This window comes from Chitinophaga oryziterrae (assembly GCF_009758125.1).
GTDB classification, from domain to species: domain Bacteria; phylum Bacteroidota; class Bacteroidia; order Chitinophagales; family Chitinophagaceae; genus Chitinophaga; species Chitinophaga oryziterrae.
Window position 1 is genome coordinate 403701 of the sequence record NZ_WRXO01000005.1, and the last position, 115343, is coordinate 519043.

A 115343-nucleotide genomic window follows, 5' to 3' on the forward strand; every position below is an offset into this window, starting at 1 on the left:
AGGATTTCTGCGGATCGCGGGTAAAGTGAGGATATACTATCCGGGTTTCCCCTTTGTCAGGATTACTGTCCTTAATGACCAATGCATTGGCGAAAAGGGTGATCAACCCCTTCTTTTTGTATTCATGGGTACCTTCTTCTTTTTTCAATATATTGATTTTCAAATTGTTGTATAAGAAGTTCACTTCTCCATCGGCCTCTTTTTCGTTCCCATTCATATTGAAGGTGACATCGTCTATCTGGCAGGACTTTATTTCTATCTGGGCCAGGGGCTTTAAAATGGGGTTCAGTTCCTTACCATCCATGCTTTTGACCTGCCCGGAAACGGCGAATGCGCCGGACCTATCTTTCAGGGAGAAGTCGAAACGGGCTTTTAGTTTACCGCTGTTCATTAATACAGCGTCCATATCGGCTATGAAATGGCTTTTCTTAGCGATCATGGAATCTATGTTGGTGATATTGCGGAAAGTGCCGTGCAGGTGACTGAAGGTAATTTTACCCGCTTCCTGGGTCTTGGGATTTATTTCTGTGTAGGAGACTTCTGCCTTCTGTCCTATAAGTGTATCTATATATATAGGTAAGGCCAGTTTTAGCAGCAGTTGATTTGGATACTGCCCCAGTTTGTTACCGGGAGGCATTGGCAGCATACGATTGTGGTAAATATTCACATTTCCCGTGGCGATGTCCAGTTTATTGGCCCAGAGTACCTGTTGTTCCAGTAATAACCGGGGTTGCAGCTTATATAAGGTGATGTTGTTCAGTTGAACATCGTAGCGGTCGCGCTGGGTTTTTGCCCTGATATCAAACTGTTGTTTGTTATAGCGGGGATCTACACTGAACTGTCCTATTGTAAGGGTTTGCTCTGCCGCGCTGTAGTTCACATCTCTTATGTGCAGCCAGTAGAGGCTGTCAGGAGTACGGTATTTATAATCTTTCAGGCCTATCTCGTAGTTGTGGGCATAGAGGAACCGGGTAGGGTCGTTCAGGGCCAGGGAATCGATCAGGAAATCTTTCACATGTACTTTAAGCTGGCTTAACTGGGTTATTACCAGGCTACTATCTTTTTTTACATAAGTATATTTCAGGTTGATATTATCCAGCAACAGGGAGCCTAAATACAGGGAGTGGATCTTTTTATTGATGTTCTGATAGGCGTCTTTATGTACGGTGGTATCTATGTTCTGGCTGTTTAATTCCAGTACAATGCTGGGATTGTGAAATTCCAGGGCGCCGGCGCTCAGTTCTTTATGACGGAAATAGCGGAGCACTTTGAAATAATGCAGGTTTACCCGGTCTGCACTGAAGGTATATAAGAATTTGGGAGCTTTGTGTTGCTGCTGTAGTTTCTCGTAGATAGCAGCGTCTCTTACCAGGCTTACATTGTATAAGGCAAGGCTGCCGGTCAGGATATTAAGGTTCAGGTCGGCATACTGCAGGGTATACAGGCTATCGGACATTTCCTGAACATATGAGCGTAACTGAAGGCGGGCCTGTTTGCTCCATTGCAAACTGAGGTACCAGGTAGTGGCGAGTATCAGTAATATGATAATACCTATAGTGAGCAGGGCTTTTTTCCAGTATTTTTTTATGAAGGATTGTTGTTGCATCATGAATAATAGGCCAAATTCATACCAAGAGATAAACTGGCCTGGATCAGATTATGAGAGAAATATACCAGAGATCCGGGACTAACCCCAAAAACCAGTGAGCACTAGTATTCCCAATAAGCTCCCGTATTTGTAGTAAGCGTCTTAAACAAAGCATAGGAAGAGCATAAACTCTCTTGTAAATTCTTTATAACCGTTAACAAACTACTATATAACAGGTATATAAGCCCTATCTATATAAGTACGGCTTATATACCTGTTATATAGGGGTTATATAGCGCTTATATACGGGTTATATACCTGAAAGCACAGAGTATCAGTAGGTTATCAGTACCAATTAATATTTCTGTGCTTTTTTACTACTGATTAACAATGTATTAAAATATAATAAAAATTATTATACCAATAAATGGTGAAAATTTCGTGTCGGTCCAGTCCCCCTATTCCGACCGGGAAAATCCCTCCCCTTATTGTAACGTAACTGTCAAAACGTTCCCCATTAAATTTCGAATACCTATTTTTGTGACGGTATTAACAACAAACGAACGGGATTGAAAGACATACAGGACATATTATCACTGGCTATACGGCAGCCTGCAATGAATGATCAGTTGCAGCTTGTTGGAAATGAAGCCGTTGCAGTCCCGGACTGCCTCGATTTCGGTTTACAGCGTTTCACCTACGACCGGCCATTACCGGTAGATGATGTGGCGATGGTAGTGTATCAACCGGCTAAAAGAGGGCAATCGGCGGCTGTGGAGCTGCGCTATTGTGTGGCAGGTAATAAATATTGTCAGAACCCGGGATGTACAGACCAGGCATGTGCGGAAGGCAGTAAAGAGAATTGTAACCAGAAACAGCCTTCTATAGACGTGATTACGGTGCGTTTTCAGCCTGCATTCATCCAGTCATTACAAAAGGGGGCAACCAGCAGCAGTTCTGCGCTGTTTGATATGCAGTCCCGCAAGCCATTCGTTAAAACCATCCAGCCCAGCACCAAATCCAAACAGGTACTGGAGCAAATGGTCCACCATAATTATGAAGGAACGCTGAAGAACATCTTTTTACAGAGCAAGGCCCTGGAATTGCTGTTATTCAGTTCAGACCAGTTTGTGCAGAACGATACTGATGAACGTTTTGGTTGCCGGTTCCTGACTCACATGGAAGACCGTCAGAAAATAGAAAACGCCAGGGGGATATTACTGGAACAGCTGGATGCACCTATTACCATCCGCGACCTGGCCCGCCGCGTAGCCATGAATGAATGTTACCTGAAGAAAGGGTTCAAGGCCATGTATGGTACCACCATTTACGATTATTTCCAGAAAGAGAGAATGGAGAAGGCGAAGAGCCTGTTATACGAAAAAGGAATGTCTGTGTCTGAAGTAGCGATACTGATGGGCTACTCCTGTATTTCCCATTTCTCTACTGCTTTTAAGAAGCATACGGGTTTAAAACCCTGTGAACTCCTGCTGCGATAAGGGTTTATCTACAAGATATTGAAGCTCCTGGCCACGGTCAGGAGCTTTTTAGTGTATAGTTTTCCCGTTTCGATCATTAGTTTTCCCGAATTGAAAAACACTCCCCGGAATATTGCCGTTTCTTTGTATCACGATCGGCAGATATCTATCCTGATCTACAATTTATAAGCTTCCTTATCAGATTTGACCATGGAAGAAAGCTTGCGGAGCGAATAAAAGTGAGTAAAGCCATTCAATTTTTTGCACCTCCTCAAACACCATATTTGACCTTTTTGAAAGTGCATTCGTCAGGTAAGCTTTCGACCGTAATTACATAAAATGGCTCCGACATCCGTCGGAGCCATTTTTATTTATTGTAAACGTTAATTAGTACAAATGAAAAACCCCGCCCAAAAGAGCAGGGTCTGTCCTATTTATCCCTATACCTATGAAATACTTGTTTGAAAACCTATTCAGTTATGGTACCCGCTTCGTTAATCAACACTGCTTTTTCTGTACCGTTATCCTGAATATTTACTTTATAATACGCTGCAACATCTGATCTCTCAATTCTCCAACCATCTTTTATGGTAGCTGCCGGATATTTAGCTTTTACTGTTGTTGCTACTGTTTCCGGTAACTTATCTCCTGCATATGCGCTGCGTGTTGCTACCCACTTACCACTCTCATCATATTCTGCTGTAGTCTTAACTTCTTCTTTGGTAAAGTTAGCTACCCAATGTCCGCTATAGTTCTTGGACCACTTCGCGTCCGATCCTGAAAAGTTCTGCTGAAAAGCATCCTTAACAACTACCGGTGCTACTACTTCAGTTTTAGCAACTACCTTCTTCGTTTTTTTCGCTGATTTTTTTTGTGCAAAAGTTGTGCCGGAAGATACCAATGCCACACAAATTATTAATATTAGCTTTTTCATGTTTCAGATATGGTTTTTCGTGACTGACTGGGTTAAGTTTTTCAACTTATCATTTCTTCCGACGTAGTTACCAAAACAATGCCAAAATCTTTAGGCGAACCAATGCACTGTAAAAATACAAAAAATATCAAAAGATCGCAGCAATTGCTTATAAGTCCCTTTTAGTCCTTTCTGAGCCAGTCGAAAATCCGTAACTTTGCAGAATTTTAATCAACTTACTTATTAACGTCAAAGGGCACCTAATTGTTTTATGACCAGCAAATATCAGGAATATAATCAGCTGAACTTACCGCAGATAGAGAAGGATATATTGGCGCGCTGGGAACAACACCAGGCATTTGAGCAGAGCGTGTCCCTGCGGGAAGGCGCTACGCCATTCGTTTTTTATGAAGGACCACCAAGTGCGAACGGGATGCCCGGTATTCACCATGTTATTTCCCGTACGCTGAAAGATCTGGTGTGCCGTTATAAAACAATGAGTGGTTTCCAGGTAAAACGTAAAGGCGGATGGGATACCCATGGGTTGCCTGTGGAATTAGGTGTGGAAAAAACGCTCGGTATCACCAAAGAGGATATCGGAAAGAAGATTTCTGTAGAAGAATATAACAAAACCTGTCGTTCTGAGGTATTAAAATATAAGGATAAATGGGATGACCTGACCCGTAAGATGGGTTATTGGGTAGATTTGGAGTCTCCTTATGTCACATTTGAGAATAATTATATAGAGAGCCTCTGGTGGTGTTTGCAGGAATTGTATAAAAAAGACCTGTTATATAAGAGTATCAGTATCCAGCCATATTCTCCGGCAGCGGGTACCGGTTTGAGTTCTCATGAACTGAACCAGCCAGGTACTTATAAAGACGTAAAGGACACCACTGTGGTGGCTATGTTCAAAGCGCAGGAATCAGATAAGTCTGCTTTCCTCTTTGAAGCCGCCAGGAAAGCTGACCCTGCTGCCGAAGTCTTCTTTATGGCATGGACGACTACCCCGTGGACACTTCCTTCCAACCTGGGTCTTACTGTTGGTGCTAATATAGAGTATGCACTGATCCGCACTTTTAACCCGTATACCCATCTACCGGTAAATGTGATCATGGCAAAAGACCTGATCAGCAAATACTTTAAGGCGGAAGGGGAAGATGGCGATTTTGGGGCTTATACTGCAACTGATAAGATCATTCCGTGGCAGATCCTGCTGGTATGCCGTGGCAGCCAGCTGGAGAATATCCGCTATGAGCAGTTGTTACCTTATGTACAGCCTGAAGAGGGAGATCCGTTCCGTGTGATCCTGGGGGATTTCGTCACTACCGAAGATGGTACCGGTATCGTACATACCGCTCCCGCTTTTGGTGCGGATGACTATCGTGTAGGAAAGAAATATGGTATCGGTATATTGATACTTGTGGACAGACAGGGTAAATTCCTGGATGAAGTAGGTGAGTTTGGTGGCAGGTATGTAAAAAATTATAAGAGTGATCCTGAATATAAGGATGTGGACGTGGACATAGCAGTGAAGCTGAAACTGGAAAACCGCGCCTTTAAGGTAGAGAAGTATGAGCATACTTATCCGCATTGCTGGCGTACACACAAGCCGGTATTGTATTATCCGCTGGACGCCTGGTTCATCCGCACCACTGCCCTGAAAGACAGGATGGTGGAGCTGAACAAAACGATCAACTGGAAGCCGCAGGCAACAGGTACAGGACGTTTTGGTAACTGGCTGGAGAATATGGTGGACTGGAACCTGAGCCGTAGCCGTTACTGGGGAACTCCGCTGCCTGTCTGGCGTACGGAAGACGCTGAGGATGAGGAACTGGAAGTGGAAGAGATCTGCATAGGCGGAATAGAAGAGCTGCGTACAGAACTGCGTAAGTCATTTGATGCCGGTATCATGGAGTATACACCTGGAACAGCCGGTACGAACAGCCTGGAAGAGTATATCAGTTACCTGACATCCGACCTGCACAAACCTTTTGTAGACAATATCGTACTGGTAAGCCCTTCCGGGAGGCCGATGCGCCGTGAACCGGACCTGGTGGACGTATGGTTCGACAGTGGCGCTATGCCTTATGCACAGTGGCATTTCCCTTTTGAGAACAAGGAATCCTTTCAGAAAAGTTTCCCGGCGGACTTCATAGCAGAAGGTGTGGACCAGACACGTGGCTGGTTTTATACATTGCATACGCTGGGCGTAATGTTGTTTGACAGTGTTGCTTATAAAACTGTGGTGTCAAACGGACTCGTGTTGGATAAGAATGGCATCAAAATGAGTAAAAGTATCGGCAATGTGGTCGATCCATTTGCCACTCTGGAGCAGTTTGGAGCGGACGCAACACGTTGGTACCTGATAACCAATGCTTCTCCCTGGGATAGCATGAAATTTGATATTGATGGGATCCGTGAGGTACAGCGTAAATTGTTCTCCACCCTTTACAATACGTATAACTTCTTTGCGATGTATGCCAACATCGATAGCTTTACGTTCAAAGAGGCCTATATACCGCTGGAGCAGCGCCCGGAAATTGACCGTTGGATCATTTCGGTACTGAACACACTGGTAAAAGATGTAACAGGATATTTTGATGAATATGAACCTACCCAGGCAGGCAGGGCTGTTCAGTCATTCGTGGATGAACACCTGAGCAACTGGTACGTGCGTCTTTGCCGTCGCCGGTTCTGGAAAGGTGAGTACGAGCATGATAAGATATCAGCTTACCAGACCCTGTATGAGTGCCTGGAGACACTGGCTAAACTGATGGCGCCGGTATCTCCGTTCTTCTCTGACTGGTTATTTGGTAATCTGAATGGAGTGAGCAACCGTAGTGATGTAAAGTCCGTACATCATCTGGATTTCCCGGTAGCAGTATCTGCTGCAATTGATGCTGACCTGGAAGAAAGGATGTTACTGGCACAGGATATTTCCTCACTGGTATTATCTCTTCGTAAGAAGGTCAATATAAGGGTGAGGCAGCCTTTGCATAAGATACTGATCCCGGTGCTGGACGCAAGGATGAAAGAACAGGTAGAGAAGATAGAAGACCTGATAAAAAGTGAAGTCAATGTAAAAGGTATTGACTATCTTACAGAAACAGAGGGCTTCATCAAGAAGAAGATTAAGCCAAACTACAAATCTCTGGGTGGGAAAATGGGTGCAAAGATGAAAGCGGTAGCCGCTGCCATCAGCGCATTTAGTGCAGCAGATATCGCAACCCTTGAGCGTGACGGACAGTTTAATCTGCTGATAGACGGGGAGCAGCTACCTATACAGCTATCCGATGTAGAGATTATTTCTGAGGATATTCCTGGTTGGACCGTAGCTAATAAGGGCGCCTTAACTGTTGCGCTTGACATTACTATTACTCCCGAACTGCAGGATGAGGGTAACGCCCGTGAATTAGTCAATCGCATACAGAAGATAAGGAAGGACAGTGATTTTGCACTGACGGACCGTATACAGGTAAAAGTGGCTGCAATAGATAGCCTGAAATCGGCGATTATTAACTATAATGACTATATTTGCACGGAAATTTTGGCAGATAGTATAGATGTGGTGCCGGAATTACAGGAGGGACTTGAAATTGAAGTAAATGATCTGAAATTCAACGTATTAGTTAACATAAAAAGCTAATTCCCCATGGCAACAAGCAAGAAAGTTGCTAGTACAAAAAACCAGAAGGCGGCTCCGGCTAAAAAAGTAGTGGGCAAGCAAACAGTACCAGCTAAAAAAGCTACTGTTTCACCCCCTGCAAAAAAGGCAGCAGCGCCTCCGAAAAAGGTCGCTGTAAAAAAGGCAGTGCCTAAAGCTGCGGCTAAGCCTGTTGCTGTTTCCCCAAAGGTTGTTGCCAGTAAAACCGTAGTGACCAAAGCTGCCCCACCATCTGCAGCTAAGAAAGCACCAGTAGCGGCTCACGTAGAGCAACCCGTTAAAAAGGCAGCGGCCCCTGCTACGGCCGCTTCCCAGAAAGTGCCTGATACAAAAGTGGCAACGCAAAGTGTTGTTGCAGAAAAAGAAAAACTAATTTCAAAGCCAGTAGAAAACGAAGAAATAATGCCAGTAAAGAAAGAAGATAAAGAAAAAGTTGTTGCAAAAGATGCAGGCAAGAAACCAGCAGATAAAGTACAGAAGACCGATAAGGTAGCTGTAAAAGCTGACAAACCGGCCGAGCGTACTGATAAAACCGATAAAAAAGGTTCTAAAGCAACAACGCTGGTAACTTACCAGCCTGAGTTTACGAAATCAGTATTGGATCAGCCTGAGGCTCCATCCGGTCCTGTTTATCGTTACAGTGATGTTGATCTGCTGGAATTTAAAGACCTGATCCTGAAAAAGCTGGAAGCAGCCAAGAAGGAACTGGTATACCTGCAGGGCCTGATTACCCGCAAGGATGAAGCAGGTACTGATGACACTGAGAACAAATACATGAGCATGGAAGATGGTAGCGGTTCTCAGGAAAGAGAGCAGCTGAACCAGATGGCCAGCCGTCAGATCCAGTTCATCGATCACCTGGAAAAAGCAATGATCCGTATAGAAAACAAAACTTATGGTATCTGCCGCGTAACCGGTAAACTCATCGACAAAGCCCGCCTGCGTGCAGTACCACATGCTACCCTTAGCATTGAGGCCAAGCTGGCGAAGAGTAAATAATTCAGACTTTCCGGAAGGACAGATCCTGATCACATTTCCATTAAGAACATTACACCGGAAAGTACCGGTAGTGTATTCATGGAAGTAAGATCAGGATTTTTTGTTTGAAGAATTTATTTTGAATGTGTTTTTGCGGGATTTTGCCCTGCACCCCAAATCAAACCCATAAAAAAAGCATCCCGGAAGGATATCCGGGACGCCAGTAAAAGTAAACAGGGTGATCAAGGAGATTATCTTAATGAGACCTGTCGTTGTCTTTGGGGTTTGTTGAGCTGCCTGGCAGCCAGATAAACAAGTCCGGCAGATGCCAGTCCGATCAGACTACCCACTCCTATACGTTTGGCCTGCTTCTTACTGATTGCCGGCAGGCGTATCCTGAATTTCTCAGGGCTGGCCTGTGCAATATCCAGTAATGGCTCCATCCATGGGCCGGGAATGATCTTATCAGCTACTTTCTCTATACACTCATCTTCTGCGTTGAATGCTACACCAATGCCTGCTTTCTGTAAAAGATTACAATCATCTGCACCACTTCCCACATAAATCACATTCTTCGGCATGATATGGTATTTATCCGAGATGTAATGAAGGATGTTGCTCTTGCAATAAACCGTTGCGTCGTCGGCATCACTGCACAAGAAGTATTCCGGAATCGTCATTTCTCCTGTAGCCACACTATTATCTAAGTGAAGTCTGTTCGCAAATACAAAGTCCATCCCCAACTGATTCTTTATATGACGGGCTACACACTCAAACCCATCCGTTATAATTCCACATGTATAACCTCTCTTCTTTAATTCTCTTACTACTGCTTTAATATCAGGTACCAGGGGAATAGCGTCGGCAACTTCCAGCAATTCTGCCAGATTGTGCTGGCGGAATAACTGAGCTGTGCGTTCCAGTAAAGTGATCTGATCTTCTGCCTGCTCTCTGATTTGCTTTAATGTAGCAGCAAAACCAAATTCTGTAGCTGCTGTAAGGAGATAATCTTCAGTAAAGATGGTTTCATCTATGTTAAAGATCACCATTTTATGCAACTTATCAATAGATTCCAGAATAGAATATTCCATCTGCTCCCGGATGAGATTGATATTACCCAGTGTTTCCAGGTTTTCCTGGGGGATATTTTCCGCTTTTTTCAGGATGGTGCGGGATACTTCCCGCGACATTTTACTTAGCTGTTCCCAGGTCTGCATAGCGTTTTCTACCCTGCCTATATTGGCTTCGGCGATCCTGGCGCCCTGCATATGCATATCTATCAGTAACCCGATATCCACCCCATAATCATTTTCAAACTGGACTTTGGACAAAAAGGATTTGCGCGCTGCGATCATTCCGCTGAGCGGTTGTTTGAATTCTGATAATTCAGGGAAGAGTATACTTAACAACGGTTTGGCTACCAGTTGGGTAACCCTGCCTGCCTGTCTTTCGAAGTAAGATTTTACAAAGTCAGCTTTATCTTCCACGATAGGATCTGTGAGCAGGGCTACAATATTTTCCGGGTAGGTGAGGATATCTCCATCCACATACATGACAATATCGTTCTTTGCGGCCATCATCCCCTCTCTCATTGAAATCCCTTTACCTCGCTGGCTACTCGTAATTACCCTTACTTTCTCGTTCAGGGCTTCTTCTACAGTATTATCGGTCGAGTTGTCGTCTACAACAATGATCTCTATTTTCCTTGATGTTTTTTTAATGGTTTTAATGACCTGACGAATAGTAGCGCCTTCATTCAAAACAGGAATAACAATGGAAATCATAGGCAATGCTTGTTGGTTAGAAGATGAAGAATAGCTTATCGTCCTTTTGACAAGATTAGCAAATTGCGTCGAAAGGGCGCAAAAATGGTACCAAGCAAGATTCCTACGGTTGTACCCGCTGATTTCCTATTTAAACTCCTGCATTTCCACCAGTTTGCGGTAAATACCATCTCTGGCAAGGAGTTCATCATGCGTACCTCTTTCCCTGATCTCGCCACGGTCCAGTACAACGATATCGTTGGCATGCTGGATGGTAGAAAGGCGGTGAGCGATGACGATGGTGGTACGGTTCTGCATCAGTTTGTCCAATGCGTCCTGTACCAGTTTTTCCGATTCTGTGTCCAGGGCAGAAGTAGCTTCGTCCAGGATAAGAATAGGAGGGTTTTTGAAGATGGCACGGGCAATGGTGAGGCGCTGGCGCTGACCACCACTCAGTTTCATACCACGGTCGCCGATTACGGTATCATACCCGTTTTCCTGCTGTATAATGAATTCGTGTGCATTGGCAATTTTGGCGGCCCTGATCACTTCTTCTTTGTCTGCGTCCGTTTGTCCGAATGCGATATTATCGAAAATGCTTTCATTAAAGAGGATCGCTTCCTGGGAAACCATGCCCATTAATGCGCGGAGGTCGTGCATTTTTACATCGCGGATATCTTTGCCGTCTATCAGGATGCGGCCATCTGTTACATCATAGAAACGGGGCAGCAGATCGGCCATGGTGGTCTTTCCTGCACCACTTTTCCCAACCAGGGCCACCATACGGCCTTTAGGAATGGTGAGCTGGATATCTTTCAGTACAGCAGCTTCCTGGTATTTAAAGAAAACATGGTCGAATGTGATTTCTTTTTCGAAGGTGTCCAGTGGAACGGTTTTTTCTTTATCCTTGATAGGGTTGTCGATATCGATCACACGTAATACCCTTTCCCCTGCAGACAGACCTTTAGGTAATGAGGTGAATGCAGAGCCGATCGTTTTTGCCGGGGCAAGGATCTGGAAATACAGGGCCAGGTAACCGATAAAGGAACCTGCACTCAGTTTACTGGAATCAGACAGGATCAGGTGACCTCCATAGAGCATAATAATGATCACGACCAGTACCCCTGTTATTTCAGAAACAGGGGAAGCCATTTCACGCTGGTTCTGAATAGATTTCACTGTTTCAGCAAAAGCGTTATTATCCTTATCGAATTTTCTGCGGATGAAGTTTTCTGCATTAAATGCTTTGATAATACGGATACCGGAAAGGGTTTCCTCGGTAGTATTCAATATTTTCCCCAGCAGGTTCTGACTGGCATTGGAATGTTTTTTCAGTTTCCGGGAAAGGGAATTGAGCAGAAATCCCGATACCGGGAAGAACAGTAGTGTGAAAAAGGTAAGTTCTTTGGAAATATAGAACAGGGCGATAAAGGTAGTGACGATCACCAGTGGTTCCCGGAGGATGATCTGCAGGGAAGTGGCCACAGATGCCTCTACTTCTACTACATCACTGCTGATGGTGGAGAGCAGGTCGCCTTTACGCTCATTATGAAAAAAGCCCAGGGATTGTGTACTGAACTGATTAAACAGCTTTTCACGCATTTTACGCACCATGTTTACCCGCATGCGTGTGAGTACCTTCTGGCTTAGCCATCCGAATAGGTTTTTAAGTACGATGGAGATGAAAATTATGATACATACGTATACCAGTACACCAAACTTGCCGTAGGCAACTATCTGTTCGTTGAGATAAAAATAGAATACCTCTTTAAAATACGTGAATGTAAGGGAAAATGAAGGCAGGTGGGTAATGATCACCTGGTCACCGGCTCCGAACAGGGTATTCATCAGGGGAATAATCAGGGTAAAGTTCATCAACCCGAAAATAGTATAGAGTATAACATATACCACATACTCCGGAATAAAGTGATGATAGGGTTTTGATAAACTGAGGAGCCTGAAAAAAGTCTTCATCTTACAATTATTTGTCTTATCTCTTTATCTTTCTGGAAACGGCTTATGATTTTATCTTTCAGCACATGCCTGTTTCCTTATCTTTGCCAAAGAGGATTGAATGAGGGTGCAAGTTAATGTACATTTAATTTTCAGCCATCAAAACCTCAAATTTTAAGATTATGCAGGAAAGTAAAAGACAGAAACAAGTCGGGCAGCTGTTACAGAAAGAGCTGAGTGATATTTTTAACCGCATGGGATTTAATATCCTGGAAGGTGGAATGATTTCCATTTCTTCGGTGCGTCTTACTCCGGATCTGCTGGAGGCAAGGGTATATCTGAGTATGTTCAAGATCGCGGATACCGCGGGGATGATATTACGTATCAAGGAAAGAATGGGAGAGATAAAGAAAGAGCTGGGAAACCGTGTGGGCAAACAGCTGCGCCGTGTACCGGAATTGTCTTTATTCCTGGATGATACGCTGGAATATGTGTTTAAGATGGACGAACTGTTCAAGAAGATCAAAGAAGATGATGAGGGGAAGGAAAATAAGTAAACAGGCTTAGTGCTTACGTAATAAAACATGATCTGGCAGTTTGCATTCCGTTATTTCAGGGCAAAAAAAAGTACCAATGCCATTAATATTATCGCCTGGGTAAGTGTGTCGGCTATTGCGGTTGGCGCAGGAGCGCTGATCATTATCCTCAGTGTCTTTAATGGTTTTGAAGGACTTGTAAAGTCGTTATACTCTTCTTTTTATCCATCCGTAAGAGTTAGTGCTGCCAATGGTAAAACTATCCATCTTACTGCACAGCAGCTCCAGATGATAGCTGGTTTAAGAAATGTGGCCCACATGACGGAAGTGGTGGAAGAGAAAGCCGTACTGCGTTATGGGGAAGGAGACCAGACTATCGCTATTCTCAAAGGGGTAGACAGCAATTATAATAAGGTAGCAGAGGTAAACAAGAGCATTGTACGCGGGCATTTCGATACCGGCGATGATATTGCTTACCGTGCTGTATTGGGTATAGAGCTGGAAATGGCCCTTGGGGTAGATGTGGAACGGAGCCTTATTCCTATTTCGGTGTACCTGCCCCGCCGTAATGTGAGCAATATGGTATTACCGGAAGATGCATTGAGCAGCGGTATCTTATATCCTTCCGGATCTTTTGCTATTCAGCAGGAGTTTAACAGCAAATATGTGATTACGAATATTGCATTCATGCGGCAGTTGCTGGAAATGGGCAGGGATGAGATGTCTGCACTGGAGATACGGGGGAAAACGGGAATCGATGACCGGATACTGAAAGCAGACATTATCAATACATTAGGAGCTGATTATAAGGTGGAGACGCGGTATGAACAGAACCAGTCGTTATATGCGATCATGCAAACAGAGAAATGGGCAGTGTATGTGATTATGAGTTTTATCCTGGTGATTGCCGCCTTTAATATGATAGGATCGTTATATATGCTGGTGATGGAAAAGCAGAAAGATATTACTATCCTGACGGCGATGGGGGCCAGGTCTTCCACAATTACCAGGATTTTCCTGGCGGAAGGGCTGATTATTGCCGGAACGGGTACCGTGATAGGATTTGGGCTGAGTATCCTGTTTTGCCTGTTGCAGCAGCGGTTCGGGTTGATTAAACTGGAAGGCACCTCCTTTCTGGTGAGTGCTTACCCTGTGAGTATGCACCCGGCGGATTTCCTGCTGGTGAGCGCCACGATTGTCGTGATAGGTGTCGGGGCCAGTTGGTATCCGGCAAAAAGGGCCGGGAGGCAGGGACTGGAGTTGAAAGCGACGTAGCTACAAATACGGGGCTCCTTAAGGGCGCCTTAAATGTAAAAAGCTCCTGAGAAGATTCTTCTCAGGAGCTTTTTAGCTATATATGAATATTAGTAATCTCCGAGGTCTGCCGGTGCAGGTAACTGTGCTAACGCTTTAGCCAGCTGCTCGTCGTTAGGAGCGATACCGTGCCATTCGTGATGACCTTCCATGAAGTCAACACCTTTGCCCATGATAGTTTTCATCAGGATAACGATAGGCTGACCCTGGCCGGTAAGGCTAACCGCCTTTTCCAGCGTAGTAACTACCTCATCCATATCATTCCCGTTCATGTGCAGTACTTTCCATCCGAAAGAGGCAAATTTTGGTTCCAGGTCACCTAATCCGGCTACATCTTCAACGGTACCGTCAATTTGCTGACCGTTCCAGTCGATAGTGCAGATAAGATTATCCACTTTGTGGTGAGGAGCGAACAAAATGGCTTCCCAGTTTTGTCCTTCCTGTAATTCGCCGTCGCCATGCAGAGAGAATACAATGCGGTCGTCGTTATTCAGTTTTTTAGATAATGCAGCACCGATAGCTACGCTCATACCCTGACCAAGAGAACCTGATGCTACCCTCACACCAGGAAGGTGTTCATGGGTGGTCGGGTGGCCTTGCAGGCGTGAATTCAGCTTACGGAAGGTCGCCAGTTCTTCCTTGGGGAAGTAACCGGAATGTGCCAGTGCACTGTAAAATACCGGAGAAATATGTCCGTTGGACAAGAAGAAGATATCCTGGTCTAAACCATCCATATCAAAAGGCTGCGGCTTATGCTGCATAATTTTGAAATAGAGGGCGGTAAAAAAATCCGCACAACCTAATGAGCCACCTGGATGGCCGCTTTGGGAGCCATGTACCATGCGAACTATATCCCGTCTTATTTGAGTAGCAATTTCTGTCAACTGAGGCATGATTGTTGGTAAGTGTTTAGATTCACAAAATTAAGAGAATATTAGATATATTCAGACATAATCACGTCTAAATACGTATTTATGTCTGCCAAGTTATCAAAACTTTTCAGTTTTTCGATTTATCTGATACACATTTGATTGAAATTAATATCTTTGTCATAACCAAGACCCCTCCGATGGAGAATGTTTTAATTGCTACAGTTCTTAGTTTCGTGGTGACCTACTTTGCAATTCCCGTGTTAATACGGGTTGCTGAATTGAAACATCTCTATGATGAACCAGATGAACGTAAGTCACACAAACTACGCATACCAACTTTAGGGGGCATTGCCTTTTTTTCAGGATTTATTATGGCTTCTGCCGTATGTGTTCCCGCATTGGCAGATTCTCCGTTCCAGTATATGGTGGCTGCATTCCTCGTGATATTCATGGTGGGAATGAAGGACGATATAATAGGTCTTTCTCCTCTTAAGAAATTGATCGGTCAGCTGGTAGCTTCTTTTGCAGTAATATATCTTGGTAACCTGCAGATCACCGGCATGTACGGATTCCTCGGAATCGGTACCCTGGCCCCTCATTTCAGTCTGTTACTCACTTACTTTACTTTTCTTGTGATAATCAATGCGTTCAACCTGATTGATGGCGTAGATGGCCTGGCAGGTAGCATTGGTATGCTGGTTTCCGGTGTTTTAGGTACTTATTTCCTTTATACCGGCGACTTACTATATGCAGTAATGGGGTTTGCAATGGCTGGTGGCCTTGCAGCATTCCTGATCTTCAATATTTCTCCTGCACATATTTTTATGGGTGATACCGGTTCCCTGATGATAGGGTTGGTAAATTCCATCCTGATCGTGAAATTCATAGAGGAAGCGGGTAACCCTGCCGGTAAATTGCCCGTAGAGTCCGTACCTGCTGTAGCGGTCGCTATCCTTATTCTTCCACTCTTCGATACATTAAGGGTGTTTGCCATCCGTATGTTCCAGGGTAAATCTCCTTTTGCGGCAGACCGCAATCATATTCACCACTATCTGCTGGCGCTGGGTCTTAGCCACAAGCAAACTACCCTGGTATCTGTAACGGTAAATGCCGCTTATATTGCGCTGGCTTTTGCGTTACAATATATGGGGACTACTTACCTGCTGGGACTGATAGTAGGTACTGCCCTGGCTCTGACTGGCGGTGTGTACTGGATGAAGAGAAGGAAAGAATCCATGCTTCGCCCGGTTGTTATTACCGCAATACAGGACGTTGTGGAATCTTCGTCTCTTGCGCAGTCGAAAATATTACGGGTAAATCCCAAGGGAATTCTCCAGGACAAATAATTCCAGTCTTAATTTTGTAACCCTTTAAAGCATTCTTCGAGTCGTTCCGACTTTAGAATTTCAGATAAATCCTGTAGGTTTGCACGCACTTAATTATTTTTTGCTATGCAAGACGATCTAACGTTAATTATGGATGATGCTGCCGATTCCATGCAAAAAGCTATAGGACACCTGGAACTGGAACTCACCAAGATCAGGGCCGGTAAAGCAAATCCTCAGATACTGGATGGAATTACGGTAGACTATTATGGTGCGCCTACTCCGCTTCAGCAAGTAGCTAACGTGAGTGTGGCCGATGCACGTACCCTTACCATACAGCCATGGGAAAGGAATATGCTGCAACCTATCGAAAGAGCTATTATAGCTTCCAATATTGGTATTAACCCACAGAATGACGGTCAGATCATTCGTATGTTCCTGCCCCCGCTTACAGAAGAAAGAAGAAAAGAATTTGTAAAACGTGCAGCCGGTGAAGGTGAACAGGCCAAAATTGCTATCAGGAATATTCGCAGGGATGCTATTGAAGGTATCAAGAAACTGCAGAAAGATGGCTTAAGTGAGGATACTGCTAAAGATGCGGAAGCCGATATTCAGGAACTTACCAATAAATTTATAGACCTGGTCGATAAACATTTTACACAGAAAGAAAAGGAGATCATGACCGTTTAGCGATCTGTTTTATCTTATAAAAGACTCCGTTAGAAGGTAACTTCTAACGGAGTTTACATTTTAAGCTTTCTTCCTGTTTACCAGGTACATACCGGTAAGGATAATCAGCATACATCCTACCTGTAATAAAGAGATGCTTTCCCCGTCCACTAATCCCCACATCAACGCCACTACAGGCAATGCATAGGTGACCATAGACGCAAACATACCTCCCGCTTTATTGATCAGGATATAGAATAATACAGAAGCAACGCTGGTACCCATGATACCCAGGGTTACACTGGCCCCGATGGACTGCCAGGGAACATCCGGCCCTGATAACAGGCTGAAAAATCCGGAGCATATCAATACAGGTAAGGCAAACAGTCCGCAAAAGAACAGCGCTACAGATCCCAGTTGCATGGAGCTGAACCCTTTCAGGTGATTATGTACGAGGCTGATATTAATGCCATAACAAATAGTAGCAAGTACGATCCATAAGCCATAGTACCAGTAGCCCGCATCAATTCCATTGGCAGTAAATAATAATATCACTCCCAGAAATCCTATACAGATACCCAGTAACTGCTGTTTTATAATTTTCTGGTGGAAGATGAAGAAGCCTGCCAGTATAGCCATCAACGGAACAAGACCGTTTAACATACCTGCCAGGGAACTATCCACGTGGGTTTCTGCAATACAGAAAAGATAGGCTGGCAGCAGGTTTCCGAGTATTCCCGAAAGGATGATAACGGGGATTTTTTTCCTGGGTGTCTGCCCGATAAATTTTATGAAAAAAGGTAACAGCGATATGCCGGCAGACAGGATGCGTAAACTTGCCACCTGATAAGGGGTTAGGCCTATGAGACCTATTTTCATCAGGATAAAGGAACTACCCCAGGTTAATGATAATAACAGAAAAATAGTCCAGTGAATTGTGCGTTGGTTCAAGGTTGATCATTTAGGGACCCAAAGGTCTGTATAAATTGAGGATTTTTAGTTGAAAAGAACACTATGGTTTGTATTTTGTTGGAACAAGAAAAACAAAAAAATTGGCCATGAGCAAGATTAAATTATCAGATATCAGCACAACGGGCCCTAAAAAGCTGGACGAGGACAAGATAAAAGCGGACACAGAGGGGATGTTGATCCAATTGGATGAATTACAGAATCTGCTGTATGCTGAACGTAAGTGGGCTGTGCTGATAGTTATACAGGGAATGGATGCCAGTGGAAAGGATGGCCTGGTAAGCCATGTAATGAGCCGTATGAATCCATTGGGCGTAAATGTGCAGCCGTTTAAGGCGCCTACTCCGGAAGAAGCAGGACATGATTTTCTGTGGCGTATACACAAGTATGCACCGGCAAAGGGAATGATCCAGGTATTCAACCGCTCTCATTATGAAGATATACTGGTACAGCGGGTACATAAATGGATAGATGATAAGACCGCGCATAAACGAATGGATGCCATCAATGATTTTGAACGTTTGCTTGTGCAACATAACCATACTAAAATATTGAAGTTCTACCTGCACGTATCAGAGGAAGAGCAAATGGAAAGACTGAAAGAACGGACTCAAAACCCGCGCAAAATGTGGAAATACAATGAGAATGATATTAAGGAAGCGGCCTTATGGAAAAAATATATGAAAGTATATGAGGAAGCCTTTGAAAAATGTAATGAAATACCATGGACCATAGTGCCTTCGGACCATAACTGGTATAAGGAATATATAGTAGCTAAAACGTTGAGGGATACACTGGTGTCATTGAAAATGAAATATCCTGTATTACCGAAGTAATCTTCTGATGATGAGATCAATATAAAAATTTAGCTATTTTAGCGAATCCTTTCGTTCACCTTAAAAAAGTATTGTTATGTCATTCCTCAAAGAATTTAAAGAGTTTGCTACAAAAGGTAATGTAATGGACCTGGCAGTCGGCGTCATCATTGGTGGCGCCTTCGGTAAGATCGTGACGTCACTGGTGGAGAACATTCTAATGCCGGTAGTTGGTTTAGTTACGCCTGGTCAGAGTTTTGTCGATAAGTTTTTCCTTTTAAATGATAGTAAGGGAGGCCATTTTGATACGTTGGCAAAGGCGAAGGAAGCAGGTGCGCCTGTATTTGCATACGGGGCTTTTTTCCAGAGTGTCATTGACTTCGTTATTATCGCGTTTTGTATTTTTTTGCTAGTGAAATTTATGAATAGTCTTACCCGCAAGAAAGAAGCTGCACCAGCTGCAGCTCCGGAACCAACTACACAGGAAAAACTGCTCATGGAAATTCGTGATGAGCTGAAAAAGAGAGCATAATTAAGTTTGTATTACCCACTTATCCTGCTGCAGAGAAAACTATTAGTTAGTTTCCTATTTTTGCGCCCGGGACAATTTAAATACGAATGAGAAAATCCATTTTAACCGCTATTTGCGTTTTGTTATGTTTTGGTATGCTGCACGCGCAAACGGACTGGATGAAGAAATCCAGGGAAGAGGCCAGCAGTAAGATAAAGAAAGATGCCATTGATACTACCCACTTCCCCTGGAAGAAAGGAGCTATTCTCAACGTGAATGTGAACCAGGGAACGCTGAACAACTGGGCTGCGGGCGGTGATAAATTCTCTTTTTCCCTGGCATCCGCTTTTAGTGCATTTGCCTTTTACAGAAACGGGAAGCATAACTGGGATAATGTGATTGACCTTGCTTACGGGTATGTGAATACTACCAGTTTAGGTGGCCGTAAGAGTGATGACCGTATAGGATTGACATCCAAATATGGTTATGAAATTGCCAAGAGCCTGTACCTGAGTGCGTTGGTAGATTACCGTTCCCAGTTTACGAACGGTTACCTGTATGCATCTGATACAGCAAAGCCACAACTGGTATCCCGTTTTATGGCACCGGCTTATGTGCTGTTTTCTCCCGGTCTTGATTTTAAACCCAATGACCAGTTATCTGTATTCTTCTCTCCTGTTACTGCCCGTTACGTAATTGTGATGGATGATCACCTGGCAGCGCAGGGCGCTTTTGGTGTAGACACAGGTAAACATGTTAAATCTGAGTTTGGTGCTTATTTTTCCTTTAACTGGGTAAGCCAGATTGCGAAGAATATTGTGTACAAAACCAGGTGTGATCTATTCTCCGATTATAAACATAACCCGCAGAATATTGATGTGTTCTGGACCAATACCCTGAATTTGCAGGTAAACAGGCATATATCCGCCAATATCTCCCTGGATATGATCTATGACGACGATGTGAAAGTGTTTGAAAACACCAAAACCGGTGTGATGGGGCCCAGACTGCAAATAAAAGAGGTTATCGGGGTCGGGTTTACGGCAAAGTTCTGATGAGCGGGATTTTGCCTACTTTTGGTAACCTTTGCACCATTATATGAATGATCATAGTTACAAAATAAAGCTCCCACAGTTTGAGGGACCGTTTGATCTCCTGCTTTTCTTTATAGAAAGAGATGAGCTTGATATCTATAATATTCCTATCAATACCATTACGCAGGACTTCCTGACTTATATCCATCACCTGGAACAGCTGAATATTGAGCAGGCCAGTGAGTTTATACTGTTTGTATCTACCCTGATGCGTATCAAGGCCAAAATGCTGATCCCGCGTAAAGAGCTGGATGAGCAGGGTATTGAGATAGATCCACGGCAGGAACTGATAGATAAGATCATGGAATACAAGCGTTTCAAACAGGCAGCGGCAGAACTGGCAGAAAGAGAAGCCGACCGTATGCTGCAGGTGAAACGTGGTAATATTGCCAAAGAACTGGCTACCATTGGTGAGCTAACCAGCGAAGGTACTGAGGTACAGACGCTTACGCTCTTCAAACTGACCAAAACCTTTGAAAAGGTGATGCAAAGAGTGAAGCAGCGGGATAACAAGCCCCAGCACGTTGTATATAAGTACGATTATACGATGGAAGGCTCCCGTGAATACATGATAGAGCTGGCCAGCAAGGAGAAAACCATGTCATTTGAGAAGATGTTCGATCATTGCCACGACCGTGTACATGCGATATTCCTGTTCCTGGGTATGCTGGAACTGGTGCAGATGAAGTACCTGGGGATTATGGTAGGAGAAGGACGTAATAATTTTATCATCGATTATATAGAACCAGAAGACCGGGAAGTAGAAATTGCCGGTGTTTTCGAATGAGTGAAAAAAGAAACCATATAGAAGTAGTTTCCTTACCGGAATATGCACATACAGACCCTAAGTTTGTTGTGTCCGGCCTGTGCGAACTGGGAGATGGTTTCTTTGCCCAGAATGGTATTGCGCACCGCCACGATTTCTATACCATCTACTGGATCAGGAAAGGGCAGATGCAGCATACCATAGATACAGTTACCCATGCTGTAAAAAAGAATATGTTATTCTTCCTGGCCCCGGGCCAGGTGCATAAAATGGAGTTTAGTGAGAAGGTGGAAGGGTATATGATTGCCTTTCAGGATGCCTTTATGTGTCTGAAAGACCAGGCAGCCACCCTGATGGGCATTAACTCATCCCTGTTCTTCAATAACCAGTTCAGCAGCGTGATCACCCTTAACCCGGAACAGGAAAAGGAGTTTGATATGCTGGTACATATGATGATGAAGGAGCTGAGACAGCAGGCTACTGAATATGAAACGGCTTTACACGGGCTGTTGCGTTATTTCCTGGTGCTGGCTTCGCGTATAAAGGGAAGCAGTATGATCGCCACCCCGGAACAGCATGCTACGCATAACAGTTCCCAGTTTCTGCAATTTAAAAACCTGATAGAAGAGAAATATACCATATTAAAGAATGTATCGGATTATGCTGCTTTATTGCATATTAAACCCGTGCTGTTAAACGAGATCAGCAAACAATTGTCTGGTATCACAGCAGGAGAGCATATCCGTAACCGCGTTATCCTCGAAGCCCAACGTTATTTATACAATACCGACCTTTCTGCAAAAGAGATAGCCTACAAACTGGGCTTTGAAGATCCCCATTACTTCAGCCGTTTTTTCAAGAAATACACCAGTCAGACGCCCTCAGAATTTAAGGAAGCGTCCCGGGCGAATGTGTAAGTAAAAAAAATAGTCCACCACTTAAGTCTTTTTATCCATTTCCAATATTTGTTGCAACAGTTAATTTTGTATTGTAATTCGGAAGTGACAGAAGATAAAGTGAAAGAGACAACAGATAATGTGAAAAGATCAGGTAGCTGGCATAGTTATGGGGCAATACCCCGGATGTCTGCGAATCCTGAAGGCATATCAATATCACATCCTTCAATAAAATTAAAAAACTTAAAACACTAAATTTAAAATCATGGCAACCTGGAAAATTGATCCAACTCACAGTGATGTAGAATTCAAGATTAAACATTTAATGATCACCAATGTTACTGGTTATTTCGGTAAATACGATGCAACCGTAGAAACTGCCGGTGATGATTTTACTGACGCTAAAATCACCTTTGAAGCGGATGTAGCAAGCATTACAACAAAGAATGCAGACCGTGATCAGCACCTGCAGGCAGAAGATTTCTTCCATGCAGCACTGTATCCTAAAATTATTTTCGTATCTACTTCTGTAAAGAAAGTTGACAACGAAACTTTAAAAATAAGTGGTGACCTGACTATGCGCGGTGTTACTAAACCAGTAGTATTAGATGTAGAATATAGCGGCATTGTTAAAGACCCATACGGTCAGACTAAGGCAGGCTTTGAAGTAAAAGGAAAGATCAACAGAAAGGAATTTGGGGTTTCATTCAACGCAATAACAGACAATGGTGGCGTGATGCTGGGTGAAGAAGTGAAATTGCAGGCTAGTGTGCAGTTAGTGAAACAGGCGTAAGGCGGATTTTCTGGCGATAACCATTGCAGCTAAAGAACAACGGACAGGATAAGGAATCAACAGCAAAAGGGGGAAACGGAATAACATTAATGCAATGGGTGTGAAGTGAGAATTTGTTGAAGGATTGATTGCCAGAGATAGTGTGTAGCCGGATGAAGCAATTCATCCGGCTTTTTGCGTGTGGAGAAAAATCTACGTAACGTGTTTATTTGTGAGACAAAAAGAAGTAGTATTTTGAGACACTAATCAATGCTCATATTCTTTAATCCATACAAAATTTTTTAATCATGAAGAGAACTGCATCTGCTAACTGGCAAGGTACCGGCAAAGAAGGGAAAGGAACTGTAAGCACTCAGTCAGGCGTATTAAGCAACACCGCTTATTCTTACAAGAGCCGTTTTGAAGAAGGTATTGGTACTAACCCGGAAGAGCTGATAGGCGCTGCACATGCCGGCTGTTATACTATGAAGCTCAGTTTCCTGTTATCTGGCGCTGGTTTCACGCCCGAGAACATCGATACAAAAGCGACTATTACTTTAGATAATGGCGCTGTTACCAGCAGTCATCTGGAAGTAACTGTAAAAGCAGCAGGACTGGAGCAGGACAAATTTGCTGAACTGGCAGAAGACGCCAAGAACAATTGTCCTATCTCTAAACTGCTGAACGCAGAGATTACACTGGACGCTAAACTTGCATAAATAATTTGAGGAGCGTAAATCTCCCGATTTATTGATAGCTCCGTTAAGTGCGACGTGTTACAAACACGTCGTGCCCAACGGAGCTATCGACTTTTGGAGCACTATTTTTGTTCCCTTGCAAACGTCAAATTATCCACTCTTTTCTTTAATCCATCCATTCCCTGCATAACAATATATCAGGACCTTTGTAGTAGAAAAAAGGAGATATTGTTATGGAAAAGATCATTCACAGGGCAGCGTCCCGGAGCTTTTCAAATCATGGCTGGTTGCAGAGTTATCATACATTCAGTTTTGCAGGATATTACAACGAGGAACGTATTCATTTTGGCGCATTGCGTGTATTAAATGATGATATGGTAAAGGGCGGTATGGGCTTTGGTACACATCCGCACGATAATATGGAAATAGTTTCCATTCCCTTACATGGAGCATTGGAGCACCGCGATAATACCGGCAGACATGAAGTGATCCGTACAAATGAAGTACAGATTATGAGTGCTGGTTCAGGCATTGTACACTCAGAATTTAATGCATCGAAAACTGATCCTGTCAGTTTTTTACAGATATGGGTGTTCCCTAAATTACGTGATATCACGCCAAGGTATCAGCAGCAGGCATTTGAGCCTACCGGAAGGAATAATAAATTGCAGGTAGTCGTGTCTCCTGAACATGAAAGTGGTGCGTTACTCATTAACCAGGACGCATGGTTTTCATTAGGGAAATTTGATGCAGGTAATACTGTGGACATTGTATCGAAAATGGCACAGCAGGGAAGTTATTTATTAGTATTGGAAGGAGAGGTGGAAGTAGCCGGAGAAGTGCTGCAACGCCGCGATGCTATTGGGTTAACAGATTTTGATAAGGTGACGGTGAAGGCACTTAAAGCAACAGAGTTTTTGTTGATTGATGTTCCAATGAACTAATATCTGTATTAAAAGATAATTTGGATGTATAAATTATTTTGGAAAGGGTTATCACGGCGCAGTCCGGTGATAACCCTTTTTTATTAATTGTAAAAAGGTTTGTAACTTAGAAATACGTACTAACAGGCTATTGTATTTGCGACAGAAAGATTGTTTTTCTTATCATTCACGCTAAAATCAATACATATGGAAGTTTCCGCTCAAATTTCAGAGCTTGAACAGATTAATGACTGGAAGGCAGAAGTAGAATCTGCAAGAGATGCCATCCGGTCTATGCGTAGCCAGCTTGAGCAGGCGGTATTACGCACTACAGATGAAGATGACCGAGTTCAGATCGAACATTTTCAGAATCAGTTTATCCGGCAGATGGAAGTAGCTGATGAAATGCACCACGACCTCAGGCAATCCGCAAAAAAGATCAATGGCAAGCTACCTGTGTTACATGATGACAGGCCGGTAGATAACCTTGAAACGCTGAATGACCGCATGCATACATTCAGGAAATTATATAGTGAATTACAGAAAGAGTTTGGTGAGTTTATCGCCTTCTCATAACCTAGTCAAATTTCAATTACGACTGACGGAGTTACCGGATAGCTTGTGCAGGTAAGTATAAATCCCTGTGCAAGTTCCTTATCCGTTAATACTTCATTCCAGGCCATCCATGTTTTCCCCTCCCTGCAACGGGCCGTGCAGGATCCACATACCCCGCCCCTGCAGCTATATGGGAGGGGATGCCCCTGTGCCAGTGCAGCATTCAATATTGTCATGTTGCCTGGTACGGATAAATGATACTCTCCTTTATTTGTTCTCAGCAATACTTCCTTTATCGTATTATCATCCGGTTTACCCATCCTGGCTAACTGAGGAGAGGTGTTCACTACAAAGTTCTCTTTGTGTAACTGTTCTTCTGCAAAGCCCATGAAGGTGAGCGTGAGCATAATCATGCGCATGTAATCGGGCGGGCCACATACGAAGAATTGTGCATCTGAATGATTAAAGCGCATTTGCGATTTTACGAGAGGCTCTAATAGAATATTGCTAAGTCTTCTGTAAGCTGACTTGTTTTCTTCATTGTCATTGCTGAAGAAATACATTAAATGTAACTGGCTGTTGAATTGCTTTTCCAGTTTTTGCAGTTGATGATAGAAGATCGTACGTTCGTGAGAAGTGTTGCTGTATATTAGTTTTACGTGTGTATCCGGTTCGGTATGCAGAATGTGTTTCAGCAAAGAGAACAGTGGCGTGATACCACTGCCGGCGCCGAATAAAAAGATATCTCTTTTGTTTTTATGATCGTTCAGTGTGAACCTGCCGGAAGGTTGTATACAGGTGATAGTATCCCCTGCTTTCCAGTTGCGCAGGATGTGCCGGGAGATCTCTCCATTTTCTTTTTTTCTTATCGTAACGGCCGGAAAAGGATCAATACCGGGGGTGGAACTGAATGAATAGGAACGGCGGTATTCTGTACCGTGTAAATTGATGAGGAAGGTAAGGAACTGCCCCGGAAGATAGGAGAAAGGTGCTCCTTCCAGTATGTAAGTAAATGCGTCAGCTGTTTCCCGGATGACCTCTTTTATCTGGAGACGTAAGTACAGTTCGTTCATCGGATAAAAGTAAAAAACAAAAGCCGAAGCGCATACGCCCCGGCTTTTGTTTTTTTTACTTATTGTATAACCTTATCAGGCAGTAACTGTAATCTTATCTTTCAGCATTTCCCTGGCCACTTTAGCGATGCCGGTAGCATCGTAACCACATTCGCGGTGCAGATCTTCGGGTTTGCCATGTTCAATGATACGATCCGGGATACCCAGGATACGTACGCTGGCTTTATAACCATGCTGCGCCATGAATTCCAGGATAGCGCTACCGAACCCGCCGGTGATAGCCGCATCTTCAACCGTGATAACCTTGTCGAATTCGCTGAATATCTCATGCAGTAAGGCTTCGTCCAGTGGTTTCACAAAGCGCATATCGTAATGGGCAGGCTGTAAGCCATCTGCCAGTAGTTCTTTGCATGCTTCTGTAACGAAGTTACCGGGATGCCCCAGGGAGAGGATAGCAATATCCTTACCGCTGCGGATCTTACGACCGGTACCGATCTTTATTTCTTTGAACGGCTGACGCCATTCCGGCATAACACCCTGTCCTCTTGGATAACGGATCACAAAAGGTTGTTGCATGGTTGGCAACTGGGCGGTATACATCAGGTTACGCATTTCTTCCTCATTCATCGGGGCGCTGATGATCACGTTAGGTACGCAACGCATGTACGCAATGTCGTAAGCACCATGATGGGTAGGGCCATCTTCACCCACAACACCCGCACGGTCCAGGCAGAATACTACAGGGAGCTTCTGGATGGCTACATCATGGAGAGCCTGGTCGTAAGCACGCTGGAAGAAGGAAGAGTAGATGTTACAGAATACGCGCATCCCCTGGGTAGCCAGACCGGCAGAGAGGGTAACGGCATGCTGTTCACAGATACCCACGTCGAAGGCGCGGTCCGGCATCTGTTCCATCATGAATTTGAGGGAGGAACCGGAAGGCATGGCAGGAGTAATACCCATGATGGTTTTATTCAGTTCTGCCAGTTCTATGAGGGTATGACCAAAAACGTCCTGGTATTTAGGCGGTTGAGGTGTTTCTACTACTTTTTTGAAGATTTCTCCGGTGATTTTATCGAACAGTCCGGGTGCATGCCAGGTGGTCTGGTCCTTTTCTGCCAGCGCATAGCCTTTACCTTTGGTGGTAACGATATGCAGCAGTTTGGGGCCGGGGATATCCTTCAGGTCCTGGAGGGTATCAACCAGTTTGATGATGTTATGACCGTCGATGGGGCCGAAGTAACGCAGTTTGAGCGCTTCAAACAGGTTACTGGAGCTGGACACTACGCCTTTGAGGCTGGCTTCCAGTTTGGATGCCATATCCCGGGTAAAGCGTTTGCCGATCGGCAGTTTGCCCAGCATATGCCATACATCATCTCTCAGTTTGTTATAGGTTGGAGAGGTGGTGATGTCTGTTAAATATTCTTTCAGCGCGCCCACATTCGGATCTATGGACATGCAGTTATCGTTCAGGATAATGAGTACGTTCGCATTGGCAACTCCCGCGTGGTTGAGGGCTTCGAAGGCCATACCGGCAGTCATGGCACCATCGCCTATCACAGCAATGTGCTGGCGGTCGGCTTCTCCTTTGTATTTGGAAGCGATGGCCATGCCCAGGGCAGCGGAGATGGAAGTGGAAGAGTGTCCTACACCAAAGGTATCGTAGGGGCTTTCATCCCTTTTAGGGAAGCCGCTGAGGCCTTTGTACTTACGATTGGTATGAAATACGTCCCGGCGTCCGGTCAGTATTTTGTGTCCGTAGGCCTGATGTCCTACATCCCATACCAGCTGGTCATAGGGGGTATTAAATACATAATGCAACGCTACGGTCAGTTCAATCACACCCAGGCTGGCCGCAAAGTGCCCGCCATGTACGCTTACTACGTCAATAATGAACTGGCGGAGCTCTTCGCTCACTTCATGCAACTGCTCTTTACTCAGCTTCCGCAAGTCCGTAGGGGTTTCGATCTTGCCCAACAGGGGGCCCGGCGTTATATTCATACTAATTGGATGCAGGATTTTAATGAGCAAAAATACAGATTAATGTGCACATGTCCAGAATCCATTCATCTGCACATTATCACATCTGCACATCTGCTCACCCACTCATAACATTTGGGTTCAGGTGGGGGGACGGCAACGCTATTTTTGAAATGTAGGAGTAGTTTACTAATTTCAGGATAGATGTTTAAACGAATATCAAAATATTGGTGGTGCCAGTTGCTGGGGTGGTTGGCTTATTTCGTGGTCAATATCTTCTTTGCCTATTCATTTGCGGGTGACGTAGAAACCTCTTATGTGATCAATCTGTTGCTTATTATGGGCTGCGGGCTTGTAGCTACGCATGTATCCAGGAGTATCCTGGTGCGTATCAACTGGTTTCAGTACAGTTATGAGGCGCAGATGTTGCTCTTTATTCTGTTAACGGTAAGTTCCGGGGTCTTTATTTATGTGGAGTATATCATTGTAGGGAACTTTTTCCGCCATTCCTGGCAGCAAAAGGGATTTACGGATACGAAAACGGTGAATTACCTGTTATCCATGTTCCTGATTACGGCTATCTGGTGGCTGATCTACTTTGTATGGCATTATATAGAAAGGAGCGGCAACGCTCAGGTAGATAAGCTGAAACTGGAGAGTACGGTAAAGGAACTGGAGCTGAAAACGATTAAGGCGCAGTTGAATCCACACTTTATTTTTAACGCCCTCAACAGTATCAGGGCGCTGGTGGATGAGAACCCTAAAAGGGCCAGAACGGCTATTACGGAGCTGTCTAACATCCTTCGAAGCTCTATGCAGGTGGAAAAGGCAGAAACCGTCAGCCTGGAAAATGAGTTGAATATAGTAAAGGATTACCTTGCATTAGAAACGATACGGTTTGAAGAAAGATTACAGGTAAGGTATAACATTGACCAGGAAACGCTGGTGTTGCCTATTCCTCCTATGATGTTACAGACATTGGTCGAAAACGCGATTAAACATGGTATTTCCCGTACTATTACAGGTGGAATGGTGATCATCAGCTCTTATGTGAAGAATATGCAGCACGAGATCACGGTGGAGAATACGGGACAGATAACGGAAGAGCGGTCAGAGCATGGGTTTGGTCTGCAAAGTACCCGGCAAAGGTTAAGCCTGCTATACAGCAAAAAAGCATCCTTCGATATTTATAACAAAAACGACGAAACGGTAGAAGCGAAAGTAATTATGCCGTTATTTTAAATAATAGTAGCTCATGAAAAAAGCTTTAATCATTGATGATGAACGCCTGGCCAGAAGTGAACTGAAGAAATTACTGGCAGATCATCCGGAGATAGTGGTAGTAGGGGAAGCTGTAAATGCGAAAGATGGTCTGGAGAAGATAGAAACACTGCATCCCGATCTTCTTTTCCTGGATATACAGATGCCTGACAAGACAGGATTTGACCTGCTGGCAGAACTGGAAAAGGCCCCGCAGGTGATTTTTACCACGGCTTATGATGAGCATGCTTTGAAGGCGTTTGAATACAATGCGCTGGATTACCTGTTAAAGCCTATAGAGCCGAAGAGACTGGCGGATGCGATCCATAAGCTGCATCAGCTGGAAGAGAAGGAGAGACAGGCGGAAGTGGGCGCTATCCGCACCATTCTTTCTGAGAACGACCAGGTATTTGTAAAAGACGGAGATCGCTGCTGGTTTGTGAAACTGCAGGAGATCCGTTTGTTTGAGAGTGTGGGCAACTATGCCAGGGTGTATTTTGAAGGGAATAAACCTTTGATACTGAAGTCTTTGAATGCGTTGGAAGAGCGATTGGACGAGCGGACTTTTTTCAGGGCGAACCGTAAGCATATTGTGAATTTGCGGATGATAGAGAAGATAGATACTTACTTTAACGGCGGGTTATTACTGGAAATGCGTGGAGGGGAAAAGATTGAAGTGAGTCGCCGGCAGGCGGTGAAGTTTAAGGAGATGATGAGTTTGTAGGACAATTGTATAAAAAGAGAAGGCCAGCATTAGCTGGCCTTCTCTTTTTCTTTTACAGAAAGAATTAATTATTTAAAGACGGGTGCGGCATGCACGGCGTCGGCAATTTCTTTGATGAGAGAGGTATCTTTCTCAATAGCGTTCCCTACTACGATGATATCAGCCCCTGCTTTGCAGTTAAGGTAGGCTTTTTCAGCGTCACGGATACCGCCGCCAACGATAATGGGGGCGCTTACCTGGCTGGCCACGCGGGCGATCATGCTTTCGGTGATGGCTTTACGGGCACCGCTGCCGGCATCCATATAGACTACTTTCATACCCAGCATTTCACCGGCAATAGCTGTACACATGGCGATATCGTCCTTGTCTGCAGGGATAGGGCTGGTATTACTGATGTATGAAACAGTGGTTGGGGCACCGCCATCAATGACCATATAACCGGTAGAAATTACTTCCAGTCCGCTTTTCTTTACCGCAGGGGCGGATAAAACATGCTGACCAATGAGTAATTCCGGATTACGGCCTGATATAACGGACAGGTACAACAGCGCATCTGCGTAGCGGGAAACCTGGGAAGGGCTTCCGGGAAACAAAACTACCGGAATGTCACAGCTGCTTTTAAGCTGCTGAACACACTCATCGAGGTGATGAGTAATTACAAGACTACCGCCGAGAAAAATATAATCGACTTTAGCAGCAATGCATTTTGCAGCCAGGTCGGTTATTCCAGCAGGAGTAACCTTGTCCGGATCAATTAGAACCGCAAAAGATTTAACACCCTTTGCTTTCTTTTCGATGAAGGAATTGTAGATTTTATTGAGCATTAAAATAGCATTGTTCCGGTTGTCGCAAATGTATAAATTTTTCGGTAATAAGTCACATTGTTAGATAAATATGCATGCGATTCATTTTTGATTCGAAAAAATGCACTGCCCGCCCGGGTTTTATTTGTCTTAACGTACAAGCATTAGGCCATTCTCCACAGAGAAACGGATAACTGGCTAAAAGGTTACTTTTTACTCATATGCAATAAAAATATATTTTTTTGCTGGCTTGAGCAACAGAAAATTTGCAGGAGATGAGGCCGCTGGTACTGCATATTGCTACTTTTTAATGTGTTATAGATGTGTTAAAGAAGGTTGGAATGGCTTTAACAGCATGGTTTTCAGGTAAATTAACGAAATCAGTCAGTTTTTGAGATTGCCTGAAAGTGAGTGTGGTGGCTGGTTTTAGCGTTTCTTACACTGAACCCTTTGTTAATGATTTGTTATTGAGGCCTTAAAATTTCAAAGAAAAATAACATGCCCTTACATTTGTATTCAAATAGGGTTTTCATAGGATAGTAACAAATTGAGGGCGCCTTTCCAGGTGCCCTTACTTTTTTCCCCACAATCAGATTCCTGCTTATTTTTAGAGAATTCTCCTTTTATTTTCGCTGTTTATTGGTTTTAGCATGTTCCTGCTCTTATTATTCACTGCTGACATCGTTGGCTGATAAATACATTCCCGACTATAATTCTATTACATGTTACAACTTTAAGTTGAAATTTTTATCATTTTATTATATTTTTTCTTTTTTTACCCTCGTTGATCTAATAAAATGAAATATTTCTGACTAATATACAAGATACTATCTCACTATAAATTTTATTTATATTTGTTTTTGTATTAATTTTATTATGGTTACTGTCCTATGAAAAACCAAATATTACTACAGGCGTGAATCCTCATGCACGTAAAAATGACTCTCGAAAGCAATGGTTTATCCATTGCTTTTGTTTTTGAGGTACTTTAGATTGGGTTTTATAATTTGGATTTTGTATTTTTAGTCTTACAAATTTAATATATGATGAAAAAGCTGTTGTTTCTGCTGTTGGTAGTAATTGCCACAGCCGCATCAGCCAACGCCGCCAGCGGAAGGAAGGAAGGAGAAAATGATAAGCTAAAGGAGAAGGGGAAGGAAAAAGAGGGGGAGAAGTCAGCTACTGGGTGTAAAGCCGCTAACTGCGATAGTTCTGATAAGGCTGCAAACAAGAATGTTATACGTCCCAGCCGGGTAGAAGAATACGTGTGGATGTTGCCCAAAGATCAGGACGGTGATAAAATGTATGAAGAAGAACTGAAAAAAGGGGTCCTTGATCTGTATAAATGGTATTTACAGAATGAATCCCGTGTAAATAACAGCGAAACACTGAAAACAACCGGAAAAGAGGTAGCCTTTCCTTTTAAGGTAGATGCTAAAACCTTACAGCAGTATTTCCAGTTCGTAAAGAATAATTTTCCAGGTTTAAGTGAGGATGATCTCACAGATGGTACAAACACTGCCGCTACACCTAAGAAACAGCCTGTAGCCAACCATAAAAAATATGCTCCTGTAAGTGTCAGGGATGATATGGAAAGTCAGATGACTCTTCCCGTTACTAAATAAATTGTTGTCTTGCCATAATGCATTTGGAGTTTAGTTATAATAAGGAGGATGTATTGAATGCATTGCGCTATCATTTCATGCAGCAGGGTGAAACGAAAGTTTTCCGCAATACACTGTTTATTCTACTGACAGTAGCAGTAGCAGGCTATGCCTATAGTATAGTAACTGTTGGGGCTATGTTGGGTATTGTTGCTATGATCATATTGATTACACTCGTATTCTGGTACCTTCTGCCAGTATCTATCTATAATAAAGCCGCTACATTTAAAGACGATATCCGTCTTCGTTATTCTGAAGAAGGTATCATCATTTCTACACGTAGCAGCGAATTCCAAAGAGAATTATCCTGGAGTAATTTTACCAAAGTGATAGAAGCGAAGAACTTCTTTTTTCTTTATCGTGGTAAAAAGAATTTTTTCCTGGTGCCTACCAGCGCTTTTGAAACAGAAGCCGAACAGAAAGAATTTGGCAGGTTAGCGAAGAATAATATTCCATAAAAAAGTTAAAGCATAAAAAGAAAAAGCTCCTCAATAACAATAAGGAGCTTTTTCTTTTTATAAGGAGAAGTTATGAAATACGGCAAAGTGTAAAATGTGATTCATTGTTTTGTCTCCTGTTGCCGGTTGTATAAACTGGTTCATATAACCGGCTTCCAGTTTCAGATTGGGTTGTAATGCAAATCCTGGTGTAATAAGGAAACGGTTCTGATCTATAAATTTATCATTGATCTTATTGTTCCAGAGGTTCATGAAGAATTCATTCTGCAATGCTAAGTAGAATGGCGTCGTCTTCTCTTCTTTACGAATAGGGAATTGCGTGCGGTTAAAATAACGCAGGCGATGACCGTACTTCCAGCTTTGTACATTATTGTGTACAGTTGTCTTCTGTCCTACCCAGCGTTCCTCCAGCCGTACCCTGTGCGTCATTGTAAACCTGGAGTTGGAGTGTTTATAGATAAACTGTTCGTATATACGATGTTCGGGGAACCAAGCAGCAGCGCCATCACTGTAAGTAGTTACATATGCATATCCCAGCAGGTAACCGGCCTTTGTACCTGGCATGTATTGCAGCCCGGCGCGGTTAAGGATCTGTCCTTTGTCGCTGATGCCATTACGGATCCTGGCCTGGAAATCGAAAGGGACAGACCAGTGTTTATCCAGTTGGGCAGTACCAAAGTAGGCGTACCAGTTCTGATAAGCCTGGTTTAATTTCTGAGCAGACAATTGTGCAATACTCCAAAGCAGGCATATAGCCAGCAGACAAATGTTCTTTCGCATATAGTTCCGTTGATCCGGTAAAAATATAAAAAAATCCCGGGCGATAGCCCGGGATGTACGATTGATTGTTGACCAGTTGTATATGTTAGAATTTCAACCACCAGTTTTTAGTGCCTTTGGTGTCTCCGCCAATCGCCGCCGCCGCATCATCATAACTGGCTTTGTTCTGTGTTTGTTCACCGGTGGGGTAAGTAATACGGTAAGGTACAAACGGTGCATTAGGATCTAAAGAACCGTTGTAAGGCGCCAGGAATAATGAGTCACCACCAGGTTTTTTGAAATCCAGGCGGATGCGTTCAAACCATGCCTGGAATCCCTGTGGATATAATGCCAGCCATTTCTGGGTGCCGATTACATTTTTCCAGTCAGCAGCATTGTAAGGAACACCGGCAATGTATTCATCTACACCGGTGGTAATGCTCCAGAAATCCATAGATGCTTTGATACCATTTGTATAATGAGTAGCAGCATCACCTACTGTATAACCGCGTGCTGCCGCTTCTGCCAGTATGAATTCTACTTCGGGGTAGGCCATTAAGATAGCAGGCATGGCAGAAGAATAGATCTTGGTACCAGGAAAAGAAAGATCATCCGCTGTTAGTGATGTCCTGGATGGATCATTCGCGGTAGTCCCATAACGCAAGCCTACAAAATTTGCCGGATTGTTCTTTGTTGGTCTTGCATATACAGGCAACCGGGGATCATTCACGCTTTTCATATAATCTACCAGTGTAGTGCTTACAAAGAAGTCGATAATAGACCTTTCAGTTTCATCCATAGGGAACCTGTTAGGAGTAACACCCGGATATATAACCTGTGCATTATTAGCATTGCTGGTCATTGCAGCCTGGTAATTTGCCTCTATAAGACCTTTTGCTTTTGCAGGATCGGCATCTGCCATACGGATCGCTAAACGCAGCAGTAATGAATGTGCCAGTATTTTCCATGAAGCTACATCTCCACCGTAAATAACATCTCCGGCGCCAAAAGTTGGTTTTGATTCATCCAGTACATTTATCTGAGCCTGCAGTGTATCTGCCAGTGAACTGTAAATGGTTTTTGCATCATCATATTTCGGCGCAATGTTCGTACTTAATTTTAATGCATCCGTATAAGGCACATTCACATAAGTGTCTGTCAGTACCTGAAATAGCCACGCTTTAAGGATTGTAGCAATGGCATTCTGATTAACGGCCGCCGGATTGGTACCTGCTTCATTATTCAGCTGAATGATCTGTTCCAGGTTATATAATGATTTATACAAGGCGGTCCAGAAAGCTGCGTTATTTCCTTCGTCAATTGCATACTGGCTGTCTGCCACTCTTGAATTACCAGACCAGTATTGTGCATAATGCATCGCGAAATATCCATTCTGTAATGTGCTGTACAAAATGTCCATCGCACTTTTTTCTGCACCTGTAAGCAGGAAAGCAGGATCTGAGGTCGTTGGTTTTGTCGGGTTGTGATTGATATCATCCAGTTTATTACAGGCCGCTAAAAGGAGACCGGATAATAAAATAAGACAACTATATTTTAGCATTCGATTAAGCATTTTCATAAAATTTAAAATGAAATGTTCAGGTTAACTCCATATGACCTTACTGATGGTAATGCGCCACCCTCTATACCCTGTACATTCGAGGCAGAGTTAAGAATGTTGGATGGGTCTACATTGGGTGCATTTGATTTTATGAGCCACAGGTTACGTCCGTATAAAGAAAGACGGGCATTCTGTGCATGTACTTTTTTATACCATGCCGCAGGTAAATTATAACCCAGTTTCACTTCACGCAGGTATATATAACTGGCGTCATACAGGTTGGCCCTGCTTAACAGTTTACCCTCATTGCTCTGGAAGTAGGTTGCGGCATCCAGTACTGTCTGATTTGGCTTGCCATCAGCTGTTACGCCTTCTGCAATGATACCTTTTTCACGTACACCATTGGCTGCTGTGATATCCAGCAGACCGGAACCTTTGCCATACATGTTGGTGTATGAGAAGAAATCACCACCATGCTGAAAGTCTACCAGTGCAGACAGGTAAATACCTTTATACGAGAAGGAATTTGTTACACCACCTGTGTAATCAGGATAGGCGTTTCCGATAGGAACAGGATTAGGTGTGATCATATAAATGCCGTTATCTCCCACTATCCTTTGTCCTTTGTCATTATATACATAATCTGTACCCAGTAATGTACCCAGTGGTTTGCCTACATAAGCGGCCACGGATACTTTCTGAGTACGACGGTCTGTTCCGATTAATAATACAGGAAGAGAGGTCTGGTACTGATCGATATCAAGGTTCAGCAGTTTGTTCCTGTTACGTGCAATGTTAGCCCTGATATCCCAGCGGAAGCTGTTTTGCAGGCGGACAGGGTTCAGGTCAACTCCTACTTCTATACCATGGTTTTGCACACTACCACCATTTACAATTGTATTTACAAATCCGGTGGCAGAAGAAACGGGTAAAGGAATGATCTGATCTTTTGTAACACGGTCATAGTAAGTAAAATCCACACCAATACGATTATCAAAAAACTTAACCTGTATCCCTGTTTCATATTCCCGGCTACGTTCAGGTTTGAGTGTTTTATTGTATTTGGTAGAAGACAACTGTGTTGCAGGGTTACTGCCAAAAGGAGGTATAAAATCATAAGTATCATAGATCTGGTAAGGATCTGTATCATTACCCACCATGGATACACTTGCACGCAGCTTACCGAAGCTGAGCCATTTCCAGGTTTTCAGCAGGTCTGAAAACACAAAGGCTGCAGAAGCTGAAGGATATATGTAAGGATTATTTTTACTTATGAGGCTGGAGCTCCAGTCAGCACGGCCGGTCAGATCAAGGAACAACAGGTTTTTATATCCGAATGATGCGGTCGCAAAAGTAGAGTTGATCTGCTTTTCATAGAATTCATCGATCGGGGTGGCCGTTTGTACAGAATTATTCAGGTTATATACACCCCGGATGGTCAGACCACCTGTCGTGGAACCTCCTGTGGTGGTCCATTTACGATGCATGACATTACCACCCACTAATGCATTAAATTTCAGGTCACTGGAAATATCTGCTTTTATATTAGCCGTTAACTGATAGTTCATTTCCCTGGAGGTACGAACGCGTTTGATATAAGAACCAACAAAGTAATCTTTAGCGGTCCTTTCTTCTTCCAGTGTATTATAATCATCCATAAATACCCTGCCGCTGAAACTTAACCATTTGTTTGCTTCATAGTCCAGTCCTGCATTTCCATACAACCGGTTACGGCTATCTGATTCATAATCCATGTAACGGTTCCAGTATGGCCCGTTGCTGGACGCCGGTGTGGGATCGCTCCATGATTTTCTGTTCCAGGTGATTTGTGATCCGTCTGCATACTGATAACGTTTTTCCATTTCGTTATCTAACTGGCGCTGACCATACATCGTGAACTGCAGTGTTGGGTTGGGACCGGTAAAACCTGTTCCAGGTCTGCCTTTTGCATCCAGCATACTATAATTTACAGAAGCTGTTCCCGTTAATCCTTTTGCCACTTCGTAGTTGCCACTGAAAGCAATATTATTACGTGTCATGTAAGCGCCTGGCAATATAAATTTCTGATTCATATTTCCGTAAGACAAACGGAAGGAACCTTTATCATCATTTCCGGCTATTGCAATATTGTTGGTGAGTGTGAACCCCGATCTGTAGAAATCCTTCACATTATTGGGATGTGCTACCCATGGAGCTGTCTGTCCGAAGTTAGGATTGCCTTTATCTTTATCCCATGACCAGTAATGCCGTACCTGTTGTCCTGATAATTTTGGTCCCCAGGAAGCATCATCTGCATATTTTACCAACAGGTCATAGCGACCCTTACCGTTGTTGTCATCGTAAGTAGCATGTGCTTCGTCGATGAATCCTTCAGGGTGCTGATTATAATAGAGCGTATCGAATTTACCACCGGTACCACCACCATATTCGTTCTGATATTTAGGTAATACAGACACCTGGTCTACCTGTGCATTGATGCTATAAGTAACGCCTATACCACCAGGAACATCCGGACGTTTTTTAGTAGTGATCAGCAGTACGCCATTTGCGCCACGACTACCATACAGGGCAGTAGCAGCAGCACCTTTCAATACGGAGATGTTCTCAATATCTTCGGGATTAATATCCTGCAGAGAGGAACCAAAATCATAACCACCACCACCATTCTGTTGTCCGGCAGCATTGGTATTATTATTTACAATAGGAGTACCGTCTACTACTATAAAGGCATTGTTATCTCCTAATATAGATTTGGGGCCACGGATGGTTATCTTGGTGGACCCTCCCATTGAACCTGTATTGGTATTGACTTGCAGGCCGGGGACTTTACCAGAAAGTGCATTTACGAAATTTACTTCTTTGGCTTCCTGTACAGCGTTGCCACCAACTTCTTCCACTGCATATCCAACGGAGCGCGGGTTCTTCTGAATACCTAATGCAGTCACTACTACTTCCTGTAATTGTTTTTTACCTGTGGATGCAGAAGTGAGTGTAATTTTTAATGAATCGTGAGAAGTGATGGGGATTGATTGTTCACCGAAGGAAGCAGCGGATACTTTGACGGTATCTTTTGAAGATACTTTTATGGAGAACTTACCATCTACACCGGCTGCTACCGCTTCTTTCGTAGCCGAGTTCATTATTTTTGCGCCAGGAATCGGTGTACCGGCGGGTTCTTTTACAACGCCTCTGATAGTGAACTGACCGATCTCTTTTTTAAGCGTATTAGCGTCGGCGGGTACTATTAACGCAGTATCACTGCCTGGCTTTACAGTAGTATCCTTTGCTGCTGTGGCAGCAGGTTTGGTACTATCCTGTTTGGTTGCAGTGGTAGAGTCTGTCTTGCCTTTACCTGTAGTGTCTGTGTTTGGAGTGATGACTACGGGCGTTGCTGTTGGCTTAACAGTGGTATCTTTCTGCTGAAAGTACGTAAGGTTCAACAGGGGCTGGTTAACGCTTGTGCTGGCTTTTGCAGGGCTAATGCTACAGAAAAAGGCACAGCACAGCCATAACCAGTTAAGTACATGGCTTCTCATTTTGTATTGAAAGATTAGGTTACAAATTTTTTTAGACGGGTTTCCGTGTCCGTCTTATCGTATGATATCTAGGTCCACTTATAATACAATCGAAATGACCGGTACAATGAGAAAGGCTGTCATTTTTATTAATTCCCCCTGTTATAATTCTTTACTCATTTCGTAATGCGGGATGCCAACTTCCTCAAATTCAGCGCCCTTAACGCTGTATCCTAATTTTTCATAAAAGCCTTTTGCTTCTTTTCGTGCATGCATCATGAGATGAGTAAATCCATTATTTTTTGCCTGTTGTTCTGCAAACAGTATTAGTTGGCGACCAATCCCCTGCCCCTGAGATGCATTATCTACGGCCATTTGCCGTAATTGTACGGTTGTATCATTGAATGGTGTAAGGATACAGCAGCCGGATAACGATTCATTTGTATAACATCCCAGTAGTTGATCATTTATCTCCTTCTGAAGATATTCCTCTGTGTAAGTGAGGCCCAGCGGCTTTCTCAGCACAATATCCCGCAGGGTTACCATATCTTGATAGGCGGCGCTACCATATTCAATGAAACGAAAACTTAACATTCATTATCTATTTGTACAGCACAATTTCCATTGGCGATATAACAAACACCTTGCCAACGGAATGTCTATGAAGTGATTAGAGAAAACAGGCGACGATAATCTTATCTACTGATTTTACTTCGAGCAGACTATCGTGAATAGCTAATGCATTTGGATGGGTATCAGTACAGATTACTTTTTTAATGATCCCACTGTTTTTTATTTTCTGAAAACCACTGCCGGCAAAAATACCGTGGGTAGTGATGACTGATATTTCAGACGCGCCGGCATCTATGTATGCCTGGGCAGCATGAATGAGGGAGCCTCCGGTGCGGATCATATCATCATAAATAATAACGGGTTTGTCTTTCACGTCTGCGCTGATAGCGGTAATATGGGTTTCATCTCCGGAAATACGTTTTTTGAATACAAATGCAGCCTGTACGTGCATGTCATTGGCCAGGGATTCTACCCATTTGGCCCGGCCGGCATCTGTACTGGCCAGTACGAAGGGGCGGCCACCAGCCAGTTCCAGGGCAGCTTCCTTTACCAGGTCTTTACCGTAGAGGTGTACCGGGCGGATCCCGCCTTCGAAGTAATAGGTAATACCGTCTACATGCAGGTCTATCATCATGATCTTATTGCCGGTAGCGGTCTGGGGCAATGCAGAGAACAGCAGGGCCCGGGTCTTGGCCTTTACGATTTCCCCCTGTTTCACCGCCCGCTCCATAGTGGAATACCCGAAAAAAGGGATGACAATGTTCAGGGACACAGCTCCCTGCTGGATACAGCCATGGGCAATATCAAATAATTCCAGTGTTTCTTTATCATCAATGGTCCCCCCTACCAATATTACTTCTTTCCCTGCTACCTCACTTTTTATGCGATGATAATGCTCTCCATCCGGGAAATCCCTTATATCTATTATTCCTTCTTCCCATTGCGCCAGTGCTAACAACTTGGTTTTCAGGTACTGGTAACGTTGAGTCGCAAATATGATCTTATGAGGCATAATGTTTGAAATAAGGAATAAAGATAGTAATATAGTCCAAAGTCCAGAACCCGTTATCGTATACGGGATATCAGTTGTGGACAATTTTTAACGTTTTATTTGCGCAGGGAAAAGTAAATTTGGGCGATGCCTAGACGAATTAAAAGACTTACCGGATGCATCGGAGCATTATGTTTTTACCTGTTATTCTGTCTGCAGCATGCCAATGCGCAGGTAAAAGTATCTGGTATGGTGGCAGATGCAGACACAAGAACTGGTCTTCCGGGAGTAACAATTATCAACAAAAGTACACGGAGTGGTACCATCACGAATGAAAGTGGCCGTTTTTCCATAGACGCGATGCCCGGGGATTCCCTTGAATTTTCCATGCTCAGTTTTTACGGGAAGCAGTTATCAGTACCTGCCACTTCCATGTTCATCAACGTATATCTTTCCAAACGCATATTTGGTTTGCAGGAAGTGCAGATCCGTTCAAAGGATTATCATCAGGATTCTCTTTCTATCCGTCAGGAGTACGGGAAGTATTTTAATTACCATAAGCCTGGTGCGATGGATGTGCTGAAAACATTACCATCCAATCCTATTACGGCGCTTACCTATCTGGTACCCAGCAAGGCACGTAAACGTAAGGAGCATTTCCAGGAGCAGCTGGTATACTGGGAAAAAGAGAAATTCATTGATTACCGGTATAATCCGGAACTGGTGGAACGCATGACCAAATTGAACGGGAATGACCTGGATACCTTTATGCATCGTTTCCGTCCGGGATACCAGTTCATAATGGATGCTTCGGAATATGACCTGTTGTTATATATCAAACAAAGCTTCCAGCAGTATCAACAGGAAAAGGCTAATCCTGCGAAAAAAGAAGAAGAAAATTAAGTAGGTTGATTTTTTAATAAAAGAGCAATTTTTTGTGATGATGCTTCGCACCATCACAAAAAATTGGAGAGGGTTTTAGCAGGTGAAGTCCTGCACCCAAAAAATTCTTCGCTAATTTATAAGCGTTCCGTTTAATCGTAGCAATTGTGTTTCCGCTAATTTGATATTATACCGGGCATTGATCAGCCGGTTAAATCCATCTTCCAGGCTTTGCTGTGCTTCCCTTAATTCTATAGAAGTTGATACGCCCTGTTTGAACCGTTCCAGCGCTACCATCACATTTTCCCTGGCCAGTACCATATTTTCTTCTTCCAGTGTTACGGCTGTTTTATAGTATTCGTAATCCTGAAAAGCAGTGCTGAGAGAGAGGTCTACTTTTGTACGTGTATTTTCCAGCATCAACTGTTGATAATCTACATTTAGCCGGGCATCCTGTACCTGTCTCTTTACATTGAACCCATTGAAGATGGGAATTGTAGCAGAGAACCCATAGTTCAATATGCCGTTCTGGTTATATACAGGGCTGAAAGAGTTGGTAGCTGCATTAGAATTAACGCGGGAATAATTATATCCGGAGTTGAAATTAATGACCGGGAAATAATCGCCTTTGCTCTCTTTTAATTGCAGCCGGGATACGGTGAGGTTTTGTTGTGCCACCAGTAACCCCGTGTTCTTTTGTAAGATCTGCTGACGCAGTTCTCCGTAAGATAATGACATGTTCAGCGGGATGCTATCCTGTACATCGTAACCGGTATTACCTGCTTCTACTGCCATTAACTGATTTAATGCGGACTTACTTTGTTCTATTAATGTCTGTTGTCTTAAGTAGGCTGCTTTCTGTGCATTGTAATCTACTTTGGATTGCAGCCAGTCTGTTTTTGGGCCTAAGCCAGTCTGGAACTTTGCATCCGATAGTTTCACTCTTTCTTCAGAAATAGACATCTGTTCCGATACATTGCGCAGTTGTTGTTTTTGCTGCACGATGTTATAATAACTGGCAATGATATTGGCCACACTATTCACCAGCTGATCTTTTACGGCCAGCTCTCCCAGGTTGCGCATAGCTTCCAGTTTCTGACGGGTGGCAAACATTTTAAGACCATCAAAGAGTGTCCATGAAAGACTTACATTGGCAGAGAGGTTTCTGCTGTGGATACCACTGGTATCACGTTTGGAGCCGTTAAGGAACTCCTGTTTGGTTTGTGTGGTGTTCCATACTCTGGAGGCGGTACCGTTTATACGGGGAGCGAATGCGAAGTTCGCATACGCGTAATCGTTAGCAGTGATAGCAGCATCGTTTTGTGCCAGGCGGATATCGTAGTTGTTCTTCAACGCGAGATCTATCGCCTGCTCCAGCGTGAGTATTTTTTGTGCCTGTGTTGTAAATCCGCACAGTAAAAAGGAATATAGAAGTATACGTTTCATGTGATTGCTCTAATTAGTGTACAGTAACAGCGGTCCTTTCTTCTTCGATCTCTTTTTCTCCACCCTGTTTCCTTCTTGATAAGAACGTGTACATGGCCGGTATTACAAATAAAGTGAGGATGAGAGAGAATACAATTCCCCCTACAATCACAATACCCAATGGGATACGGCTGGTAGCAGCAGCGCCCAGTGAGAGGGCGATAGGCAATGCGCCCAGCGCCATGGCCAGACTGGTCATCAGGATAGGCCGTAAACGCATGGCGGATGCCTGTATGGCTGCAGAGGCTTTATCTGCACCTTCATCGCGTTTATGATTCGCAAACTCCACTATCAGGATGCCATTCTTGGTTACCAATCCTATCAGCATGATTACCCCTATCTGTGAGAATATATTCCAGGTCTGGTCAAATAGCCACAGAGAGAATAATGCACCTGCGAAGGCCAGTGGCACCGTCAGCATAATGATGAACGGATCGACCCAGCTTTCGAACTGTGCTGCCAGTACCAGGTAAATGAGTACGAGGGCCAGTATGAGCGCAAACATGGTGTTGGAACCACTTTCCGCATAGTCTCTTGAAGAGCCGGAGAGTGCTGCTACGTACGAGTCATTGAGGACACCCTTCTTCTGAAGCTTATCGTAAATACGGTACATCGCGCTGATACCGTCTCCGATCGTTTTACCGGGGGCAAGACTGGCAGAGATGGTCGCTGATTTATAACGGTTGAAGTGGTAGATGATAGGCGGACTTGTCTCCTCTTCTATCGTTACCACGTTATCCAGCTGGATCGCTTCGCCGCGGCTGTTACGTACGTATATGTTCTGCAGGTCTGTAGGTTTATCGCGGTTGCCGCGGAAAACCTGTCCCATTACCTGGTATTGTTTACCATTTCTTACAAAGTAACCATATCGTAGATTACTTAATGCTAATTGCAATGTTTGTGAGATATCATCTACTGACACACCTAATTCACTTGCTTTCGCACGGTTGATCTGTAAGCGTAATTCCGGTTTATTGAATTTGAGATCTACGTCCACGCCGGCAAAGGTGGGATCATTATAGGCCTCTTCCAGGAATTGCGGCAGAACGGCAGAGAGACTATCGAAATTGATATGTTGTAATACAAATGATACGGGGAGTCCGCTACGGCGACCCACCTGTATGGTTTGTTGTTCTATTGCAAATACTTTCCCTTCGGGGAAGCGGAACATGTTTTTATTTACCATGTTCACGATCTCTTTCTGGGAGCGGGTACGATCATGAGGTTCTGTCAGTACTACGTTGGCAAAGCCGCTGTTAACAGCAGCGCTTCCAAAGCCCGGAGCGGTTACTGTGATGAGGATTTTCTTTTCCGGTATGGAATCTACCATGAACTGTGTAAGTCCGTCCATGTAACGTTCCATATAATCGTAAGAGGTCCCTTCTGGAGCGCTGATGGAGAGGCGGAACTGGCTACGGTCTTCTATAGGAGCCAGTTCTGATTGCAGGGATCTGAACACGAAATAAATGAGGGCCACGCAGCCTAATATAATAAGTGTAGCCACCCAGCGCATGCGCATGAATGCTTCCAGTGCGCGTTGGTAACCCGATTCCATTCCTGTAAAGAAGGGTTCTGTTTTTTCATAGAACCAGGAGTGTTTATGGGTTTTACGGCCCAGCTTCACATTCAGCACAGGCGTTAATGTTAAGGATACAAAAGCAGAGATGAGTACGGCACCAGCCACTACGATCCCGAATTCCCGGAACAGTCGCCCTACGAAACCCTGCAGGAATACGATGGGGAGGAATACGAACGCGAGTGTGATGGAGGTAGCGATTACTGCGAAGAAGATTTCTTCTGAACCTTCTTTCGCCGCCTGCATGCGTGGCATACCTGCTTCTATTTTCTTATAGATGTTTTCCGTTACCACGATACCATCATCTACTACCAGTCCGGTTGCCAGTACAATGGCCAGCAGTGTTAATATATTAATGGTAAATCCGCAGACGTACATAATAAAGAAGGCCGCTATTAAAGATACCGGGATATCTACTAATGGGCGGAAGGCCATGAGCCAGTCGCGGAAGAACAGGTAGATAATAAGGATTACCAGTACCAGTGCCACGATGAGGGTTTCTTCCACTTCTTCTATCGATTTCCGGATAAACCGGGTATTATCGATAGCGATGTTGGTAGTAATATCGGCAGGAAGGTCCTTTTTCAGTTGTTCATAGCGTTTGTAGAATTCATCGGTTATGGCCACATAGTTAGAACCAGGTTGTGGGGACAGGGCGAGGGCCACCATCGGAACGCCGGATTCTTTGAGGATGGTTTCTTCATTTTCAGGCCCCAGAATAGCCTGACCAACATCCCTGAAGTGGATTACATTCCCGTTTACGTTTTTTATTATCAGGTTGTCGAAATCATCTTCTGTATTTAAACGGCCAAAGGTACGTACTGTCAGTTCCGTTGCATTACCGGCAATTTTACCGGAGGGCAATTCTACGTTTTCTTTGGTGAGGGCGGTTTGAACGTCTGCAGGAGTAAGGCTGTAGGCAGAGAGTTTAGCCGGGTCCATCCAGAGGCGCATAGCATATTTCTTCTCTCCCAATATGCGGATGGAGCTGACACCCGGAATGGTTTGCAGTCTTTCCAGTAATACATTATTCGCATATTCAGTTATTTCCAGCTGGTTGCGTACGTTACTTTGTACGGTCATGGAGAGGATATAATCTGAGTTAGCATCTTCTTTGGACACAACGGGAGGTGCATCGATATCGGGCGGAAGGCTACGGAGCGCCTGGGATACTTTGTCTCGTACGTCGTTGGCCGCAGCTTCCAGGTCTATTCCCAGTTCAAATTCAACAGTGATATTGCTGGAGCCCTGGCTGCTGCTGGAGGATATATTTTTGATACCGGCAATCCCGTTAATGGATTTTTCCAGTGGTTCTGTGATCTGTGTTTCAATAATGTCTGAGTTGGCACCGGCATAAGAGGTACGTACATTCACTATAGGTGGGTCTATGGCGGGAAAATCCCTTACTCCCAGAAAGTTGAATCCCACAACGCCGAATATCACTATGATAATATTCATAACGATGGCGAATACAGGACGTTTGAGTGATAGAGAGGGTAGACTCATTATTTTACCTTATTATATTTTAATGCCACTCCGGTTTTCAATTGTAAAATGCCGCTGGTAATTACTGTATCCCCTACACGGAGCCCGCTGGTGATCTGTACGTTGTCTGCATTGCGGATACCTGTTTCCACGATGACGAATTTGGCCCTGCCGCTGTCTGCGATAGCTACTTTTTTATCTCTTGTGCCGGGTATTACTGCCTGAGTAGGCACCATAATAGCATCGGGCATATTTTTGAGAGCGATGAGTACTTTAGCGAAAGAGCCCGGCAATAGTTGTCCGGTGTTAGGAACGATGGCCCTGATCCTGATGGTACGGGTAGACAGGTCGATTTTAGGGTCCATGGCATAGATGTTACCTTTATATGTATGGAGGTCTCCTGCCACTTTGAAGTCAACCATGTCACCTTGTTTAATAGCGGTGCGATATTTTTCAGGAACAGAGAAGTCTATTTTAAGCGGGTCGATCTGTTGGAGTGTAGTAATAATAGTGGTAGGAGACACGATGGCACCTAAGCTAATGTTGCGTAAACCCAGTCTTCCGCTGAAGGGAGCACGAAGTTCTGTTTTTTGTAACTGGGTGCGGGTGTATTCCATATCTGCACCGTAGGCGCTCACCTGATTGCGGGTAACGTCTACATCCTGCCGGCTTATACCGTTGATCTTCAGTAGGTTCTCCTGACGTTCGAGGGTAGTTTTGGAGAGTTGCTGCTGTAGTTCCAGTTTTTGTAACTGAGCTTTCAGGTCTTCGTCGTATAGTTTTACGAGTAAGGTACCTTTAGCCACGTTGGTACCTTCTTTAAAAAAGAGGCCTACAACTTTGGCGGTAATCTCTGGCTGCACCTGTACTTCTTCATTACTTTGAAGCGTCCCGCTGGCTTCAATGGTTTCATTGAGCGAGCTGGTTTTAACGATATAAGCGTCTACCAGGAGGTTCTTTCCGCCACTACCACGGGTTTGAGATTTACCTGTAGCTGATGGTTCACCGGGTTTAGTCGCTCTTTTGTAGATAAAAATTCCGATGGCTGCTGCTACTGCCAGATAGATTATAATTTTCAGGATCTTCTTATTGCCGGCCATGTGCTTGCTTTTGTTTAAATTGTAGGGCTAAACCCGGGCAAATTTAATAAATGAGAGTGCTGATAGGGAAGGGTGAGTGTTAATTAAAGTTAATCATGTCTATAGAAGGTTCAATAGGATGTTGAATGGCAATATGGCTTAAGAAATGCCTGTAAATAGGGTTTCCGGGGTCTTTTTACCTGTAATACTTTTTATTAATAATAATGGAAACCCTTTATGGGTATGGGTTTACGTGATATACAACTAAAGTATATGATGTAAAATTCATGTGCGTTCTTGTCAATTCAATAAAAATTATATTTTTGCACTCAAGTTTTAAACCAAAAACACTTAAAATTATGTCAGACATTGCATCAAGAGTTAAAAAGATCATTATTGACAAATTGGGCGTTGACGAAGCAGAGGTAACTCCTGAAGCCAGCTTTACCAACGACCTGGGCGCTGACTCTTTGGATACGGTAGAACTGATCATGGAATTCGAAAAAGAATTCAACATCTCCATTCCTGACGAACAAGCTGAAACTATTACTACTGTTGGCCAGGCAGTTGCTTACCTGGAAGAACATGTAAAATAATCTTACTTAATCAGATTTGTTTTAATGCTGCAACCGAGACGCGTAGTCGTTACAGGTTTAGGCGCACTTACACCGCTCGGCAATTCCGTTTCAGATTTCTGGAAGGGGTTGACTGGCGGTGTATCTGGCGCCGGGCCTATTACACAGTTTGATGCTGCCAAGTTCAAGACACGTTTTGCTTGCGAACTGAAGAACTTTGATGCAACTCACTTTCTGGATAAAAAAGAGGCCCGTAAGATGGACCCTTTTACGCAGACGGCTATTATAGCCGCTGACCAGGCAGTGCAGGATGCCGGAATAAGCCGTAATTCTGTTGATGTTGACAGGGTGGGGGTTATCTGGGGTTCAGGCATTGGTGGGATGATCAACTTCTGTCAGGAGATTAAAGATTTTGGTCAGGGGGATGGAACACCGCGTTTCAGTCCATTCCTGATCACCAGGCTAATACTGGACATAGCTGCAGGGCATATATCTATACGCCACGGCTTCAGGGGACCCAATTTTTCGGTGGTGTCTGCCTGTGCCTCTGCTACGAATGCCATTATAGAAGCCATGCACTACATCAGGTACGGCAGGGCAGATGTGATGATCACCGGCGGTTCGGAAAATGTTATTAACGATGCCTGCGTAGGTGGTTTTAACGCCATGAAAGCCCTATCCGAAAGAAACGATGACCCGCGTACAGCTTCCCGTCCTTTTGACCTGAACAGAGACGGCTTTGTTATGGGAGAAGGAGCCGGTGGGCTGGTATTGGAATCCTATGAACATGCGATGGCAAGAGGTGCCAAAATTTATGCTGAACTGGCCGGAGGCGGCGCAACTGCAGATGCCCATCACATTACGGCCCCTCATCCGGAAGGATTAGGCGCCATGAATGTTATGCGGCTGGCCCTGTCAGATGCCGGACTACAACCCCATGAGATAGATTATATTAATGTGCATGGTACTTCCACTCCCCTGGGAGATGTTGCGGAAGTAAAAGCGATACAGCAGGTTTTTGGAGAAGATGCTTATAAAATGAACATCAGTTCTACCAAATCCATGACCGGGCATCTGTTAGGTGCAGCCGGGGCTGTAGAATCCATCGCGGCTATTATGTCTATTGTTCATGGCATTGTCCCTCCTACCATTAATCATTTTACGGACGATCCTCAGCTGGATCCCAAATTAAATTTTACCTTTAACGTCGCACAACATAGAGAAATCAACGCTGCATTAAGTAACACCTTCGGTTTTGGTGGCCATAATGCCTCTGTTATTTTCAAAAAATTTGTTGCTTGATTGTGTGAAATTACTTCCAGGATTTTTATATCGATTTGTTTACAAGAAAAAGACCCTTTACAAGGATCTTTACAACTTACTGGGCTTTCATCCGGGCAACTTCGCATTGTATGAAGTGGCGTTAAGTCACCGCTCCAGCAAAGAGAAGTTCCTGGAAAGCAATGAGCGCCTGGAATACCTGGGTGATGCCATCCTCGGCGCCATTATCGGCGACTATCTCTTTAAAAAATATCCCTACAAAACAGAAGGATATCTTACAGAGATGCGGTCTAAGATAGTGAACCGCCAGCAGTTGAATGACATCGCTATCAAAATGGGGTTGCGTAAGCTCACCATTTATGATAAGTACAACAGCTTCCTGAAAATAAGCCAGATCTTCGGTAATACACTGGAAGCGCTGGTAGGGGCCGTATATCTGGATAAAGGGTATAACCGCACCAAACAATTTGTTCACCAGCGTTTGCTTGTGCCTTATATAGACCTGGAACTGCTTGAAAGTGTGGAAATGAACCACAAAAACAAGTTGTACGGCTGGGCTAACAAGCATGGTAAAAACCTCGAGTTTGACCTGCTGGAAGAACAGATGGACAATGGCCGCCGCATCTTTACCGTAGGCGCTGTCGTTGATGGGGAACTGATCTGCAGTGGCAAAGCTTTCAATAAGAAAGACGCCAGCCAGATAGCTGCCCAGCAGGCTATAGAATTACTTGGCCTGGGAGAAAAATAACTCGCCTTCTATGCATCAGTTCTGACTGATGCTCCCATTTCTTTGTACCCTCCGATATTATCCAGACTGGCCGATTATTTACAACGTGAAGACATGTTGTGAGGAATGCTGTGCGTGCTGTCTTTTTCCTGTTGTATTTTGCGCGGATGCCTCCTGGCTGCAGGCTTTATACTGAATTGATGAATGGTTAATATCAGTACTATTAAATAAAAAAGCCGGGTATACTTATTCATAGAATACAAAGAAAACGCCGGGACGTGACAACAGTATGTCAGCAGTCTTTACAGATAATATTCTTTCAGTTCCAGCACAAGTAGTTTCATTTGTGTAGTAAGTTCGGCAGGTGTGATAATCTCAACATTATTCCCCCATGTTAATAGCCAGCGTCCAAATGCGAATAAGCAGGGAAAGAGGAAGGTCATCTCCATACATTCTCCTATTGCCTGTTCTTCTGTAAAGCCGTAAAAGAATTTGCTTTCTCCTATGCGGCGTGCTGTTGCCTGTGACGCTTTTATCTTAATCAACAGACGGGGGGTGTCTGTTTCCCCATATTTGTCCATATATTCTTTCAGCGAAATGCGCTTTGTTTTATCATAGGTAGTACTCGTTAAAGTAAGTCCTTTGATACGGTCCATGCGGAAGTCGCGATAGCCCTTGCGCAGTCTGCACCAGGCAATGAGGTGCCAGGTACCGCTCATGAAGACAATGCCGATAGGCTCTACTTCGCGCTGCGAGAGTGTTTCATTATGATACGCGAAATAATCCAGTTGCAGTACCAGTTGTTGCCCCAGGCTATGCTGGATATCGCTCATAAAGCGGTTAGGAAACTCTTCCGTAACGGGGGGCCGCCTGCTGACGATCGCAATATTATCTTCCAGTGATTCGAGGAAATCCTTTTCGGTGCCGCGTAATACTGCCTTTATCTTTTGCATGGCACTACTGAACTGTTTGCGGTTGGAATGGTCGCCCAGGTGGGTCATCAGTTTTTCGCCTGTGAGCAGTGCTGCGGCTTCTTCCCTGCTGAACATCACAGGTGGCAGGTGATATCCCTCTACCAGGTAGTAACCCGTACCAGCCTCTGCACCTACTGGCACACCAGCTTCCTGCAGCGCTTTAACGTCCCGGTAAACAGTACGCAGGCTGATATTAAAGCGATCTGCTATTTCAGCAGCTTTCACTATTTTTTTGCCCTGCAGCTGAATAAGAATGGCAGAAAGACGGTCGATTCTGTTCATACAGCAGCAAGTTAGAATAAATATGAAAATATTTACCGCAGGGATTAAACTTCTGCTATAAGAGCAAGTCTTAGATACAGCAAATATTTGAGAGTAACGGTTTTGAAAGTGTGAAAAAGAAGACTCTGTAAAATATTTAAGAACTAGATGCTACAGTACAGAATATAGGTTAAATGGTAAGCCCCTGCAACTCATTGCGGGGGCCTTTTTTTGCCCTCCCTCCAACCCAAAGAATTTATTTTCATTAACTTATAGTTAACAGATATCAAAAGGATTCGTTTTACTTTTGGTGTAAGCAAAATTCAAATGAGTTTTTTTAATGGTTAATTTGGGGAGGGCCTGATTTTCATCAGGCCCCTTTTTATTTTGCTACCTTCCTGATCATTTTAGTTTGTAGTTTAGAGTTTCTGGTCTGTCTCTAATGGCGGGCCACAGTACTTTAAACCAGGTAATTTGGCGGGCTCCGAAAATATCAATCAAGTAACCAACGAAGAGCGGGAACTGTGGAATGCATTCAGGAAAGGGAATGAACAGGCTTTCAGTGATATCTACCATCAGTTTTCCGGTACACTTTATAACTATGGATATCACCTGGCTGCTGATGCTGCACTGGTTCAGGATGCTATGCAGGACCTGTTTTCTGATCTGTGGCGCACACGAAAAAATCTATCTGAAACTACCTCTGTCAAGTATTATTTATTCCGTTCCCTACGCCGTAAGCTGCACCGGCTCTCTGATATCAAACAATTACCGGAAGATCTTTATCCCCTTCAAACAGAATCTGCGGAAACTTTAAGGATACAGGGGGAGGAAGATATATTGCAGCGACAGCATTTACAAAGATTAATGGGCCTGTTGCCGGCCAGGCAGCAGGAAGTAATACGATTGCGCTTCTATGATAACTTCAGCTGGGAAGAGATTGCCGGTATATTACAAATCAATGAGCAGTCTGTACGGAACCTTGTTCAGCGGGCTGTGGTGAAGTTGCGGGAGTTGTGGTAAAAATATTTCCTTCCAGGTGAGTTAAATTCATCATTTACTGTCTTTAGTATAATAATAGCTATGGATTATTCTGTATATGACACAGCAGATTTTGTTTGTAATGATTCTTTTGTAGCATGGATACAGCACGGAGAGCAGGCAGATTTCTGGAAAACTGTTGAAGAACAATACCCGGAGAAAAGAGCTGCCATGTCAGAGGCAAGAGCGATCATTACAGCTGCCAGCAGTTTACCGGCCTTTACATTGAAGGATGAGGTGAGTGCAGAGATATGGAATAATATCAGGAAAAAACCTGTTACCCGCTGGTACCGGGCGGCAGCAGCGGCTGCCATTTTTGCTTTGGCGACCCTGTGGTGGCTGATGCCGCAGCAATCCCATAAAAAGGACTTTGTCTACAGGCAACTGCTGCGAAAGGCGAAGGTGGAACATCCTGTAGAAGTAGTGAATGAGGGTAAAAAACCGATGGCAGTGAGCCTCCCCGATGGGAGTTCAGTATTGCTGCAACCGGGTGCCCGCCTGAGTTATCCTGCTTGTTTCAGCCATGGCTGCCATAGAAAGGTATTCCTGTCCGGGGCTGCCTTTTTTGAGATTTACCGGGATGCGAAACAGCCCTTTGTAGTGTATGCCAATGAGATGATCATTGATGTACTGGGGACCAGCTTTGCAGTGAAAGCATATGAGGAAGACAGCCTGGTGGAGTTGCTGGTGAAAACAGGGAGAGTAGCGGTATCCGTACAATCAACGGACCAGCAGGTGATCCTCACTGCCAATCAGCAGGCCATTTTAACACGGAGTACACTGCTGGTAGACGTGACATCGCTGCAGGAACATAAACCCCTTGCAGCCACCCTTGAAACGTACTCATTCGTATTTACGGATGCACCGGTAGATAGTGTAATGAAAACGATAGAACAGGCCTACGGTGTGCATATTACTTATGATAAAGCTTTGCTGGCAGATTGCCGGTTAACTGCATCGCTGTATGATGAGCCATTGTATGAGAAGATCCGCCTGATCTGTAAAGCGCTGGAAGCAAGTTGTATAATAGAAGGAAACGATATAAAAATATCAGCCAAAGGATGCCATCAAAACGTTATTGAAAATTAAACATCTGCTACAATTATGACAACCATCACTTAATGAAAAAAAGCCAGCGGTATGGCCGTACCACTGGCTAATGATCTTCAACCACGTTGCCTTATACCCGCTCCACTGGGATAAGCCAGCCATTCTATTTCCCACTATTAAATAGGAACACAATCCAAGTTATGAAAAAAAGATTACGAATCCATGATTTAATCCTTCTAGTCATGCGGATAAGCGTATACCAGCTTCTATTTGCCACAGTATTAAGTACAATTGCTTTTGCCAAAAAGAGTGATGCTCAGGAAATCTTCAAACAAAAAATATCACTGGACGCAAAGCAACAAACGGTTGCCAAAGTATTATCACAGATAGAGCAACTTGTTGATGTTAAATTCATTTACATCTCTTCCCTGGTCAGTTCTTCCGGAACGGTGAACGTACAGGTGAAGGACCAGCCACTGGGGAAGGTGCTGGACGACCTTTTAACGCCCCTTAAACTGAACTATCAGTTATCTGGCCGGCAGATTATACTTAATCGATTACGCGAGTCCGCAGAGGGCTTTATGGCAGTCCGGATATCCGGTACGGTCAGTGATGATAAAGGCGTGCCTTTGCCGGGCGTAAGTGTAAAACTAAAAGGCAGCACGGCCGGTGCTACAACAGATGCCACAGGCAGTTATGGCTTTAACATCCCCGAATATACCGGGACATTGGTATTCAGCTATGTTGGTTTCAACACCAAAGAGGTGGAGATCAATGGAAAGAATATCATTAATGTAGTCATGGAACTTTCCTCGACTTCGCTGAATGATGTAGTGGTAGTAGGATATGGTGCACAGAAAAAAGAATCGCTGACCGGTGCCATTGCTTCCGTAAACAGTACAGATATCGGTAGTATTCATGCCGGTGGAACAGTGAGCGCCGGACTGGCAGGTAAGATTGCCGGTGTATCCTTCCGGTTGTCTGATGGCCGCCCGGGAGCCAGTGCGTCTATACAGATCCGTAACATGGGTAACCCGTTGTACGTAATAGACGGAATTCAACAGGATGAAGGACAGTTCAATAATATTGCACCTAATGATATTGAAAGTATCACTGTACTGAAAGATGCCTCTGCCGCTATTTATGGATTGAGGGCTGCGAATGGTGTAGTTGTGGTGACTACCAAACGCGGTAAATTAGGCAGTCGCAATACCATCAATGTAAATATGTACAGAGGATGGCAGAACTGGACACGTTTCCCTAAAACAACGAATGCTTATGAGTGGATGCTGGGGAAAGCAGATGCGGAAATGAACCAGTATGGTCATACTTCTATTACACCGGATGAAATAGAAAAATGGAAGAAGGGCACAGAGCCCGGATATAAAAGTTTCGACTGGTACAACTTCATTGTAAAAAAGAACGCGCCGCTTACCCAGATGAACCTGAACTTCAGCGGAGGTTCCGACAGGATCAATTACTATGTTTCTGCTACTCATCTGAAACAATATTCTGTACTGGGAAGAGAATTCACTTTTGAACGTACCAATATACAGAGTAACGTAGAAGCACGGGTGTCTGACAATTTTAAGATAGGGGCACAGATCAACGGACGTATCGAAACGAGAGACCAACCGGGTGTACCCGGTGGAGATGATTACTGGGAGGCCCGTTTTGCCATACTGCGTAACACTCCGATAGAACGCCCTTATGCAAATGATAATCCTGCTTATCCCAATGACATAGGTCATAATAACGAGAACTGGGCATTGCAGAATAAGAAGCTGTCTGGTTACTGGCGTAGCGACTGGCGCGTATTGCAAACGAATCTTACCGCAGAATATCAGTTCCCGCTGAAAGGATTAACAGCACGCGGACTCTTCTCTTATTACTATGCGAATGAGATCATGAACGGACATGAGTATACCTATGACGTATATACGTTCAATCCTTCAGACAGCAGCTATAAAATAACAGGCGGTAGTTCCAATCCGTACAGGGAAAGGCGTAACCGCACCATCCTGTCTCCTACCGTTCAGGTACAACTGAACTACAACCGTGTGTTTGGTGCGCATACTGTAGGCGCTACTGTTGTTGCGGAAAGGATCAAGAGAAGGGACCTGAGTTCCTATGTACACTCTGTACCTACTACCAATGATCTCCCTTTGATCTATTTCTCTACGATGGATACCTATAATGATGCCGATAATACAGAAGCCCGTTTAGGGTATATCGGCCGTGTCAATTATAATTATGCCAGTAAATATTTTCTTGAAGTATCTGCCAGAAGGGATGCTTCATGGAAATTCTCTCCTGATAAAAGATGGGGCACTTTCCCTGCAATATCCGGTGGATGGAGAATTACAGAAGAGAAATTTGTGCAGTCACTGATAGGGCACAATGTATTGAGCGACCTGAAACTAAGGGCTTCCTATGGTAAACTGGGAGATGATGATGTAGGTATTGGGGCTTATGATTACTTATCAGGATATAATTATAATGCCTCTACAGTGATACTGGATGGTAAGGCTGTGATAGGTTCCAGCAATAAAGGGGTGCCTATCCGGAATATCTCCTGGTTTGTCAGTAAAACACTGGATATAGGTGCCGACTTTGGTATCCTGCATAATAAAGTGACAGGTACGGTTGATTATTTCAACAGGAAAAGGACAGGATTGCTAGGTGCGAAATATGATATCCTGGTGCCTAGTGAACTGGGCTATTCCCTGCCTTCAGAGAATGTGAACAGTGACCAGGTATCTGGTGCGGAAGCATCGCTGGCTTATGGAGGGAAAGTAAATGATGTGAAGTTCAATATAGGAGGCAATGTATCTTATGCCCGTGCAAAGAATTTACATACTTATAAACCTGTTTACAATAACTCACTGGACCATTACCGTAATTCTACACAGGAACGTTACAGTAATACCTTCTGGGGATATGAAGTAAACGGACAATTCCAGTCGCAGGAACAAATCAATAACTACAAAGTAAATATTGACGGATCAGGTAATAAGACATTATTACCGGGAGACCTGATCTATAAAGATCAGAACAATGATGGGATCATTAATGATCTGGACCAGCGCCCAATCGGTTATGGTACCGGCAAAAACCCTATCATCAATTTTGGTATTAATCTCGCTGTTTCCTGGCATGGATTTGATGCACGTGCAGATTTTTCCGGAGGTTCAGGTTATTCCTTTAACCGTAATTATGAATTGAGAAACCCTTATCAGAATGGAGGTAACCTGTTGGCGGATATTTATAAAGACCGCTGGCACAGGGAAGATCCTTTTGATTTAAACAGCAAATGGATTCCCGGTAAATATCCTGCATTGCGTTTTAATAATGGTGGACATAGCAACTACGGCAACAATTCTACCTTCTGGTTAATCAATGTACACTACCTCCGTGCAAGGACCCTGGAGCTGGGCTATACTATTCCTAAAAATATACTCAGCAAGGCAAAGATAGAAAAGGCCCGTTTCTATATTAATGGTTATAACCTGTTCTCCCTGGACAACATGCATAATGTTGGTATTGATGCGGAGATCACAGATGATAACGGTCTTACCTATCCGCAGAGTAAATATGTAAATGTGGGTTTTGAACTTTCGTTTTGATTTTTTAATTACAGAGATAATGAGAAAGCATATTCTTATCATATCATCCTTCCTTATATTCATCTTAGCGTGTAATAAGGACGCCGATTTTTTAAATACTGCTCCCAAAGATATCCTTACTGATGATGCCGTATGGAAGAGTGAAGACTTAACCTTGTCCGTACTGGCGGATTTGTATAACCGTTATCCGGAACAACAGACCATTACCAACTGGGCAGAGTACACGAATTTTGATGAGGCATTCCCTTCTGAAGCCGGTAATTACTGGCGGACCAAACAGGTGGATTATCCCTACGACTGGTGGAACTTATGGGATTATGGATACTTCCGTGACCTGAATCTTTTTGTGCAAAAATGCCAGGCTGCAGATCAGTTATCTGCTGATGTGCGGAACCGTTTTGTATCAGAAGCAAGATTTCTACGCGCTGCACTTTACTTTGAAGAAGTAAAGAGAATGGGGGGTGTTCCTCTGATACTGGAGCCTATGGAGTATAACTTCAGCGGAGACCCTACTTACCTGCAACATGCCAGGGCAAAAGAATCTGACATCTATGATTTTGTGATTGCTGAAATGGATACTATCAAGGCGATCCTTCCGGATGATGCCAGTATTAAGGCAAGAGCTACCAAAGGACTCGCGCTGGCCATGCAGGCACGTGCGGCTTTGTATGCCGCCTCTATTGCCAAATATGGTACGAGTACGCCTACGGTTACTTTAGCGGGTGGAGAAGTTGGTATTTCTGCGGATAAATCTACCGCCTATTATACCAAGGCATTAGCTGCTGCACAGGAAATTATCAGTGGTGGAAAGTATTCCCTGTATAAAAAGAAAACAGAAGATCTGCAGGACAACTTTGCTTCATTGTTTTATGATAAATCGAATAACCCGGAAGTCATCTTTGCACAGGATTTTAAACTGAAGAGCGGGAAAGTAGAAGACTGGACATTGAATAATCAGCCCTGGTCTTCCGCTGAAGAACAGCAGGGAGGCAGGGTGAACCCTTCGCTGAACCTGGCACAGTTGTATGAGAAGCTGGATAATACTTATAGTCCTTTCGTTACCAATACCGGCAGTGATTATGTATACTATGATAATCCGCTGGATATTTTTGCAGGCAGGGATGCACGCCTGGGTGGCACCATCATTTTGCCCGGTACTAAATTCAAGGGCGTACCACTGGACATATGGGCAGGAGTGATGTACTGGAAAGGCGGTCAGTATAATATTATCACAGGAGATAACTTCGGTGATCAGGACAGTATTCCTGTTGCCGGTTCGCCTAAAAGCTCACAGGTAGTAGGCGCGGATGGTCCTGTAGATGGACTGCAATTCAGTGCCCAGACGGGGTTCTACGTACGCAAATTTATGGATCAGACCGTAGGTTCCGGACAGATAGGAACAAGAAGTGAAGTATGGTGGGTACGTTACCGTTATGCAGAGGTGTTACTGAATGCTGCAGAAGCTGCTTTTGAACTGGGGCAAAGCGATGTTGCCGCTACTTACATCAACCAGGTACGTGAAAGGGCCGGATTTACAATACCACTTACTACTATTACTTTCGACAGAATTGTACATGAAAGAAGGGTTGAACTGGCATTTGAAGGACATGAGCTGTTTGATAATAAACGCTGGCGTCTGGCACATAAAGTATGGAACGGAGAGACGATCAGCGCTGCTGATCTGGTGACGAATATTGGTAAGGCGGATAAGGTAAATACAATGATATACGGGTTATGGCCTTATAAAATCTATAATCCGGGGAATGTCAATGATGGCAAATGGGTGTATAAAATCGTGAAGCCATCGAATGTTACTGCGGCGCATCGCTTTAAACTGGGCAACTATTATTCCCAGATAGGCTCTGATATCCTCAGTAATAATCCTAAGCTCATTAAAAACCCTAATCAGTAAAAATATTTCACATGAAGAAGATAATATACCTGGCATTGTGCATGGTGGCGTTGTCCTGTAAGAAGGATAATTATGATAGCCCTTCTGTTACTTTACAGGGCAGGATCACCTATCAGGGAGAAGCGATCAATGTAAGTTCCAAAGATGTTACGTTTGAATTATGGGAACCGGGATGGGGGAAGAATGGTGCGATTACCGTGAATATTAATGAAGATGGTTCTTATTCGGCGTTGCTTTTTAATGGTAACTACAAATTGATAATACCGCCTTCCCAGGGGCCTTTCAGGTCTGTATTGAATAATGAGACCAATTCGGATACGGTGCGTTTGCAACTGAATGGTAACAGGACAATGGATATTGAAGTGATGCCGTATTATATGGTAAGGACGCCGCAGTTTTTATTGACCGGTACTACGGTGGGCGCTACGTGTAAACTGGAGAAGATCATTACAGATGCCAATGCAAAGGATATTGAAAACGTGTTTCTCTATCTTAATCAGACAGCATTTGTGGATGGAACTAATTACATTGCAAGGACCAGTATAGCAGGGAGTGATATAGCAGATCCCGATCATATCAGTCTGAATGTGGAAGTGCCGGCCAGTACTTCTGCCAATGGCAGTACAGGGGACCAGCGTTATATTTACGCGCGGATAGGCGTGAAGATCAGTGGGGTTGAAGACCTGTTATTTTCAACGGTACAAAAGATTGATCTTTAATATGACTGAACTCCGGATGCGTCCGGAGTTCGCATTTTGCATGTATGAAAACATTCAATGAAAGACCCGGTAACGATAGCCGGACGACGGGTGAAGATATCCAGTCCTGTTTACGACTGGGAGAAACATGGAGATCTGGGCGATCCTGATCTGAAATATGTGGATATCAATGAAGGACCTGAGATATTGAAACACGGGAATAATTTATTCCTGGTGTATTCGGGTTCCGGATGCTGGACGGATAACTACACGTTAGGGATGCTGGTAGCAGACGCGGGCAGTAATATCATGGATCCCGCCTCGTGGAAAAAACTGCCGGCGCCGGTGTGTAAGCAGGTGCCTGAAATGGGGGTGTATGCGCCGGGGCATAATTCATTTTTCACCTCGCCGGGTGGTAAAGAGTCCTGGATCCTATATCATGCGAACGATCATTCGGGGGACGGATGTGGGGGAAAGCGCTCTCCACGCATGCAGCAATTCACCTGGAATAAAGATGGAATGCCTGATTTTGGGGTTCCTGTATCTACGCAATTGTTATTAAAGGCCCCGTCGGATAAATGAATATCTATTTTGTTAATATATTCTAACATGATTAGTTGATGCTTGCATTTTGCTGATTTTGCCCCTTAAATTTTTTTTGTTAACGCCCTGCTGACGAGCACCATAATTGAATATAGTGCAGTATATTTTCATTGCATTTCATGTAAATTCAAGCAGCCGATTACCAAAACCATTTATTCCTCTTTTTATGCCATCAATCGTTTTACATTACGTTATCATTGCGGGCATTACAGTCATGTTTATTTTAGTGAACAAAATCTACGGATACAAGACTAAAGTAGACGTAAGAGAACATAGTGAGCACCAACTGTAGTCAGAGACGCAACTTCAACTTGTTAAACCCAGAACCCCTAACCAGCTTCTACTGTTCTTTACAGACAGTATCAGGTATCAGCATGCCTTTCAGGAGGAGTATTTGTTAGTCTATAATATTCATGGACTATCAATAAGAATTTTAAGAATCGGCAGGATACGGTTAGCTGAAAATCTATTTCACATTAAAAACAAACCCTATACCGTATACGTTTTTAATGCTGATATTGGTATTGTGCTGGAAGTATTTGCGGAACCTGGAGATAAACACGTCGAGGCTTCTGCCAACGAAATAGTCGTTGGAGCCCCATACTTTGTTCAGGATCTCTTCGCGTTTGATTACACGGTTTACATTATGGAAGAATAACACCAACAGATCGCATTCACGAGGCGTGAGTATGATTTCTTCGCCGCTTTCTGTGATCAGTTTTAAAGAATCCACAAACAGCTGGTTGGTACCTATGCTGATTACGCCCTGTTGTTGTAACTGGTCTGAGGAAACAACAGGTTGTTTCCTTTTGATGATATTGCGGATGCGCAGCACCAGTTCATCTACATCAAAAGGTTTTACCACGTAATCGTCGGCGCCTATTTTCAGACCGTTGAGGCGGTCTGTTTTATCTCCTCTTGCAGTGAGAAAGAGGAAGGGTACATTGTTATTTACTTTCACTACACGGTCTGCCAGTTCAAAACCGTTCAGTCCGGGCAGGTTTACATCTATCAGCAGTATGTGGTAAGCATCCGGTGCTTTTTCAAAAACACCCAGCGCGGTAAGGCCGTTTTGTTGCCAGTCCACATCAAAATCCATCAGTTCAAGGTATTGTTTAACAACATTCCCCAGATCTGCTTCATCTTCTACCAGAAGAATTTTGTGTTTCATCCCTTATAATTTAATCAGGAGTGTATCGTCCCCGTTTTACATCCTTTGTTCATGCCTGGTTGATAGCATTCGTTATTCAGGTATAATGATTACAAATGTACTTCCTTTTCCGGCTTCACTTTCTACTTTTAATTTCCATTGATGAGCATCAATACATTGTTTCACATAATGCAGTCCGAGTCCTAATCCTTTTGAGTATTGGGTAAGATCTTTCTGATGCCTGTAGAACTTATCAAAAATATACTTAATCGTTTCTTTTGTCATGCCGATGCCGTTATCGCTTACGATGATCTGTATTCCTTCCTTATCCGGAGTAATGGCTACTGTGATCTGTTTAAGCGGCTGCAGGTTATACTTTACGGCATTGTCCAGTATATTCAGCAGCAAAGTGGCAAAGTGGAAGCTGTCTGCCTCTATGGTAATATCGCAGGGATATTCTTCGTAGGTAAGGTGTAGGTTTGCCTCGGAGAATTTAATGCTGAAATCTGTAAGGATATCCTTTACAAGAATGTTGAGGTCTTGTGGTTCTTTATGTACAGATAGTTTATCTATAGCGGCAATATCGAGTACCTGTCCTATCAGCAGTTTCAATCTTTGTGATTGTCGTTCTATGATTTCCGATAAAGATCGCAGGGCAGTCTTATTATCGAGTATCTTTTCGTTCTGAATATTTTTATTGGCTACCATGATTGCCGAAAGTGGCGTATGGAATTCATGGGTGATGTTATTGATGAAATCTGTTTTTACATCGGACAGATGTTTCTGTTTGATCCAGTTGCGAAGCGTAATGATAAAGAGGGTGATAATGGCCAGCATGGATAACAGGGACATGGTCAGCATCGGCCGCATTTGTTTGAATACCATTTGCCGCCTGTTATAAGGATCTGCGTGAAAGGTGAAAAAGATGGCGTAGGTGTAAGGTAATGGGTCTGATACGTTCAGGCTTAATATCATACTCTGATCGTCCGGTGTTTTCAGATTGCCGAAAATGTGCAGGCCTGTCTGCTCCTGCATGGCGCTGTCGATCAGCAAATATTTGTTTCGTCCATCGTATATGTTCACATACTTCATATCGCCGAACATCAGATCTATCCTGTGTATGCTCAGCAGGTATTTTAATGAATCCGTGATATGTTCTTTCTCTTTTATACTCGCCAGCAGGCTGTCTACTTTTTGTTCTTTGATAAGAGAATTGAAAATATTATTTAAGAGGACCTGTGTTTCTTTATTGAATGCGGCGGTATCTGTAGCGTGTAATCTTTCCAGCTCTTTGAACTTTGGCGCTATATAGCTGTCGATGATCTTTTTACCGCCGGGGAATAACTGATCATTGACGATGGCACGGGTATAGTCTTCCTGTATCTGTCCCTTCTTTTCATAATAGAAGCGACGGTTCAATAAATCATACGTGTTATACACGAGAATGAACTGAACGAGTGCAAGTACAAGAAAACAGATAACTGATGTTGTGATGTAAATTTTAACCGGATGCGTCATGAAATAATTCCTGAAGGACAAATATATCCTTTCAAGTGACAGTTTTTCCCTCATCCGTAAATTTCTCATCATATATAAATATCGGGAATTTAATTTTCATTTACAATCTATTAAACATTGTTTACAATTGGTTTGCTTTTTATTGACAAGTTTTAAATGGTTGTAATGCTAATTTAGTGCCCTTATACTCTTTGTGCTAAAATACCACTAAACACGTACTCAGTCCAGGCTGTGAGCTGCAAATCGCTATTAACCTTTCCGTTATGCCTTGTAGCTTACAGCCTTTTTTATCAAACTTTTTAAAACTTTACGCTGACCTTTGCCGATGAAGAAGAAACTAAGAATACTCGCACTTTTGAGCCTGACATTTGTAGCCGTGCATGGCGAGAGTTGTAAAAATGATACTACTGAAAAGATTAAACTGGAAGTACCTTCTGCAGATGCTCCGCCGCTTACCTGGCAGGAACACTGGTTCGAACACAAACAGCTTGTAAAGCGCGTTTATTATGATGATAATGTGGCTGTTTACTATGATGATGCTGTTGACAAAAACATCACCTGGCCAGCAAGAAAGATGGAAGACATCTGGAAGTATGTAAAGAAAACCTATGGCACTTTTGGTAAAGAAGGACGACTATATGTAATACTGCATAGTGGTAAATATGGTGGCGGTCATCCTGCTACTTATTTTGATGAAAGTCATGACTACCGTAATGTAATTGACGTGGGGCAGGCGGGTCTCTGGACAGACAGCACCGGCTGGAACCTGGGAGCTACTGCACATGAGGTTGGACATATTGTGGAAGGTGGATCTAAAAACGTTCATAACTCACCTGCATTTCCTATATGGGGAGATAGCAAATGGATGGAAATATTCCAGTACGATGTGTACAAAGCGCTGGGATGGAATGATGCTGCTACCAGCCTGTTTGCAGAAATGCAGACCAAACATGATGATTTCCCGGTTGCAGGAGCGCAATGGTTCCGGAACTGGTTTTATCCTATCTATAACGAGCATGGCGGTACTGCTACACTGAACAAATTCTTTGATCTGCTGGCTAAGAACTTCCCTAAAAACGGGAATGCTTACAGTCGTAATATGAACTGGGGAGAATTCGTACATTTCTGGAGCGGAGCTGCCGGTGTTGATCTGAAGGCACAGGCTACACTCGCCTTCGGTTGGCCGGCCGAGTGGGAAACACAGTTTCAGCAAGCTAAGAAAGACTTTCCTGCTATCTCTTATAAGTAGTTTTACAGTCCTTTACCTATCCTCTAAGCACCGGTGTTTTAAACACCGGTGCTTTTTTGTGTGTATTCTTCTACACTATGGTATTACAGCCTCGTAATTTTCCTGTAAAAGAGCCCTTTTTAGCATACTGGCAAATATTTTGTTCTTAAAATAATGTTAACGTATGGAGAGGTATACAAAAACAAATCGCAACTGCCGCCGGGTATTCCGGAGGTAGCATCATTCAATTGTTTTTATGGAAAAGCATACTGTTACAGTTTATATTGAGGGCCGGTCCTATCAGATTGCTATTACGGTGAACAACATGGTTCATAAAACCACTTATGAAGTGATTACAAGCGGCAACATCCTGAAGGACTTTTCGCCCGAAGCAGAGGAAGTAATCCCTGAATACATCAGCTGGCAGGAAGATGCTGCTGTAAGGCCGGAAGAGCGGATTAAGATGGTACAGAGTGAACAGATAGCCCGAATTATCTGGACGGACATATTAGACATGATGGAAAGCTGATTCTGCTTACTTTTGTGCAACATGTACAAAAGGGAGTATGATGCAATTATAGTGGGTTCAGGCCCCAACGGACTATCAGCTGCTATTGCAATGCAACAGCAAGGGTTGTCCGTCTTATTACTGGAAGGGAAAGATACTATAGGAGGGGGATTGCGTTCCGCGGAACTTACTCTACCCGGATTTACCCATGATATTTGTTCTGCTATTCACCCATTGGCAGCTGGTTCTCCTTTCTTCAGAAAGCTACCCCTTGAACAATTTGGCTTAACTTATCTGCAACCGGCACTACAGGCTGCCCATCCCTTTGATAATGGCACGGCCGCCATACTGGACTCCTCACTTGACAATACGGTACAATTTCTTGGTAATGACGGCGAGGCTTACAGGGACTTAATAGCTCCTTTGCTGAAAGACTGGCCACTGCTGGCGCCTGATATCCTGGGTCCCTTACACTTCCCTGATCATCCGCTGTTAATGGCAAAATTCGGTCTTAAAGGGCTGCTGCCTGCTACCCAACTATTAAAACGTTTTAAAGGAAAGGAAGCGAAAGCATTATTTGCCGGGATGGCAGGGCATTCCATGCTGCCCTTGTCCAGCCTGACTACTTCCGCCGTTGCACTGGTGCTGCTGATAAACGCGCACCTGGGGGGGTGGCCTGTACCTAAAGGCGGGTCCATGGCCATTGCTAATGCCCTGGGAGATTATTTCAGATCATTGGGAGGAGAGATAGTGACTGGCGTATATGTGCGTTCTTTAAAGGAACTCCCGCCTGCACGTGCGGTATTGCTGGACGTAACCCCTCAGCAATTATTAACCATTGCCGGAGAGCGTTTCTCTTCTTTGTATAAATGGCAGCTGCAACACTACCGTTATGGTATGGGCGTATTTAAGATCGACTGGGCACTGGACGGGCCTGTTCCTTTTACGGATGAAGCATGCCGCAGGGCCGGTACGGTACATCTGGGCAATACCATGGAAGAAATAGCCACCAGTGAATACAAGGCTGCCAATGGGCAACATGCCGAACGCCCTTTTGTATTGCTTGCACAACAAAGCCTTTTTGATGATACCCGTGCTCCGGCAGGTAAACATACCATATGGGGCTATTGCCATGTGCCGAATGGTTCTTCTGTTGATATGACAGATGCTATCGAAAAACAGGTGGAGCGATTTGCTCCCGGCTTCCGCGATCTGATCCTGGGTAAGCATGTGATGAATACAGTGCAGATGGAAAACTATAATCCTAATTACGTAGGTGGGGACATCAACGGTGGCGTATTGGATATTACGCAGTTGTATACACGTCCCGCATTACGGTGTTCGCCTTATAATACGTCGGCAAAAGGCATATATGTTTGTTCTTCTGCTACACCGCCTGGTGGTGGTGTGCATGGCATGTGTGGCTTCCACGCTGCAAAAAAAGCATTGAAAGATATTTTCAGTATCCGCATTTAAACTCCATTAACAATCCGTTTAACATCTATTGACATGTTTGTGCTCTTTCTCTGACTATATTAGTAGAGATGTACCCAGCCCGTGTGTGACCCAACGTAAGCGTCTATGAAAAACGAATAATTCTCAACCAAAATAAAACCCAATCTATGATTCTCAGGATCTTTACAAAGTTATCCCTGTCAGCTTTGCTATTGTGTGGTATGAGTCGGGTCTATGCCCAGACGGATATTACTGCAAATGGTGGCGTTGTGACCGTCCAGTATTCAAATGGTAATGTTGCCGAAAATTACCAGAATCTGATGGACAACAACGTCAATACAAAATATTATATCGCTCAAACAGCGTACTGGTTGGGGTATCAGTCGACTTATACGGCGATCGTTACACAGTACACCATTACTTCTGCCAACGATGCTTCCGGCCGTGATCCTAAAAGCTGGACGCTGACCGCTTCTAATGATGGTAATACCTGGACTACCATTGACACACGGACCAATCAGACCTTTGCCAACCGTTTTCAAACAAACACCTACACCTTCTCTAACAGTACCGGCTATCTGTACTACCGTTTAAATGTTACTGCCAATAATGGTGATGGTGATTCTCAACTGGCGGAGTGGCACCTTGCCGGTTCTGCTTCAGGGCCTGCTGCCCCGAGTGATCTTTCTGTTACATTATCTACCTATAAGGCTTCTCTTAGCTGGTCTGATAACGCTACTAATGAAACAGGCTTCCAGATACAAACCTCTATTGACGGTATAAATTTCAGTACCATCTATACTGCGGCTGCAAACCAGCATGTATATGCAGATAGCGGTATAAGCGCTTCTACTGCGTATGAGTATCGCGTCATAGCTGTGAATGCGGGCGGGATCTCTGCACCTGCTGTTGCTTTTGCATCTACACCTGCGGCGCCTTCATTAACGGATATCACTGATTTTACAAATGGTGTTATTACTGACCAATACAGTACTACCGGTGTAGAAGGTATTGCCAAGGTTACAGACAACAGTGTTTATTCCAAGTATCTGACTACACACAATGCAACATGGCTGAACTTTAAGTTGCCTGCTGGCGGTGTTGCTAAACAATATGCTATTACCTCTGCCAATGATGCCACTGACAGAGATCCGAAAAACTGGACGTTCCAGGGATCTAATGACAGCATTAACTGGATAACCCTTCATACTGTAACAGGACAGGTATTCCCTTCCAGGTATCAGAGAAGATTGTATCTGATCAGCAATACTTCTACGTATACCCATTACAGATTAAAGATTACTGCTAATAACGGTGGCGCTTATACACAATTGGCAGAATTACAGATCTATGGTACAGGCACGGGTACTGTTGATACAAGCATTCCTGCTGCACCATCCAGCTTAATTACACAGGCTGTTTCCGGCAACCAGATCATACTTGACTGGGCAGATAATGCCTCCAACGAAACCCGTTATACACTGGAAAGATCTACCGACAGTACTAACTGGGGTACTTCCTTTACAATGGACCCAAACACTACACATTTTTACTCACTGGAACTGTCTCCGTTAACTACTTATTACTACCGCTTAAAAGCAGTGAACGCGAATGGTTCTTCTGCATGGGTATATGCTAAGAATACCACCCTCACCAATGTACCTCCGGCTACCTGGAAGGAACACTGGTTTGAACATAATCAGTTACTGAGCCTTGTATACAGCAACAGCAGCGTGAATATTTATTATGACAGCGCTACACCTACATCTATTACCTGGATGAATCAGGACTTTACAGATGTGTGGAACTATGTAAAACAGAACTACGGGACCTTTAGCGATCCTAAAGTAAATATGGTGTTCCATAGCAATGGTTATAGTGGCGGTCATCCTGCTACTGTATTTGATTCTTCTCATGATTACCGCAATGTGGGAGATCTTGGCGGAGAATGGAGTACAAGAAGCAGCTGGAACGTAGGTGCTTCTATTCATGAAATAGGACATGTTGTTGAAGGTGGTAGCAAAGGGGTGAAAAAATCGCCTGCATTCGCTATCTGGAATGATAGCAAATGGAATGAGATCTTTATATATGATGTGACCAAACGTCTTGGCTGGACTGCTGATGCACAGCAAACATATAATGATGTAATAAACGGACAGGATAATTTCCCAAGACCAGGTACGCACTGGTTTAAGAACTGGTTCTATCCGATTTATACACATGCAGATTCCAGTGCTGCGTTAAACCGTTTCTTTGTATTATTATCACAGTATTTCCCGCAGCATAATGGCGAATATACCCGTGATCTGAATATGGGAGAGTTTATACATTTCTGGAGCGGCGCTGCTCAGTATAACCTGAAAGCACAGGCCGATACAGCATTTGGATGGAACAGCACTTACGAACAACAGTTCAAACAGGCACAGATTGACTTCCCATTCACTTATCCGGATGTACTGGCTGCTCCTATCGCTGTTGTTAAACCAACACATTTACCGTCCTGCCTGCAGATATGGCCTAATCCGGCAGCTAATACCGTGTATTTAACATTACCGGAGGATAAGCAGTATACGATAGATGTCTACTCCGTTTCCGGTGTTAAAACGTTATCTCAACGTATTAAAGGGACCAGCAGTACGCTGAATGTTTCTAACCTGCCTGACGGATTGTATATCGTTACCGTAACAGATGGTAAAAAAGTGATCTCTAAAGAAAAAGTAGTTGTGAGCAACAAGCATAATTAGGATATTATTACTGAGCAAAATCCAACTATACGAGGGTGTACCGGAAAAACGGTGCACCCTCTTTTCTTAATGTTTCTTAGCAGCAATGTATTCCTTCTGCCCTACCCCATATTGCTTAATGAAACATTTATCAAAGTAGGAATGACTGTTAAAGCCTACTTCTGATGCTACCTGGTTAATGCTTAGTTAGTGGCTTTGCGGGTAACTTGTGTGGCATAGCAGGGTTCTCAGGATAAAAATGTATGGTATGGGTAATTTACCAATAAATGGGACAATCTTCTCATTTTAATAAATATTCAATAATTAACCCCCGTAACTTGTTATTTTTATGATGTAAGTGATTATCAATTAATTTACAGGTAATAATGAAAATAAGAGAATCGATTATCCGGAATTGTTTTATGCTTGGAATTGCAGTTCTTGGAGGAGTAGCACCGGCCATAGGACAAACACAAAAGGCCGTTGCGCTGTACAAAAATCCCGCTGCCACAGTGGATAACAGGGTGAAGGATTTATTGAAGAGGATGACACTGGAAGAGAAAGTAGGGCAGCTATGTACCCTGCTGGGCTGGGATATGTATGAGAAGAACGGGGACTCGGTGGGAGTAAGCGCCGCCTTTAAAGATGTGATTGCAAAAAGACATATCGGTAGCTTCTGGGCCACTTTAAGGGCCGATCCCTGGACGAAAAAGACGTTAGAGACCGGGTTGTCTCCTAAGTTGTCTGCGATGGCGACCAATGCTTTACAGAAATATATGATAGAACATACCCGCCTGGGTATTCCGTTGTTCCTGGCTGAAGAATGTCCGCATGGGCATATGGCCATCGGTACAACGGTGTTCTCTACTTCTATAGGACAAGCCAGCACCTGGGACCCTGCACTGATCAAAGAAATGGCGGGCGCTATTTCTCAGGAAGCGCGTGTACAGGGTGCGCATATTGGTTACGGGCCGGTACTGGACCTGGTGCGTGAGCCCCGCTGGTCGAGGCTGGAAGAAACCTACGGCGAAGACCCTTACCTGATTGGACAGATGGGTATTGCTATGGTAAAAGGTTTCCAGGGAAATAACATTAACAGCGGTGTGAATGTGATCTCTACACTTAAACACTTTACAGCCTACGGATCTCCTGAAGGAGGGCATAATGGCGGCATTGCGAATACCGGAAGCCGTGAACTGAACACCTCTTACCTGCCGCCTTTTAAAAATGCTATACAGGCGGGAGCATTGTCTATTATGGCTTCTTATAACTCTATAGATGGAGTGCCTTGCAGTTCCAATTCTTTCCTGTTGAAAGATGTATTGCGTAAACAATGGGGGTTTAAAGGATTCAGTGTTTCTGATCTGGGGGGGATTCCCGGTCTGAAATCGAACCATCATGTAGCGGCAGACATGGAAGAAGCAGCTACATTATCTATGAACGCGGGATTGGATGCAGACCTGGGTGGAGAGGCTTATGGAGATGCATTGATAAAAGCTGTGAATGATAAGAAAGTAACAATGGCTACTATTGATACAGCAGTAAGCCATGTACTACGACTGAAATTTGAAATGGGCCTTTTTGATAAACCTTATGTAGATGTTGCGACAGCAGAGAGAACAGTAGGTACAGCAGCACATAAGCAACTGGCAGAAAAAGTAGCTGCGGAGTCTATCGTGTTACTGAAGAATGAGAATGGCACCCTGCCTTTGAAAAAGGCTGTAAAGAACCTGGCGGTAATAGGCCCGAATGCGGATAACATGTATAATCAGTTAGGTGATTATACTGCTCCCCAGCCGGAAGAGAAGATCGTTACTGTGCTGAAAGGTATACAGGCAAAGATATCTTCAGATACAAAGTTGAAATATGTAAAGGGATGTTCCATCCGCGATACCTCCAGGGCAGGTATGGACGCAGCCGTAGCAGCAGCAAAAGATGCAGATGCGGTGATCCTTGTGCTGGGTGGTTCCAGTGCACGTGATTTCGCCACGTCTTACCAGAGTACGGGTGCAGCGGTCGTGAAATCAGCAGAGAATGCAGTGAGTGATATGGAAAGCGGAGAAGGGTTTGACAGGGTAAGCCTGGACCTGATGGGATTACAGAATGAACTGATGCAGCGGATCGTCGCCACGGGCAAACCGGTGATCCTGGTATTGATAGAAGGCCGTCCGCTGAATATCAACTGGGCAGCGCAGCATGTTCCTGCTATTGTAAATGCATGGTATCCGGGTCAGGAAGGAGGAACGGCGGTAGCCGATGTGTTGTTCGGTGATTACAATCCTGCAGGACGCCTGCCGGTTTCTATCCCTAAATCAGTAGGACAGCTACCTGTTTATTACAATTATAAGAGCGCTTCCCGGCATGATTATGTAGAAATGGATGCCAGGCCGCTTTACAGCTTTGGCCACGGATTAAGCTACTCTACGTTCGATTATAAGCAGCTTGGTATAGATGTACAGGAGAAGGCCACACTGAAAGTAACGGTGAAGCTCCAGGTAAAGAATACAAGTGCGGTGGCAGGGGATGAAGTAGTTCAGTTATATCTGCGTGATGATGCCAGCTCTGTGGTGACTGCTGTGAAGCAACTGAAGAAATTCCAGCGTATTCATTTACAGGCGGGAGAACAAAAAGAAGTAACTTTTGAGCTGTTGCCGGAAGATCTGATGTTGCTGAACATACAGAATAAGTGGGTAGTTGAACCGGGCAGTTTCACTGCGATGGTAGGGGCTTCTTCAGAAGATATCAGATTAAAGGAAACCTTCCAGGTGAATAAGGCAGTAGAAATAAGTAAGTAACCGTGATGCATTAAAGCTCCGTGTTTGTAGCGGCACATTAAACAACAAAACACAGACTCCGTAAAAGTCCCCTACCATTTGCGATTTAGGGGACTCTTACGGAGTCTGTTAAAGGGGATATAAATATTGCTACAAACACGGGGCTCCTGACGGAGCCTATTTGTTTTGTTACAAATACGGGGCTTCAGAGCCCAATTGGAGCGTATTTAATTAAACATCGGTAAACTGCCGGTCGTTTGTTGTTTTTCAGGAATACCAACAATAAAGGTAGCACCATTATCTATTTCACTGGTAGCTTTAATAGAACCATGATGCTGTTCCATTATCTTTTTACAGATGGATAAACCTATGCCGGTCCCCTCTATTTCATGATAGCTGTGCAGACGTTTGAACACGATGAAAATATCATCTGAATACTGGCTTTCGAAACCAATACCGTTATCTTTTACAAAGATCCTGTAATAGTAACTATCTGCAATTTCAGGATGTTTCTCCTGCTCCGCATAGATATGTATTTCTGGTGTTACTTCCTTCTTTCTGAATTTAATTGCGTTGCTGATGAGGTTATAAAATACCTGCTGCATTAAGACAGGGATAACGAAAACTGCCGGTAAAGGATCTATAATGATACGGGCATTTGTTTGCTGGATCTTTATTTCCAGTTCATTGACCGCCTCCTTCACAATATCGGTGAGATCAGCAGGTACGAAGTCGCCACCCTGAATAGAATGCCTGGAAAAGCGTAGGAGGTCACTTACCAGTTGCTGCATGCGGATAGTGGCATTGGTGATCTTCATTACATATTTATCAACATCATCTGTGTTTGTTTTCTTCTGAATGATCATATCACTGAACACACGGATTTTACGCAGGGGCTCCTGTAAGTCGTGAGACGCGATGTAGGCAAACCTGTCCAGTTCTTCATTGACTGTTTTCAGGTGAATATTGTTCTGTATCAGTTGCCGGTTTAATTCTCTTATTTTCCGCTCAGAGGCTTCCCGTTCTTCAATCTCTTTCTGGAGAGAGGCATTGGTGTTCAGTAGCTTTTGTTCCTGTGCAATGAGTGACTGTGTTTTGCGATAAAGCTCTACGAAGAGGCCCACCTTAATCCTCAGTAATTCCGGGTTCACAGGTTTATAAATGAAATCAACGGCCCCTACCTTGTAACCTCTGAAAATGGCTTCGTCTTCATTGTGCGCAGTAATGAAGATGATAGGCACATTTTTCAGTTTATCCCGCTGATAGATGAGCGCGGCTGTTTCGAAGCCGTTCATATCCGGCATTTGTACGTCCATCAGTATCAGGGAAAAATCAAATTCCTTTAATAATATTTTCAATGCAGCTCTGCCGGAGTTCGCTTTTACTATGATATAACTCTCCCTTTCCAATATGGATTCTATAGACATCAGATTATCAGGCCTGTCGTCTACGACTAATATTTTAATTGGATCTTGTTGTTCGAGCACCTTTGAATTTTTTCGAATGAATATTACCTATATAACCATACCCGCATTAAAGATAGCAACTGGTCTATTTTCAACGGTTTGGTGATATAATCAGAGGCCCCTGCATCGATACATTTCTCCCTGTCGCCTTTCATTGCTTTTGCGGTTACTGCAATAATTGGCAACGCGCTGTTCTTATGTTCCCTGCGGATTTTCTGCATTGTTTCATAACCATCCATTTCCGGCATCATGATATCCATCAGTACCATATCTATCTGGTTGTTTTCACTCAGGATATTGATGGCTTCTTTTCCACTTTCTGCTGTAATAGTGTTGATGTTATAACGTTCAAAAGCTGTGGTGAGGGCAAACAGGTTACGTACATCATCATCTACTACCAGTACATTTTTATGGATCAGTACATCCTTTTGTGAACGAAGATCTTCGATGAGCTGTCTCTTCTCCGGTAACAGAGCATTATGATTGATGTGCAGCTGCATAATGGTTTCTTCCAGTAGCAGGTCCAGAGAATTAACGCCCTTCAGCAGTATTTTATTGGCGTACTGTTTCAGTTTCGACTTTTCTTTATTAGAGAAATCTTTTGCAGAATATACGATTACAGGTGTGGCATTATACCTGTTCATCGTATTGATATTGGCCACAAATTCGGCTCCTTCAATATCAGGTAACATATAGTCTGCTATGATACAATCATATGAATATTTATTTATCAGATCAATCGCAGCTTTCCCGTTCTCCGCAAACTCCATTTCTATCAGGTCTCCGTTATTCAGCATCCTGGCTATCTGGGAGGCATCCGGTTCATTGTCTTCCACGACCAGCACTTTCTTCTGCTTACGGCTATCGAGTTCTATAATATTGTTAAACAGTATAGTTAGCGCTTCCGTTTTCAGCGGTTTTAAGTTAAAGCTGCGGGCCCCACGCTGCATGGCCAGTAACCTGTTTTCTTCTCCTGATATCAGGTGGATAGGAATATGCCGCAGATTGATGTCGTTCTTAAACAGATCAAGTACCCTCCATCCGCTGGCATCCGGTAATTTTACATCGAGTGTAACTGCTATCGGGTTGAACTTGTTGGTGAGATCAAATACTTCTCCGAAGGTGGTAGCTACCACTACTTTAAGGCCCATCTCATGTGCCTTTTCCTGCATGATCTTGGCAAAGCGGACATCATCTTCCACTATCAGCACTACCCTGTCCGTATCAAGAATATGTGTTCTGTCATCACCAATTTCATTGATGATCTCATTTAATCCTTCAAGATCTTTAGTATCAGAAATTTTGAGAGAAGGGATTGTCTGAATCAAAGCGGGATTGTAATTGTCATCTCCCAGTTTATATCCGCTTACACTTACGGTAAGACTGCTTTGTTTTTCTTTTCGGATAGAAGAAGGATTGTAGTTGAGCGGCAGGAAGAGCGTAAATGTACTACCTCTGCCGGCTTCACTTTCCAGTTCAATGGAACCACCTAACAGGTCGGCAAGACCGCGACTGATGGATAATCCAAGACCGGTACCACCATACTTACGGCTGGTAGAACCTTCTGCCTGCTGGAATGCTTCAAAGATGATATTCTGTTTGTCTTTGGAGATACCGATACCGGTATCCTTGATCTCGAAAGCCACTACACGGTCTGCAGCATCCAGGCTGTAATTCAAGAGTTTCCAGTTGCGTTTTGCTTCGTAAATGCGGAGTCTTACTTCTCCTTTATCAGTAAACTTGAACGCGTTGGACAACAGGTTCTTGAGGATCTGATTGAGACGCTGTACGTCTGTTTCCAGGCTCTGTGGCAGTTGTTCATCCATATCAATACCAAAGCGTAAGTTCTTGCTTTCAGAGATATGTTTGAAGGTCGTTTCCACGAATCCGACCACCTCGTTGAAGCGCACCTTGATGAAGTCTGTAGAAATGTATCCGGACTCAATCTTGGAGAGGTCAAGGATGTCATTGATTAATTGAATAAGGTCATCTCCGCAGCTGTGAATGGTTTTCGCATAACGCACCTGTTTTTCATTCAGGTTACCATCATGGTTTTCGTAGAGCTGCTGTGCTAAGATTAAGAGGGAGTTCAGCGGCGTACGTAACTCATGCGACATATTCGCAAGGAACTCTGATTTGTATTTGGAAGTCAGCTGCAACTGTTCTGCTTTTTCTTCCAGCGATTTTCTCGCTTCTTCCACCTCTTTGTTCTTCTCTTCTACTTCCTCTTTCTGTTTTACCAGCAGGTGCGCTTTATCCTGTAACTCTTCATTCGTTCTTCTCAACTCATCGGCAAGGGACTGTGATTGTTCCAGGAGGTCTTCTGTTCTGGAGTTCGCCTCGATGGTGTTCAGTACGATACCGATACTTTCTGTCAGCTGACTTAAAAAGTCCAGGTGAGTCTGACTGAATGAATCAAACGATGCCAGCTCGATAACGGCTTTGATCTCTGTTTCAAAGAGTACCGGTAATACGATCAGGTTAAGCGGTGCCGCTTCTCCTAATCCGGAAGTGATTTTAATATAGTTGGAAGGAACGTTTGTTAAGAGTATTCTTTCTTTTTCTACTGCGCACTGTCCTACCAGACCTTGTCCCAGAGAGAATTCGCGGGACATGCTGACTTCATCTCCGTAGGCATATGCCGCAAAGAGTTTGAGTTTAGGATTTTCCTGGTATTCTTCCTGTTCAAGGATGTAGAACATACCTTTCTGTGCATTCACCACCTGGGCAAGCTCTGAGAGGATACGGCGGGTTACCGTGTTCAGGTCTTTTTGTCCCTGCAACATCTGGGTAAACTTTGCCAGGTTGGATTTCAGCCAGTCCTGTTCCTGGTTACGCAGGGTTGTTTGTTTCAGGTTGGCGATCATCTGGTTGATGGTATCTTTCAGTTCTTCCACCTCACCTTTCGCATCTACGCGGATCATCTGGGTAAGGTCACCTTTCGTTACGGCGGAGGCCACATCAGAGATCGCACGCACCTGGGTGGTAAGGTTTGCCGCCAGCTGATTTACGTTCTCTGTCAGGTTCTTCCAGATACCGGAAGCACCAGGAACGCTTGCCTGTCCGCCCAGTCGTCCTTCAACACCCACCTCCCGGGCCACGTTGGTTACCTGGTCGGCAAATACCGCCAGGGTATCGATCATTTCGTTAATGGTTTCTGTGAGCTGTGCCACTTCTCCGCGGGATACGATGGACAACTTCTGTTTGAGGTTGCCGGTAGCCACGGCGGTCACTACTTTCGCAATACCGCGCACCTGGTTGGTAAGGTTGGAAGCCATCATGTTCACGGAGTCCGTTAAGTCTTTCCATGTACCGCCCACACCCTGTACTTCTGCCTGTCCGCCGAGTTTACCTTCTGTACCTACCTCACGTGCCACACGGGTTACCTCGAAGGCGAAGGAGTTCAGCTGGTCCACCATGGTATTGATGGTATTTTTCAGATCGAGGATTTCACCTTTAACGTCTATCGTTACTTTCTTGGATAAGTCACCCGAAGCCACCGCTTTGGTTACCTCGGCGATATTACGCACCTGGGAAGTAAGGTTACCCGTCATCTGGTTTACGGAGTCTGTTAAATCCTTCCAGGTACCCGCCACGCCCGGCACGAATGCCTGACCACCCAGTTTACCATCGGTACCCACCTCACGTGCCACACGGGTTACCTCCGAGGCGAAGGCGCGGAGCTGGTCCACCATGGTGTTCAGCGTTTCTTTCAGCTGGAGGATCTCTCCGCGTACGTCCACCGTGATCTTACGGGACATATCCCCGTTTGCCACGGCGATAGCCACATCAGCGATGTTACGTACCTGTGCTGTCAGGTTGCCCGCCATCTGATTCACGGAGTCTGTTAAGTCTTTCCATGTTCCCCCTACGCCCGGCACGTTTGCCTGTCCGCCGAGTTTACCTTCCGTACCTACTTCACGTGCCACACGCGTTACCTCGGAGGCAAATGCGCGGAGCTGTTCCACCATGGTATTGATGGTATTTTTCAGTTCCAGGATTTCACCTTTAACGTCTACTTCAATTTTACGCGATAAGTCTCCGTTTGCCACCGCAGTAGTTACTTCCGCAATGTTACGCACCTGGGAAGTCAGATTGGACGCCATGATATTCACGGAGTCTGTTAAATCCTTCCAGAGACCTTCCACGCCGGGTACATCTGCCTGACCGCCCAGTTTACCTTCGGAACCTACCTCACGTGCCACGCGGAATACTTCCGAACCGAATGCATTCAGCTGGTCCACCATCGTATTGATGGTATTTTTCAGCTCCAGGATTTCCCCTTTTACGTCCACGGTGATCTTACGGGAGAGGTCACCTTTTGCCACGGCGGTGGTTACCTCGGCGATGTTACGCACCTGCGCAGTGAGGTTGGACCCCATCTGGTTTACGGACTCTGTTAAGTCTTTCCATGTACCACCCACACCCTGCACTTTCGCCTGGCCGCCCAGCTTACCTTCTGTACCTACTTCCAGTGCCACACGGGTTACTTCAGAGGCGAAGGAGTTCAACTGGTCCACCATGGTATTGATGGTCTTTTTCAGTTCAAGGATTTCTCCGGCCACGTCTACGGTGATCTTTTTGGAAAGGTCACCATTTGCCACGGCGGTGGTTACTTCGGCGATGTTACGCACCTGGGCTGTCAGGTTGGACCCCATCTGGTTCACGGAGTCTGTTAAGTCTTTCCATGTACCGCCCACGCCCTGCACTTTCGCCTGACCGCCTAATTTACCTTCTGTACCTACTTCCAATGCCACACGGGTTACCTCAGAGGCGAAGGAGTTCAGCTGGTCCACCATGGTATTAATGGTGTTCTTGAGTTCAAGTATTTCTCCGCGTACATCCACGGTGATCTTACGGGAAAGGTCACCTAATGCCACCGCGGTGGTTACGTCGGCAATATTACGTACCTGTGCCGTCAGGTTACCCGCCATCAGGTTCACGGAGTCTGTTAAGTCTTTCCACACGCCCCCTACGCCTTTTACTGTAGCCTGACCACCCAGTTTACCTTCGGAACCCACCTCGCGGGCCACACGGGTTACCTCGGCGGAGAAGGAGTTCAGCTGGTCCACCATGGTATTGATGGTGTTTTTTAGTTCCAGGATTTCTCCTTTTACGTCCACGGTGATTTTACGGGAGAGGTCACCTCTCGCCACGGCGGTGGTTACCTCCGCGATATTACGTACCTGGCCGGTAAGGTTGGAGGCCATCTGGTTCACGGAGTCTGTTAAGTCTTTCCATGTACCGGCCACCCCTTTTACTTCAGCCTGTCCGCCCAGCTTACCATCCGTACCTACCTCACGGGCCACACGGGTCACCTCGGAGGAGAAGGAATTGAGCTGGTCCACCATGGTATTGATGGTATCTTTCAGTTCAAGGATTTCTCCCTGTACGTCTACTGTAATCTTTTTAGAAAGGTCGCCTTTTGCCACGGCAGTGGTTACATCAGCGATGTTACGCACCTGGGCTGTCAGGTTACCCGCCATCTGGTTTACGGAGTCCGTCAGGTCTTTCCAAACACCGGCCACGTCTTTTACCTTGGCCTGTCCGCCCAGTTTACCTTCGGAACCCACCTCACGGGCCACACGGGTCACCTCGCGGGAGAAGAGGTTCAGCTGTTTCACCATCCCGTTTACCTCGGTAGCAATACGTGCAAATTCCCCTTGCAACAGGTGGCCTTCAATTTCCAGGGGCATTTCCTGGGAAAGGTTTCCTTTTGCAACGGAGCTGATTACGTGTGCTATTTCGATGGTAGGATGTACAAGGTCGGATATGAGGGTATTGATTGAAACAACCGCTGTGTTCCAGGAACCACGTGCTGTACGGGGCATCTGTACACGGTGGTTCAGCCGGCCCATTTTCCCGATTGTATTACGGGCCAGGGTCAGTTCTTCAACCAGGGTTTCATTGAGAGAAATAATATCATTAACCGTGTCACAAATTTTGCCGCTCAGGCCGATACTGTCTATGGACATCCGGACAGAGAAATTTCCGTTTTTAACCTCAGATAATACCTGTAACAACTGCCGGGCATCCAGTTCATCGGACAGTGGTTCGTACGTTCTTGTGGAATCCTGTGGAGCTTTTTCCACACTATTAACAGGCCGAGCGTTTAGCCCAGCTGACTTTTTCCGGGTAGCCATTATAAAGGTATTAGAGTATTAAGGACTATATCCTGGTAATGTATTCTTTTATGGTGCTCAGTTATGATATTAAAAATCTTTATACATTGTGCATGTTGTTACATATACATCATAACTTTGAAGTAGTAATTTTGTGGTATTTTTACAAATAATACATTAATCAGATGCAATTTTTAGGCCATTCAAAGAGGCTGATTCTTCTTGCAGAAGACGATATTGATGACCAGGAACTGCTTGAAAATGCATTTGGGGAAATAGATCCTTCCTGGCAGTTGGTATGTATACCCAATGGCAGAAAGTTCATCAAATATCTTGATACTATTCAGGACGTAGATCTTCCCGCTTTGCTTATACTTGATTATAATATACCGGAGCTGACAGGTGTGGAGATAGTAAAGGAATTGAATGATCATGCCCGCTATCTCGCTATCCCTAAAATCATATGGAGCACTTCCAGTTCACCCGTATTTAAAGCCATGAGTATTGAACTGGGTGTAGCAGACTATATTACCAAACCGAGCGATCTGGCGTCTTTCCTGACTATCGCCAGGCATATGTTGTCATTTGTGAAAGAATAAACCAGGGTATTATAATTTCAGATTTTAAAATTAACTTGTGTGTGATAACACATTGTAAGTTTTCCATTGCCCTAATTTTCCATTGAACCGATAGTAACCTTGCCACGAGCCCCGAAACGAAACATTATTGGTAGATAACAACAATTCCGCATGCAAAACATTGCAATTCAAGGAGATAAGATCATCCCTATATTAGACCATAAACCCGAAGGCGCCGGACTTTGGTTACAGGCAACCTATAACATTCAGAGTAGCCAGAGAGGAGGCATTACCGAAATACATAAAATCGGGCTGGACAAAAATGACCTGCTGGAATTTGTGTTTGATGATAACACTACCTGGCTTTGTGGCAGTGATACGCTGAATATACTGTTCCCTGAAGCCGTCCCTGCCGCTAACCGCTCCGGAGAGGACAACACTTTCCAGATCCCTTCTTCCATAAAAGCAAGTGGGGCCGACAGGGGTATTGCAGGCGATATCGTGATCAGGCTCATACATCACTTTGTGAAAACAGACCTTGATACCAGAGTAGCTGAGATTGCCACCCGCATAGAGGATAAAAAACTTGAGAATAAAACAGGGCTATACCTGCTGGACAGTAACTTCCAGATGCAGCCCTTTAAACCTGCCGATGCAAACAAACCGTACCTGCTTTTCCTGCATGGCACTGCTTCTTCTACCACCGGCTCTTTTGATAAATTAAAGGGAACACCTGAATGGGCAGAAATATGCCAGACCTATGGTCGTAATATCATCGCATTCCAGCATCGTTCATTGACAGAAAGCCCCTTGCAGAATATATCTCAACTGGTGGCACAATTGCCGGATATAGCGACCCTGCATCTCGTGAGTCATTCACGTGGTGGACTATTGGGAGAGATCCTTTGCCGCTTCAGTATTACAGACGATCATAACAAAGGCTTCTCAGCGGCAGAAATAACACTGTTGAAGAAAGAAGGCCGGGACGGAGACATTGAGAATATCAATAAAATCCAAGCGGCTCTTGCCACGAAAAAGATCAGCGTAGCTAAATTCGTTCGCGTTGCATGTCCCGCTGCAGGTACTACGCTCGCCTCCTCGCGGACGGACTACTTCTTCAATATCATTGGTAACCTCACCGGCTCAGATTCATTCCGGGAACTGATAGCGGCTGTTGTCAACACTAAAAATGATGTGAATGTGTTGCCGGGCCTGGAAGCAATGGACCCTGAATCTCCTTTTATTAAAGTGCTGAATGATGCTACTTTCGATGGATTCATAGAAAGCCCGTTGTCAGTCATCTCCGGTAACTGTGGTTTAAAACCGGGATTAAAAGCATTGCTGATCATAGCCGTTAAACTGTTTTTCAGACGGGATAATGATCTTGTTGTGAACACCGGTTCTATGTACCAGGGGTCTAAAAGGACAACCAACCTTCAATATTTTTTTGATAAGGCAGATGATGTAGACCATTTTAGTTATTTCGGGAATCAGGCTACCGTAACGGCGCTCAGTAATGCATTAAAGCAGATAGGTAATGCACCTGTTCCGGGATTCTCCACGATGACCAGAGAAGAGGCGCTTGCGGCAAGAAGTCTGATCGAATCAGGTGCACTCTTCATGGATCATGTAACAGGTAAACGTCCGATCGTGATACTCATGCCCGGTATTATGGGCTCTAATTTGAGTATCGGGGATGATAGGATATGGATCAACTACCTGAATTTTATTACCGGTGGACTGATGCAGTTAGAATCAGGTCCGATTACCGCAACCTCTATTGTTGCCACTTCCTACAGAAAACTGGCAAATTTTCTTAATGATACTTATGACGTTGTTACTTTTCCCTTCGACTGGCGGCTGCAACTGAACGAATGCGCAACATCGTTTAATAATAAGGTAGAGGAATTATTAAAATTCAATCAGCCGATAAAAATCATCGCACACTCTATGGGTGGAGTGGTGGTAAGAGATTTTATTGTTACAAATCCGGAGAGATGGAAACAACTAAGAGATTCATCCGGCTTTCAGCTGTTATTCCTTGGTGCACCACTGGGAGGCTCTTTCCGCATTCCCAATGTATTATTTGGCAGAGACCCTATCATCGTTAAACTCAGCCTGATCGATATTATCCATACGAAGAAAGAACTCTTACAAGTATTCTCGCAATTACCGGGTATCCTCAGTCTGCTGCCGCTTTCAACAGATGGTGATAACGATATGGGCAGCGATGCTATATGGGCGAAAATGAAAGCAGCATTTGGTGATGATGACTGGCCTGTTCCATCAGATAAACCACTGGAAGATTTCAGGGCATACCGGGATGCTGTTAACAAAACAGTTATAGACTACAAAGGCGCTGTTTACATTGCAGGACACGACAGGGCAACTCCTTATAGTTACCAGATAGACGAAACCGGACTTACATTCCTGAGCACGAGTGAAGGTGATTCAAGTGTAACATGGGATTCCGGTATTCCGCAGCAACTGATCAAAGCAGACCAGGTGTATTACACGGGGGTAACGCATGGACAACTGGCGAATGATAACAGTCTGTTCGGTGGCATAGCAGATATCCTTTCCGACGGCAGGACCAGCTTACTGAGTAAGCAAAGACCCGTCATGCGTGGTGAGACAGAAAAAGTGTTCAGAACACCCGACATGCACAATTTTGATCTTTCAGCAGCAGGTGTAGAAAATACTATTCTCGGTACGGACACAGAAACTCCCGAAGAGGAGGGCAATGAAATACCCGTGAAGGCGTCTGTCAGTCAGGGTGATCTTTTGTATGCAGCTTATCCGTTGTTAAACGGGCACTTTAAAGGGGATGGTATATTATATGCAGAAAAAGCAATTGATAGCTACCTGAAAGGTGCATTAACCAAAAGGCATAAACTGGGTTTATATCCCGGCACTATAGGCAGCAGCGAAGTATTACTGACACCTTATCTGAAGTTAAAAGGTGCACTGGTTGTGGGATTAGGTGAAGCCGGTACCCTCACTGCATATCAACTCTCGCTGACGGTAGAACAGGGTATCGCCAATTATTTATTATTCCTGGAGAGTAATAATGAGGTCCCTGCAGTAATAGGAATCTCTTCATTGATCATTGGCTGCGGTTATGGCGGATTAACTATAGAGAATTCTATAAGAGCCATCTTACAGGGTGTACAAAGAGCGAATACCAAAGTAAGAAAATTACAGGGGCGGAATGCAAGGGTAGTAAGCCATGTGGAGTTTATAGAGAAATATGAAGACCGTGCACTGAATGGCTGTTATGCACTGCATACTTTACAACGTGAAAACAGCCGGTCATTTGCTATAGATATTGACAATGACATTAAAACGTTGTTAGGACGGGAAAGACGGGTGTTAAAGGACCAGGCAGAAGGCTGGTGGACACGTATCACCGTACAGCTGATCAACAAAGAAGGAGAAAGCGATAAGATAAAGAGATTGCAGTTCAGCGCCTCTACAGGTGGAGCAAGGGAAGAACAGAAACAGCTTTCCAGCAGTCTGGATATTATATCATCCCTGATCAAAGAAATCTCTACCAGCAATGAGTGGTCGAGGGAAGCGGCAAAAACGCTTTTTGAATTGCTGATCCCCAATGATTTTAAAGAGCAGTTTAAGAAACAGGCAAATATCTGCTGGATACTGGATGAGAACACGGCCGCTTATCCGTGGGAACTATTGCATGACGGGCTTGTCGATAACGAGCCCTTGGCAGTTAATGCGGGCATGATCCGTCAGTTAGCGACAAATAAATACAGGTTGACCATCAATGCTGTTACAAAAAGAACCGCACTGATTATTGCAGATCCACAGACAAAAGGATACCTGCCTTCATTACCGGCAGCATTCAAAGAAGGAAAACGCGTAGCTGAGATCCTGAGAGAAGAGGGATTTGACAATAAAGAGATGATCCAGCAATCCTCTTTCAGTATTATAAAGGCACTCTTTGCAGATGATTACAAGATCATTCACATGGCAGGGCATGGCGTATATAACAAGGAATCCCCCGAAGCATCCGGAATGGTCATAGGAAATAAGATCTTCCTGTCTACCCGCGAGATCGGGCAGATGAGTACAGTGCCGGAACTGGTATTTGTGAACTGCTGTTCCCTTGGAGAAGTAGATGGTGTGGAAGAGCAGTTCTACAGCGAACGTTATCAGCTGGCCGCCAACATTGGTGTGCAACTGATCCAAAATGGCGTGAAAGCGGTGATTGCGGCAGGATGGGCCGTAAACGATGATGCAGCATTTGATTTTACAGACCAGTTCTATACCGCCATGTTCAGTGGTTGCACTTTCGGGTACGCTATACAAACAGCCAGGAAGTACATTTATGAACACTACGATAAAAGCGAAAATAATACCTGGGGAGCATACCAGTGTTATGGTGATCCTTTCTACAAACTGACAGACGTATTGTACAGAGGGCCGGAGGAAACAATCAGTTTCGTCATGCCACAGGAAGCAGAAGATGCGTTATTCAACCTGCTGAATAAAGTGGAGATGGGAGAACAGCCCGTAGAAGAATACCTCAAAAAACTGACGGCTATCTCAGCAGCTGTAGACAAAGCAGGCTTACGCAATACGGCCATCACGGAAAATGAAGCAATGATCTATGCGGAACTGGGAGAATACGATATGGCAGTGGCTAAATTCGAGCAGTTACTGAAAGCAGAGAATGCTGCATTCTCCTTGCTGGCAGCTGAAAGTTATTGTAATATCAGTTGTAAAAAATGTATATCAGATATTCTGCTGTTCCCCAAGGACAGAACAAAGCTGATTGACAGGTTTAACAATGTGGTGGCATACCTTAGCAGTTTAACGAAACTCTCAGAAACCGCAGAAAGATATATGTTGCTGGGCCATGCCTTTAAATACAAGGCGATGTTCGCGACAACCAACGAGCAGCGGAAAAAGGCATTACAACAGGCAGGAGAATATTACCAGAAGGCTACCGGCATCAATCATACCGTATCTAATGAGGTCTGCGCACTGGAAACGGATATCCTGCTGGCTTTAATGAATGGGACTACCGCAGGCATTGACGTGGAGAATAAGCTGAATATATTCCTGCAACAGGATAGAACGCCTTTAGAAATATTTAATATTAAACTGGTGGTACTGTTGATACAGCCTTCAACTGATATGCAGGGTGCTTTCAATATGTTGTATTACACCGCAGGATCACCCGGAAAGAGATGTATCGTAAAGGAACATCTTCAATTCCTGTCTATGGCCTTATCCTGGTGTAACCAGGCTGAGGGGAAAGACTCAATCGATAAATTAATAAAAGATTGGGTATAGTCAGCTATTTTTGTGTCCAGCAATGATTAATGAAACATTCTATTTAAAGCAATATCAGTCACAGCCGGAGGATACAAAACTGGTGATCGACATACTCTCTGTGTACCTTTATCCGGTAGAGCGGTACATGCTGATCGATAAAGTACAGCTGATCAGGGAAATTCCCCAGAACGGAATTATTGAAATTCTGCAGGAGTTAGTGGATGCCCGTCTGGCTATGATTAATCTTGCCGGTAATTATTCATTAGTACCTGAATTCGGGTTTTGCCTGTTCCCTGTCAATATCATACGGCCGGGCTATCTCCGGTTGCTGGATAATAAAACGTATTCTTTCTATAGCACCAGCGCCAGGTTGCAGGAGCTGCAACAGTTACTTGTTGCTTATTTCACGGGAGAGAAATCACTGCTCATGCAACCAGTCAGGAAGATAGAATTTGAACTGGCGGAGTATTTCCCTTATTTATGTTACCTCTTGTATTTTCCTGCATATGAGCCACTGCTCAAATTATTCTCTTCTGAGAGCATTGTAAAGATTTATGAGGCCACTATAAAGTATAATCTGCTGGAGATGCCTGCCATCAGCCAGTTGTATGCCTTTCAGAAAAAGATGAATGCATTCACCGATCCGGAGCTATTATTACTGGAAGGGGATTTCAGAGAAACAGAAAATGTGTTTTCAAAAGCGGTGCATCTCCTGTATAACAGGGAACCGGAAAAAGCATATGCTGCTTTTGAACAGGGCATCAAGCTGCAACGGCAAACGGATAAGAAGAACAGCATCCCCAATGCACCTTTATTTTCTTTCCTGTATGCCCTTACATTAATTATACTACCAGACGAACAGTCTTACCCTATTATCAATAAAATTACGGCTGCTTACGAAAAGAAATTATTTCCGGTGATAACACCTGCTATCTGTTTACTGCATTTTCATAATGGCAGAAAGGAGAAAGCGGAGAATATCCTTGGGATATTGTTAGAAACAAATGCAAAACAACCTGGCAGGTATTTACTGAGTTATCTTTCCCTGATCTGTTTACAACTTTTTCATCCGAAAAGTAAATTACTGAAGACCTATCAGCCTATCATGAAAATGATTGTAAACAGGGGAATAGAATATCAATACAGATTGCTGACCTATGAATACCTGTATCTTTTTAAAGAGGATGGATATCAGGGGCATACCGCGGAGTTTAATGAACTGGAGACTTTTATCGGGAAGAAACCTGCGCTTTCTTTATTGCAAAAAGTGCCTGACTGGGAAAGGTTGCTAAATACATTGCTGATCACTAATGAGAATAATAAGAAAGAGAAAGTAGCTGTTGAGTCAAGGCTTATTTATCTGATAGATTTTTACAGCTATGGGATACAACCGGTCTTACAAACGAACCTGGGTGGAGAATGGAGTAAAGGCAGGAGTGTGGAGTTGAAGAGATTGAAAGATGGGAAGGTAGAAGGCATGACGGACCAGGATTTCAGAATAGGCGCTACCGTGATGAAAGAAACGCATTACACTTATGGAGGGGAATCTTATATTTTTGAAGAAAAGGTATGGCAGGAGATTGCGGGTCATCCGTTTTTATTCCTGAAGGATCAGCCGGCTGTGTCAGTAGAGATTGTAAAAGGAGGCCCCGAACTCTTTGTAAACAAAACCGGCAAAGGGTTTACTTTCAGCAGCAACGTGTCAGATGCTACTGGAGATACTGTTATTGTGAAAGAAACGATGAACCGGTTGAAGGTAGTGAAGCTCACTCCGCAGCAGCGTGGGTTACTGCAAACATTAAAACAGATAGATGTCATTCCTGCCGATGGTAAGGAGAAGTTATTACAGGCATTGCGTAACATTGGTACACATATTACTGTGCATTCCAATCTGGATGAAGCGGCGTCTGATATCAAGAAGAAAGAGGGAGACACGCGTATCCGTGTACAATTGTTACCTATAGGCAATGCATTAAAAGCGAGCTTTTTTGTGAAGCCGTTTGTAAGTGATCCTCCTTATTGCAAACCAGGAGAAGGGGCGAAGATCATTATCGGGATGATGAACGGAGAGCGATGTCAGGCGATCCGTGACCTGGATGCGGAGAGAGGGAATATGGGCATATTGCTGGCGTATATACAGCAGGCGATCGTGCAGGAAGTAGATGACGATACTATCATCTTTGAAGACCCGCTGGATTGTTTGCAACTACTGGAAATTATACAACGTAATCCGGAGATAGCAGTGGCGGAATGGCTGGAAGGAGAGCGGTTTAAGATACGCACGCAGGTGAGTGCGTCTAATCTGCGTGTGACCGTAAAGAAAGCAAATGGGCGTTGGTTTGAATTTAACGGAGAGTTGAAGGCAGATGAGAATACGGTATTATCGCTGAAAGAATTACTGGATGCTACAAAACTGAGTAAGAGCCGTTTCATCGCTTTGCGAAACGGCGACTTCCTGGCGCTGACCAATAAATTATATAAGCATCTTAGTGAGTTAGCCAGCATTGCGCTTGAAGAGAAAGACACTATTAAAGTGCAGGAGCTGAGCGCACATATGCTGGATGAGTTGCTGGAAACTGCTGGCAGTGCGGAGACGGATGTTGTATGGAAAGCCAACCGGAAGAAATGGGAAGAATCAGCTTCTTTGGTCCCGGAAGTACCTGCCACGTTACAAACCACTTTACGTCCTTACCAGGAAGAGGGTTTCCGCTGGATGGCCCGTTTAGCTTCCTGGGGAGCAGGGGCCTGTCTGGCAGATGATATGGGGTTGGGTAAAACGATACAGGCGATCGCTATTTTATTATACCGTGCCAGTCAGGGGCCAGCACTGGTGGTTTGTCCGGCTTCTGTATTACCTAACTGGACGAATGAGATCAACAAATTCGCGCCTTCCCTGCGGCCTGTATATTTAAATGGTGGTGACCGGGAAGAGATACTAAAAGCCAGTTTGGCTTATGATGTGGTGATTACCACTTATGGTTTATTACAATCGGAAGAGAAAATATTCGCCGCGGTTGACTGGTGCACAGTAGTACTCGATGAGGCACATACTATCAAAAACTTCCAGACTAAAACCTCTAAGGCGGCGATGTCTTTATCAGCCGGATTTAAGTTAATTCTCACCGGTACCCCTATACAAAATCATCTGAATGAAATATGGAACCTGTTCAATTTTATCAATCCGGGTTTATTAGGAAGTTTGTATGATTTCAATAAAAACTTTGCTACACCGGTAGTATATAATCCTGATAGTACAGTAAAGAAGCATCTGCGAAAGTTGATAGCTCCTTTTATGTTACGCAGGACTAAAGCCGGTGTATTAGATGAGCTACCGGCTAAAACAGAGATTGTGAAGATGGTGGATTTATCACCTGATGAAATAGCCTTTTATGAAGCGTTGCGTTTAAAAGCAGTGGAGAATCTGAAGAAGTATGGCAATGTGCATGGACGTCAGCATCTGAATGCACTCACTGAAATTGGGAAGTTACGAATGGCTGCGTGTAATGTGCAGATGGTGGATAGTTCCATCAACATCCCTTCTTCCAAATTATCTGTATTCCTGGAAATAGCTACAGAGCTGATTTCTAACAATCATCGGGCGTTGGTATTTAGCCAGTTTGTAAAACATCTTGAGCTGGTTAAACGTGCTTTAGACAACCTGGGTATTTCTTATTTATACCTGGATGGCTCTACGCCTATTCCTGCCAGAGAAACATTGGTAAAACAGTTCCAGTCCGGTACAGCAGACCTCTTCTTAATAAGCCTGAAAGCGGGTGGCTTAGGTCTTAACCTTACTGCAGCGGACTATGTGATTCATCTTGATCCGTGGTGGAATCCTGCCATTGAGGAGCAGGCGTCTGACCGTGCGCATCGTATAGGACAAACGAAACCGGTGACTATTTACCGGTTGGTAACGAAGCACACGATTGAAGAAAAGATCATTGCATTGCATCATAATAAGCGGGACCTGGCAGATCAGTTATTGCAGGGTAGTGATCAGGCGGGAAGATTATCAACGGAGGAATTGATGAAGTTAATTACGGGTTAACCCTGATCACTTAATCGGGGTACTAGTCTGCGGAGAACGTGATACATCCTGTTTTTTCTGTCTGTAGCAGCGATGATGTATTTGTTTAAAGGGTATTTATCTAAGAGATTATTTATTCCAGTAGCCAGTTTTTCTACATCTTCTTTACCCATGTTGGCAAACTGATGAGAGAAGTTGATTACTACTGTGTTGGGAAAACAGAATGTGCTGTCCCAGTAGTCAGTATGTATCTCTTCTAAAGAATGTTTTAAAAGGAATGTAGTGTCTTTATCAAATAATCCACTATCCGCAAATTCTCTGGCTTTAGATAACATAGAAGCGGAAACGTCTATGCCAATATAATGAAAGTTAAACCTGAAGGTTTTGTTGAAAGCTAATCCGGATGTTAAAGGCCCACAGCCAAGGTCTATGAAAGAAATTCTATTGCTGGTATCCGTAAATGAAGTCGCAAAGAAATCAAAGGAAGAAGAGAAGGATTCTATTGTGCTACAATACTGCTGACGCATGTTGTAGTAACAATATAAATCTATCTTTTCCTGTGAGCTGTACTTCGTTTGCAGATCGAAGTTCGTCCTGCCATATTCTATTACACACAATTTATTATAGTCATGATCATTGCCATAAATGAGAGAAGGCGGTTTTGTATCCGGATGATTTTTGACAGGCGTTACAACTAAATTATTAAATACAGTGGTGAATGTTTCATCAGGAGTATCCACAACGGCTGGCTTCTCAGTAGCAAAGTTCCCAGAAAGGAATTGTGAAGGGCGAACAGATAAATACCCGCCTTTAGAGCGTATGAATTCTATCAACCTGAAATAAGTAATATTATTAGAAAGGATGGCAGGATTACCGGTAATAAAGAGTTGTTTCTTTGCCCTTGTAATAGCTACATTCAATTTACGATCTATCAGCATCCCGTTTTCTTCCATATTATTGGAAAGGAAATCTATCTGGTAAAACTGGTTTACACTAAAAGAATAAATGATGATATCCCGTTGTGAACCCTGGAAACGTTCTACTGTATCGATCGTTAATTGATTCAATACGGGAATATCCAGTTTAATGATCTCCCGTCGTATCAATGCAATCTGACTTCTGTAAGGGGTAATAATACCCACACTTTCTTCAGGAGAAAATACTAATCCATTTAATTGATATAATGTATAGATGTTTTTAAGCAGCATGGCAGTAATAGCTGCTTCATGTGAATTCGTTTTATTCGTTTTTTCATTGGTGTTCCTTTCCGAAGGGATAAACGCAAGACGCTTGGTAGCAATCAATGTTTGTATGGCATCAGTACCATATTGCTTAAATTCAAGAGGGGCTTTCTGATGCGCACAGGGAACTTCTTTCAGCTCTCCGTTATAGAATGCATAATTAGGGAATAATGCAATATCAGGATGCATACGCCCCTGTTTATGTAACATGCTCCAGAAAGGAGAGTTCTTATCATCTTTATGCAGACTGTATAATCTTTCAAAGAGAGAATTGCGCCTGTCATATAAGCCCATTGCATGTAAGTGCGGATCATTCACCTGAGACTCTACCGGCTTTTGTAATACGACTGCCGGCAGTTGTTTGTGATCCCCTATCAGAATGAATTTATCAATTGCGTTCGTGCCCTTTCCGTTTTTAGCAGAGAGGATACCTAACAGATGTGGCTCTAATATCTGCGAAGCCTCATCAATAATTGCTACCTGGAAATGTTTGATACGGAAAAGTTCCATCCTGCCGGAAACGGCTGCTACTGTTCCTACAAAGATCCGGTACTGCTGCACGCGCAGTTTTACCAGCTCTCTGGAATCGCAATCAGCAATCGCTTTATCAAGGAGACGATCGCGGTGTTTAGGATCGCAGGAGAGTGAGGATCCAATGCGTATATAAGCGGGTGCGTCTACTATCGTATCCAGAGAATCACAGATTTCATCTACTGCCCTGTTTGTATAAGATAACAGGAGTATGGAACAGCCCATCTTATAAAACTCTTTTACCATCTCCTTTAGTGCAATAGACGTTTTACCTGTTCCCGGCGGGCCTACCAACAGGAAGTAATCACGTGCATGTTTTGCTTTGCGTACTATATCATCTACTTCTGCAGAATGCCGGGTAGCTATTGCCGGAACATCTCCCGCATGCAACATGGGCGGTCGCTGGTTCAATAATAGCGTTTTACGATCGGTGTTAGCCTGTAGGAATGCATATAGTCCCCTGTACATAATGCTGTAGGCAGCGTCCAGGAAATCGTGCTCTACTGCATATTTACTATCAACGGGTAAAACGGACTGATTACGTTGCTGCTGCCGCAGACGTATAGTAATCGCATCATGATGCAAAGCTTCAATGGCCCCTTTGAAGATTTGTTTATTGGTAACATTATCGTCCTGGTTATTCCTTTGATAAAGAATAACGATATCTCCCTGCCGGAAGTTGGGCAGGAAATTATCATCATAAGCAGGGATGGTGAGCGTTACTGTAGATGGTATCTTTTCTGTGTTATTTTCAAGAATAGTGAGATCTGTTAATATCTCCCCTGATTCCATTTTTTCGTCTAATGTAGACAGCCATAAAGAAGAAATACCTTTGCTGCCTTCATAATCAGCCCCACCGGTTTTTGAAATATAATGTTCTCTTGTAACGAAGGTGTAAAAGCTATGAAAATAAGCAGACTCCGTTACTGAGGAATTATTAAAAAAGGATTTAAAATGATTGATCTGCGGAACAATAAACCGGTTAAGGAAATTTTCATTCAGCTGATTATTGGTGATCAGTGTTTCAGGAGAGATCTCATCTATCTGTGCCTTGGTAGCATTACCTGTATGATCCGCTGCAATTGTTCTTTCATCAGCAACAATCAGGTTACGGATATTAAGGATCTCTTTGATCACCGCCATAAAAGGTTGTGAGAGTCTTAGGTTAGCCTGTTCATCTGCGTATCTCGAATAAAAAATAAGGGTGTCTAATTTCTTAAATGATACACCTAATATTTTCTGAATAATGATCTGGTAGATGAACGCCTGTGCTTTATGATTCTTCCCTATTAATTCAAAGTTGGTATCAGGGGACGGCGCTTTACCTGATTTTAATTCTATCACAAACTGTTTATCCGTATTCAATTGCAGATAATCGAGTCGTCCCTGTACACCCAGGTGTTCGCACATGAACGCTGGTTCCAGGATACCATACTCCCTGTCGATTCCTCTGGAAGGGAATACATTATTTACTACTTTCCGGATATTGTTAAACTGTTCAACAGTGCTTTCAAAAAAGGTAAATACTTTTTCCTTGCTGTTGAGGTCCGCACAAGTGGCAAATTCCAGTGGCGCTGCTTTAAATGCCTTTTTCATGGCGGTTTTATAGACTACCGGCTCATGAGGTTTCTCATTCACAAATTCATCTAAGAACAGGTTGGCAGCATTACCCAACAGGATATGACTGGTATTCTTAGTCGCTTCAAACCTGCTCTGGACATAGTTCAGCGGATGACTGCCATATTCTTTTAAACACTCTGCCAGAGAGCTGATATCAATTAAATAATCGGGTTCCAGAATGATCATATCAGGAAATAAGATCCCATGATCATCAATGGTAACATCTATTAAGTTTAACTGACAATCCGTCCATAACCTGGCTACTGTTGGGGCAAATTCTTCATTATATTTAATCCTTACAGGATCTTCTGTAGGCATTTTCTCTGCGAAAGCATAAATGTATTCATCATCTGCATACAGCACATCTACCCTTATTCTCTCATGTTTTTCCCCTTTTATTCTTTGTGCTGGTTTATATAAATCTATTTCAGGTAAGAGGATAGACATGTATTCCGGTATGGGGATATCATAAAAATGACTGACTACATTACACAATGCTTTCAGGTCATGCAGGTAATCCTCTTCGGAAGGATTGAAGCCGGCATACAGCACGTTATTCGCATTTACACGAAAAGTATTGATCTGGTATGTTCTGCGGGAAGGAAGTTTTGTTTTTTTACAAACGTAATTAAGTCTCGAAAATAAATTCGAGAACTGGATAGGATCTCCGGCTGTCATATCCTTACAAACCCGTTCCAGTAAGGAACGGAGTTTCGGATATTTATCTTTTATAGTGGTGGACTGATAATGTAATTCACTTAACTGATCGAAGAATTCAACCCCTGTAACATTCATAATGTATGGCAATATACGACGAAACAGAAAAACAGGAATATATGGCAAATATATTATCTTCGTATGTAACTTGTTAGCATTTTAAAGAAATCCCAAGTATGTACGCATTCTGGAACAATTCCTATTACCTGATCATTCTTGCCCAGATATTCTGTGTAGCTCATGCTATGAAAAAGGGGAAGAAGGACTGGATATATATCATCATTTTTCTTCCTGCTGCAGGAGCTATCGCTTATTTTATCCGGGAAATATTGCCGGAGATAAACAGGGGAGAGTTCACTTCTAATCTGCAGAACCTGTTCCTGCCTAATCATAATATTAAGGAATGGGAACGGAGAGTACGTGTTGCCGATACCGTGACTAATAAACTACAACTGGCAGATGCCTATGCGCAGCAAAAGCAATATGCCAAAGCAATAGCATTGGCGGAATCCTGTCGGGTTGGGCACCATGCTAATGATGTGGGGATTACGCAGCGCTTGGCGAGGTTGTACTTTTATAATGAACAGTATGGGGAGAGCATTGCCAGTTTTAAGAAACTGTTGTCGTCGCGGAAGGACCAGATGAATAACCAGGAAGATGAGTTGTTGTACGCAAAGGCGCTGGAAGGGAATATGGAGTTGGAAAGAGCGGAAGAAGAATATAAGAAGGTGATCAGGGTACATCATTCTCTGGAAGCGATGTATTATTATGGATTGATGCTGAAGAAACAGCGGAGGAATAAAGAAGCCGCTGCACAGTTCCAGGCAGTAAGAGATGAAATAGAATTACATCCAAGATATGTGAGGAGAATGAATACACAATGGGTGAGATTATCCCGGAAAGAAATGGCGGGGTTGTAAAAATGGCCCGGATTCGCTATTTTTAGTAACCATGATGAAAAACACATTCCTTTTCCTTGTTGCCCTGTTTCTTATCAAATATGGCAATTGCCAGTCGGTTCAGGTAGATCTTACCAAAGAAGTTGGCCAAATGAATCCTATCTGGGCCTGGTTCGGATATGATGAACCTAATTACACTTATATGAAAGACGGCACAAAGCTGCTGTCTGAAATTGCTGCCCTTAGCCCGGTGCCGGTATATGTGCGGGCGCATAATCTACTGACCAGCGGAGATGGCGTGGCCGCTCTTAAATGGGGGTCTACAAATGTGTATACAGAGGACGCTGATGGTAATCCGGTGTATAGCTGGAGAATTGTAGACAGCATTTTTGATACGTATATTAAGAGAGGGATGAAGCCCCTTGCGCAGATCGGTTTTATGCCCGAGGCATTGTCTACACATCCCCAGCCATATAAACACGACTGGCAGCCAGGATTACCTTATAACAGGATTATCACCGGCTGGGCTTATCCACCTAAAGATTACAGCAAATGGGGCAACCTGGTATATGAGTGGGTAAAACATTGTGTAGCCAGGTATGGGCAGAAAGAAGTGGAAAGCTGGTATTGGGAAGTATGGAATGAACCGGATGGTTATTACTGGAAAGGTAGTCGGCAGGACTTTTTTAAACTATATGACTATGCCGCTGATGGGTTAAAAAGAGCATTACCCACTGCCAGAATAGGAGGATGTAACAGCACTGGTGGTGCAATGAAATTCCTCGATGCTTTCTTAAAACATTGTTTATACGAAACGAATTATGCTACCGGGAAAAAAGGAAGTCCTTTAGATGCAGTGTTGTTTCATGCGAAAGGTTCGCCCACTATTGTGAATGGTACTGTAGTGATGGATGTACGGAATCAGTTAAGGAACATTGATAACAATCTGAAGATCATCAGTGGTTATCCGGAATTAAAAGAACTCCCGATCATCATTGGAGAGTCAGATCCGGAAGGATGTGCCGCCTGTGGTATGAGTACCAATCCTGAAAATGCCTATAGGAACGGGACGATGTATTCGAGTTATACGGCCGCTTCATTTGCGCGGAAATATGAGCTGGCGGAAAGATATAGAGCCCATCTTACAGGAGCAGTAAGCTGGTCATTTGAATTTGAGGACCAGCCTGTTTTTGCAGGGTTCCGGGACCTTGCCACTAATGGTATCGATAAGCCGGTACTGAATGTTTTCCGTATGTTTGGCATGATGCAGGGGAAACGTGTGGCGGTTACTGCCAGCAATATGTATCCCCTGCAAACAATACTGGACAGCAGCGTAAGAGCGAAGTCTGATGTTGGTGCTATCGCCTCAAAAGGAGAAAAGACGGCAGGGGTGATGATCTGGAATTATCATGACGCAGATACTGCGGGAATTACGCAAACTATATTGGTAACAGTAAAAGGATTGCCAAAGGGGAAAGTAAAGATGACGCATTACAGGATAGATGGTGAGCATAGTAATGCGTATACAGTATGGAAGAAAATGGGTTCTCCGTTACATCCTACAAAGGAACAGTTTCTGGTATTGGAAAAATCTGGTCAGTTACAACAGTTGACAGGTACACAACTGGTTAGCGGTAATTATTCAGCGAAGATAACTTTGCCTGAACAAGGCGTATCGTTCATTAAATTTGATTGGTAGCTTTGATAAAAGGACGGAGATCCGGGATGTGCTGCTTTGAAAAATAGTAACTTGCAATAAGAGAATGCTTAGGTTATGCAATATATTTTAGAAAACCCTGTACACGGGGTGATTGGACCAGAAAAATATAAGTGTACTATTTCCTGGCGCAATGGGAAATTTATTACGGACGAGCCGGTTAAATCCGGTGGTCAGGACGCAGGTCCTGATCCTTATACGCTGCTGTTATCTTCCCTGGCGTCCTGTACGCTGGCTACATTACGCATGTATATAGACCGTAAAGGCTGGGCTATCGATAACATCGAAGTGAATGCGAATATGTACCAGACAAAGGACGGGGATAAATTATCGACCACCATCGACCGTGATGTTAAATTCCTGAGTGAGATAACAGAGGAGCAGCGTAAACGGTTAGCACAGATAGCGGAATCCTGCCCGGTTTCTAAAATACTGGGAAACCCGATTGCGATCAGGACGTTTACTTTCAGTAATGCGGATGTTGAGAAGAAGATAAATTATACTAATGGAGATGTAACGGTAGTGTGGAAGCCTGAGTTGTGTAAACACTCTGCACGTTGTGTGAACGGGTTGCCGGAAGTGTTTGATGTAAATGCGAAACCCTGGATAGATATGCAGGGCGCTACTTCGGACCGAATTATGGAACAGACAGCTAAATGTCCTACAGGAGCGCTGACAACTGTAAAGAATAAGCCTGAACAGCAAGGTTAAACCAAAGCACCTCATCGGGTGCTTTTTTATTGTTTCATCAGCTTAAAGGTCTTACTAAACGTAGAGCTGTTAATACTCACGAAATAGATACCTGGTCGCCAGGCAGATGTATTGATCGTATTCTGCGTCCCTATATTCCCTACTATTAAATTCAGGATTGTTCTGCCGCCCATGTCTGTTACCTGTAACAGGTGTTTCTGTATGCCCGCAGGAAATGTATAAGTCACTTTATCTACTGCCGGATTAGGATAAATCCTTACTACTACCTGTTCAGTTGGTTTGGTATAAGCCACTCTTGCTTCCACTACAGGTTTTTCTGCCTCTGTAGTATCTGTCATTGACTGGCCGAAGGCAGCAGCCGGTATACACAGGGATAAAAATAAGATCGCTCTCAGGAATCTTTCTTTCATAGGGATATGGTTGTAGGTGCTACGACACATATAAACGATAAATACTATGAGTTTATTACAGGAATTCAGTAATAATATTAGCTTTACCGCCAATTATATCCATTATGAGTACTTGGAACTATCGGGTAATGAAGAAGCTGAACGAACAGGGTGAATATGAATTCGGCATCTACGAAGTGTATTATGATGATAACGGCAAGGTTATATCATATACAATGGATTCCCTGACGCCTGTCCGTTCCTCCGCAGAAGGTCTTGAAGAAGAGTTCGAAACCATGAAAAGAGCCTTTAAGGAGGAAGTACTCACCTACGAATAACAGCTTTCTTCTCTGAAAACTAAGTTTTTCTTTTTAAAACTAAATCTTTAGTTTTAAGGCTAAAAGAGCCTTATGCGTATATATATCTGGATATTATGTACCTGCCTGTTAAGCTTTGGGGCTGCCAGGGGACAGTCGATAGACAGGAACAGGGTAATGGAATACCTGCAGGACCAGCGTTATGAAGACGCAATAGCCTATCTGAAACAGGGCATAAACGATAATAACCCGAGAGAACTAGCCTTACTGGCTTATACTTATTACCAGGCGGGAAAGATCTCAGAAGCCGCCGGTAACTATGGGAAAGTATTACTGCTGGATAGTAACTACGTCCCTGCCCATCAATACCTCGCTACTATACAGATGCAGGAAGACCTGCCCCTGGCCGCAATGGTGCACTATAAACGCATCGTTACCTTACAGCCGCAAAATGCCACTGCCTGGAAACAACTGAGTTTTGCCGGATTTGCCGGACAGGTGAATGATTCCGCTTTTGCCTGGCTATGTAAGGCCTATGAGTTAAAACCTTCAGATCCCAGGGTGGTATCGCGTCTGGCAGAGGAATGGCTGGAAAAGAAGCGGTATAATACCGCTGATTCGATCATTAACCGCTACCTGACTGCTGATTCTACGAATCCTTATGTGTTAATGACAGGCAGCAGGACCTCCTTTTTAAAGAAGGAATACCCGCGCACGCTGCAATTTGGCCAGAAACTGATCGCCCAGAACAATGTTTCTGTCAATACGTTTCTGTATGTCATTGCTGCATGTTACAACATGAAAAAATATGATGATTGTGTATCTGTATATGAATACCTGGATGCCCGGCATGCTACTTCGGAGAACATCATCTATTACACGGCAATGGCTAAAACCCAGCTAAAGAAGTACGGGGAGAGTAATACGTTGCTAAAGCAGTGTATCAGTATGGGGCTGTCTGCCAGCCTGGATAACTATTACACAGGTATGTCTGCCAACTACGAGGCAACAGGTCAATATAAGCCTGCTATTGCCAGTCTGGATACTGCTTATTATCTCTTCCATCAACCTTTGCGGCAATACAGTATTGGCCGCATTTACGATGCCCGCCTGAATAACGAAGCTACTGCCCTTCGCTATTACAAAAAGTATTTACAGTTGTATAAACCGGATGCTACCGGGGAGGAAAAGGAGATCTATAAATATTTAAGGTCCCGTATAGAGAAATAGCTAAGCCTTATCCATTGGATAGGGTACTGGTAATCCTGGGATATAATAGTTCCCTTACTTCGTCAGGCACTTAGATTCTAAGAAGTATTGTTAAGAAAAGGGATTGAACAGGTATTGATAAGGTTCATCCTACGTTTATCCTACGTTGCGAACGTAGGATGAACGTAGGATGAACCTTATCAATACCTGTTCAATCCTACTTTACATAGGGTCTTATTATAATCTGTGAAGGTGTATCATACTGTTCATGTATCATTTTTAGTATCGTTGCGTAGTAATTCCAGGCTCTCCAGGTATTTTTTTTATAATGAAATGAAATTCCACTTATCATTGCGATGATTACATCAAAAGAACAAAAGAACTTGTACCATCATTTTAAAGTCATGGTGTAATTTTATACATATGGAAACAATCAGCTGGCAGGATTTTGAAAAAGTAGAACTAAGAGCGGGGACTATACTGGAAGTGATAGATTACCCTGAAGCCCGTAAACCGGCATATAAAATACGGGTAGACTTTGGAGAATACGGTATTAAATGGTCCAGCGCTCAGGTGACCAGACATTACTCCAAAGAAGAACTTATAGGCCGGCAGATAGTAGGCGTAATTAACTTCCCGGAAAAGCAGATCGGTAAATTTATGTCGCAGTTCCTCGTTACCGGTTTTGCGGATGAAAACGGGGATATTGTATTGACGGCACTCGAAAGACCGGTACCCAACGGCAGCAAACTGATATGACTTTTTTATCTATATTAGCTTCATGAATCCTGTACCTATCCGGCGTCCATTTGTATTATCCGGCGGCGGAGCCCGTGGTTATGCTCATCTGGGAGTGTTAAAAGCATTTGAAGAACAAAGTATTTTCCCCGAAGTTATTGCGGCTACCAGCGCCGGCTCCATTGCCGCTGCCTTCATCTGCGATGGGTATAATACTGATGAGGTAAGGCAGATATTTAAACTGCATAAGCTGGGACTTTCCATGCAATGGCGTAACTGGAGTTCCGGGTTCCTGTCATTGAAGAAAGTGGAACAGGTGCTGAAACAAACTCTTCGGCATACCACGTTGGAATCTCTTCCTATCCCTTTATATATCACGGCAACTAATTTTGTAACAGGAGAGCAGGCCATTTTCGACAAAGGGCCGATTATTCCCGCAGTGCTGGCAGCTTCCTCTATCCCGCTGTTATTCCAACCAGTGATGATAGACAACGTCCCTTATGTAGACGGAGGGCTATCCGGCAACCTGCCCGTAGAGCCGCTGATAGGAGAGTATAGGGATATAATAGGGGTACATGTAAACCCGCTGACGCCCTATAACCCGGCAGGAGGGTTTTTATCTAATATGGACAGAACGCTGAATATGGCCATCAGTGAACGGGTATTGAAAAACAAATTGTTATGCAGCCGCTTTATAGAACCCGAAGGGTTGGGGGAATTCGGGATGTTCGAATTTAACCGGCTGGAGAAGATTTATATGATCGGCCTGGAATATGCCCGGCATTTATTGGAAGAGTATCCTGAAAAATAAAAGATAATATGAGAAATTTTAGCCCTATCTTATGAGTGAATTCCTGTTAAAATTCACGGAGAATCCGGTTGTTAAAATCCCTTATATGATTCTTAAGAGCATAACTTTTTTTCTGGTCGCCATCTTTGTTGCAAATGTTTCATTTGCCCAGTCAAAGGCAGATATTATCAAATCCATCAAGAAAGAATTTAAGGATATCAATGATGATAATTCCTTTAAAAAGGTAGTACTCGAGAATGAGGAGTTTATGGAACATATGACGGACCGCGGAGGTTCGTTAACGGGATACTATAAAGACGAAAAACTTTGTAAGATCGTAGAATGGATAGGGATTTCCAATGGTATCTACATCTCGGAATATTATTTCAAAGAAGAACAACTGATCTTCGTATATAAAGCATTTAAGGCGGTTGTATATGATATAAAGAAAGGTGAGGTTGATTATGATCAGACAGGGGTGAAGTTTGAAGGGCGCTATTATTTTAATGACAAAACATTGATTGATTCTATTACCACCGGTACTAATCCATTTAAAACAGAGCCTAAAGATTTTCCTGCAGAAATAGAGCAAGATCAGCAGTTACTTGCCAAAAAGAAGAAATGAACAAAATGAATAAGGCGGTTAAAAATGGTTGTTGGCGGAAGAGATAAACATTCCTTATTTTTGGGTTAAATAACCCTCATGAAAACCTCAATATTCCTCGTATTCCTGCTTATTATAGCAGGGTGTAAAAAAGACGATACCCCGGCTCCCACTTACACAATGGACCAGTTATACGCAAATTCCATTACAGATGCGATGGTGGCGGATAGTTCAGAGATCGTAGATAGCCTTCTTCCTATTACAGCTACTAATAGCGCCCTGCAATGGAAAACGATTAATGGGCAGACGTATGTACTGATGTCTACATTTATGCGTTTCCCTTCCAGTTATCCCGAGGGAGATTCCATTACGAATACATGGGGTGACTCATGGCTGTTCATTCCTGCACAGATGAAAAACCGTCTGGCAGCCAGTTTTACTGCTTCCTCAGATACGATTATGCGCATTTGCCAGTTGCTGGGATTACCACCTGTTAACAGTCGTAGTAATACGCATATTGTAGATATGTGGGTGAAAGCAGATCGTTTGAACCGCCCGGCAGGGAACCCTGATATTACGACTACCACTACCGGTGCAGCATTACTTAATAGTGTACCGCCTTCGTTTGGCGATTGGTTTAATAATTATATTATCTACGCGTATTATCACACATTACAGTCTGCTACTGATTTCCATTATCCGTGGACACGTCTTGGTTATACTTATGACTGGGCGCCTGGTGCGAAAGAAGTGGGACTGAGTGAATATGTCTTACAAGCCAGTTCAGGTTGCTGGGTAGAGAAAGTACGAACGGCACAGGATTATTTTAAAAATTAAGAGAACGCCTGCAGATGTTGCAGGCGTTCCTGTTTTTATTCCACTACCGGGAATGAAGATATTCTTAATCTGGCCCCGCCCATAGGGACCAGTGTTAATTCTGTTGCTGGTTCTGCTGTTTTAACAGGGCTTTGTGGCAGGATGCCTGCCAGTCCGTACTGATCTATCCCCCAGGTAGTGATCTTCTTACCCCTGGCTTTGATCATGATAGGAGCAGTGGCATTGGTAAACGGATCGTTATTCACCGGCCATTCCTTTTTAACTACTTTAAAAGAACTGGCAGGGTTTTTCTCATCAATCAATAACCCATAGTTCCAGTCGGACCCTGGTTGAATCTCAAAAGAAGGCCATTTTTCGGGGTCCGCGTTTTCCTGCCAGTGAGAATCGCCGATCGCTGTTTTCTTACTATCCTGTTGTATATAATTTTCTTTGATCAGCAGGGAGTAAGTGAGCGGGCCATAGTTCACACTGATACTGTTTTTATTCCTCTCCCACTTACGTACGGAAAGGTCCATTGGCAGTTGCAGGGAGATCTTATCTCCATTCTTCCAGTTATTACTGATCCTGATATAACCGCTGGCATTACTGGCCAGCGTAATGGCTTTGCCGTTGATCCTGAGCGCAGGGTTTTTACACCATGCAGGAATGCGCAGGTACAGCGGGAAAGTAACTGCTTTCGGTGTGTTAAGCGTAAACGCCACCTGGTCGTTAAAAGGGTATTTCGTTTGCTGAGACAAGGTTACTTCTGTGCCGTTACCCACTTTAGCATGCACTTCGTTTTCGAAATACAGTTGTGCGGCAAGCCCGTTATCCGGAGTCGCCATCCAGCTATACTCTGAATAATACACCCATCCTGCGGAGTGGTTATGCTGGCAGCAGCGGCTGCTGAAAGGGTTCATCATCAGGAAAGGCCCTTCATTGGCAATACCAGGCGCATGGTTCTTGCTGTCGCTTACCACCATATTAGGAGCTGTCAGGTAACGGAGCGCCCTGTAATCAGGTGTAAAGGCCGCAGAGAAGATATTGAAGGCAACGTCTTCTGCATTATCTGCCCAGAAAGGATCGCCGGTAATACCGAGTAACATATTATCCGAAGTGATCTGTTCTACCAAGCCGCAGGTTTCAACTGCCTGCCGGGGATCATCATATCCTTCGCGGGCATTTTCATCTGCGCCGAACATCCCGCCGGGCACCTGTCCGTATTTTGTACGGACCATCCTGAAATCATTATAGGTAGCATTGATATCTGCGGTACTGCCACTTTGCAGATAGTACTGTGCCGGTTCGCGGAAACATTCTGCCACGTTCACATTGTGCCAGTTGGGGAGATTATCTGGCTGACGCCAGTCGGAAGTATTCTTGTCTATTTTGGTCGCCAGGTCGAGCAGGAATTTATCCCCGGTAAGGTTATACAGCCAGTATACGCTGTACAGGTTATCCCCTCCCCGGCTTTTCTCCCAGTAGTCTTCCAGGAATTTATCATCCGGAATAGAGAGTTGCCATTTAAAGTACTTCGTCATCACCTGGATCACCCTGGGGTCTTTGGAGTATTCATAATAAGATTGCAGGCACCAGAGCATGGGCATGTTTGTCCAGAGGTCTCTTTTGCCTTCGCCTTTTTCTACGGCAGGGCCAAAGTCGCCATTATCACGTTGATTATTCAGCACCGCATCAAGCCAGAATTTAGCTTCTTTGATCATGTGATCATCGTGTAATACATAACCGATATCTGCGTATCCTTTTAACCAGTAGGGTAATTCTTCCCATCCGTATTTTCCTTTTCCTTCTTTGCTGAGCCAGGCATTATCCTTTTTGGAAAGCCAGATGCTTATTTCACCGAGGTTGCCGGCCAGCCCATCCCGTTGCATTTCCAGCGCTTTTCTCACCCATCCTTTGGGAGAGACGCTGGCAACGGGTAGCCTGGTGAAATGTTCTTTTTGTAAAGGAGACCTGTTTGTGAGATAGAAACTGTTGGAGCCTGTGTTGGCAGTACGCTGTACTATTTCAGCTTTCTGCGCATGGAGCTGTGGAGAAGCTGCCATCAGGAACAGTAACGTGGAGCCGATTAATGTTCTTTTCATTTTTTAAAATTGGTTATCTAAAAGTAAAAGATAGTGACTGAAAGGAGATATTCAAAGCATTTAGTATGAATGGTGAATCATCAGATAAATTTATTATAATTGTAATCATTCCAATGTTATGAATAAACGACTGCTGTACGTATGCTGCTTTATTGTATCCTGTATTATTGTGTTGTCGCAGTGTGTCAGTAAACAACGTTCAACCGGCCTGAGAGGAGAGCAGTTTGCAGGTGCGGCAACTTGTGCGGGTTGCCATAAAAATATTTACGATTCATACCTTGCTACAGCACATTATAATACTTCTCATCCCGCATCCCAATCTACGGTTAAAGGCAACTTTAATGATACATTCATTTACAGCAATGCGATGAAAGTAGTGATGGAAGCAAGGGATAGCGGACTATTTCAGGCAGGTTATGTGAATGATACGTTACAGGAGCTTCACCGTTTTGATATTGCTATTGGTTCCGGCAGGAAAGCGCAGACCTTTCTTTACTGGGAGGCGGGCAAATATTTTCAGCTGCCGGTATCATACTTTGTCTCCGCGCATGCCTGGGCCAACAGTCCTGGCTTTCCTGCTGCTCATCCTAAGTTCGACAGGATGATACCCAGTACCTGCTTTGGTTGTCATAGCTCTATGGTGGGAGTTAAAAGTACGGAGATGACAGGACTGCATATCACGGAGCAGTTTGAAAAGAATCAGCTGGTATATGGCATTGATTGTGAACGTTGTCATGGCCCGGGGGCAGAACATGTGGCTTTTCATACGGCACATCCGCAGGAGCAGCAGGCTAAATATATGACAAAGACCGGCTCCCTGAAAAACCAGCAAAAACTGGATATGTGTGCTGTTTGTCATTCCGGACTAAAAACACCTCAGAGATCCGTATTTGATTTCAGGCCGGGAGATAAATTATCAGACTATATCTATGCCGATATTACCCGGCCCGCCAAACCATCCGAAATGGATGTACATGGTACTCAATACCAGCTATTTACCGCCAGTAAGTGTTATATAAAAAGTGAAAACATGAACTGCTCTTCCTGTCATAATCCCCATTCGGGTGACAAACAGGAAGTTTTCTCACAGCGTTGTATGAGCTGTCATACTACTGCCAGTCATAATTTTTGCAAATTGACCACCCTGCCCGAGGCCGTACTTGCAAAAAATTGTATTGATTGTCATATGCCAGCCTTACCTTCCGGTAGTATCACATTACTCACAAACGGACATCTCAGCCCTACCCCGGATTCCATTCGTACACATCTGATAACTGTATACGGGGATGAAACGAAGAAGGTCATTGCCCGTCTTACAAAGAAATTATGAAACCACACATTGCCGAAGAAAGAGCCAAAATGCCTGAAGGCACTAACAAGGTGTTAGATAGAAGGACCCTTGCCACTGATAACAGAAACCTGGTAAAGTATCTGAAAGAGGGCGTATCCGTAATGGATATAGGATGCGGTTCGGGAGCCATCACCAAAGGGATCGCTGAAAAAGTAGCACCAGGAAAAGTAACCGGTATTGATTCCAGTGAAGCATTGATAGCCCAGGCAATAGCATCGTATCCCTACATTCCTAACCTGGAGTTCAAGGTCGCGGACGTACATACTTTTGATACCCCCGGGCGGTACGACCTGATTACTTCCGCAAGAGTACTGCAATGGTTACCAGACCCCAGGGAAGTACTCCAGAAACTTAAAAAGTTTCTTAAAGAGGAGGGCGTAATTGCCATCCTTGATTATAACCATGAAAAAATTAAATGGGAGCCTGCATTACCTGTTGAAATGAAGCGATTCTACGATGCTTTTTTACAATGGAGGAAAGAAGCTGGCTTTGATAATGCTATTGCTGATAACCTGCCGCATTTGTTTGCAGAACTGGGTTTCAAACATATCAATGTAGAAGCGCAGCATGAGCTTACGAAAAAGAGCGATGCAGATTTTGCCAGCAAAGCAGGCATATGGTCTGAAGTAGCAAAAACAAGAGGACAGCAACTGGTGAAAGATAATTATATTACAGAAGAGGAAAGACTGGCAGCTATAACAGCGTATGACGCCTGGATTGCCAATGAGGGAGAAAGCATGCAAATGTATTTGCTGGCGATAGAAGGAAGTGGTGTATCTGGCATTAACATTGCGGATTAATTTATGAAAAACAGTAGTTATGAAAACGTTACTGATACCTGTTGATTTTACCGCCACTTCTGATAATGCAGTAACCTTCGCCGCGGAATGGTGCAGGAAGTATGAATATGAACGCGTTATCCTGCTTCGCACTTTCTACGACAATGTCTTTGATCATATTGTATTATCAGCGGAATATGCTCCGGTAAGCCAGGAGTACCGGCAACAGGAAAGAACGGAAACCCTGGAGAAGATGGGAGTTTTATCAGAACAGTTAAGAACTGCATTAGGAGATGGTATTACGGTGACGACAGCCGTAAGTGAAATGCCTTTATTAAGAGCTATTTTAAGCGTGATACGGGAAGAAAAACCTGAGATGTTACTGGTAGGCAGTGATAACTACAGTTATTCCAGTGGCAGTTTTATTGCAGGAAATGTCATCGCTATTGTAAAGGCCAGTCCTATAAGAGTGTTGATAGTACCTGCCGGCTATACGTACCAGCCGGTGCGGACGGCATTAGTACCATGCGACTATAACTCAATGGCCGTTATGGATAAATTTAATAACCTGCCTGCTTCTCCGTTGTGGACAGCTACAAAATTGCTTGTGCTGAATGTAGATGCTAAAGAGAAATATTTACATCCTGATGAAGCATTTAAAAATGCAGAAAATAACCTGCACGAATATCTGAAGAATTTCAACCACGAGATCATTTATAGCAATGAGAAGAATGTGGTGGATGGGATCCTGAATGCTACACAAACCAAGGACGTTCAATTGATCGTGGCATTACGGGGCAAGCGTAGTTTCCTGTATTACTTAACACATAAAAGTATCTCCGAAGCCATTTACCGTAATGCAAAAGAGCCTGTATTAATCCTCAAATAATAATTTATTATATTTGAGGATGATGAAGTGGTTATTCAATTTATTGTTGTTGGTATTGGTTTTTTCATGTGAAGAAGTCAGGAAGCCTGCTATTACGATACCAGCCCACCCCATTATCGAGCAGAAGCCATTTGTTTATATAGAAAGAGCTCATCTGAATGTAAAAAAATACCGGATTACATTTAAAACGGCCTTCGACTTCCCTGATAAATTAACACAGGATACCAGTTTCTATCTCCAGGGTAACTATGTAATGCTGTATGATAAAGTGAAAAATAGTATGGATACGGCAAGGCTTGATAATACTGATTACCTCCATCGTCATTTAGCATTACGTGATCTCACCGACAGTCTTCAGGAAGTAGTGTTTAATATTCACTGGATAGGAGATAACGATATACCTGCTGATGAATTTGTCGTATACGATGGGAGTTCTTTGACTACACTGGTATTCGCCGCTCCGGATTCCTGTGAAGTAGCAGACAGTATATATTAATGAAGAATAATTTCTTCCTCAGAAAAGTTCTTATACACCTTTCCTTGTCCGAATCCATTTATATTGATGGCGTGCCTGTTTTTCCTGTTATGGAAATATATTTTCTTGCCCATGTAAATAGCTCTCTCCAACAGAAATACTTCCCTTAAAGAACCTGAAGTAACCCTATAGAAATTCCGGTTATCATTTGACACAAGATGATCGTCGGTGTGCTGGGTAAGGTTCATAAATCCTTTCCCATTTGTTTTCAGTAGTTTGATACCAGCAGCTTCCAGCTGATATTTACCTGTATACATTTTTCTTGGCCTTAGTTCGTCTTCATTATTGATAAAGAATCTTTCAAAGGCATCATTATCCTGTAAATAAATAATCTCCGAAGTTTCATTACCGACTGCAGAGATAAATAATTCCTTTGTTTTTTTAGTAGAGAATCCATCTGCTATTCTCAGTTGATCATCATGTTTAATAGCATTTAAAAACCGGGTATCTTTAATGGTAATCCTCTTTTTACCACTCTTTTCCATCCTGCTTTTAAGGTCTTTATCATCATAACCATAATCCATTACCTGTTCATCATATCCTCTGAAATGATAAAAATCATCCTGTGCCAAACAGACTCTCCCCTGTACATCCCACCATCTTTTCTCGCGGCCGATAAAAGGGGGTGCAAGGAAGATATTCCGGTCTTTACTGAACTGTTTATTGATGTATGTGGCGAAGCCCACCCCAGTGTAATTATCTGCATCCAGACTGCACAATATATCCCCTGTGGCCAGTCTCAGGGCCATATTCTTGGAGTGGCTCATATGGAAATAAAGAGGGTCGGTAGTCCTGTAATAAGTTAATATTCCGTTATCGATATACGGTTGTAATTCACTTTTAGCCCAGGTGTACAGATCATCTCCGGAGTTATAATCGAGCAGGATAAATTCAACATCCGGATAGTCTGCATTATCCTTTATGTTCTTCAGGAGTGTATTTTTTATGTGCATTGCACGATTCATGCACACCGTGCAGAACGATATTTTGTGGTGTACCATTTTGAGGGTTGGTGTTATGGTGTAAAGGATAACACCCCCGGTTGTAAATTGTTCATTCTTAAGGGGCCGGTCGTGGTATTCAAAAATCAATCAAGGCCCCCCGATGATGGGGGACCTTGAAATATATTTAAGATACAGCGTCCTTGCCTATTACGGTCCAGTCTTCGTTGCCATGTCCTGCCTTTATCCAGCGGTCCATTTCAACGGCAATGGCAGGTATTACGGCTAGTTTTGTGCCGCCGTGGGCCGCAGCGTCCATGAACAGCTGGGTATCTTTTCTGGCCATGTTTAATTCCCAGGAAGGGTTGTTGTAAGTACCGGCAGACATCCTTTTTAATCTGGCAGGCAGCATGGCTCCCGGGTTCCATGAATCAAACAATGCACTGATATCGCTAATGGGAATGTGTAACGCTTTAGCAAGAGAGAGGGTATCTGCTATACCGGCGGTGAAGGTTACCAGGAAGAGGTTACCGATCAGTTTCATACCGGCCGCTTTACCTTCTTCTGCGCCGAAGTTAATGAGCTTGCCAGTCAGTTTGGATAATTCCGGTTCCAGCTGACTGATAACAGTCTGATCGCCGGATACCAGCATGTAACCCGTGCTTTCCAGTGCGTTTTGAGGCCCCATGAATACGGGGGCATGCAGGTAGGTAAATCCGCGTTCTTTCCACTCTTTGGTCCTTTGTATGGCACCTTCTGCGGATGTGGTGGTATGATCTATAATAATGGCACCTTGTTTAAATCCTGTGCTTGCTGTTGCGAGTACTTCGTTTACAGAAGCATCATCTTTTAATGTAACGTGAATGATGTCTGCTCCTTTTACGGCATCTGCAACGTTCTCAAATGCTTTTGCACCTTCGGATTCCAGTGCAGTGGCTTTTGCCGGTGTCCTGTTCCATACCTGAACGCTGGCACCTTTTTTTATCATCGCCTTTACGAAATTTGCTCCTAAGAGCCCCATACCTAAGAATGCTACCATTGTATTATTGTTTGTACAAAGGTAAGAGGTATTATAAAAAGAAAGCTCCTGGTTATTAAGTGTCTGACTTTTTGAGGGCACTTAATAACCAGGAGCTTTCTTTTATATTTTAATAACCAGAAGTGTTGGAACTCCACCGGGGTGTGCTACCCTGATAGATAACGAAGTTACCATCGTCCTGGATGACTGCATAACTGCCATCATAGCCATGTGTATTGGATGACCAATGAGCCGCATTACCGGTATCATATAATACCAGGTTACCATCGCCCTGCATTATGGCACGGTTAATAGCGGAGTTGCAGCATGTCACAGAACTCCAGAGGGGCACATTGTAGTAATACAGTACCAGGTTGCCATCACCTTGCATAACCACGATGAAACGTCCGTCGGTAGAACGTATTAACTGGCCTTGTGTTAACTGGTCGCCAGGATTAAGTACATTGCTACCACCTAACGTTACAGGGTACAGTGATTTCAATGCGATCTGATCATAAGCGGAGAAGCCTGACCAGGTGTTACCGCAGGTGCTGCCATTCATTACAGAAGCGCCATCAGAAGAAGGGGTACTTGGAATTGGAATAGCAGCGGATTCACCTTGTGGCTGCCAGTTAGTATGACGTAAGCCGAGGCAATGTCCCAGCTCATGTGCTACCAGCAATGTTAACTGTGAGGTGCTGGTGATGCTGTATGTGAGTAAGGTATTTTCAGAAATATATACTGTATTAAAAGCTTTGCCGGTAGCATAAGGAAAACCGGATTGTCCGCAAACAGATGTTCCTATGCCACTGTTCTGCACAACGGTAATATCAGCAGCAGAGGCGGTGTATGTTCTTGTCATCTGAATACCTGATCCTACGGCATTATAGGCTGCAATTACATTATCAAGGATGGTACTCAGGTTAATGGAACTGAATGAGCCTGCATTCAGATAAATACTGATATTCCTGTATGCAGGAGCTATCAGGTAAGGAGAACGGGCCTGTTCTGTTGTTGGTCCCTCCTGATAATCTTTCACACCTTTGAAGAAGATGATATCACCCTGAACGATGTAGCGGTCTTTCAGCTCAACAATTTCTTTCTGTGTGTAACCTTCTTTCAGGATCCTTTTTAAAACGGGATCTCCGGGAGTTTGCTCTGTGCCGGTTACTTTATCGGCATCTTTGTTTTTGGAACAGCCAATGGCTAACGTGATTAATAACACGACGTAAAAAATGTACTTCTGTTTGAACATAATAATTAGGGTTTAAGTTGATAGTTATGAGAACGAGATGGGGATTCTGGTTATTTAATAGTGCTACACGGGTTACTTTCGGGTCCAAATTTAATATAGGCTACTGCGGTGCTACCGCATATAATATTGTTAAACTAAAAAGGATAAATAAATCTGTATAGGAAAAGCTATGTATGGCTTTTGAAAATACCGTACATAGCTTTCCTGGATGTTTAAAATCCTCCGTTTGCTTTTTGAAGATTGATGGTGGCATTCAGATAATCGTATACCGCCATTATATAATTCTGTTCTACTGTACTGATAGATTTTTCTGTATCCAGTAAGTTGTTGTATTGAAAACTACCCAGTGCGAATTGTTTTAACTGATTCTGATAAATGGTCTGAGACAGTTCGTAGTTCTTTCCTGCCTCCTGCAGATTATTCAATGCATTATTCCTTTCGGTAGAAGCCTTCGTGATCTCATAATTTATATCAGCAGTTTTTTGTTTCAGATGTAATGCTGTTTGTTGAATGAGCATCCTGTTTTCCAGTATATCATGATGATTTTTAAAACTGGCAGTTAATGGAATGGATATACGTAATCCTAAATAACTAAAGGATGACCACCATTCGCTTTTAGTATAATTGAAATTGTTATTCACAAATTGCCCCGAATAGTTGGCAAAGAATGATACGACCGGTAAAATATTTTGTTTAGTCATTTTCAGTTGTAACTGATCTCCCTGCTGCGATAAAAGCAATTGTTTTATCTCTGTGCGGTTAGTAGCATCAGCCGTTGCTGGTTGGAGATCGGGCAATGCATTTTTACTTAATGTATCGGCTATTACGATTTGACTTTCTGCAGGAATATTAACCTGGTATTTTAATTCTTCTATTGCCAGCTTGTAATTTTGAACAGATTGCTGGTATTGTACTTTTGCATTCTCATAATCCAGCTTTGCGTGTAAATAATCATTCTCTATTAAACTACTTACTTTGTATTTTCCATCAGCCAAAGTATAATATTGCTTATAACGTTGTTCATCATTTGCTGCAATCTTTTGCTGTGCGTCTTTGAGTAATACATTTAGATAAGCCCTTGCGATCATCATTTTAATATTGATTTCCGCTTCCCTGTTTTTTTCCCGTTGCAGCTCTGCTTCGTTCCTGGCTATTTTAATAGCCGTTGACAACTGGGGTTTATAAAGCGGTTGATTTAAATCGAGTCCGAGGACAGTTAAATTCTTTGCACCCAGCGCCAGTAATTCAGGTTTATCTGAATTGCCAAATCCCTGAGGTATGTAAGTGGCCTGTATACGTGCATTATAACGGACTTCCCCACCTGCTTTGATCTCCGGTATCCAGGCTGTTTTGCTCCGGTTAATATTGGTTTGTGCGATGTTGATGTCGTACTGATTGGCCTGTATATCATAGCGGTTTTTCAATCCCAGTTCTAACGCCTGTTGTAGCGTTAAAGTTGTTTGTGCATAGGATGCTGTAGAGAATAATGTACCTATGATAGCGATAATTCTTTTCATTATTGATTGGTTTGAAATATTAATGGGCGATGTCCATCTCTTTCGAATGCGGTTGCTTTTTATAGCGGATAGCTAAAACGATAGGCACACATAACAAAACGGTAAAGGCTGCAATAAGGAAGCTATGATCATAACTGATGAGTAGCTGTTGTTTGGAGAGCGCCGAATCAATCAGCTGGTGAGCAGCGCTGGTAGCTTCATCAGGCCCCATGCCGCTATTCTGAAGCGTTTGTGTGTAGGACGCAATTGTTTCAGTGCTTTGAGGATTGTATTGACTGATGTTGCCTATCAGACTACTTCTTACCACTGCATTTTCCTGATTGATATAAATACCCATTAACGCTACACCTAAAGCACCACCCAGTTGCCGAAGCATATTGGACAAGCCAATGGCCTGGGCAAGGTCTTTACCTGTGAGTCCGGCTGTTGCGAGGCCCAGTACCGGCATGAGCATAAACAATGCGCCGAATCCTCTTAAAATAAAAGGCCAGAAGAAGTTACTGCTGTTTGAATCCGGAGAAGAGAAGGAGATGAGAATCAATGGAACTGCCGTCATTATCATTCCTAACATGATGATGATTTTGGGATTCAATCCTATTTTCTCCTGCAGAGTTTTCACTACGATCATGGCGGGAATGGATATCAGGGCCCCAGGTATCATAAAGGCGCCGGTTTGAGTGGCCGTCCAGCCTAAGGAGAGCTGTGCGAATAAGGGGAAGGCAAAGAGTGTCCCGTTAAGAATGATGCCGATCAACAGGTTTAGTCCATTACCCATTAGCAGGTTGAAGTTCCTGTACAGGCGGAGATTGACTGCCGGATAATCGATTTTCAATTCTCTTATTACAAAGGCGACCATGAAGGTGATTGCTGTAATAAAACACCAGATGATCTCACTGCTATCGAACCAGTCTTTTGACGAACCTTCCTCTAAAACATATTGCAGGGAACCAATACCTACTACCAGGCAGAAGATGCCCGGCCAGTCGATCCGGGGTTTTTCTACCCCGCTAAGATCAGGAACATGGCTCCATGAGAGGTAAGCAGCCATTGTACCGATAGGAATATTGATAAAGAAGATCCAGTTCCAGGAGAAATTATCTGTGATGTAACCACCCAATACCGGTCCGAAAGAAGGACCTATGATAACTCCCATGCCGTAGATAATCAGGCCGGTTGATCTTTTATGGGGCGGAAATGAATCCATGATAATACTTTGTGAGGTGGATAATATTCCACCACCACCCAGGCCCTGGATAAAGCGCCAGAACACCAGTATCCATAGATTGGTAGAGAAGCCGCACATTAAAGAAGCCATGGTGAATAAGGCGACGGAACTGGTAAAGTAAGCCTTACGGCCAAAGAAATTAGAGAACATCCCGGATAAGGGGATGACGATCACATTGGCAATACTATAGGCTGTAATCACCCAGGCAATTTCGGTAGTAGTAGCCCCGATGCTACCGCTGATTTCACGAAGGGAAACGTTCACTACTGTTGTATCGATCAGTTCCAGCAGGGCGCAGGAGATGGCAGTGACTACAAGGATAGCACGTTTTGCCCCGGTAGGGTATGTAATAGCTTCCATGTTATTGGACTTTAATCTTTAGGAAAGCGCTCAGGCCGGGATATAAGGCCGTTGGCTGTTCTCCGTCAATGCTGATGCGTATAGGAAACCGTTGGGTGATCTTGATGAAATTGCCGGTGGCATTATCCGGAGGTAATAAGGAAAATCTTGCACCGGTAGCACCGAGGTATGACTCCACTTTACCGGTTAGTTTTAACTCCGGGAAAGCATCTAATCTGATCTGAACGGATTGATTGGGTTTGATCTTATCCAGTTGTGTTTCTTTCAGGTTAGCGGAGATCCATAAATGATGATTGTCTATGACAGCGCATAATGTCTGACCGGCAGAGATGTACTGTCCTTGTGATACGGAACGTTTTGTAACGATACCGTCAAAGGGGGCGGTAATATAGGCGTGACTAAAGTCTTCTTCCGCCAATGCCAGTTCTGCCATCTTTTGTTTTACTACGGCCTGGGCAACTGAAATCTGTCCTTTTACTGCTTTGGCGCTGGTTTCCTGTCCCAGTGAGTTAGAATAGGAAGAAGCCTGTTTGTTCACCGCCTGCGTGTAATTGGCTTGTGCAACCTGCAGGGCAGCAGTAGCAGTTTCAAACTGTTCCTGTGTAGCGGCTTTAATTTTAAGTAAGTTATTGGTTCGTTCCAGTTCCTGTTTGGCTTTATCAAGGTTAGCTTTGGTCGCTAAAATATCCTGTTGGCCTGACTGAGCATTCTGTAATGAAGACTGAGCATTCTGGAAGCTGGCGATAGCGCGGATATCAGAAACGCTTACATCTGCTTTTGCATTTTCCAGTGCAGCCTGTGCCTGTTCCAGCTTGGCTTTTAGAGCTATGGTGTTGAATACGATAAGGGTATCTCCTTTTTTCACCTGCTGGTTATCCCTGAAGCGTATTTCATTCAGGTAGGCGGTGACGCTGGAACGTACCGGAATGATGTTTCCGTCTACCTGGGCATTGTCTGTAGTTTCATATGCTTTGCTGCTTATCCAGTAATAGCTTCCTGTACCAGCTATGATAATAACGATGAGGAGAATGATGATCAACATCTTAGGTTTCGTCTTCTTAGGTGCTTGTTGTTCCATTTTATTAAACCATTTTATTTTTATACCGACTATTTGGTATCTTATAGAGATATATAATACCGACCATTTGGTATGTAAAGGTAGCTGGTTTATTCAATTCTCCAAAAATATATGAGGGGGTATGTTTTGTATTTGGGAACCAGTTGTTTGTAGGAGTGGGGTTAAGGCAGGATAGGGATTAACTAAAGAAGCTCACAATTTCCTGTGAGCTTCTTTTTAGAACATCAGTAATACAGCCCTTCGTAGATCCAGGGTCCATCAGGATATAACCCGAATCCTCTTGGTGTATCACCCTGAGTCCAGTGTGCGGCTCTGAATACCTTATTATCGTATGTCACATAATCTCCAAGCACATATGATTGAGAAGAAACCCAGTTAGCAAGAATAATAGAACTGTTTACAGAAAGATTTTTAACTGAGGAATTCTCTGTTCTGGAATAGGTACTTGTATTAAGCAGGCAAAATACAATACATAATAATGGCATTACATTGAGGGTCCTTTTCATAACGGGGGGGTTAAATTGAGTGATATAATGGGGACAAATGTATAAGCAGTAACTGCAATGATAATGCAGTGTTTAAAAATGAAGATAAGCGGTTGAAAATCAATTGTGAGATAAAATAAGTATGTATGATACTCAGATTATCAACTTTATGTAAGTTCTGCCCATATCTCCCTGAAATCCTCATCCCTCAGGACCGGCCCCATATCGTATTCATAATATTCAGTGGAAAACACCTTTTTGCACTCCTTTAATATCTCCATGCATTTATCTTTATCACCTGTTTTCAATGCAATTTTAGCCAGTAAGGTGTAAGGTTGATTATAGTAGTTCCTTCCAAGTTCTTTTGCAATCAGGGATTTTTCCGTTGCCTCTTCCAGTATTTGAGGGGCATCAAAGCCATAGGCCAGCCTTGCGTATTCTATCAGAAATTCTCCCCAGTAAAGGTTTAAGGTAAAATCCTTTTCGTGTTTGTATACTTTTGAGAAGAGGGCCCTGCCTTCTTCAAATAACGCTATTACCTTTTCCTGGTTTTGCTGTTTGTGGTAAATGACTGCCATTGCTTTTAGTACATTGGTAGCATATACGGGGAAAGTCCAGGTAGCCGGTTCAATTGTTTGTCCTTTTGTGAAGTATTTAAGGGCAATGGTGTAATAAAGTAATTTCTCTCTCTTTATTCTTTTGGCAGCCTTCTCAAATGCAGATCCCAATTGATTCAGGAGCCGCTGATTATCCGTCTGGTAATCGGTAATGGACGCTAATAATTCAATTGATATATCGTTTAATTCTTCCGCATATTCAGGAGAGATCTCGTATTGCTGATATTCCAGGACTCTTACAAGCGCTTCTGACCAGGTCAGAAAAATGATAGGTTCTTTTTCTGTAAAGCGGGTGAGTGCTAAATTGAATTTATTGAGAAACCGGGAATGCCAGTAGTGGTTTTTGCTGAATGGAAAATTCAGGATGCGGA

At 43.7% G+C, this 115343-nt stretch carries 85 protein-coding genes (2 of these 85 cut by a window edge); 51 read left to right on the plus strand and 34 right to left on the minus strand.

Annotated elements, in window-relative coordinates; genetic code table 11:
* Window positions 1-1609, minus strand: the 5' portion of a protein-coding gene (locus tag GO495_RS19285) for a hypothetical protein (protein WP_157301349.1). Its footprint begins 74 nt before the window's first position; the window shows 1609 of its 1683 coding nt (coding positions 1-1609); its start codon is at window positions 1607-1609; its stop codon lies off the left edge, out of view.
* A 548-nt stretch (window positions 1610-2157) separates the two neighbouring features.
* On the opposite strand from GO495_RS19285, the gene GO495_RS19290 reads away from it, so the two are divergent.
* Window positions 2158-3087: a helix-turn-helix domain-containing protein gene (locus GO495_RS19290; RefSeq protein ID WP_157301350.1), complete on the plus strand. Its 930-nt coding sequence runs from the start codon at window positions 2158-2160 to the stop codon at window positions 3085-3087.
* Window positions 3088-3535: 448 nt separating this feature from the next.
* Here GO495_RS19290 and GO495_RS19295 read toward each other — a convergent pair whose 3' ends face one another.
* Window positions 3536-4000 (minus strand): PepSY-like domain-containing protein, encoded by a 465-nt coding sequence (locus GO495_RS19295; protein WP_157301351.1) that lies wholly within the window; start codon window positions 3998-4000, stop codon window positions 3536-3538.
* A 250-nt stretch (window positions 4001-4250) separates the two neighbouring features.
* On the opposite strand from GO495_RS19295, the gene ileS reads away from it, so the two are divergent.
* Both ileS and GO495_RS19305 read left to right on the plus strand, forming a co-directional pair.
* Window positions 4251-7628, plus strand: a complete 3378-nt coding sequence (gene ileS / locus GO495_RS19300; protein ID WP_157301352.1) for an isoleucine--tRNA ligase — start codon at window positions 4251-4253, stop codon at window positions 7626-7628.
* Window positions 7629-7634: 6 nt separating this feature from the next.
* Window positions 7635-8645, plus strand: coding sequence for a TraR/DksA family transcriptional regulator (locus tag GO495_RS19305; RefSeq protein WP_157301353.1), 1011 nt, complete (start codon window positions 7635-7637; stop codon window positions 8643-8645).
* A 230-nt stretch (window positions 8646-8875) separates the two neighbouring features.
* On the opposite strand, the gene GO495_RS19310 is transcribed toward GO495_RS19305, so the two are convergent.
* Both GO495_RS19310 and GO495_RS19315 read right to left on the minus strand, forming a co-directional pair.
* Window positions 8876-10408: an HAD-IB family phosphatase gene (locus GO495_RS19310; RefSeq protein ID WP_157301354.1), complete on the minus strand. Its 1533-nt coding sequence runs from the start codon at window positions 10406-10408 to the stop codon at window positions 8876-8878.
* 126 nt (window positions 10409-10534) lie between these two features.
* Window positions 10535-12361 carry an ABC transporter ATP-binding protein gene (locus GO495_RS19315; RefSeq protein ID WP_157301355.1) on the minus strand — a complete coding sequence of 609 codons (1827 nt, stop codon included), beginning with the start codon at window positions 12359-12361 and terminating at the stop codon, window positions 10535-10537.
* Window positions 12362-12522: 161 nt separating this feature from the next.
* Here GO495_RS19315 and rbfA point away from each other — a divergent pair, with 161 nt between their 5' ends.
* Window positions 12523-12897, plus strand: coding sequence for a 30S ribosome-binding factor RbfA (rbfA, locus tag GO495_RS19320; protein ID WP_157301356.1), 375 nt, complete (start codon window positions 12523-12525; stop codon window positions 12895-12897).
* A gap of 27 nt (window positions 12898-12924) precedes the next feature.
* Window positions 12925-14151 (plus strand): FtsX-like permease family protein, encoded by a 1227-nt coding sequence (locus GO495_RS19325; RefSeq protein ID WP_157301357.1) that lies wholly within the window; start codon window positions 12925-12927, stop codon window positions 14149-14151.
* A gap of 89 nt (window positions 14152-14240) precedes the next feature.
* On the opposite strand, the gene GO495_RS19330 is transcribed toward GO495_RS19325, so the two are convergent.
* Window positions 14241-15083: a transketolase gene (locus GO495_RS19330; RefSeq protein ID WP_157301358.1), complete on the minus strand. Its 843-nt coding sequence runs from the start codon at window positions 15081-15083 to the stop codon at window positions 14241-14243.
* A gap of 176 nt (window positions 15084-15259) precedes the next feature.
* On the opposite strand from GO495_RS19330, the gene GO495_RS19335 reads away from it, so the two are divergent.
* Window positions 15260-16408: a glycosyltransferase family 4 protein gene (locus tag GO495_RS19335; RefSeq protein ID WP_157301359.1), complete on the plus strand. Its 1149-nt coding sequence runs from the start codon at window positions 15260-15262 to the stop codon at window positions 16406-16408.
* Window positions 16409-16513: 105 nt separating this feature from the next.
* Window positions 16514-17077 carry a ribosome recycling factor gene (gene frr / locus GO495_RS19340; RefSeq protein ID WP_089781043.1) on the plus strand — a complete coding sequence of 188 codons (564 nt, stop codon included), beginning with the start codon at window positions 16514-16516 and terminating at the stop codon, window positions 17075-17077.
* 60 nt (window positions 17078-17137) lie between these two features.
* Here frr and GO495_RS19345 read toward each other — a convergent pair whose 3' ends face one another.
* Window positions 17138-18007 carry a DMT family transporter gene (locus tag GO495_RS19345; RefSeq protein WP_157301360.1) on the minus strand — a complete coding sequence of 290 codons (870 nt, stop codon included), beginning with the start codon at window positions 18005-18007 and terminating at the stop codon, window positions 17138-17140.
* A gap of 107 nt (window positions 18008-18114) precedes the next feature.
* Between GO495_RS19345 and GO495_RS19350 the strand changes: the two genes are divergently transcribed.
* From GO495_RS19350 to GO495_RS19390, 9 genes are all read left to right on the plus strand, one after another.
* Window positions 18115-18861: a PPK2 family polyphosphate kinase gene (locus tag GO495_RS19350; protein ID WP_157301361.1), complete on the plus strand. Its 747-nt coding sequence runs from the start codon at window positions 18115-18117 to the stop codon at window positions 18859-18861.
* A 76-nt stretch (window positions 18862-18937) separates the two neighbouring features.
* A complete protein-coding gene (gene mscL, locus GO495_RS19355) occupies window positions 18938-19372 on the plus strand; it encodes a large conductance mechanosensitive channel protein MscL (protein WP_157301362.1) in 435 nt (144 codons plus the stop codon).
* Window positions 19373-19458: 86 nt separating this feature from the next.
* A complete protein-coding gene (locus GO495_RS19360; protein ID WP_157301363.1) occupies window positions 19459-20406 on the plus strand; it encodes a DUF3078 domain-containing protein in 948 nt (315 codons plus the stop codon).
* A 43-nt stretch (window positions 20407-20449) separates the two neighbouring features.
* Window positions 20450-21232, plus strand: coding sequence for a segregation and condensation protein A (locus GO495_RS19365; protein WP_157301364.1), 783 nt, complete (start codon window positions 20450-20452; stop codon window positions 21230-21232).
* Window positions 21229-22128 carry a helix-turn-helix domain-containing protein gene (locus GO495_RS19370; protein ID WP_157301365.1) on the plus strand — a complete coding sequence of 300 codons (900 nt, stop codon included), beginning with the start codon at window positions 21229-21231 and terminating at the stop codon, window positions 22126-22128. The genes GO495_RS19365 and GO495_RS19370 overlap by 4 nt, the downstream gene beginning before the upstream one ends.
* Before the next feature lie 244 nt (window positions 22129-22372).
* Window positions 22373-22900 (plus strand): YceI family protein, encoded by a 528-nt coding sequence (locus GO495_RS19375; RefSeq protein WP_157301366.1) that lies wholly within the window; start codon window positions 22373-22375, stop codon window positions 22898-22900.
* A 287-nt stretch (window positions 22901-23187) separates the two neighbouring features.
* On the plus strand, window positions 23188-23598 hold the full coding sequence (locus GO495_RS19380) for an OsmC family protein (RefSeq protein ID WP_157301367.1): 411 nt from the start codon (window positions 23188-23190) through the stop codon (window positions 23596-23598).
* 212 nt (window positions 23599-23810) lie between these two features.
* A complete protein-coding gene (locus GO495_RS19385; RefSeq protein WP_157301368.1) occupies window positions 23811-24521 on the plus strand; it encodes a pirin family protein in 711 nt (236 codons plus the stop codon).
* Window positions 24522-24707: 186 nt separating this feature from the next.
* A complete protein-coding gene (locus GO495_RS19390; RefSeq protein WP_157301369.1) occupies window positions 24708-25076 on the plus strand; it encodes a hypothetical protein in 369 nt (122 codons plus the stop codon).
* Window positions 25077-25081: 5 nt separating this feature from the next.
* On the opposite strand, the gene GO495_RS19395 is transcribed toward GO495_RS19390, so the two are convergent.
* A complete protein-coding gene (locus GO495_RS19395; protein ID WP_157301370.1) occupies window positions 25082-26128 on the minus strand; it encodes a ferredoxin--NADP reductase in 1047 nt (348 codons plus the stop codon).
* A 75-nt stretch (window positions 26129-26203) separates the two neighbouring features.
* Window positions 26204-28129 carry a 1-deoxy-D-xylulose-5-phosphate synthase gene (gene dxs, locus GO495_RS19400; protein WP_157301371.1) on the minus strand — a complete coding sequence of 642 codons (1926 nt, stop codon included), beginning with the start codon at window positions 28127-28129 and terminating at the stop codon, window positions 26204-26206.
* Between the two features lie 183 nt (window positions 28130-28312).
* Here dxs and GO495_RS19405 point away from each other — a divergent pair, with 183 nt between their 5' ends.
* Window positions 28313-29350: a sensor histidine kinase gene (locus GO495_RS19405; RefSeq protein ID WP_157301372.1), complete on the plus strand. Its 1038-nt coding sequence runs from the start codon at window positions 28313-28315 to the stop codon at window positions 29348-29350.
* A 13-nt stretch (window positions 29351-29363) separates the two neighbouring features.
* Complete coding sequence (locus GO495_RS19410) at window positions 29364-30092, plus strand: LytR/AlgR family response regulator transcription factor (protein ID WP_089781012.1); 729 nt, start codon at window positions 29364-29366, stop codon at window positions 30090-30092.
* 68 nt (window positions 30093-30160) lie between these two features.
* Here GO495_RS19410 and GO495_RS19415 read toward each other — a convergent pair whose 3' ends face one another.
* A complete protein-coding gene (locus GO495_RS19415; RefSeq protein ID WP_157301373.1) occupies window positions 30161-30916 on the minus strand; it encodes a phosphoglycerol geranylgeranyltransferase in 756 nt (251 codons plus the stop codon).
* Window positions 30917-31938: 1022 nt separating this feature from the next.
* Between GO495_RS19415 and GO495_RS19420 the strand changes: the two genes are divergently transcribed.
* Together GO495_RS19420 and GO495_RS19425 are read left to right on the plus strand one after the other, a co-directional pair.
* Window positions 31939-32520: a hypothetical protein gene (locus GO495_RS19420; RefSeq protein WP_157301374.1), complete on the plus strand. Its 582-nt coding sequence runs from the start codon at window positions 31939-31941 to the stop codon at window positions 32518-32520.
* A 17-nt stretch (window positions 32521-32537) separates the two neighbouring features.
* A complete protein-coding gene (locus tag GO495_RS19425; protein WP_157301375.1) occupies window positions 32538-33017 on the plus strand; it encodes a YcxB family protein in 480 nt (159 codons plus the stop codon).
* Between the two features lie 57 nt (window positions 33018-33074).
* Here GO495_RS19425 and GO495_RS19430 read toward each other — a convergent pair whose 3' ends face one another.
* From GO495_RS19430 to prs, 5 genes are all read right to left on the minus strand, one after another.
* Window positions 33075-33797 carry a DUF2490 domain-containing protein gene (locus GO495_RS19430; protein WP_157301376.1) on the minus strand — a complete coding sequence of 241 codons (723 nt, stop codon included), beginning with the start codon at window positions 33795-33797 and terminating at the stop codon, window positions 33075-33077.
* 85 nt (window positions 33798-33882) lie between these two features.
* Window positions 33883-35337 carry a SusD/RagB family nutrient-binding outer membrane lipoprotein gene (locus GO495_RS19435; RefSeq protein WP_157301377.1) on the minus strand — a complete coding sequence of 485 codons (1455 nt, stop codon included), beginning with the start codon at window positions 35335-35337 and terminating at the stop codon, window positions 33883-33885.
* Between the two features lie 23 nt (window positions 35338-35360).
* On the minus strand, window positions 35361-38873 hold the full coding sequence (locus GO495_RS19440; RefSeq protein ID WP_157301378.1) for a SusC/RagA family TonB-linked outer membrane protein: 3513 nt from the start codon (window positions 38871-38873) through the stop codon (window positions 35361-35363).
* A 141-nt stretch (window positions 38874-39014) separates the two neighbouring features.
* Window positions 39015-39446, minus strand: coding sequence for a GNAT family N-acetyltransferase (locus GO495_RS19445; RefSeq protein ID WP_157301379.1), 432 nt, complete (start codon window positions 39444-39446; stop codon window positions 39015-39017).
* A 76-nt stretch (window positions 39447-39522) separates the two neighbouring features.
* Window positions 39523-40437, minus strand: coding sequence for a ribose-phosphate diphosphokinase (gene prs, locus GO495_RS19450; RefSeq protein WP_157301380.1), 915 nt, complete (start codon window positions 40435-40437; stop codon window positions 39523-39525).
* 126 nt (window positions 40438-40563) lie between these two features.
* Between prs and GO495_RS19455 the strand changes: the two genes are divergently transcribed.
* On the plus strand, window positions 40564-41319 hold the full coding sequence (locus GO495_RS19455; protein WP_157301381.1) for a carboxypeptidase-like regulatory domain-containing protein: 756 nt from the start codon (window positions 40564-40566) through the stop codon (window positions 41317-41319).
* A gap of 111 nt (window positions 41320-41430) precedes the next feature.
* Here GO495_RS19455 and GO495_RS19460 read toward each other — a convergent pair whose 3' ends face one another.
* The 3 genes from GO495_RS19460 to GO495_RS19470 are packed head-to-tail and all read right to left on the minus strand — an operon-like array spanning window position 41431 to window position 46944.
* Entirely contained in the window at window positions 41431-42744 is a 1314-nt protein-coding gene (locus tag GO495_RS19460) for a TolC family protein (protein WP_157301382.1), read from the minus strand.
* A 13-nt stretch (window positions 42745-42757) separates the two neighbouring features.
* Window positions 42758-45865 (minus strand): efflux RND transporter permease subunit, encoded by a 3108-nt coding sequence (locus GO495_RS19465; RefSeq protein WP_157301383.1) that lies wholly within the window; start codon window positions 45863-45865, stop codon window positions 42758-42760.
* Window positions 45865-46944: an efflux RND transporter periplasmic adaptor subunit gene (locus GO495_RS19470; RefSeq protein ID WP_157301384.1), complete on the minus strand. Its 1080-nt coding sequence runs from the start codon at window positions 46942-46944 to the stop codon at window positions 45865-45867. The genes GO495_RS19465 and GO495_RS19470 overlap by 1 nt, the downstream gene beginning before the upstream one ends.
* Before the next feature lie 338 nt (window positions 46945-47282).
* On the opposite strand from GO495_RS19470, the gene GO495_RS19475 reads away from it, so the two are divergent.
* The 3 genes from GO495_RS19475 to rnc are packed head-to-tail and all read left to right on the plus strand — an operon-like array spanning window position 47283 to window position 49527.
* Entirely contained in the window at window positions 47283-47519 is a 237-nt protein-coding gene (locus tag GO495_RS19475; RefSeq protein ID WP_012788038.1) for an acyl carrier protein, read from the plus strand.
* A gap of 27 nt (window positions 47520-47546) precedes the next feature.
* Window positions 47547-48800 carry a beta-ketoacyl-ACP synthase II gene (fabF, locus tag GO495_RS19480; RefSeq protein WP_157301485.1) on the plus strand — a complete coding sequence of 418 codons (1254 nt, stop codon included), beginning with the start codon at window positions 47547-47549 and terminating at the stop codon, window positions 48798-48800.
* 4 nt (window positions 48801-48804) lie between these two features.
* The gene (gene rnc / locus GO495_RS19485) at window positions 48805-49527 is read left to right on the plus strand and encodes a ribonuclease III (protein ID WP_338075447.1); all 723 of its coding nucleotides are present in this window, start codon (window positions 48805-48807) and stop codon (window positions 49525-49527) included.
* A 281-nt stretch (window positions 49528-49808) separates the two neighbouring features.
* Here the strand turns inward: rnc and GO495_RS19490 are convergent, their stop codons facing one another.
* A complete protein-coding gene (locus GO495_RS19490) occupies window positions 49809-50762 on the minus strand; it encodes a helix-turn-helix transcriptional regulator (RefSeq protein WP_157301386.1) in 954 nt (317 codons plus the stop codon).
* A 453-nt stretch (window positions 50763-51215) separates the two neighbouring features.
* On the opposite strand from GO495_RS19490, the gene GO495_RS19495 reads away from it, so the two are divergent.
* The 6 genes from GO495_RS19495 (at window position 51216) to GO495_RS19520 (ending at window position 59650) form a co-directional block, all read left to right on the plus strand.
* Window positions 51216-51764: an RNA polymerase sigma factor gene (locus GO495_RS19495; protein WP_157301387.1), complete on the plus strand. Its 549-nt coding sequence runs from the start codon at window positions 51216-51218 to the stop codon at window positions 51762-51764.
* A gap of 60 nt (window positions 51765-51824) precedes the next feature.
* Window positions 51825-52871 (plus strand): FecR family protein, encoded by a 1047-nt coding sequence (locus GO495_RS19500; RefSeq protein ID WP_157301388.1) that lies wholly within the window; start codon window positions 51825-51827, stop codon window positions 52869-52871.
* A 203-nt stretch (window positions 52872-53074) separates the two neighbouring features.
* A complete protein-coding gene (locus tag GO495_RS19505; protein WP_157301389.1) occupies window positions 53075-56458 on the plus strand; it encodes a TonB-dependent receptor in 3384 nt (1127 codons plus the stop codon).
* A 19-nt stretch (window positions 56459-56477) separates the two neighbouring features.
* The gene (locus GO495_RS19510) at window positions 56478-58370 is read left to right on the plus strand and encodes a RagB/SusD family nutrient uptake outer membrane protein (RefSeq protein ID WP_157301390.1); all 1893 of its coding nucleotides are present in this window, start codon (window positions 56478-56480) and stop codon (window positions 58368-58370) included.
* Between the two features lie 11 nt (window positions 58371-58381).
* Window positions 58382-59089: a DUF3823 domain-containing protein gene (locus GO495_RS19515; protein WP_157301391.1), complete on the plus strand. Its 708-nt coding sequence runs from the start codon at window positions 58382-58384 to the stop codon at window positions 59087-59089.
* 57 nt (window positions 59090-59146) lie between these two features.
* Entirely contained in the window at window positions 59147-59650 is a 504-nt protein-coding gene (locus GO495_RS19520; RefSeq protein ID WP_157301392.1) for a family 43 glycosylhydrolase, read from the plus strand.
* Window positions 59651-60137: 487 nt separating this feature from the next.
* Here GO495_RS19520 and GO495_RS19525 read toward each other — a convergent pair whose 3' ends face one another.
* Together GO495_RS19525 and GO495_RS19530 are read right to left on the minus strand one after the other, a co-directional pair.
* Window positions 60138-60842, minus strand: coding sequence for a response regulator transcription factor (locus GO495_RS19525; RefSeq protein ID WP_157301393.1), 705 nt, complete (start codon window positions 60840-60842; stop codon window positions 60138-60140).
* A gap of 72 nt (window positions 60843-60914) precedes the next feature.
* Entirely contained in the window at window positions 60915-62411 is a 1497-nt protein-coding gene (locus GO495_RS19530; protein WP_157301394.1) for a sensor histidine kinase, read from the minus strand.
* 253 nt (window positions 62412-62664) lie between these two features.
* On the opposite strand from GO495_RS19530, the gene GO495_RS19535 reads away from it, so the two are divergent.
* From GO495_RS19535 to GO495_RS19550, 4 genes are all read left to right on the plus strand, one after another.
* Entirely contained in the window at window positions 62665-63588 is a 924-nt protein-coding gene (locus tag GO495_RS19535) for a hypothetical protein (RefSeq protein WP_157301395.1), read from the plus strand.
* 235 nt (window positions 63589-63823) lie between these two features.
* Window positions 63824-64096 (plus strand): hypothetical protein, encoded by a 273-nt coding sequence (locus GO495_RS19540; RefSeq protein ID WP_157301396.1) that lies wholly within the window; start codon window positions 63824-63826, stop codon window positions 64094-64096.
* A 21-nt stretch (window positions 64097-64117) separates the two neighbouring features.
* Window positions 64118-65551 carry a phytoene desaturase family protein gene (locus GO495_RS19545; RefSeq protein WP_157301397.1) on the plus strand — a complete coding sequence of 478 codons (1434 nt, stop codon included), beginning with the start codon at window positions 64118-64120 and terminating at the stop codon, window positions 65549-65551.
* Window positions 65552-65697: 146 nt separating this feature from the next.
* Entirely contained in the window at window positions 65698-68274 is a 2577-nt protein-coding gene (locus tag GO495_RS19550) for a T9SS type A sorting domain-containing protein (RefSeq protein WP_157301398.1), read from the plus strand.
* Between the two features lie 66 nt (window positions 68275-68340).
* On the opposite strand, the gene GO495_RS32745 is transcribed toward GO495_RS19550, so the two are convergent.
* The gene (locus GO495_RS32745; RefSeq protein WP_420808923.1) at window positions 68341-68454 is read right to left on the minus strand and encodes an AraC family transcriptional regulator; all 114 of its coding nucleotides are present in this window, start codon (window positions 68452-68454) and stop codon (window positions 68341-68343) included.
* Window positions 68455-68675: 221 nt separating this feature from the next.
* Here GO495_RS32745 and GO495_RS19560 point away from each other — a divergent pair, with 221 nt between their 5' ends.
* Entirely contained in the window at window positions 68676-71048 is a 2373-nt protein-coding gene (locus GO495_RS19560; RefSeq protein ID WP_240915267.1) for a glycoside hydrolase family 3 N-terminal domain-containing protein, read from the plus strand.
* Window positions 71049-71254: 206 nt separating this feature from the next.
* On the opposite strand, the gene GO495_RS32540 is transcribed toward GO495_RS19560, so the two are convergent.
* Window positions 71255-72514, minus strand: coding sequence for a sensor histidine kinase (locus GO495_RS32540; RefSeq protein ID WP_338075448.1), 1260 nt, complete (start codon window positions 72512-72514; stop codon window positions 71255-71257).
* Window positions 72515-72537: 23 nt separating this feature from the next.
* A complete protein-coding gene (locus GO495_RS19570) occupies window positions 72538-78585 on the minus strand; it encodes a HAMP domain-containing protein (protein WP_338075449.1) in 6048 nt (2015 codons plus the stop codon).
* Between the two features lie 215 nt (window positions 78586-78800).
* Between GO495_RS19570 and GO495_RS19575 the strand changes: the two genes are divergently transcribed.
* From GO495_RS19575 to GO495_RS19585, 3 genes are all read left to right on the plus strand, one after another.
* Window positions 78801-79214, plus strand: coding sequence for a response regulator (locus tag GO495_RS19575; protein WP_157301400.1), 414 nt, complete (start codon window positions 78801-78803; stop codon window positions 79212-79214).
* A 150-nt stretch (window positions 79215-79364) separates the two neighbouring features.
* Window positions 79365-84512, plus strand: a complete 5148-nt coding sequence (locus GO495_RS19580) for a CHAT domain-containing protein (protein ID WP_157301401.1) — start codon at window positions 79365-79367, stop codon at window positions 84510-84512.
* A 22-nt stretch (window positions 84513-84534) separates the two neighbouring features.
* A complete protein-coding gene (locus GO495_RS19585; protein WP_157301402.1) occupies window positions 84535-88542 on the plus strand; it encodes a DEAD/DEAH box helicase in 4008 nt (1335 codons plus the stop codon).
* Here GO495_RS19585 and GO495_RS19590 read toward each other — a convergent pair.
* On the minus strand, window positions 88539-92708 hold the full coding sequence (locus tag GO495_RS19590; RefSeq protein ID WP_157301403.1) for an AAA domain-containing protein: 4170 nt from the start codon (window positions 92706-92708) through the stop codon (window positions 88539-88541). The two genes, GO495_RS19585 and GO495_RS19590, sit on opposite strands and share 4 nt — an antisense overlap.
* A gap of 98 nt (window positions 92709-92806) precedes the next feature.
* Between GO495_RS19590 and GO495_RS19595 the strand changes: the two genes are divergently transcribed.
* From GO495_RS19595 to GO495_RS19605, 3 genes are all read left to right on the plus strand, one after another.
* Window positions 92807-93550 (plus strand): tetratricopeptide repeat protein, encoded by a 744-nt coding sequence (locus GO495_RS19595; RefSeq protein WP_157301404.1) that lies wholly within the window; start codon window positions 92807-92809, stop codon window positions 93548-93550.
* Window positions 93551-93581: 31 nt separating this feature from the next.
* Window positions 93582-95228 carry a GH39 family glycosyl hydrolase gene (locus GO495_RS19600; RefSeq protein WP_240915268.1) on the plus strand — a complete coding sequence of 549 codons (1647 nt, stop codon included), beginning with the start codon at window positions 93582-93584 and terminating at the stop codon, window positions 95226-95228.
* A 75-nt stretch (window positions 95229-95303) separates the two neighbouring features.
* A complete protein-coding gene (locus tag GO495_RS19605; RefSeq protein ID WP_157301405.1) occupies window positions 95304-95957 on the plus strand; it encodes a (4Fe-4S)-binding protein in 654 nt (217 codons plus the stop codon).
* A gap of 26 nt (window positions 95958-95983) precedes the next feature.
* Here GO495_RS19605 and GO495_RS19610 read toward each other — a convergent pair whose 3' ends face one another.
* Window positions 95984-96367: a T9SS type A sorting domain-containing protein gene (locus GO495_RS19610; RefSeq protein WP_157301406.1), complete on the minus strand. Its 384-nt coding sequence runs from the start codon at window positions 96365-96367 to the stop codon at window positions 95984-95986.
* A gap of 104 nt (window positions 96368-96471) precedes the next feature.
* Between GO495_RS19610 and GO495_RS19615 the strand changes: the two genes are divergently transcribed.
* From GO495_RS19615 to GO495_RS19640, 6 genes are all read left to right on the plus strand, one after another.
* A complete protein-coding gene (locus tag GO495_RS19615; protein WP_157301407.1) occupies window positions 96472-96684 on the plus strand; it encodes a hypothetical protein in 213 nt (70 codons plus the stop codon).
* 72 nt (window positions 96685-96756) lie between these two features.
* Entirely contained in the window at window positions 96757-97893 is a 1137-nt protein-coding gene (locus tag GO495_RS19620; protein ID WP_157301408.1) for a tetratricopeptide repeat protein, read from the plus strand.
* 402 nt (window positions 97894-98295) lie between these two features.
* A complete protein-coding gene (locus GO495_RS19625) occupies window positions 98296-98631 on the plus strand; it encodes a tRNA-binding protein (protein ID WP_157301409.1) in 336 nt (111 codons plus the stop codon).
* Window positions 98632-98653: 22 nt separating this feature from the next.
* The gene (locus tag GO495_RS19630) at window positions 98654-99421 is read left to right on the plus strand and encodes a patatin-like phospholipase family protein (RefSeq protein ID WP_157301410.1); all 768 of its coding nucleotides are present in this window, start codon (window positions 98654-98656) and stop codon (window positions 99419-99421) included.
* Window positions 99422-99506: 85 nt separating this feature from the next.
* Window positions 99507-100025, plus strand: coding sequence for a hypothetical protein (locus tag GO495_RS19635; protein ID WP_157301411.1), 519 nt, complete (start codon window positions 99507-99509; stop codon window positions 100023-100025).
* A gap of 78 nt (window positions 100026-100103) precedes the next feature.
* Complete coding sequence (locus tag GO495_RS19640) at window positions 100104-100841, plus strand: hypothetical protein (RefSeq protein ID WP_157301412.1); 738 nt, start codon at window positions 100104-100106, stop codon at window positions 100839-100841.
* A 35-nt stretch (window positions 100842-100876) separates the two neighbouring features.
* Here the strand turns inward: GO495_RS19640 and GO495_RS19645 are convergent, their stop codons facing one another.
* Complete coding sequence (locus GO495_RS19645; RefSeq protein WP_157301413.1) at window positions 100877-102922, minus strand: beta-L-arabinofuranosidase domain-containing protein; 2046 nt, start codon at window positions 102920-102922, stop codon at window positions 100877-100879.
* Between the two features lie 118 nt (window positions 102923-103040).
* On the opposite strand from GO495_RS19645, the gene GO495_RS19650 reads away from it, so the two are divergent.
* The 4 genes from GO495_RS19650 to GO495_RS19665 are packed head-to-tail and all read left to right on the plus strand — an operon-like array spanning window position 103041 to window position 106437.
* Entirely contained in the window at window positions 103041-104252 is a 1212-nt protein-coding gene (locus GO495_RS19650; protein WP_157301414.1) for a multiheme c-type cytochrome, read from the plus strand.
* Window positions 104249-105073: a class I SAM-dependent methyltransferase gene (locus GO495_RS19655; RefSeq protein ID WP_157301415.1), complete on the plus strand. Its 825-nt coding sequence runs from the start codon at window positions 104249-104251 to the stop codon at window positions 105071-105073. Before GO495_RS19650 ends, GO495_RS19655 begins: the two co-directional genes overlap by 4 nt.
* 19 nt (window positions 105074-105092) lie before the next feature.
* Entirely contained in the window at window positions 105093-105941 is an 849-nt protein-coding gene (locus tag GO495_RS19660) for a universal stress protein (protein WP_157301416.1), read from the plus strand.
* A gap of 19 nt (window positions 105942-105960) precedes the next feature.
* Window positions 105961-106437: a hypothetical protein gene (locus GO495_RS19665; RefSeq protein WP_157301417.1), complete on the plus strand. Its 477-nt coding sequence runs from the start codon at window positions 105961-105963 to the stop codon at window positions 106435-106437.
* Here GO495_RS19665 and GO495_RS19670 read toward each other — a convergent pair.
* The 8 genes from GO495_RS19670 to GO495_RS19705 form a co-directional block, all read right to left on the minus strand.
* Entirely contained in the window at window positions 106434-107477 is a 1044-nt protein-coding gene (locus GO495_RS19670) for a glycosyltransferase family 2 protein (protein ID WP_276611825.1), read from the minus strand. The two genes, GO495_RS19665 and GO495_RS19670, sit on opposite strands and share 4 nt — an antisense overlap.
* Window positions 107478-107604: 127 nt before the next feature.
* Window positions 107605-108456 (minus strand): NAD(P)-dependent oxidoreductase, encoded by an 852-nt coding sequence (locus tag GO495_RS19675; RefSeq protein WP_157301419.1) that lies wholly within the window; start codon window positions 108454-108456, stop codon window positions 107605-107607.
* Window positions 108457-108565: 109 nt separating this feature from the next.
* Window positions 108566-109690 carry a M57 family metalloprotease gene (locus GO495_RS19680; protein WP_157301420.1) on the minus strand — a complete coding sequence of 375 codons (1125 nt, stop codon included), beginning with the start codon at window positions 109688-109690 and terminating at the stop codon, window positions 108566-108568.
* A gap of 212 nt (window positions 109691-109902) precedes the next feature.
* Window positions 109903-111207, minus strand: coding sequence for a TolC family protein (locus GO495_RS19685; protein ID WP_157301421.1), 1305 nt, complete (start codon window positions 111205-111207; stop codon window positions 109903-109905).
* Between the two features lie 19 nt (window positions 111208-111226).
* Window positions 111227-112792 carry a DHA2 family efflux MFS transporter permease subunit gene (locus GO495_RS19690; RefSeq protein WP_157301422.1) on the minus strand — a complete coding sequence of 522 codons (1566 nt, stop codon included), beginning with the start codon at window positions 112790-112792 and terminating at the stop codon, window positions 111227-111229.
* Between the two features lies 1 nt (window position 112793).
* Window positions 112794-113870 carry an HlyD family secretion protein gene (locus tag GO495_RS19695; RefSeq protein WP_157301423.1) on the minus strand — a complete coding sequence of 359 codons (1077 nt, stop codon included), beginning with the start codon at window positions 113868-113870 and terminating at the stop codon, window positions 112794-112796.
* A gap of 224 nt (window positions 113871-114094) precedes the next feature.
* Window positions 114095-114376: a carbohydrate-binding protein gene (locus GO495_RS19700; RefSeq protein ID WP_157301424.1), complete on the minus strand. Its 282-nt coding sequence runs from the start codon at window positions 114374-114376 to the stop codon at window positions 114095-114097.
* A gap of 146 nt (window positions 114377-114522) precedes the next feature.
* Window positions 114523-115343: the 3' portion of a hypothetical protein gene (locus GO495_RS19705; protein WP_157301425.1), read on the minus strand. Its footprint extends 547 nt past the window's final position; the window shows 821 of its 1368 coding nt (coding positions 548-1368); the start codon falls outside the window, past its right edge; its stop codon occupies window positions 114523-114525.

Bases quoted from the DNA above. Each gene is read 5' to 3' on its own strand.
- GO495_RS19295 (WP_157301351.1), bottom strand. From the start codon at position 4,000: ATGAAAAAGCTAATATTAATAATTTGTGTGGCATTGGTATCTTCCGGC.
- ileS (WP_157301352.1), top strand. From the start codon at position 4,251: ATGACCAGCAAATATCAGGAATATAATCAGCTGAACTTACCGCAGATA.
- GO495_RS19305 (WP_157301353.1), top strand. From the start codon at position 7,635: ATGGCAACAAGCAAGAAAGTTGCTAGTACAAAAAACCAGAAGGCGGCT.
- GO495_RS19310 (WP_157301354.1), bottom strand. From the start codon at position 10,408: ATGATTTCCATTGTTATTCCTGTTTTGAATGAAGGCGCTACTATTCGT.
- GO495_RS19315 (WP_157301355.1), bottom strand. From the start codon at position 12,361: ATGAAGACTTTTTTCAGGCTCCTCAGTTTATCAAAACCCTATCATCAC.
- rbfA (WP_157301356.1), top strand. From the start codon at position 12,523: ATGCAGGAAAGTAAAAGACAGAAACAAGTCGGGCAGCTGTTACAGAAA.
- GO495_RS19325 (WP_157301357.1), top strand. From the start codon at position 12,925: ATGATCTGGCAGTTTGCATTCCGTTATTTCAGGGCAAAAAAAAGTACC.
- GO495_RS19330 (WP_157301358.1), bottom strand. From the start codon at position 15,083: ATGCCTCAGTTGACAGAAATTGCTACTCAAATAAGACGGGATATAGTT.
- GO495_RS19335 (WP_157301359.1), top strand. From the start codon at position 15,260: ATGGAGAATGTTTTAATTGCTACAGTTCTTAGTTTCGTGGTGACCTAC.
- frr (WP_089781043.1), top strand. From the start codon at position 16,514: ATGCAAGACGATCTAACGTTAATTATGGATGATGCTGCCGATTCCATG.
- GO495_RS19350 (WP_157301361.1), top strand. From the start codon at position 18,115: ATGAGCAAGATTAAATTATCAGATATCAGCACAACGGGCCCTAAAAAG.
- mscL (WP_157301362.1), top strand. From the start codon at position 18,938: ATGTCATTCCTCAAAGAATTTAAAGAGTTTGCTACAAAAGGTAATGTA.
- GO495_RS19360 (WP_157301363.1), top strand. From the start codon at position 19,459: ATGAGAAAATCCATTTTAACCGCTATTTGCGTTTTGTTATGTTTTGGT.
- GO495_RS19365 (WP_157301364.1), top strand. From the start codon at position 20,450: ATGAATGATCATAGTTACAAAATAAAGCTCCCACAGTTTGAGGGACCG.
- GO495_RS19370 (WP_157301365.1), top strand. From the start codon at position 21,229: ATGAGTGAAAAAAGAAACCATATAGAAGTAGTTTCCTTACCGGAATAT.
- GO495_RS19375 (WP_157301366.1), top strand. From the start codon at position 22,373: ATGGCAACCTGGAAAATTGATCCAACTCACAGTGATGTAGAATTCAAG.
- GO495_RS19380 (WP_157301367.1), top strand. From the start codon at position 23,188: ATGAAGAGAACTGCATCTGCTAACTGGCAAGGTACCGGCAAAGAAGGG.
- GO495_RS19385 (WP_157301368.1), top strand. From the start codon at position 23,811: ATGGAAAAGATCATTCACAGGGCAGCGTCCCGGAGCTTTTCAAATCAT.
- GO495_RS19390 (WP_157301369.1), top strand. From the start codon at position 24,708: ATGGAAGTTTCCGCTCAAATTTCAGAGCTTGAACAGATTAATGACTGG.
- GO495_RS19395 (WP_157301370.1), bottom strand. From the start codon at position 26,128: ATGAACGAACTGTACTTACGTCTCCAGATAAAAGAGGTCATCCGGGAA.
- dxs (WP_157301371.1), bottom strand. From the start codon at position 28,129: ATGAATATAACGCCGGGCCCCCTGTTGGGCAAGATCGAAACCCCTACG.
- GO495_RS19405 (WP_157301372.1), top strand. From the start codon at position 28,313: ATGTTTAAACGAATATCAAAATATTGGTGGTGCCAGTTGCTGGGGTGG.
- GO495_RS19410 (WP_089781012.1), top strand. From the start codon at position 29,364: ATGAAAAAAGCTTTAATCATTGATGATGAACGCCTGGCCAGAAGTGAA.
- GO495_RS19415 (WP_157301373.1), bottom strand. From the start codon at position 30,916: ATGCTCAATAAAATCTACAATTCCTTCATCGAAAAGAAAGCAAAGGGT.
- GO495_RS19420 (WP_157301374.1), top strand. From the start codon at position 31,939: ATGATGAAAAAGCTGTTGTTTCTGCTGTTGGTAGTAATTGCCACAGCC.
- GO495_RS19425 (WP_157301375.1), top strand. From the start codon at position 32,538: ATGCATTTGGAGTTTAGTTATAATAAGGAGGATGTATTGAATGCATTG.
- GO495_RS19430 (WP_157301376.1), bottom strand. From the start codon at position 33,797: ATGCGAAAGAACATTTGTCTGCTGGCTATATGCCTGCTTTGGAGTATT.
- GO495_RS19435 (WP_157301377.1), bottom strand. From the start codon at position 35,337: ATGCTAAAATATAGTTGTCTTATTTTATTATCCGGTCTCCTTTTAGCG.
- GO495_RS19440 (WP_157301378.1), bottom strand. From the start codon at position 38,873: ATGAGAAGCCATGTACTTAACTGGTTATGGCTGTGCTGTGCCTTTTTC.
- GO495_RS19445 (WP_157301379.1), bottom strand. From the start codon at position 39,446: ATGTTAAGTTTTCGTTTCATTGAATATGGTAGCGCCGCCTATCAAGAT.
- prs (WP_157301380.1), bottom strand. From the start codon at position 40,437: ATGCCTCATAAGATCATATTTGCGACTCAACGTTACCAGTACCTGAAA.
- GO495_RS19455 (WP_157301381.1), top strand. From the start codon at position 40,564: ATGCCTAGACGAATTAAAAGACTTACCGGATGCATCGGAGCATTATGT.
- GO495_RS19460 (WP_157301382.1), bottom strand. From the start codon at position 42,744: ATGAAACGTATACTTCTATATTCCTTTTTACTGTGCGGATTTACAACA.
- GO495_RS19465 (WP_157301383.1), bottom strand. From the start codon at position 45,865: ATGAGTCTACCCTCTCTATCACTCAAACGTCCTGTATTCGCCATCGTT.
- GO495_RS19470 (WP_157301384.1), bottom strand. From the start codon at position 46,944: ATGGCCGGCAATAAGAAGATCCTGAAAATTATAATCTATCTGGCAGTA.
- GO495_RS19475 (WP_012788038.1), top strand. From the start codon at position 47,283: ATGTCAGACATTGCATCAAGAGTTAAAAAGATCATTATTGACAAATTG.
- GO495_RS19490 (WP_157301386.1), bottom strand. From the start codon at position 50,762: ATGAACAGAATCGACCGTCTTTCTGCCATTCTTATTCAGCTGCAGGGC.
- GO495_RS19500 (WP_157301388.1), top strand. From the start codon at position 51,825: ATGGATTATTCTGTATATGACACAGCAGATTTTGTTTGTAATGATTCT.
- GO495_RS19505 (WP_157301389.1), top strand. From the start codon at position 53,075: ATGCGGATAAGCGTATACCAGCTTCTATTTGCCACAGTATTAAGTACA.
- GO495_RS19510 (WP_157301390.1), top strand. From the start codon at position 56,478: ATGAGAAAGCATATTCTTATCATATCATCCTTCCTTATATTCATCTTA.
- GO495_RS19515 (WP_157301391.1), top strand. From the start codon at position 58,382: ATGAAGAAGATAATATACCTGGCATTGTGCATGGTGGCGTTGTCCTGT.
- GO495_RS19520 (WP_157301392.1), top strand. From the start codon at position 59,147: ATGAAAGACCCGGTAACGATAGCCGGACGACGGGTGAAGATATCCAGT.
- GO495_RS19525 (WP_157301393.1), bottom strand. From the start codon at position 60,842: ATGAAACACAAAATTCTTCTGGTAGAAGATGAAGCAGATCTGGGGAAT.
- GO495_RS19530 (WP_157301394.1), bottom strand. From the start codon at position 62,411: ATGATGAGAAATTTACGGATGAGGGAAAAACTGTCACTTGAAAGGATA.
- GO495_RS19535 (WP_157301395.1), top strand. From the start codon at position 62,665: ATGAAGAAGAAACTAAGAATACTCGCACTTTTGAGCCTGACATTTGTA.
- GO495_RS19540 (WP_157301396.1), top strand. From the start codon at position 63,824: ATGGAAAAGCATACTGTTACAGTTTATATTGAGGGCCGGTCCTATCAG.
- GO495_RS19545 (WP_157301397.1), top strand. From the start codon at position 64,118: ATGTACAAAAGGGAGTATGATGCAATTATAGTGGGTTCAGGCCCCAAC.
- GO495_RS19550 (WP_157301398.1), top strand. From the start codon at position 65,698: ATGATTCTCAGGATCTTTACAAAGTTATCCCTGTCAGCTTTGCTATTG.
- GO495_RS19560 (WP_240915267.1), top strand. From the start codon at position 68,676: ATGCTTGGAATTGCAGTTCTTGGAGGAGTAGCACCGGCCATAGGACAA.
- GO495_RS19575 (WP_157301400.1), top strand. From the start codon at position 78,801: ATGCAATTTTTAGGCCATTCAAAGAGGCTGATTCTTCTTGCAGAAGAC.
- GO495_RS19580 (WP_157301401.1), top strand. From the start codon at position 79,365: ATGCAAAACATTGCAATTCAAGGAGATAAGATCATCCCTATATTAGAC.
- GO495_RS19585 (WP_157301402.1), top strand. From the start codon at position 84,535: ATGATTAATGAAACATTCTATTTAAAGCAATATCAGTCACAGCCGGAG.
- GO495_RS19590 (WP_157301403.1), bottom strand. From the start codon at position 92,708: ATGAATGTTACAGGGGTTGAATTCTTCGATCAGTTAAGTGAATTACAT.
- GO495_RS19595 (WP_157301404.1), top strand. From the start codon at position 92,807: ATGTACGCATTCTGGAACAATTCCTATTACCTGATCATTCTTGCCCAG.
- GO495_RS19600 (WP_240915268.1), top strand. From the start codon at position 93,582: ATGATGAAAAACACATTCCTTTTCCTTGTTGCCCTGTTTCTTATCAAA.
- GO495_RS19605 (WP_157301405.1), top strand. From the start codon at position 95,304: ATGCAATATATTTTAGAAAACCCTGTACACGGGGTGATTGGACCAGAA.
- GO495_RS19610 (WP_157301406.1), bottom strand. From the start codon at position 96,367: ATGAAAGAAAGATTCCTGAGAGCGATCTTATTTTTATCCCTGTGTATA.
- GO495_RS19615 (WP_157301407.1), top strand. From the start codon at position 96,472: ATGAGTACTTGGAACTATCGGGTAATGAAGAAGCTGAACGAACAGGGT.
- GO495_RS19620 (WP_157301408.1), top strand. From the start codon at position 96,757: ATGCGTATATATATCTGGATATTATGTACCTGCCTGTTAAGCTTTGGG.
- GO495_RS19625 (WP_157301409.1), top strand. From the start codon at position 98,296: ATGGAAACAATCAGCTGGCAGGATTTTGAAAAAGTAGAACTAAGAGCG.
- GO495_RS19630 (WP_157301410.1), top strand. From the start codon at position 98,654: ATGAATCCTGTACCTATCCGGCGTCCATTTGTATTATCCGGCGGCGGA.
- GO495_RS19635 (WP_157301411.1), top strand. From the start codon at position 99,507: ATGATTCTTAAGAGCATAACTTTTTTTCTGGTCGCCATCTTTGTTGCA.
- GO495_RS19640 (WP_157301412.1), top strand. From the start codon at position 100,104: ATGAAAACCTCAATATTCCTCGTATTCCTGCTTATTATAGCAGGGTGT.
- GO495_RS19645 (WP_157301413.1), bottom strand. From the start codon at position 102,922: ATGAAAAGAACATTAATCGGCTCCACGTTACTGTTCCTGATGGCAGCT.
- GO495_RS19650 (WP_157301414.1), top strand. From the start codon at position 103,041: ATGAATAAACGACTGCTGTACGTATGCTGCTTTATTGTATCCTGTATT.
- GO495_RS19655 (WP_157301415.1), top strand. From the start codon at position 104,249: ATGAAACCACACATTGCCGAAGAAAGAGCCAAAATGCCTGAAGGCACT.
- GO495_RS19660 (WP_157301416.1), top strand. From the start codon at position 105,093: ATGAAAACGTTACTGATACCTGTTGATTTTACCGCCACTTCTGATAAT.
- GO495_RS19665 (WP_157301417.1), top strand. From the start codon at position 105,961: ATGATGAAGTGGTTATTCAATTTATTGTTGTTGGTATTGGTTTTTTCA.
- GO495_RS19670 (WP_276611825.1), bottom strand. From the start codon at position 107,477: ATGGTACACCACAAAATATCGTTCTGCACGGTGTGCATGAATCGTGCA.
- GO495_RS19675 (WP_157301419.1), bottom strand. From the start codon at position 108,456: ATGGTAGCATTCTTAGGTATGGGGCTCTTAGGAGCAAATTTCGTAAAG.
- GO495_RS19680 (WP_157301420.1), bottom strand. From the start codon at position 109,690: ATGTTCAAACAGAAGTACATTTTTTACGTCGTGTTATTAATCACGTTA.
- GO495_RS19685 (WP_157301421.1), bottom strand. From the start codon at position 111,207: ATGAAAAGAATTATCGCTATCATAGGTACATTATTCTCTACAGCATCC.
- GO495_RS19690 (WP_157301422.1), bottom strand. From the start codon at position 112,792: ATGGAAGCTATTACATACCCTACCGGGGCAAAACGTGCTATCCTTGTA.
- GO495_RS19695 (WP_157301423.1), bottom strand. From the start codon at position 113,870: ATGGAACAACAAGCACCTAAGAAGACGAAACCTAAGATGTTGATCATC.
- GO495_RS19700 (WP_157301424.1), bottom strand. From the start codon at position 114,376: ATGAAAAGGACCCTCAATGTAATGCCATTATTATGTATTGTATTTTGC.